Annotated in this window: 110 protein-coding genes, 1 tRNA gene, 1 pseudogene and 1 riboswitch (2 of these 113 running past the window's edge); of the genes and pseudogenes, 62 read left to right on the plus strand and 50 right to left on the minus strand. The window is 64.2% G+C overall.

Annotated features, from left to right (window positions below; all coding sequences use genetic code 11):
* Positions 1-633: the final stretch of a heparinase II/III family protein gene (locus tag IVA74_RS36735; protein ID WP_247352890.1), read on the plus strand. Its footprint begins 1086 nt before the window's first position; 633 of the gene's 1719 nt are visible here — the last part of the coding sequence; its start codon lies beyond the left edge, outside the window; the stop codon is at positions 631-633.
* A gap of 59 nt (positions 634-692) precedes the next feature.
* A riboswitch (ZMP/ZTP riboswitch) is annotated at positions 693-774 on the plus strand.
* Positions 775-796: 22 nt separating this feature from the next.
* Positions 797-2389 (plus strand): bifunctional phosphoribosylaminoimidazolecarboxamide formyltransferase/IMP cyclohydrolase, encoded by a 1593-nt coding sequence (purH, locus tag IVA74_RS36740; protein ID WP_247352482.1) that lies wholly within the window; start codon positions 797-799, stop codon positions 2387-2389.
* A 154-nt stretch (positions 2390-2543) separates the two neighbouring features.
* Here purH and IVA74_RS36745 read toward each other — a convergent pair whose 3' ends face one another.
* Positions 2544-3926, minus strand: coding sequence for an MFS transporter (locus tag IVA74_RS36745; RefSeq protein WP_247352483.1), 1383 nt, complete (start codon positions 3924-3926; stop codon positions 2544-2546).
* Positions 3927-4026: 100 nt separating this feature from the next.
* On the opposite strand from IVA74_RS36745, the gene ggt reads away from it, so the two are divergent.
* Both ggt and IVA74_RS36755 read left to right on the plus strand, forming a co-directional pair.
* Entirely contained in the window at positions 4027-5778 is a 1752-nt protein-coding gene (ggt, locus tag IVA74_RS36750) for a gamma-glutamyltransferase (RefSeq protein ID WP_247352485.1), read from the plus strand.
* A gap of 96 nt (positions 5779-5874) precedes the next feature.
* Entirely contained in the window at positions 5875-7170 is a 1296-nt protein-coding gene (locus IVA74_RS36755) for an MFS transporter (RefSeq protein WP_247352487.1), read from the plus strand.
* 32 nt (positions 7171-7202) lie between these two features.
* Here the strand turns inward: IVA74_RS36755 and IVA74_RS36760 are convergent, their stop codons facing one another.
* On the minus strand, positions 7203-7868 hold the full coding sequence (locus IVA74_RS36760; protein ID WP_247352489.1) for a glutathione S-transferase: 666 nt from the start codon (positions 7866-7868) through the stop codon (positions 7203-7205).
* A gap of 164 nt (positions 7869-8032) precedes the next feature.
* On the opposite strand from IVA74_RS36760, the gene IVA74_RS36765 reads away from it, so the two are divergent.
* The 4 genes from IVA74_RS36765 (at position 8033) to panE (ending at position 11825) form a co-directional block, all read left to right on the plus strand.
* The gene (locus IVA74_RS36765) at positions 8033-8614 is read left to right on the plus strand and encodes a DUF2239 family protein (protein WP_247352491.1); all 582 of its coding nucleotides are present in this window, start codon (positions 8033-8035) and stop codon (positions 8612-8614) included.
* Between the two features lie 85 nt (positions 8615-8699).
* Positions 8700-10049, plus strand: a complete 1350-nt coding sequence (locus IVA74_RS36770) for an MATE family efflux transporter (RefSeq protein WP_247352493.1) — start codon at positions 8700-8702, stop codon at positions 10047-10049.
* Between the two features lie 94 nt (positions 10050-10143).
* Positions 10144-10752 carry a 2-hydroxychromene-2-carboxylate isomerase gene (locus IVA74_RS36775; RefSeq protein ID WP_247352494.1) on the plus strand — a complete coding sequence of 203 codons (609 nt, stop codon included), beginning with the start codon at positions 10144-10146 and terminating at the stop codon, positions 10750-10752.
* 149 nt (positions 10753-10901) lie between these two features.
* A complete protein-coding gene (panE, locus tag IVA74_RS36780; protein ID WP_247352496.1) occupies positions 10902-11825 on the plus strand; it encodes a 2-dehydropantoate 2-reductase in 924 nt (307 codons plus the stop codon).
* Positions 11826-11839: 14 nt separating this feature from the next.
* Here panE and IVA74_RS36785 read toward each other — a convergent pair whose 3' ends face one another.
* The 4 genes from IVA74_RS36785 to IVA74_RS36800 all read right to left on the minus strand — a co-directional run bounded on the left by IVA74_RS36785 (position 11840) and on the right by IVA74_RS36800 (position 15416).
* The gene (locus IVA74_RS36785) at positions 11840-12433 is read right to left on the minus strand and encodes a c-type cytochrome (RefSeq protein ID WP_247352498.1); all 594 of its coding nucleotides are present in this window, start codon (positions 12431-12433) and stop codon (positions 11840-11842) included.
* Positions 12434-12632: 199 nt separating this feature from the next.
* The gene (locus IVA74_RS36790; protein WP_247352500.1) at positions 12633-13901 is read right to left on the minus strand and encodes a PQQ-dependent sugar dehydrogenase; all 1269 of its coding nucleotides are present in this window, start codon (positions 13899-13901) and stop codon (positions 12633-12635) included.
* A gap of 377 nt (positions 13902-14278) precedes the next feature.
* On the minus strand, positions 14279-15265 hold the full coding sequence (locus IVA74_RS36795) for an NAD(P)-dependent oxidoreductase (protein WP_247352502.1): 987 nt from the start codon (positions 15263-15265) through the stop codon (positions 14279-14281).
* A 76-nt stretch (positions 15266-15341) separates the two neighbouring features.
* Positions 15342-15416: transfer RNA gene (locus IVA74_RS36800), tRNA-Gly, on the minus strand.
* 273 nt (positions 15417-15689) lie between these two features.
* Between IVA74_RS36800 and trxA the strand changes: the two genes are divergently transcribed.
* On the plus strand, positions 15690-16613 hold the full coding sequence (trxA, locus tag IVA74_RS36805; RefSeq protein ID WP_247352503.1) for a thioredoxin: 924 nt from the start codon (positions 15690-15692) through the stop codon (positions 16611-16613).
* A 31-nt stretch (positions 16614-16644) separates the two neighbouring features.
* Entirely contained in the window at positions 16645-17322 is a 678-nt protein-coding gene (locus tag IVA74_RS36810) for an LON peptidase substrate-binding domain-containing protein (protein WP_247352505.1), read from the plus strand.
* A 12-nt stretch (positions 17323-17334) separates the two neighbouring features.
* Here IVA74_RS36810 and IVA74_RS36815 read toward each other — a convergent pair whose 3' ends face one another.
* The 6 genes from IVA74_RS36815 to IVA74_RS36840 form a co-directional block, all read right to left on the minus strand.
* The gene (locus IVA74_RS36815; protein WP_247352508.1) at positions 17335-19833 is read right to left on the minus strand and encodes an EAL domain-containing protein; all 2499 of its coding nucleotides are present in this window, start codon (positions 19831-19833) and stop codon (positions 17335-17337) included.
* 196 nt (positions 19834-20029) lie between these two features.
* Positions 20030-20623, minus strand: coding sequence for a cytochrome b/b6 domain-containing protein (locus IVA74_RS36820; protein WP_247352509.1), 594 nt, complete (start codon positions 20621-20623; stop codon positions 20030-20032).
* Between the two features lie 60 nt (positions 20624-20683).
* Positions 20684-20962: a PepSY domain-containing protein gene (locus tag IVA74_RS36825; protein WP_247352511.1), complete on the minus strand. Its 279-nt coding sequence runs from the start codon at positions 20960-20962 to the stop codon at positions 20684-20686.
* Between the two features lie 177 nt (positions 20963-21139).
* Positions 21140-21937: an NAD(P)H-binding protein gene (locus IVA74_RS36830; protein ID WP_247352513.1), complete on the minus strand. Its 798-nt coding sequence runs from the start codon at positions 21935-21937 to the stop codon at positions 21140-21142.
* Positions 21938-21962: 25 nt separating this feature from the next.
* On the minus strand, positions 21963-22766 hold the full coding sequence (locus IVA74_RS36835) for a crotonase/enoyl-CoA hydratase family protein (RefSeq protein ID WP_247352515.1): 804 nt from the start codon (positions 22764-22766) through the stop codon (positions 21963-21965).
* A 43-nt stretch (positions 22767-22809) separates the two neighbouring features.
* A complete protein-coding gene (locus tag IVA74_RS36840) occupies positions 22810-23160 on the minus strand; it encodes a hypothetical protein (protein WP_247352517.1) in 351 nt (116 codons plus the stop codon).
* A 109-nt stretch (positions 23161-23269) separates the two neighbouring features.
* Between IVA74_RS36840 and IVA74_RS36845 the strand changes: the two genes are divergently transcribed.
* Positions 23270-23800, plus strand: coding sequence for a TetR/AcrR family transcriptional regulator (locus IVA74_RS36845; RefSeq protein ID WP_247352519.1), 531 nt, complete (start codon positions 23270-23272; stop codon positions 23798-23800).
* Positions 23801-23861: 61 nt separating this feature from the next.
* Positions 23862-24059 (plus strand): Trm112 family protein, encoded by a 198-nt coding sequence (locus IVA74_RS36850; protein ID WP_027535355.1) that lies wholly within the window; start codon positions 23862-23864, stop codon positions 24057-24059.
* A 34-nt stretch (positions 24060-24093) separates the two neighbouring features.
* Here the strand turns inward: IVA74_RS36850 and IVA74_RS36855 are convergent, their stop codons facing one another.
* Positions 24094-25314 carry a ubiquinone biosynthesis hydroxylase gene (locus IVA74_RS36855; protein WP_247352520.1) on the minus strand — a complete coding sequence of 407 codons (1221 nt, stop codon included), beginning with the start codon at positions 25312-25314 and terminating at the stop codon, positions 24094-24096.
* Between the two features lie 149 nt (positions 25315-25463).
* Between IVA74_RS36855 and tesB the strand changes: the two genes are divergently transcribed.
* A complete protein-coding gene (gene tesB / locus IVA74_RS36860; RefSeq protein WP_247352521.1) occupies positions 25464-26336 on the plus strand; it encodes an acyl-CoA thioesterase II in 873 nt (290 codons plus the stop codon).
* A gap of 31 nt (positions 26337-26367) precedes the next feature.
* Here the strand turns inward: tesB and IVA74_RS36865 are convergent, their stop codons facing one another.
* On the minus strand, positions 26368-27261 hold the full coding sequence (locus tag IVA74_RS36865) for a DUF4339 domain-containing protein (RefSeq protein ID WP_247352523.1): 894 nt from the start codon (positions 27259-27261) through the stop codon (positions 26368-26370).
* 240 nt (positions 27262-27501) lie between these two features.
* On the opposite strand from IVA74_RS36865, the gene IVA74_RS36870 reads away from it, so the two are divergent.
* From IVA74_RS36870 to xth, 13 genes are all read left to right on the plus strand, one after another.
* A complete protein-coding gene (locus IVA74_RS36870) occupies positions 27502-27840 on the plus strand; it encodes a P-II family nitrogen regulator (protein ID WP_247352526.1) in 339 nt (112 codons plus the stop codon).
* A 232-nt stretch (positions 27841-28072) separates the two neighbouring features.
* Positions 28073-29374, plus strand: a complete 1302-nt coding sequence (locus IVA74_RS36875) for an ammonium transporter (RefSeq protein WP_247352528.1) — start codon at positions 28073-28075, stop codon at positions 29372-29374.
* A gap of 43 nt (positions 29375-29417) precedes the next feature.
* Positions 29418-29732 carry a metalloregulator ArsR/SmtB family transcription factor gene (locus tag IVA74_RS36880; RefSeq protein WP_211394987.1) on the plus strand — a complete coding sequence of 105 codons (315 nt, stop codon included), beginning with the start codon at positions 29418-29420 and terminating at the stop codon, positions 29730-29732.
* Positions 29729-30082 carry a hypothetical protein gene (locus IVA74_RS36885; protein WP_247352530.1) on the plus strand — a complete coding sequence of 118 codons (354 nt, stop codon included), beginning with the start codon at positions 29729-29731 and terminating at the stop codon, positions 30080-30082. The genes IVA74_RS36880 and IVA74_RS36885 overlap by 4 nt, the downstream gene beginning before the upstream one ends.
* 41 nt (positions 30083-30123) lie before the next feature.
* Positions 30124-30726, plus strand: coding sequence for an ATP-dependent Clp protease proteolytic subunit (locus IVA74_RS36890; protein WP_247352531.1), 603 nt, complete (start codon positions 30124-30126; stop codon positions 30724-30726).
* Between the two features lie 431 nt (positions 30727-31157).
* Positions 31158-31496: a P-II family nitrogen regulator gene (locus tag IVA74_RS36895; RefSeq protein WP_008142813.1), complete on the plus strand. Its 339-nt coding sequence runs from the start codon at positions 31158-31160 to the stop codon at positions 31494-31496.
* A 37-nt stretch (positions 31497-31533) separates the two neighbouring features.
* On the plus strand, positions 31534-32982 hold the full coding sequence (locus tag IVA74_RS36900; RefSeq protein ID WP_247352533.1) for an ammonium transporter: 1449 nt from the start codon (positions 31534-31536) through the stop codon (positions 32980-32982).
* A 194-nt stretch (positions 32983-33176) separates the two neighbouring features.
* Positions 33177-34775, plus strand: coding sequence for a caspase family protein (locus tag IVA74_RS36905; RefSeq protein WP_247352535.1), 1599 nt, complete (start codon positions 33177-33179; stop codon positions 34773-34775).
* Between the two features lie 118 nt (positions 34776-34893).
* Positions 34894-35298 (plus strand): GFA family protein, encoded by a 405-nt coding sequence (locus tag IVA74_RS36910; protein ID WP_247352536.1) that lies wholly within the window; start codon positions 34894-34896, stop codon positions 35296-35298.
* Between the two features lie 226 nt (positions 35299-35524).
* Entirely contained in the window at positions 35525-36739 is a 1215-nt protein-coding gene (locus IVA74_RS36915) for an aminotransferase class I/II-fold pyridoxal phosphate-dependent enzyme (protein ID WP_247352538.1), read from the plus strand.
* Between the two features lie 9 nt (positions 36740-36748).
* A complete protein-coding gene (locus IVA74_RS36920) occupies positions 36749-39223 on the plus strand; it encodes a DNA translocase FtsK (protein WP_247352540.1) in 2475 nt (824 codons plus the stop codon).
* 152 nt (positions 39224-39375) lie between these two features.
* Positions 39376-40131, plus strand: coding sequence for an outer membrane lipoprotein carrier protein LolA (locus IVA74_RS36925; protein ID WP_247352892.1), 756 nt, complete (start codon positions 39376-39378; stop codon positions 40129-40131).
* A gap of 130 nt (positions 40132-40261) precedes the next feature.
* A complete protein-coding gene (gene xth, locus IVA74_RS36930; RefSeq protein ID WP_247352542.1) occupies positions 40262-41077 on the plus strand; it encodes an exodeoxyribonuclease III in 816 nt (271 codons plus the stop codon).
* A gap of 54 nt (positions 41078-41131) precedes the next feature.
* On the opposite strand, the gene IVA74_RS36935 is transcribed toward xth, so the two are convergent.
* Positions 41132-41575, minus strand: coding sequence for a cyclic nucleotide-binding domain-containing protein (locus IVA74_RS36935; RefSeq protein ID WP_247352544.1), 444 nt, complete (start codon positions 41573-41575; stop codon positions 41132-41134).
* 58 nt (positions 41576-41633) lie between these two features.
* On the minus strand, positions 41634-42320 hold the full coding sequence (locus IVA74_RS36940; RefSeq protein ID WP_007598630.1) for a response regulator transcription factor: 687 nt from the start codon (positions 42318-42320) through the stop codon (positions 41634-41636).
* 202 nt (positions 42321-42522) lie between these two features.
* On the opposite strand from IVA74_RS36940, the gene IVA74_RS36945 reads away from it, so the two are divergent.
* A complete protein-coding gene (locus IVA74_RS36945; protein WP_247352546.1) occupies positions 42523-43092 on the plus strand; it encodes a L,D-transpeptidase family protein in 570 nt (189 codons plus the stop codon).
* Between the two features lie 6 nt (positions 43093-43098).
* A complete protein-coding gene (locus IVA74_RS36950; protein WP_247352547.1) occupies positions 43099-43872 on the plus strand; it encodes a fumarylacetoacetate hydrolase family protein in 774 nt (257 codons plus the stop codon).
* Between the two features lie 22 nt (positions 43873-43894).
* Here IVA74_RS36950 and IVA74_RS36955 read toward each other — a convergent pair whose 3' ends face one another.
* Positions 43895-44584 carry a YggS family pyridoxal phosphate-dependent enzyme gene (locus tag IVA74_RS36955; protein WP_247352549.1) on the minus strand — a complete coding sequence of 230 codons (690 nt, stop codon included), beginning with the start codon at positions 44582-44584 and terminating at the stop codon, positions 43895-43897.
* 108 nt (positions 44585-44692) lie between these two features.
* On the opposite strand from IVA74_RS36955, the gene IVA74_RS36960 reads away from it, so the two are divergent.
* On the plus strand, positions 44693-46390 hold the full coding sequence (locus IVA74_RS36960) for a diguanylate cyclase (protein ID WP_247352552.1): 1698 nt from the start codon (positions 44693-44695) through the stop codon (positions 46388-46390).
* Between the two features lie 3 nt (positions 46391-46393).
* Here the strand turns inward: IVA74_RS36960 and IVA74_RS36965 are convergent, their stop codons facing one another.
* Positions 46394-47440: a GGDEF domain-containing protein gene (locus IVA74_RS36965; protein WP_247352553.1), complete on the minus strand. Its 1047-nt coding sequence runs from the start codon at positions 47438-47440 to the stop codon at positions 46394-46396.
* Between the two features lie 193 nt (positions 47441-47633).
* Here IVA74_RS36965 and leuS point away from each other — a divergent pair, with 193 nt between their 5' ends.
* The 3 genes from leuS to holA are packed head-to-tail and all read left to right on the plus strand — an operon-like array spanning position 47634 to position 51872.
* On the plus strand, positions 47634-50258 hold the full coding sequence (gene leuS / locus IVA74_RS36970; RefSeq protein WP_247352555.1) for a leucine--tRNA ligase: 2625 nt from the start codon (positions 47634-47636) through the stop codon (positions 50256-50258).
* Positions 50245-50796 carry an LPS assembly lipoprotein LptE gene (gene lptE, locus IVA74_RS36975; protein ID WP_247352557.1) on the plus strand — a complete coding sequence of 184 codons (552 nt, stop codon included), beginning with the start codon at positions 50245-50247 and terminating at the stop codon, positions 50794-50796. Before leuS ends, lptE begins: the two co-directional genes overlap by 14 nt.
* Positions 50797-50843: 47 nt before the next feature.
* Positions 50844-51872, plus strand: a complete 1029-nt coding sequence (gene holA / locus IVA74_RS36980; protein ID WP_247352559.1) for a DNA polymerase III subunit delta — start codon at positions 50844-50846, stop codon at positions 51870-51872.
* A 272-nt stretch (positions 51873-52144) separates the two neighbouring features.
* On the opposite strand, the gene IVA74_RS36985 is transcribed toward holA, so the two are convergent.
* The 7 genes from IVA74_RS36985 to hemJ form a co-directional block, all read right to left on the minus strand.
* Positions 52145-53029, minus strand: a complete 885-nt coding sequence (locus IVA74_RS36985; RefSeq protein WP_247352561.1) for a ParB/RepB/Spo0J family partition protein — start codon at positions 53027-53029, stop codon at positions 52145-52147.
* 148 nt (positions 53030-53177) lie between these two features.
* A complete protein-coding gene (locus IVA74_RS36990) occupies positions 53178-54029 on the minus strand; it encodes a ParA family protein (protein ID WP_247352563.1) in 852 nt (283 codons plus the stop codon).
* 30 nt (positions 54030-54059) lie between these two features.
* Positions 54060-54701 (minus strand): 16S rRNA (guanine(527)-N(7))-methyltransferase RsmG, encoded by a 642-nt coding sequence (rsmG, locus tag IVA74_RS36995; RefSeq protein WP_247352893.1) that lies wholly within the window; start codon positions 54699-54701, stop codon positions 54060-54062.
* Between the two features lie 141 nt (positions 54702-54842).
* The gene (mnmG, locus tag IVA74_RS37000) at positions 54843-56723 is read right to left on the minus strand and encodes a tRNA uridine-5-carboxymethylaminomethyl(34) synthesis enzyme MnmG (protein ID WP_247352565.1); all 1881 of its coding nucleotides are present in this window, start codon (positions 56721-56723) and stop codon (positions 54843-54845) included.
* Between the two features lie 282 nt (positions 56724-57005).
* Positions 57006-58364, minus strand: a complete 1359-nt coding sequence (mnmE, locus tag IVA74_RS37005) for a tRNA uridine-5-carboxymethylaminomethyl(34) synthesis GTPase MnmE (protein ID WP_247352567.1) — start codon at positions 58362-58364, stop codon at positions 57006-57008.
* A 329-nt stretch (positions 58365-58693) separates the two neighbouring features.
* Positions 58694-59959 carry a transcription termination factor Rho gene (gene rho / locus IVA74_RS37010; RefSeq protein WP_247352569.1) on the minus strand — a complete coding sequence of 422 codons (1266 nt, stop codon included), beginning with the start codon at positions 59957-59959 and terminating at the stop codon, positions 58694-58696.
* A gap of 247 nt (positions 59960-60206) precedes the next feature.
* Positions 60207-60641 (minus strand): protoporphyrinogen oxidase HemJ, encoded by a 435-nt coding sequence (hemJ, locus tag IVA74_RS37015; RefSeq protein WP_247352571.1) that lies wholly within the window; start codon positions 60639-60641, stop codon positions 60207-60209.
* A 456-nt stretch (positions 60642-61097) separates the two neighbouring features.
* On the opposite strand from hemJ, the gene IVA74_RS37020 reads away from it, so the two are divergent.
* The 4 genes from IVA74_RS37020 to dnaQ are packed head-to-tail and all read left to right on the plus strand — an operon-like array spanning position 61098 to position 63927.
* A complete protein-coding gene (locus IVA74_RS37020) occupies positions 61098-61937 on the plus strand; it encodes a pyruvate, water dikinase regulatory protein (RefSeq protein ID WP_247352572.1) in 840 nt (279 codons plus the stop codon).
* A 19-nt stretch (positions 61938-61956) separates the two neighbouring features.
* Positions 61957-62565 carry a Maf family protein gene (locus tag IVA74_RS37025; RefSeq protein WP_247352574.1) on the plus strand — a complete coding sequence of 203 codons (609 nt, stop codon included), beginning with the start codon at positions 61957-61959 and terminating at the stop codon, positions 62563-62565.
* Between the two features lie 23 nt (positions 62566-62588).
* Positions 62589-63182, plus strand: a complete 594-nt coding sequence (gene coaE / locus IVA74_RS37030; RefSeq protein ID WP_247352576.1) for a dephospho-CoA kinase — start codon at positions 62589-62591, stop codon at positions 63180-63182.
* Positions 63183-63210: 28 nt separating this feature from the next.
* Complete coding sequence (gene dnaQ / locus IVA74_RS37035) at positions 63211-63927, plus strand: DNA polymerase III subunit epsilon (RefSeq protein WP_247352578.1); 717 nt, start codon at positions 63211-63213, stop codon at positions 63925-63927.
* On the opposite strand, the gene secB is transcribed toward dnaQ, so the two are convergent.
* Positions 63924-64406 (minus strand): protein-export chaperone SecB, encoded by a 483-nt coding sequence (secB, locus tag IVA74_RS37040; protein WP_247352580.1) that lies wholly within the window; start codon positions 64404-64406, stop codon positions 63924-63926. The genes dnaQ and secB overlap by 4 nt on opposite strands.
* Before the next feature lie 419 nt (positions 64407-64825).
* Here secB and IVA74_RS37045 point away from each other — a divergent pair, with 419 nt between their 5' ends.
* Genes IVA74_RS37045 through IVA74_RS37055 form a run of 3 tightly spaced genes read left to right on the plus strand, consistent with a single transcriptional unit; the run spans position 64826 to position 67663 of the window.
* Positions 64826-65521, plus strand: a complete 696-nt coding sequence (locus tag IVA74_RS37045) for a Tim44/TimA family putative adaptor protein (protein WP_247352582.1) — start codon at positions 64826-64828, stop codon at positions 65519-65521.
* Positions 65499-67076, plus strand: a complete 1578-nt coding sequence (locus tag IVA74_RS37050) for an MltA domain-containing protein (protein ID WP_247352584.1) — start codon at positions 65499-65501, stop codon at positions 67074-67076. The genes IVA74_RS37045 and IVA74_RS37050 overlap by 23 nt, the downstream gene beginning before the upstream one ends.
* The gene (locus IVA74_RS37055; protein WP_247352586.1) at positions 67073-67663 is read left to right on the plus strand and encodes a Smr/MutS family protein; all 591 of its coding nucleotides are present in this window, start codon (positions 67073-67075) and stop codon (positions 67661-67663) included. Before IVA74_RS37050 ends, IVA74_RS37055 begins: the two co-directional genes overlap by 4 nt.
* Here IVA74_RS37055 and IVA74_RS37060 read toward each other — a convergent pair.
* The 4 genes from IVA74_RS37060 to hslV all read right to left on the minus strand — a co-directional run bounded on the left by IVA74_RS37060 (position 67660) and on the right by hslV (position 71457).
* Complete coding sequence (locus IVA74_RS37060; protein WP_247352588.1) at positions 67660-68784, minus strand: hypothetical protein; 1125 nt, start codon at positions 68782-68784, stop codon at positions 67660-67662. The genes IVA74_RS37055 and IVA74_RS37060 overlap by 4 nt on opposite strands.
* Positions 68785-68813: 29 nt before the next feature.
* Positions 68814-70118 (minus strand): ATP-dependent protease ATPase subunit HslU, encoded by a 1305-nt coding sequence (gene hslU, locus IVA74_RS37065; protein ID WP_247352590.1) that lies wholly within the window; start codon positions 70116-70118, stop codon positions 68814-68816.
* A gap of 51 nt (positions 70119-70169) precedes the next feature.
* Positions 70170-70787, minus strand: a complete 618-nt coding sequence (locus tag IVA74_RS37070) for a DUF2585 domain-containing protein (protein WP_247352592.1) — start codon at positions 70785-70787, stop codon at positions 70170-70172.
* 109 nt (positions 70788-70896) lie between these two features.
* On the minus strand, positions 70897-71457 hold the full coding sequence (gene hslV / locus IVA74_RS37075; protein WP_247352594.1) for an ATP-dependent protease subunit HslV: 561 nt from the start codon (positions 71455-71457) through the stop codon (positions 70897-70899).
* A 192-nt stretch (positions 71458-71649) separates the two neighbouring features.
* Here hslV and hisB point away from each other — a divergent pair, with 192 nt between their 5' ends.
* From hisB to coaA, 7 genes are all read left to right on the plus strand, one after another.
* Positions 71650-72243 carry an imidazoleglycerol-phosphate dehydratase HisB gene (gene hisB / locus IVA74_RS37080; protein WP_247352596.1) on the plus strand — a complete coding sequence of 198 codons (594 nt, stop codon included), beginning with the start codon at positions 71650-71652 and terminating at the stop codon, positions 72241-72243.
* Between the two features lie 63 nt (positions 72244-72306).
* Positions 72307-72837, plus strand: a complete 531-nt coding sequence (locus tag IVA74_RS37085) for a DUF2628 domain-containing protein (RefSeq protein WP_247352598.1) — start codon at positions 72307-72309, stop codon at positions 72835-72837.
* A complete protein-coding gene (hisH, locus tag IVA74_RS37090; protein ID WP_247352601.1) occupies positions 72834-73484 on the plus strand; it encodes an imidazole glycerol phosphate synthase subunit HisH in 651 nt (216 codons plus the stop codon). The genes IVA74_RS37085 and hisH overlap by 4 nt, the downstream gene beginning before the upstream one ends.
* Complete coding sequence (gene hisA / locus IVA74_RS37095; RefSeq protein WP_247352895.1) at positions 73481-74218, plus strand: 1-(5-phosphoribosyl)-5-[(5-phosphoribosylamino)methylideneamino]imidazole-4-carboxamide isomerase; 738 nt, start codon at positions 73481-73483, stop codon at positions 74216-74218. The genes hisH and hisA overlap by 4 nt, the downstream gene beginning before the upstream one ends.
* Before the next feature lie 10 nt (positions 74219-74228).
* Positions 74229-75005: an imidazole glycerol phosphate synthase subunit HisF gene (hisF, locus tag IVA74_RS37100; RefSeq protein WP_247352603.1), complete on the plus strand. Its 777-nt coding sequence runs from the start codon at positions 74229-74231 to the stop codon at positions 75003-75005.
* Between the two features lie 103 nt (positions 75006-75108).
* Positions 75109-75435 (plus strand): phosphoribosyl-ATP diphosphatase, encoded by a 327-nt coding sequence (locus tag IVA74_RS37105; protein ID WP_247352605.1) that lies wholly within the window; start codon positions 75109-75111, stop codon positions 75433-75435.
* Between the two features lie 21 nt (positions 75436-75456).
* The gene (gene coaA / locus IVA74_RS37110) at positions 75457-76413 is read left to right on the plus strand and encodes a type I pantothenate kinase (protein ID WP_247352607.1); all 957 of its coding nucleotides are present in this window, start codon (positions 75457-75459) and stop codon (positions 76411-76413) included.
* A gap of 484 nt (positions 76414-76897) precedes the next feature.
* Here the strand turns inward: coaA and IVA74_RS37115 are convergent, their stop codons facing one another.
* The 4 genes from IVA74_RS37115 to IVA74_RS37130 all read right to left on the minus strand — a co-directional run bounded on the left by IVA74_RS37115 (position 76898) and on the right by IVA74_RS37130 (position 82111).
* Positions 76898-77527, minus strand: a complete 630-nt coding sequence (locus IVA74_RS37115) for a histidine phosphatase family protein (protein WP_247352609.1) — start codon at positions 77525-77527, stop codon at positions 76898-76900.
* Positions 77528-77630: 103 nt separating this feature from the next.
* The gene (locus IVA74_RS37120; protein ID WP_247352610.1) at positions 77631-79856 is read right to left on the minus strand and encodes a PAS domain-containing hybrid sensor histidine kinase/response regulator; all 2226 of its coding nucleotides are present in this window, start codon (positions 79854-79856) and stop codon (positions 77631-77633) included.
* A 140-nt stretch (positions 79857-79996) separates the two neighbouring features.
* Complete coding sequence (locus tag IVA74_RS37125; RefSeq protein WP_247352612.1) at positions 79997-80464, minus strand: hypothetical protein; 468 nt, start codon at positions 80462-80464, stop codon at positions 79997-79999.
* Between the two features lie 108 nt (positions 80465-80572).
* Positions 80573-82111, minus strand: a complete 1539-nt coding sequence (locus IVA74_RS37130; RefSeq protein WP_247352613.1) for a YifB family Mg chelatase-like AAA ATPase — start codon at positions 82109-82111, stop codon at positions 80573-80575.
* Between the two features lie 228 nt (positions 82112-82339).
* Here IVA74_RS37130 and IVA74_RS37135 point away from each other — a divergent pair, with 228 nt between their 5' ends.
* Both IVA74_RS37135 and IVA74_RS37140 read left to right on the plus strand, forming a co-directional pair.
* A complete protein-coding gene (locus IVA74_RS37135) occupies positions 82340-82585 on the plus strand; it encodes a PilZ domain-containing protein (protein ID WP_247352615.1) in 246 nt (81 codons plus the stop codon).
* 136 nt (positions 82586-82721) lie between these two features.
* Complete coding sequence (locus IVA74_RS37140) at positions 82722-83507, plus strand: tetratricopeptide repeat protein (RefSeq protein ID WP_247352617.1); 786 nt, start codon at positions 82722-82724, stop codon at positions 83505-83507.
* Positions 83508-83582: 75 nt separating this feature from the next.
* Here the strand turns inward: IVA74_RS37140 and IVA74_RS37145 are convergent, their stop codons facing one another.
* From IVA74_RS37145 to rsmI, 7 genes are all read right to left on the minus strand, one after another.
* A complete protein-coding gene (locus IVA74_RS37145) occupies positions 83583-84872 on the minus strand; it encodes an AAA family ATPase (protein ID WP_247352619.1) in 1290 nt (429 codons plus the stop codon).
* A complete protein-coding gene (locus IVA74_RS37150) occupies positions 84869-85603 on the minus strand; it encodes a CpaD family pilus assembly protein (protein ID WP_247352621.1) in 735 nt (244 codons plus the stop codon). The genes IVA74_RS37145 and IVA74_RS37150 overlap by 4 nt, the downstream gene beginning before the upstream one ends.
* Positions 85604-85659: 56 nt before the next feature.
* Positions 85660-87177, minus strand: a complete 1518-nt coding sequence (locus IVA74_RS37155) for a type II and III secretion system protein family protein (RefSeq protein WP_247352896.1) — start codon at positions 87175-87177, stop codon at positions 85660-85662.
* Between the two features lie 10 nt (positions 87178-87187).
* On the minus strand, positions 87188-88012 hold the full coding sequence (cpaB, locus tag IVA74_RS37160) for a Flp pilus assembly protein CpaB (protein ID WP_247352623.1): 825 nt from the start codon (positions 88010-88012) through the stop codon (positions 87188-87190).
* Positions 88013-88321: 309 nt separating this feature from the next.
* The gene (gene gshB, locus IVA74_RS37165) at positions 88322-89266 is read right to left on the minus strand and encodes a glutathione synthase (protein ID WP_247352625.1); all 945 of its coding nucleotides are present in this window, start codon (positions 89264-89266) and stop codon (positions 88322-88324) included.
* A 10-nt stretch (positions 89267-89276) separates the two neighbouring features.
* On the minus strand, positions 89277-89678 hold the full coding sequence (locus tag IVA74_RS37170; protein ID WP_247352626.1) for a YraN family protein: 402 nt from the start codon (positions 89676-89678) through the stop codon (positions 89277-89279).
* The gene (gene rsmI, locus IVA74_RS37175; protein ID WP_247352628.1) at positions 89665-90615 is read right to left on the minus strand and encodes a 16S rRNA (cytidine(1402)-2'-O)-methyltransferase; all 951 of its coding nucleotides are present in this window, start codon (positions 90613-90615) and stop codon (positions 89665-89667) included. Before rsmI ends, IVA74_RS37170 begins: the two co-directional genes overlap by 14 nt.
* A gap of 338 nt (positions 90616-90953) precedes the next feature.
* Here rsmI and IVA74_RS37180 point away from each other — a divergent pair, with 338 nt between their 5' ends.
* Positions 90954-92207 carry a penicillin-binding protein activator gene (locus IVA74_RS37180; RefSeq protein WP_247352629.1) on the plus strand — a complete coding sequence of 418 codons (1254 nt, stop codon included), beginning with the start codon at positions 90954-90956 and terminating at the stop codon, positions 92205-92207.
* A gap of 607 nt (positions 92208-92814) precedes the next feature.
* Here the strand turns inward: IVA74_RS37180 and hemW are convergent.
* From hemW to rph, 3 genes are read right to left on the minus strand one after another with little or no spacing between them, the layout of a single operon-like run.
* Entirely contained in the window at positions 92815-93969 is a 1155-nt protein-coding gene (gene hemW / locus IVA74_RS37185; RefSeq protein ID WP_247352630.1) for a radical SAM family heme chaperone HemW, read from the minus strand.
* Complete coding sequence (gene rdgB, locus IVA74_RS37190; protein WP_247352633.1) at positions 93956-94591, minus strand: RdgB/HAM1 family non-canonical purine NTP pyrophosphatase; 636 nt, start codon at positions 94589-94591, stop codon at positions 93956-93958. Before rdgB ends, hemW begins: the two co-directional genes overlap by 14 nt.
* Positions 94592-94602: 11 nt before the next feature.
* On the minus strand, positions 94603-95316 hold the full coding sequence (gene rph, locus IVA74_RS37195) for a ribonuclease PH (RefSeq protein ID WP_247352635.1): 714 nt from the start codon (positions 95314-95316) through the stop codon (positions 94603-94605).
* A gap of 204 nt (positions 95317-95520) precedes the next feature.
* Here rph and hrcA point away from each other — a divergent pair, with 204 nt between their 5' ends.
* Both hrcA and grpE read left to right on the plus strand, forming a co-directional pair.
* Entirely contained in the window at positions 95521-96609 is a 1089-nt protein-coding gene (hrcA, locus tag IVA74_RS37200) for a heat-inducible transcriptional repressor HrcA (protein ID WP_247352636.1), read from the plus strand.
* 94 nt (positions 96610-96703) lie between these two features.
* Positions 96704-97309, plus strand: coding sequence for a nucleotide exchange factor GrpE (gene grpE / locus IVA74_RS37205; protein WP_247352638.1), 606 nt, complete (start codon positions 96704-96706; stop codon positions 97307-97309).
* An 80-nt stretch (positions 97310-97389) separates the two neighbouring features.
* Here grpE and pncA read toward each other — a convergent pair whose 3' ends face one another.
* Both pncA and IVA74_RS37215 read right to left on the minus strand, forming a co-directional pair.
* The gene (gene pncA, locus IVA74_RS37210; RefSeq protein ID WP_247352640.1) at positions 97390-98112 is read right to left on the minus strand and encodes a bifunctional nicotinamidase/pyrazinamidase; all 723 of its coding nucleotides are present in this window, start codon (positions 98110-98112) and stop codon (positions 97390-97392) included.
* A 100-nt stretch (positions 98113-98212) separates the two neighbouring features.
* Positions 98213-99154, minus strand: coding sequence for a hypothetical protein (locus IVA74_RS37215; protein ID WP_247352642.1), 942 nt, complete (start codon positions 99152-99154; stop codon positions 98213-98215).
* A gap of 394 nt (positions 99155-99548) precedes the next feature.
* On the opposite strand from IVA74_RS37215, the gene dnaK reads away from it, so the two are divergent.
* From dnaK to IVA74_RS37255, 8 genes are all read left to right on the plus strand, one after another.
* Positions 99549-101450, plus strand: coding sequence for a molecular chaperone DnaK (gene dnaK, locus IVA74_RS37220; protein ID WP_247352644.1), 1902 nt, complete (start codon positions 99549-99551; stop codon positions 101448-101450).
* 260 nt (positions 101451-101710) lie between these two features.
* A complete protein-coding gene (gene dnaJ, locus IVA74_RS37225) occupies positions 101711-102844 on the plus strand; it encodes a molecular chaperone DnaJ (protein WP_247352647.1) in 1134 nt (377 codons plus the stop codon).
* Between the two features lie 88 nt (positions 102845-102932).
* The gene (locus IVA74_RS37230) at positions 102933-103532 is read left to right on the plus strand and encodes an rRNA adenine N-6-methyltransferase family protein (RefSeq protein WP_007598495.1); all 600 of its coding nucleotides are present in this window, start codon (positions 102933-102935) and stop codon (positions 103530-103532) included.
* Between the two features lie 57 nt (positions 103533-103589).
* Positions 103590-104168: an NAD(P)H-dependent oxidoreductase gene (locus IVA74_RS37235; RefSeq protein ID WP_247352649.1), complete on the plus strand. Its 579-nt coding sequence runs from the start codon at positions 103590-103592 to the stop codon at positions 104166-104168.
* Positions 104169-104174: 6 nt separating this feature from the next.
* Positions 104175-104888: an orotidine-5'-phosphate decarboxylase gene (gene pyrF / locus IVA74_RS37240; protein ID WP_247352650.1), complete on the plus strand. Its 714-nt coding sequence runs from the start codon at positions 104175-104177 to the stop codon at positions 104886-104888.
* A gap of 72 nt (positions 104889-104960) precedes the next feature.
* Positions 104961-105272: a DUF1330 domain-containing protein gene (locus IVA74_RS37245; RefSeq protein WP_247352652.1), complete on the plus strand. Its 312-nt coding sequence runs from the start codon at positions 104961-104963 to the stop codon at positions 105270-105272.
* Positions 105273-105592: 320 nt separating this feature from the next.
* A complete protein-coding gene (gene dapB / locus IVA74_RS37250) occupies positions 105593-106408 on the plus strand; it encodes a 4-hydroxy-tetrahydrodipicolinate reductase (protein ID WP_247352655.1) in 816 nt (271 codons plus the stop codon).
* An 87-nt stretch (positions 106409-106495) separates the two neighbouring features.
* Positions 106496-107119, plus strand: a complete 624-nt coding sequence (locus tag IVA74_RS37255; protein WP_247352657.1) for a 2,3-bisphosphoglycerate-dependent phosphoglycerate mutase — start codon at positions 106496-106498, stop codon at positions 107117-107119.
* A gap of 192 nt (positions 107120-107311) precedes the next feature.
* Here the strand turns inward: IVA74_RS37255 and IVA74_RS37260 are convergent, their stop codons facing one another.
* Together IVA74_RS37260 and IVA74_RS37265 are read right to left on the minus strand one after the other, a co-directional pair.
* Complete coding sequence (locus IVA74_RS37260; protein ID WP_247352659.1) at positions 107312-108208, minus strand: bifunctional helix-turn-helix domain-containing protein/methylated-DNA--[protein]-cysteine S-methyltransferase; 897 nt, start codon at positions 108206-108208, stop codon at positions 107312-107314.
* 56 nt (positions 108209-108264) lie between these two features.
* On the minus strand, positions 108265-108798 hold the full coding sequence (locus tag IVA74_RS37265) for a DUF2244 domain-containing protein (RefSeq protein WP_247352661.1): 534 nt from the start codon (positions 108796-108798) through the stop codon (positions 108265-108267).
* 22 nt (positions 108799-108820) lie between these two features.
* Here IVA74_RS37265 and nth point away from each other — a divergent pair, with 22 nt between their 5' ends.
* Positions 108821-109573, plus strand: a complete 753-nt coding sequence (nth, locus tag IVA74_RS37270) for an endonuclease III (protein ID WP_247352662.1) — start codon at positions 108821-108823, stop codon at positions 109571-109573.
* Positions 109574-109613: 40 nt separating this feature from the next.
* Positions 109614-109955: pseudogene (locus tag IVA74_RS37275) on the plus strand (biotin/lipoyl-binding protein); the annotation flags it as partial.
* 309 nt (positions 109956-110264) lie between these two features.
* Here IVA74_RS37275 and IVA74_RS37280 read toward each other — a convergent pair.
* Together IVA74_RS37280 and IVA74_RS37285 are read right to left on the minus strand one after the other, a co-directional pair.
* Positions 110265-111005, minus strand: coding sequence for a sulfate transporter family protein (locus IVA74_RS37280; RefSeq protein ID WP_247352664.1), 741 nt, complete (start codon positions 111003-111005; stop codon positions 110265-110267).
* Between the two features lie 342 nt (positions 111006-111347).
* Entirely contained in the window at positions 111348-111758 is a 411-nt protein-coding gene (locus IVA74_RS37285; RefSeq protein WP_247352666.1) for a hypothetical protein, read from the minus strand.
* Positions 111759-112027: 269 nt separating this feature from the next.
* On the opposite strand from IVA74_RS37285, the gene IVA74_RS37290 reads away from it, so the two are divergent.
* Positions 112028-112613, plus strand: partial view of a S53 family peptidase gene (locus IVA74_RS37290; protein ID WP_247352668.1) — the start only. The gene runs 1058 nt beyond the window's last position; 586 of the gene's 1644 nt are visible here — the first part of the coding sequence; its start codon is at positions 112028-112030; its stop codon lies off the right edge, out of view.

A 112613-nucleotide genomic window follows, 5' to 3' on the forward strand; every position in this document is an offset into this window, starting at 1 on the left:
GACAATTGGCGGCCGTTCGCACGCGGCACGGCAGCGCATTCGACGCTGACCTATCACGACACCTCGTCATGCCAGTTCGTGGAGATGTCGGCGATGAAGCGGCTCTTGCATGGCGCGCCCGTCACCAGCGGCCCCGTCGAGGTCGAGAGCTATCGCGAAATCGTGCAGAACGGCACGCTGCTGACGACGTCGCATGATGGCTATCTCGCCAAGTTCGGCGCGATCCACCGCCGCGTGCTGATGATCGCCAATGACGGCGCGCGCATCGACGGTGAGGACACGCTATCGCCGCCGCAGGGCGGACGCTTCAAGGGCGCGGATGCCGATTTCGCGCTGCGCTTCCATCTGCACGCGGCGGTGAAGGCGAGCCGGCTGTCCGATGCCCGCGGCGTCATGCTGGTGCTGCCGAACCGCGACGTCTGGACCTTCGAGGCATTGGACGACAAGGTTGATCTCGAGGACAGCGTGTTCCTGGCCGGCAATGACGGCCCGCGCCGCACCGCGCAGATCGTGATCCGCCAGGATGCGCGGCAGGCGCCCTCGATCCGCTGGAGTTTCGTGCGCTCCACCGCCTCGCCGGCGATCACCAATGCCCGCAGAAACGCGCGGCGGGAGCCGGAACTTCCGCTGTAAACGCCCGCGATCCGGCCCCATCTGATCGTTGTGAAAGCGACCGAAAACTGCTATCGAGCCCTCGCTCGCGCGACTGGCGACCTTGGATGGAGCACCATCGGGAAGCGTGGGACATAGCTGCCGCGCGCCTGGGCATTACTCCTTCAGACAGAGGATCTTGCTCATGACTGACCAGCCCCGCCGCGTCACCCGCGCACTTCTTTCCGTTTCCGACAAGACCGGCCTGATCGACTTCGCAAAGGCGCTTGCCGCGCATGATGTCGAGCTGGTCTCGACCGGCGGCACCTCCAAGGCGATCGCCGCGGCCGGCCTCAAGGTGAAGGACGTCTCCGAGCTGACCGGCTTCCCCGAGATGATGGACGGCCGCGTCAAGACGCTGCATCCGAAGGTGCATGGCGGCCTGCTCGCGATCCGCGACAACAAGGACCATGCGGAAGCGATGAAGGCGCACGGCATCGCACCGATCGATCTCCTGGTCGTCAATCTCTATCCGTTCGAGGCGACCGTCGACAAAGGCGCGGGCTTTGAGGATTGCATCGAGAACATCGATATCGGCGGCCCCGCGATGATCCGCGCCGCCGCGAAGAACCATGACGACGTCGCCGTCGTGGTCGAGGCGGAGGACTACAAGGCCGTGCTCGACGAGCTCGCCGCCAACAAAGGCGCAACCACGCTGAAGCTGCGCCGGCGCCTTGCCGCCAAGGCTTACGCGCGCACGGGCGCGTATGATGCCGCGATCTCGAATTGGTTCGCACGTCAGCTCGAAATCGACGCACCCGATTTCCGCGCCTTCGGCGGAAAGCTGATCCAGTCGCTGCGCTATGGCGAGAACCCGCACCAGACCGCGGCGTTCTATGCGACGCCCGACAAGCGGCCGGGAGTCTCGACCGCGCGGCAGCTCCAGGGCAAGGAGCTCTCCTACAACAACATCAACGACACCGATGCGGCCTATGAATGCATCGGCGAGTTCGACGCCAGGCGCACCGCGGCCTGCGTCATCGTCAAGCATGCCAACCCCTGCGGCGTCGCTGAGGGCTCCGACCTCGTCAGTGCCTATCGCAAGGCGCTGGCCTGCGACTCAACCTCGGCCTTCGGCGGCATCATCGCGATGAACCGCGCACTCGACGCTGATACCGCGCGGGAGATTACAAAGATCTTCACCGAGGTGATCATCGCGCCTGACGCCAGCGAGGAGGCGATCGCCATCATCGGCGCGCGCAAGAACCTTCGCCTTCTGCTCGCCGGCAGCCTGCCCGATCCGCGCGCGCCCGGCCTCACCGCCAAGACGGTGGCGGGCGGCCTTCTCGTGCAGAGCCGCGACAATGCGGTGGTCGACGACATGATTTTCAAGGTCGTGACCAAGCGTGCGCCTGATGATGCGGAGATGCGCGACCTGAAGTTCGCGTTTCGGGTGGCGAAGCACGTCAAGTCCAACACCATCATCTACGCCAAGGATCTCGCCACCGTCGGCATCGGCGCCGGCCAGATGAGCCGCGTGGATTCAGCGCGGATCGCGGCGCGCAAGGCCCAGGATGCGGCGGCCGAGCTGAAGCTCGCCGAGCCGCTCACCAAGGGCTCGGTGGTGGCGTCGGATGCGTTCTTCCCGTTCGCCGACGGCATGCTCGCCTGCATCGAGGCCGGCGCCACCGCCGTGGTGCAGCCCGGCGGCTCCATGCGCGACGACGAAGTGATCAAGGCCGCCGACGAGCACGGCATCGCCATGGTGTTCACGGGGACACGGCACTTCAGGCACTGATTGACTGGCGTGCGGGCTGCAAGAGTTGCGACGACTCCACCGACTTCGTCATTGCGAGCGCAGCGAAGCAATCCAGAATCTTTCCGCAGAGAAAGTCTGGATTGCTTCGTCGCTTCGCTCCTCGCAATGACGGGATGGAATTGCGGTAGTGCGGCTACTCCCGCACCCGCATCAACAGTCCCAGCCCCGCGACGAAGAACACCACCAGCACGGCCATGCCGGCCTTCTGGCTCGCCGTCACCGCGGTGATCACGCCGATCAGGAGCGGGCCGATGAAGGACGTCACTTTCCCCGTCAGTGCGAACAGACCGAAATACTGCGCGATGCGGTCCTTCGGCGCGAGGCGGATCAGGAGCGTGCGTGAGGCGGCTTGCAGCGGACCACCGGCTGCACCGATCAGGCAGCCCAGCACCAGATAAGCGCGTTCGGCCGCAGCGGCGAACAATGCACCGCCAGGCGCGGGCGGTGCGACCTTGATGAAGAAGATCGAATCCTTGTCGACCAGCAGGATCGCCGCCACCGCCAGCAGCAGGACCAGCATGCTGCCGGCGATCACACGCTTCGGCCCGATGCGATCGTCCAGCTTGCCGCCAAGCCATGCGCCAAACGCGCCGGCGATCGCGAGCATGATGCCGAAGGTGCCGATCTGGATCGTGTGCCAGCCGAACGTACCGGCGGCATAAATGCCGCCGAAGGCAAACAGCGACACCAGACCGTCGGTGTAGATCATGTTGGCGAGCAGAAACGCCGCGAGCGATTTCCGCTGCGGCAGTCCCTTGATCGATTGCTTCAGCTCCGACAGGCCTTCGTGCAGCGCCTCGCGCACCGGGCGCTTCGCCGGATAGTCCGGCGTAAACAGGAACATCGGCGTCACGAAAATGATGAACCAAAGTCCGGTCAACGGTCCGGCGGCGCGGTCGCCCTGATGGCTGGCGGGATCGAGCCCGAACAAAGGCGTGAGCCCGAGCAGCGTGCGGCCGGTCTCGGGATTGGCGGCGAGCAAACCGAGCACGATGATCAGGCTGACGATGCCGCCGATATAACCTGTCGCCCAGCCGGTGCCGGAGAGCCGGCCGAGCCGCTCCGGCGGGACCAGGGTTGGCATCATCGCGTTGTTGAAGAGGGTGGCGAATTCCGCGCCGACGCTGGCGAGCGCGACCGCGGTGAGCAGCGGCGGAATGATGGAGGGATCGCCGGGCTTTCCGATCCACAGCGTGCAGGATGCCAGCACCAGCACTGCGCCGAAGCCAGCGATCCATGGCTTCCTGCGGCCCGAAGCATCGGCAATGGCGCCTAGCAGCGGCGACATCAGCGCAATCGCGAGGCCCGCGGCAGCCATCGCAAAGCCCCACAGCGATTGGCCGGTAGCGGGATTCGGCGCAATGGCGGTGGCAAAATAGGGTGCGAACACGAAGGTCGTGATCAACGTGAAATAAGGCTGCGCGGCCCAATCGAAGAAGATCCAGCTGACGACGGCGGCGCGCGGCGGAAAGGTCCGCTCCGCCTTGACGCGCGCATCCGAGGTAATCGTCGTCATCGTCCAGACCTCATCACGAACAGTTTTGCTTCTCTTGGGTCAAACCGTATAGCATTGCGGCGGCGCGTGTGAACTGGCCGAAGGCCGCTGCGGAAATTTGATGATGTCGTCTTTTTCGACACGGCGAGCATTTTTCGCCTTCGTTGCCACTCTGGCGTTCAGCCTTCCAACCGCGACCGCGCAGGATGCGCGGCGAGCTTATGTGCCGCCCGCGCTCGACACGGTGCACGCCGTTCCCGCCGAGCATGGGATGGTGGTGGCGCAGGAGAAAATCTCGGCGCAGGTCGGCGCGGACATCCTGCGGCGCGGCGGCAATGCCGTCGATGCCGCGGTCGCGACCGGCTTTGCCATGGCGGTGACCTATCCGCGCGCCGGCAATATCGGCGGCGGCGGCTTCATGGTGATTCATTCCGCCGAGCGCAACGAAGACATCACCATCGACTATCGAGAGACTGCGCCGGCTGCGACCACGCCGCAGATCTTCCTCGGCGCCGACGGCAAGCCCGATGCGGCGAAGTCGCGGGATTCCGCGCTCGGCGTCGGCGTGCCCGGCACCGTCGCGGGACTTGCGCTGGCCCTGGAAAAATATGGCTCGGGCCAGTTCACGCTGGCGCAATTGCTCGAGCCCGCGATCGCGATCGCCCGCGACGGCTTCGTCGTCAGCGACGACATTGCCGACACACTGCCGGGCTGGCACCGGCGCCTGGCGCGCTGGCCCACGTCAGCCAAAATCTTCTCGCGGCCTGATGGCACGCCACTCGGCGAAGGCGACAGGCTGGTGCAGAGCGATCTCGCCGAAACCCTGTCGGCCGTCGCCGCACAGGGTCCGCGCGGTTTCTATGAAGGTCCGGTCGCGGAAAAACTCGCCAAGGCCGTGAGCGACGCGGGCGGCATCATGACGCCGGCCGATTTGAAATCCTATCAGGCGGTGATCCGCGCACCGGTGCGCGGCACCTATCGCGGCTATGACATCGTGTCGATGCCGTTGCCGTCGTCCGGCGGCGTGGTGCTGGTGGAGACGCTCAACATCCTCGAAGGCTTCCAGCTCGCCGATTTGAAGCAAGGATCTCCGGCCTCGCTGCATCTGCTGATCGAGGCCATGAAGCGCGCCTATGCAGACCGTGCGCGCTACCTGGGCGATCCCGCCTTCGTCAACGCACCGATCGGGACGCTCATCGCCAAGGACTACGCCGCCAAGCTGCGGGCAACCATCTCCGCCGATCGCGCCACGCCGTCGAAGCAGCTCGTTTCCACCGCCACCTCGCCGCACGAGGGCAGCAACACCACGCATTTTTCCGTCGTCGACGGCAGCGGCAACGCCGTCAGCAACACCTATACGCTGAACTTCAGCTACGGCCTTGGCCTCGTCGCCGACGGCACGGGCGTGCTGCTCAACAACGAGCTCGACGATTTCACCGCAGCTGTCGGCGCTTCCAATGCCTACGGCCTCGTCGGCTTCGAGGCCAATTTGCCCGGGCCCGGCAAGCGGCCGCTGTCGTCGATGTCGCCGACTATCGTTCTGAAGGACGGCAAGCCGGTGCTGGTGACGGGCTCGCCCGGTGGCAGCCGCATCATCTCGACCGTGCTCCAGGTGATCGTCAACGTCCTCGATTACAAGATGGACGTTGCGGCTGCCGTGGCCGCACCGCGGCTGCATCACCAATGGCTGCCAGACGAGGTTCGGATCGAGAGCGGCTTTCCCGACAATGTCCTGCTCGAGCTGAAGGCGATGGATCACCTCATCGTCGAGCCGATGGGGCAGACATCGGCGAACTCGATCGCGGTGACCGCCAACGGGCCGCTTGGCGCACCCGATCCACGCACGCGAGGCGCGGAAGCCGCGGGGCAGTAGCTCTGTCCCGGCATAGCGCGAAGGCCTGCTCGTGCTTGCGCAAGCCACCGCGCGTGCTACCACCGCCCGCATAAGGGAATTGCCGGGGAGACGCTCATGACCACGACCGATCCGACCGAGCGCATCGAACGCGCCGAGATCGAAGACACCAGCCTTCTTGCCTTCTATCGCGACATGAACGCACCGGAGCGCCGGACATTCTGGGCTTGCGCGGCAGGCTGGGCGCTGGACGGCATGGACTTCATGATCTACCCGCTGGTGATCGGCACCATCATCGCGCTGTGGAAGGTCGATGCGGGATCGGCCGGCCTTGCCGGCACCGTGACGCTACTGGCGTCCGCGATCGGCGGCTGGCTCGGCGGTTATCTCTCCGACCATATCGGCCGGGTCAGGACGCTCCAGATCACCATCATCTGGTTCTCGGTGTTCTCGCTGGTCTGCGCGGTCGTGCAAAATTTCGAACAGCTCCTGATCGCGCGCGCGGTGCTGGGCCTCGGCTTCGGCGGCGAGTGGGCGGCGGGCGCCGTGCTGATGGGTGAAGCGATCCGGCCGCAATATCGCGGGCGCGCGGTCGGCTCGGTGCAATCAGGCTGGGCGGTCGGCTGGGGCCTCGCGGTGCTGTCGCAGGCGATCCTGTTCTCGGCTTTGCCGCCGGAGACGGCATGGCGCTGGATGTTCGTGATCGGCGCGCTGCCGGCGCTGCTGGTGTTCTACATCCGCCGCTCCGTCACCGAGCCCGAGGTCGCGGCCGAAGCCCGCGCCAAACAGGCCGCGAGTGGCAATCGTCCGGCGCTCTGGGAAATCTTCTCCGGCCCGATCCTGAAAACCACGATCCTGGCGTCGCTGATGGCGACGGGCTGCCAGGGCGGCTATTACGCCGTTACGTTCTGGGTGCCGCAATTCCTGACCAAGGAGCGGCACCTCTCGATCGTCGGCTCGACCGGCTACCTATCGACGCTGATCATCGGATCCTTCATCGGCTATCTCGTCGGCGCCTGGCTCGCCGACCGGATCGGACGGCGCAATCTGTTCCTGATCTTCTCGATCGGCGCGATGGCGGTGGTGCTGCTCTACACGCAGCTGCCCCTGACCAACGAAATCCTGTGGGTGCTCGGCTTCCCGCTCGGCTTCTTCGCCTCGGGTTATTTCTCGGGGATCGGCGCGTTCCTGACCGAACTTTATCCAACGCGGCTGCGCGGCTCGGGCCAGGGTTTTTGCTACAATTTCGGCCGCGGCATCGGCGCGCTGTTTCCGTTCCTCGTCGGCTCGCTCTCGGCGACGACGTCACTCGCGAACGCGATCGCTATGTTTGCAGTGGTGGCCTACGCGCTGTTCTTCATCGCCGCCTTCGCGCTGCCGGAGACCCGCGGGCGGATATTGCACGCGGACTAACGGGCACCGTCGTCCCGGGGCGGCGAGGAAACTTACCGCCCCACCTGATACGGCCCGCCCTTCTCAAGCGCACGGTTGTACGCCGGCCGCGCGTGAATGCGCTCCAGAAACGCCATCGCCTTGGGATGGCCGAGCTCGAGCCCGCCACGCGCCTGGGCTGCCTCGAGCGGAAAGCTCATCTGGATGTCGGCCGCGGTGAACTCGCTGCCGGCGAACCACTCGCTCTTGCCGAGCTCGCCTTCCCAGTAATCCATGTGCTGCTTGAGCTGCGGATTGACGAGCGCGGTGAGCGCCTGGTTCGAGACTTTGCGTACCAGGGGGCGCAGCAGCGCCGGCGCGCGCTTCGGCATCAGCGTGAACAGCAGTTTTAACAGCAGCGGCTGCATCGCCGAGCCTTCGGCATAGTGCAGCCAATACGTGAAGCGCAGCCGCTCGGGCGTGTTCGGCGGTGGGACCAGCCGGCCGTTGCCGTAGGTGGCGATGAGATATTCGATGATCGCGCCTGATTCGGCGACGGTGTTGCCGTTGTCGGTGATGACGGGCGACTTGCCGAGCGGATGGATGGCGCGCAGCTCCTTCGGCGCGCGCATGTCGGGCTGGCGCTGATAGCGCACGATCTCGTAAGGCACGCCCAACTCCTCGAGCAGCCACAGCACCCGCTGCGAACGGGAATTGTTGAGGTGGTGAACGGTCAGCATCGCGTGGTCCCCGGGGGCTAGGCGTGGTCGGTCGGCCGCGTACGTGCCAGCCCGGGAACGCAATGTCGAGCCATCCCGTCGGATATTTTCACCCGGGTATATTGACGCCGCGAATTTACCCGGGTATTAAACTGCCCAATGTCGTCAATTTGGCAGTGATCTCGATGCAGAGGATTTTCACCGCATTCCAAGGCCCGCGCCGACTGGCGTCGGGACCGGCAGGAGAGGTCGCGCTGGTCGTCAAGCGGATCGCCCCATTGCCGGACGAGCCCATCATCATCTTCGAGGACGACACGGGCCGATCAATCGACTTCGATCTGCGCGGCGGGGATCGCGAGGTGTTGGCGCGGCTGGCAAAGCTGGTCCCGCCTCCAGTTGAGGAGACGACACCGTCGAGCGAACCGCGTGGCCGCGGCCGGCCGAAGCTCGGCGTGGTCGCGCGGGAGATCACGTTGCTGCCGCGGCACTGGGAGTGGCTCAACGCGCAAGCCGGCGGCGCCTCGGTCGCGCTGCGAAAGCTCGTCGACGAAGCGCGCCGCGCGAGCGGCGACAAGGACCGCGAACGTCAGGCGCGCGATGCGGCCTATCACTTCATGTCGACCATGGCCGGCAATCTGCCGCAGTTCGAGGAAGCTTCGCGCGCTCTGTTCGCGGACGACCGGCGGCGCTTCACCGGACTGATCGCAGACTGGCCCACTGACATCCGCGATCACATCGTCAAGCTCGCCTATAGCGACCGCGCCTAGGCGCGCCTTTACTCACAAGCCCATCAACGGTCGAGCCGCGCATTGCGCGGCAACGGCTTCGCATGCTCTGATGAAAGACACATCCATGTCCGCCTCCAAACCGCTCTGGACGACGTTCCTGCGCTTCCTCGCACCGTTGATGCTGAGCAATGCGCTGCAATCGCTGTTCGGCACCGTCAGCAACGTCTATATCGGCCAAATGATCGGCGTCGACGCGCTCGCGTCGGTGTCGGTGTTCTTCCCGGTACTATTCTTCCTGTTCGGTTTCGTCATGGGGCTGAGCACCGGCGCCACGGTCCTGATCGGCCAGGCCCATGGCGCGAGCGAGCAGGGTCGGATCAAGATTGTCGTGGGCACCACGCTCGCGGTCGGCCTGTTGCTGTCGATTTCGATTGCGCTGATCGGCGGGATCTTCAGCCGGCAATTGATGATGACGCTTGCGACCCCCGCGGACATTCTCGACCAGGCCAGCGCGTATGCCCGTGTCATGCTGTTCACCATGCCGCTCGGCTTCGTCTTCCTGCTGATGACAGCGATGATCCGCGGCGTCGGCGATGCGCTGACGCCGCTGCTGGCGCTGGCGTTGTCGACCGCGATCGGCTTGATCCTGACGCCGATGCTGATCCACGGATCGCTCGGATTGCCGGCGGTCGGAATCACCAGCCCGGCCTGGGCGGCGGCGATCGCCAACGCGCTGACGCTGATCGCGCTGGCCGCCTATTTGCTGCGGAAGAAACATCCGTTGGCACCGGACGCTGCACTGCTGCGTCATCTCCGGCTCAATCGTGTGGTGCTGGGACAAATCCTCGGCATCGGACTGCCGAGCGCGATCGGCATGGTGGTGATGGCGATCGCCGAGCTGGTGCTGCTCGGCCTCGTCAACACCTATGGGTCCGACGCCGCCGCCGCCTATGGCGCGGTCAACCAGGTGATGGGCTATACGCAGTTCACGGCGATATCGATTTCGATCGCGGTCTCGATCCTCGGCGCGCAGGCGGTTGGCCGCGGCGACAGAACGCGGCTCGATGGCATCGTACGCACCGGCCTCATGTTCAACATCGTCCTGACGGGCGGGCTGGTGGCGCTGATCTATCTCGCGCCGCGCGCCGTGCTCGGTGTCTTCATCACTGACGACATCGTGCTCGATCTCGCGAAGAGCTTGCTCCAGATTGCGTTGTGGAGCTCGGTGCCGTTTGGCCTTGCGACCGTGTTTTCAGGCGCGATGCGTGCTGCCGGCGTGGCGCTGACGCCGATGCTGCTCTCGATCGTCGCCATCGTCGCAATCGAGCTGCCATCTGCGGTGATCCTGAGCCGCACGATCGGCCTACAAGGTGTGTGGGCCGCCTATCCAATCGTGTTTTGCGCCATGTTCCTTTTGCAGATGGGCTATTACCTTCTGGTGTGGCGCAAGCGAACGATCCGGCGTCTGATCTGACGACATCATCAAGAGATTACGACCGTCATTAAACGGTGGACCCGTGGCGCGCGCTGCGCCACAATGTGAAAAACCGACGTCAGGGAGAACGATTTTGACCCGCACAGCCCCGCAATTCCTGTTCGATTTCGGCAGTCCGAACGCCTATCTCAGTCATCTCGCGATTCCGGCGATCGAGCAGCGCATCGGTGTCAAGTTCGAGTACGTGCCGATCCTGCTCGGTGGCATCTTCAAGTCGACCAACAACAAGTCGCCGGCCGAGACGCTCGCCGGCATCAAGAACAAGCGCGAATTCCACACGGTCGAGACCGAGCGCTTCGTCAAGCGCTTCCAGGTTCAACCCTATGTCATGAATCCCTTCTTCCCCGTCAACACGTTGAACCTGATGCGCGCAGCGATCGCGGCGCAGCTCGAAGGCGTGTTCGAGACCTATGTCGCGGCCGCCTTCCATCACATGTGGCGCGAGCCGAAGAAAATGGACGATCCTGAAATCGCGGCGAAGGCGCTGGCGTCTTCCGGTCTCGACGCCCAAAAGCTGTTCGCCCGCGCGCAAGAGCCCGAAGTGAAGGGCAGGCTGATCAAGAACACCGAGGAGGCCGTCGCGCGCGGCGCGTTCGGCTCGCCGACCTTCTTCGTCGGCGACGAGATGTTCTTCGGCAAGGAGCAGCTGCGCGAGGTCGAGGAGATGGTGTCGGGAAAGTAGCCCGCTCATTCTCCAGCGACAGAATGTGATCGCGGCAGCATTCTGGATTGCTTCGCTTCGCTCGCAATCACGACTATAAATAGATCGCCAAGAACAACTGCAAGAACTATTGCAAGCACAACCGCAAGAGCAACAACAAGGACAATCCCATGCATATCCTCGTGGTCGGTGCCGGCGCCATCGGCGGCTATTTTGGTGGCAGGCTGTTGCAGGCCGGCCGCGACGTCACCTTCCTGGTCCGGCCGCGGCGCGCCAGCGAGCTCGCGAGCGCCGGCCTCGTCATCAAGAGCCCGAATGGCGACGTGACGCTGAAGGACCCGCCGCGGGTCGAGGCCGACAAGCTCAAGGACAAGTTCGACGTGGTGCTGTTGAGCTGCAAGGCGTTCGATCTCGACGACGCCATCAAGTCGTTCGCGGCGGCGGTCGGGCCCGACACGGCGATCATTCCGATGCTCAACGGCATGAAGCATCTCGATATCCTCGACGGCAAGTTCGGCAAGGAGCGCGTGCTCGGCGGCCTCTGCGCCATCGCCGCGACGCTCAACGAGAAGCGCGAGGTGGTGCAGCTCCAGCCGATGCAGTCGATCAATTACGGCGAGCGCGACGGAAAGCTGTCGGATCGCGTCAAGGCGATCGACGAGGCCTTCAAGGGCGGCATCAATGGTGCCACGGCCAGCCAGAACATCATGCAGGACATGTGGGAGAAGTGGGTGTTCCTCTCCTCGCTGGCGGCGTCCACCAGCCTGATGCGCACCTCCGTCGGCAACATTCTCGCCGCCCCCGGCGGCAGGGACTTTTTGCTCGGCATGCTGGACGAGACCAGCGCGATCGCCACCGCCTCAGGCTACACGCCGGGCGGTCCGTTCTTCGAGCGCGTGAAGGGTAACCTCACCACCGAGGGTTCGCCGATGACGGCGTCGATGTTCCGGGACGTCAAGGCTGGCCTGCCGGTCGAGGCCGATCACGTCATCGGCGACCTCATCGCGCGCGCCGATGCCGCCAAGGTGCCGGTGCCGAAGCTGCGCATCGCGTACACGCATTTGAAAGCGTATGAGAAGCAGCGGGCGGGGTAGGCAGCAGCCTCGCGCTACTTGAAATACGCGAGATAGTGCGAGACGGCCGTGATCTCCTCGTCGCTCATGTGATAGGCGACATCGGCCATCGCGGCACCGCCGCCGCCGACGCGCTGGTTGGTCTTGTAGTCGCGCAGCGCCTTGACCAGATATTCCTCGCGCTGACCCGCGAGTCGCGCGACGGCCTTGGTGCCGGCAAAGCTATCGGTATGGCATGAGGCGCAGCGGCGGCCGACGGCAACTTGCGCGCCCTTTTTCGACAGGTCCGGGTCTTTGTCTTCCTCGCCCTTTGGCGGCGTCATTTGCGCGAAATAAGCACCGAAATTGCGGACGTCCTCGTTGGTGATTTCCTCCGCGATGGGCTGCATCTGGTCGTTCTTGCGCGAACCAGCGCGGAAGAACACGAGCTGCCATTGCAGAAATTGATCGGGCTGGCCGGCGAGCGAGGGGATATTCTCGGTCTGCGAGATGCCGTTCTCGCCGTGACAGCCGGAGCAGACGGCGGCCTTCTCCTTGATCGCGGCGTTGTCGGCGGCCTGGGCCGGGACGAATGCGAGCGCTGTGAGCGCGAGCGCGTTGATAGCGAGCGAGATGACCTGCCGGCGCATGATTGAAGATTCCGCTTTGACGAGTTCGTCATTCCCGGAGCGCGCCTGAGGACGAACCCGGACTCGATAACCCTCGTTCGTGGTTTTGGGTTCCAGACTTGTACGCAGGCAGCGCGCAGATTCGGAACCACAGCGTGCGAAATTGAAAACGAGAAAGGCTGCGGTGCCCCTCGGCCCCGCAGCCTCGCGTCCTTGTACGCTACTTCTTGCTGTAGCTGATGCGGTAGATCGCGCCGGCCCAATCGTCGGCGACGAGGATCGAGCCGTCCTTGGCGAGGATGATGTCGTCGGGACGGCCGAGATAGCCCTGGTCGCCCTCGATCCAGCCGGAAGCAAACACCTCCTGCTTGGCATTCTTGCCGTCGGGTCCGACGATCACGCGCATGATGCGGCCGCCCTGGTACTTGTGACGATTCCAGGAGCCGTGCTCGGCGATGAGGATGTTGTTCTTGTACTCAGGCGGAAATTGATCGCCGGTATAGAACTTCATGCCGAGCGGAGCGACGTGAGCGCCGAGGTTCAGCACCGGCGGCGTGAACTCGGAGCATTTGTGGCCCATCGCGAACTTCGGATCGGGCAGGTCACCCTGATGGCAATAGGGATAGCCAAAGTGCTCGCCCATCTTCGAGATCATGTTCAGCTTGTCGCTGGGTAGATCATCGCTGACCCAGTCACGCGCGTTCTCGGTGAACCAGTACTTGCCGGTACGCGGATCGACGTCGCCGCCGACCGAGTTGCGGACGCCGAGCGCATAGACTTCGGCATTGCCGGTCTTGGGATCGACGCGGCGGATTTGCGCGACGCTGGTTGGGGGCACGCCGATGTTGAAGGGCGGTCCGAACGGAATGTAGAACCAGCCTTCCTTGTCGACCGCGATGTATTTCCAGCCGTGCGCGGCATAGGACGGCATATCGTCATAGACGACCTTGCCCTCGCCGAGATTATCCATCTTGGCTTCGGCATCGTCGTAGCGGATCAGCTTGTCGACCGCGATGACGTAAAGCGCGCCGTCCTTGAAGGCCAGACCAGTGGGCATGTTCAGCCCCTTCAGGATGGTCTTGACCTCCTTCTTGCCGTTGTTGTCCTTGATCGCATAGACGTTGCCGAGGCCGAACGAGCCGACGAACAGCGTGCCCTTGTCACCCCAGGCCATCTGCCGCGCGGCCAGCACACCGGACGCGTAGACCTCCATCTTGAAGCCCGCCGGCAGCTTGACCTTCTTGACGATATTGGCGAGCTCGGCCTCCGACGCGCCGGTCGGCGGACCCGACGGCGGCGCCAGGCCCTTCTGCGCCTCGGTCTCGTCGCCGAGGAACCAGTCATCCGGCGGATGGGTCCAGAACTCCTTGGTGCCGGATTCGTATTTCTTCAGCGGCTTGTTCTTGTCCTGCGCGTAGCCAGCGCTGGTCCCCGCAAGAAGGGCCACGGCCGCAAGCGCCAACACGGATCGATGGAACATCGATGTCATCGCGTCACTCCCTAAGGCAGCCGTCAGGGCTGCACGTTATTTTATTATGGCTAGTCGAGAGGCGAAGTTTTGAGTCTGTCGAGAGGACAGACGCAAAAAGGTTAGCACATCTGCGAGCAGTGAGAAGCGCGCCGCATGCGCCGCAATTGCCCTCGATAAAAATTGAGACGGATGTTCTCGGCCCGAGCACGACAGCGGCAACGGTCTCGCTGCAACGCGGAATCGAGGCAGCGCATGGCCAATTTGCAGGCAGCACGACGGTCGGGAACAAAAAACGCGAAAACAACCCCATGCACAGTAGAACGGCGGAGGCCATTTTGCTCCCGGTGACTCCGGACAGGCATTTGATGCATCGGGCAAATTGGCAAAAGCGGCGACTACGGGGCGGCGGGGTAGGGACCATCGCCGAAAATCGTCTCGTGATAGCCTTTCGACCCCACATCGCGCGCCAGCGTGCTGCGAAAATCGCGGCCATCGCGAAGGCAGTTCAGGACATGGGCGAAGTCGAATTCGGGCCGCCAGCCCAGCTCGCGCCTCGCGCGGTCGTTGACATAGACCCGGTCGATCTCGGGGAACAGCCGCCAGCCGCGCGCCGCATAGAGCTCCGCACAATCCGGATAGAGCTCGCGAACGACATTGGCCGCATCGCGCGCAAGTGCTGCCAGATGGCGCTGCTCGAACGGGCTCGTGGCCGACACGATGTAGCGGGCAAACCCGATCTTCGGCGCACGCTCGCCGGCGAGCAGATGGGCGTTCGCCGCGTCCGCGATATCCAGCCGGCGATAGAGCAGCTCGTTGGCTTGCGCGTTCTCCAGCGTGTAAGCTGATCGCATTGCAGGATCGTCATCGTCTTCGGGGAAGAAGCGCGAGGTCCTCAAGACCAGGACCGGCAGGCCGCGCTCGCGACAGAACAGCTCGCAGAGAGTTTCGGCCATCAGCTTGGTCGTGCCGTAGATGTTCTTGGGCACCGCCGGCAGGTCCTCGGTGACCCACACAGCGGCTTGGCCGGCGTCGGGCCGAAGCTGCGAGCCGAACGCGCTGGTTGTGCTGGTGAAGACAAAGCTGCGCACGCCGGCGGCCACCGCCGCTTCGAGCAGATTGAGCGTGCCAGTGACGTTGGTGTCGATGAAATCCTGCTTGCTGTGGGTTGCCACATGCGGCTTGTGCAGCGTCGCAGTGTGGATCACGGCGGTAACGCCGGCCATCTGGCCTCGCACGAAATCAGAATCGACGATCGAGCCGACGGCATCGGTGAAGGGCGACGGTTTCAGATCGACCCCGCGCACAAGCGATCCGCGCCCGCGGAGCGTGCGGAGAAGGGCCTCCCCGAGATGGCCGGCGCTGCCTGTGACCAGAACTGTCATTCGAGGCCCAATACAGCCGCCACCGGCGTGGGAAACCACGACCCCGTCCGGCTCGGCTGGATGCTTTGGGAAAAATTGGAGCGGGCGAAGGGGCTCGAACCCTCGACCCCGACCTTGGCAAGGTCGTGCTCTACCACTGAGCTACACCCGCATCCTGTGTCGGCCGCGTAAGGCGACCGGCAACGGCTGTCGTATGCCAAAACCGGACGCCGAATGCAACAGCTACGCGCGGCATAGATTCGCATTGGACGGCCCATATGGACCCAAACCCGGCCAAATCGGCCAAAAACGCCCCGCAACCGCCGAATCGTCGCGCACGGATTGAAATTCGGCCGCCCCGGCCCAATTTTAGGGCGGACAGCGAAGCATATGAATTGGCGGCGTGCTAAAGACCCGCCATTCCAGATACAGACGAGGGGATCCCGTGACGATCATCGAACAGGGTAACGGAGCGGCGGGCCCGGCTGCGACCGATCTGATCAAGGACACGACCACCCAGACCTTCGTGAAGGACGTCATCGAGGAATCGAAGCACCAGCCGGTGCTGATCGACTTCTGGGCGGAATGGTGCGGCCCCTGCAAGCAGCTTACGCCCTTGCTGGAAAAGGCCGTCAAGGCCGCCAAGGGCAAGGTCAAGCTGGTCAAGATGAACATCGACCAGCACCCGGCGATCCCGGGCCAGATGGGCATCCAGTCGATTCCGGCGGTGATCGCCTTCGTCAACGGCCAGCCGGCCGACGGCTTCATGGGCGCGGTGCCGGAGAGCCAGCTCAACGCCTTCATCGAGAAGCTGACCAAGGGCGTGACCGCCCCGGGTGAGCCGAATGTCGCGGAAATCCTCCAAGAGGCCGAGGCCGTGCTCGCCGAGGGCGATGCCGCTGCGGCCGCCCAGATCTACGCGGAAGTGCTGGAGCACGAATCGACCAACATCGCGGCCCTTGCCGGACTTGCGAAATGCTACGCCACCTCCGGCGCGATGGAGCAGGCCAAGCAGACGCTGGCCATGGTGCCGGAATCCAAGCGCAACGATCCCGCGGTGAAAGCCGTGCAGACCGCGATCGATCTCGCCGAGCAGGCGCAATCGCTCGGGCCGGTCGCCGAGCTGGAACAGAAAGTCGCCGCAAACCCGCTCGATCATCAGGCGCGATTCGACCTCGCGACCGCGCTCAACGCGCAAGGCAACCGCGCCGCCGCCACCGAGCAACTACTCGCGATCATCAAGCACGACCGCAAATGGAACGACGACGGCGCCCGCAAGCAGCTGGTGCAGTTCTTCGAGGCCTGGGGCGGCACGGATGATGCAACCGTCGAGGGACGCAAGCGCTTGTCGATCATCCTGTTTTCCTAAGGCGAGCAGGCAAGGCCAGGGGACCGGGCAGATGCCGATCAATATCGAATATCGCGGGCCCGCCGACCTTCCGGAGATCCTTCCGGTGTTTCCGCTGCCGGGCGCGCTGCTGCTGCCGCGCGGGCAGATGCCACTCAACATCTTCGAGCCGCGCTACCTCGCGATGATCGACGACGCCTTCCGCGACGGCCATCGCCTGATCGGGATGATCCAGCCCGACATCGCGCACTCGCGGAAGAACTCCGACAGGCCGGCGCTGTTCAGCGTCGGCTGTGTCGGCCGCATCACCCAGCTCGCCGAATCCGGCGACGGCCGCTACATTCTCGAGCTGACCGGCGTCTCGCGCTTCAGGGTGCTCGAGGAGCTCGAAGTGCTCACCGCCTACCGGCAGTGCAAGGTCGACTTCTTCGCCTTCGTCGACGATTTCACGCCGCGCATGGGCGAGGACGAGGTCGATCGCGAGGCGCTGCTGACGGTGCTGGCGGACTTTTTGAAGGCCAACAACCTCAAGGTCGATTGGGAGGGCGTCGAGACCGCCCCCAATGAGGCGCTCGTCAACGCGCTGGCGATGATGTCGCCCTATGGCGTGGCCGAGAAGCAAGCGATGCTGGAAGCGCCTGACTTGAAGACCCGCGCCGAAATCCTGATCGCCGTCACCGAGATGGATCTCGCCAAGAAGCGCACCAGCGGCGATCCGCCGCTGCAGTGAGGGCCTGGACGCTCAGGCAGCGCGGACGGCCGCTCCGGCACCTCGCATCATTCTGGCGATGTCGGATGCAGGCATCGGCCGGCTGAAATAGTAGCCTTGCGTCTCGACGCACCCCTCCTCACGGAGGATATCCAGCTGCTCCTTCGTTCCGACGCCCTCGGCGGTCGTCACCTTACCGAGGCTGATTGCGAAACGAACCACTGCTCGCGCGAGATGGTGCGCCTCTGCCCTCGCGCTGGATAATTCGTTGACGAAACTGCGGTCGATCTTGATCTTGTCGAACGGGAATCTTTGCAGAAAGCTCAGTGATGAATAGCCGGTGCCGAAATCGTCCAGGGCGATCCGCACGCCGAGTTCGCGCAATTGTCCGAGCACTGCAAAAACAGCTTCGCTGTCATGCATGATCGCCGTCTCGGTGACCTCGAGCTCGAGTCGGTGCGACGCGACTCCCGAACTCGCCAGCGCGCCGATGACGACCGCAACAAGCTCCTTGCTCCTGAATTGAGCGGGAGACAGATTGATCCCGATCCTGACATGCGCAGGCCATTTGGCCGCTTCCGCACAGGCGGTTCTCAGGACCCATTCTCCCAGCGGCACGATCAAGCCGGTCTCCTCCGCAAGCGGGATGAATTCGTTCGGCATGACCAGACCGTGCTGTGGGTGATGCCAGCGTAGCAAGGCCTCGAAGCCGCTGATTTTGCCGGTCGCGGAGCTGACGAACGGCTGGTAGTGGAGCTCGAATTGATGGCCGGCAATCGCAGCCCGCATGTCGCGCTCCAGGTTGCGTCGCGCATGCATGAGCTCGTCGAGTTCCGGCTCGAAGAAGCGGAATGCACCACGTCCGCCACTCTTGGCGGAGTAGAGAGCGAGATCCGCACTCTTCATGATCACGTCGGAATCGTTGCCATCACGCGGCGCGATGGCAATGCCGATGCTGGTGCCCACCGTGACCCGGTGATCGCCGAGATCGAACGGTTCGCAAAGCGCTTTTCTGATGTTCTCGGCGAGGGCGGCGGCTTCCACGGCTGGGCTGGTCACGTAGTCGATCACCGCGAACTCGTCGCCGCCCAGTCGAGCGATCAACGCAGTTTCCGTGGTGCATTCGCGCAGACGCGCAGCAACGGCGCGCAGCAGGGAATCGCCCGTCGGATGTCCAAGGGTGTCGTTGACTTCCTTGAAGCGATCGAGGTCAAGTATGAGCACGGCTAGATCGACGCCGCCGTTGCGCGTAACCGCAATGGCATGCTCCATCCGCTCTCTGAGCAGCACGCGATTTGGCAGATCGGTCAGCGCATCGTGTTGCGCCATATGAGTGATCTTCGCCTCGGACCGGCGTTGCTCGGTGACGTCGAGATGCGTAGCCACCCATCCGCCACCGGCCATTGGCTGTCGCGTCACGCAGATCAGCCGACCATCCGCAAACTCGTCGATTCTGCTCGAGACAGCATCGAAAGGCAACGCGGCCAGCTTCGAGATGAATTGCTCGGCAGCGTCCTCGCTGGGGTCGCCCTTGAGGACTCCCTTCACGATGCGATGCCTGATGATGTCGGTGTGCGATGTCCCCGCCCTCAGTAGCTCCGGCGGCAGCCGATAGAGCAGGGCATAACGCTCGTTGCAGACGACAAGCCGCTTCTCCGCATCGAACATGCAAAGGCCCTCGACCATGTTGTTGATGGCCGTGTCCAGCCTGATTTTCTGGTCCTGGATTTGCTTTTGCGAATCTTCCACCTGTTGCCTGGCGAGCGAAAGCTCACTGATGATTTCCTCGAATCTGCTGGTTCTGGTCGCAAGGCGGCGATCCGCCAGCACGCCGATAAAGCTCATCCCGAGTACTGACAGAGCCACACCCGCAATTGCCACGGCGAGGAAGCCGGGAGAAAGCGACAAGGTATCGCTTGCCAGCGTCGGGTCTGGGATGATCTGCACGGCCCCCATAGCCGTGAAATGATGCGACACGATGGCGAGAGTCAGCAGCAGCGCCGCGACGAAGGTCCCCCACTTGTTCTTGCTGCCCAGCGCAACCGCAAGGGCGGCGTAGCCCAGGACCATGCCGAGGGCGATGGAGACGAGCACCAGCTCCGGCGACCAGCTCACGCGGCCAGGCACTTCGAGGGCCCACATGCCGAGATAGTGCATGCTCGCAATACCGGCGCCGATAATTCCGCCGCCGGCAGCCGCGCGCCACGGGCCGGAATTGCTGACGGCAACGCCAAAACCGCATGACGTCAGGATCATCGCCGCGGCGAGCGACAGAGCTGTCAGAGCGATGCCGTAACCGGTTGAGCCTCCGGGCTCGTAGGCGAGCATTGCAACAAAATGCGTTGCCCAGATTCCATAACCGATGGCCGCGCCGGCGATCGCAATCCACATCAGCCGGGTCCAAGCTCGCGACGCGATCGCCCGATGAAAAATGCTGACGGCTACAATACTTGCGGCGAAGCAAACCAGACCGGCGAGCATGACAAGGCGCCAATCATGCTCTGCCGTGAGGCAGGTAAAAACGCGGAACATCGAAATCGCCTCCGTCGTCCGATATCGCCGATGGTGGATGGGCTAAACGTTCTTCCCGTTAATTTGGTGCAACTCCTGATTGCATGCTTAGCGGCAGGTTAACGCTATCGATGCAATTCGATTTGCCGAGCGTTTGCGCGGAGGATGTAGCGCCATCAGACCGCGAACAACCTCTGCCGAGATCCGCAACGGACATTTAGAGGTGACCGCGGATGCGCTTGCGTCCCGTGATCATCGCGCGGATCAGGTTCTCGCGCTGAAGAAGGCCCATCAGCAGCACGCCCAAGACGTGCAGCACGACCAGGACGATGACCGCGTCCGATGAATAATGATGGGTGTCCTCGACCCACCAGACGCCGAAGAAGGTCACGGTCACCGACATCGCGCCTGATATCGTCGAGACCGCGAGTGAGGCCAGCAGCGCCACCAGCATCAACGTGCCGCCGGGATTGAGCCCGATATAGCGGCCGGTGATGCCGCGGCGCAGATTCCAGAGATAGCGCGGCGCGGCCCGAAGCCTGACGCCGGCCATGCGGAAGCGCGAATAGCGGCTTCCCCAAAAACCCCAGACCAGACGGAAGGCGAGAAGCCCGAGCACCGCATAGCCGACGATGCGGTGAAGTCCGTCATAGACGGTGGGCGTGAACCAGGCGGCCAGAACGCAAGCCGCGAGCGCCCAGTGCCAGAGGCGCAGCGGGACATCCCAGACCGCGAGTGTCCGCGAAGCGGTTCGATCCGCGGGGGTCCGGTTGGACACCCCGCGCGCTTCCGGTACCGGTTCTTCAATCAAGCGAGGGCCACCCTCAGGCGTAACTTTGCGCAGACCATTCGCGCAGACTATCTCGCGCGTCTACTTCGCAATCGTGTGCTTGAGGCTGAGATCTTCGGGGCTGTAGAACAGTTCGTAAAGCTTGCCTTCCTTGACGCCGTAGACCTCGTAGCAGGAGCCTTCGATCTTGGAGCGCCGCACCTCGTAGCCGAGCGCCTTGGCCTTGGCTTCGGCTTCGCTCGCCGGCTTCCACGACGCCTTGTCGAGCTTGGTGCAGTCCTTGAAACCGTCAGCCATGGCCGCCGATCCCGCGCCAATCCCGATCGTCAATGCAATGGCAACAACACGAATGACCTTCACGAACGTCTCCTCTTCTGTCGTGTGCGCTACGCGAAGCCGCGAAGCGGGACCGAAGGAAGCAAAGCACATGATGAAGTCAATCCGGTTCAGCGTCGACAGGCTTTAGAGTTATTCTAACGATCCGAAAAAGATCAGTTCTCTCCGTATGCAGCACGCATTTGCCGGACTACTGCGGCCTTACGTCTCACGGTTTGCGCGCAGCCAATCCGACCACGAGAGACGTCCACCCACGCCGCGGCTGACGACAATACCCATGCCCCGGGCCTTCGCATCCGAAAGGCCGATCGGCAGGATCCTTCGATGCAGTTTCCTCGCATCCTGATATTGGCGGGCGAAGGTAACGAGATCGAGCGCTTCGGAGCCGCCGATCTCCGTGCGCTCGCCGCTCAGCCCGTCGAACGCGCAAGTCACGACATGAGCGGCCACATCGGAAGCGTCGACCGGATCGAACGTCGTGGTCGGCACCGGCCAGAGCGGAAGCCAGGCGAGGCGCGAGAGGAACTTGTCGACCAAATAGTAGAACGGCATTGCGCGAACCACGGACCAGGACGGGGTCGACGCACGCACCAGCCGCTCGCCGGCCAGCTTGACCCGCGCGTAGGGCAGGGTCGCCTCTTCGAGGCCGACGATCGAGACGTGCAGGAAGTGCCGCACCGACGCCTCCCGGCATAGCGACAGCAACCGCTCCGTTCCCTCGACATCCACGGCGGAGGGCGATCTGAAGAAGTCCACGGGCCGCACACCGCCGCGCCGCGCGATCGGCGAGCAGGTCGCCGCGTTGATGACCGTATCGACACCATGCAGAGCTTCCCGCAGCCCGGCGCCGGTGGCGAGATCGCCGGTTGCCCATTCGACGTCCGGTCGCACGGCAGGCGATCGCGCGAAAACCCGGACCCGATGTCCGTCCCGAACGAGGCGATCGACGATATCCCGGCCAAGATGGCCGGTTCCGCCGGTGACGAGTGTCAGAGCCATGCTTCAAAGTTCGTTCATGTTGCGCTCATGGGTGACACCATCGCGGCGTGCGGTTTTCGAGATTGCTTGTGACCGCCTCGACGTGATTGGCGGAACCGAGCAGTGCCGCCTGCTCGGCCGTTTCGGCAGCGAGACCGGTGGCCACGTCGCAGGTCGCGGCCAGATTGAGCAGCCGCTTGGCGGCGCGGACCGCATCGGGGCTCCGGCCTGCAATCTCGTGCGCGATTGCCAGCGCAGCCCTCACGGGATCGGCGGCGAGCTTCGTGGCAAAGCCATAGGCAAGCGCATCCTGCGCCGAGAACACCCGGCCGGTGTAGGTCAATTCGCGCACGACATCCTCGCGCGCGAGACGGCGCATGAGTTGCGTGCCACCCATATCCGGCACCAACCCCCATTTCGCCTCGATGATTGCGAGCTTCGTGTCGGGCGCGAGATAGCGGAGATCGGCGCCGAGCGCGAGTTGGAAGCCGCCGCCGAAGGCGACGCCGTGGACTGCGGCCAGCACAGGCACGGGCAGCTCGCGCCAGAGCCACACGAGGTGCTGGGCATAGTTCGCCAGACCGTGGGTTCGGCGCGTCAGATCGACCGAGGGGATCAACGACTCGCCGGTCGTCGTGGCCAGAAGCCGGTCCAGATCGAGCCCCGCGCAGAAGGCGCGGCCTTCGCCGGAGAGGACGACAGCGTGGACGTCGCTGCGTTTTGCAAGTTTGCTACCTGCCTCGATGATCGCCTCGAACATCGCCGGATCGAGCGCGTTCATCTTGTCCGGACGATTCAGCCGGACATGAACCACACCGTCGTCAATGGTCAGGCGAACACGATTTTCCATGGCGCCGCTCTCCGCTGTAACGCGTGACTTCTCGTTTTGGTACTCAGTAGCCGGCAACCGCGATGACGACGACGGTGCTGAGCGCCATCCAGCCGAAATGCCGGCCGCGCGTGGCCCATGCGTTGGCGAAGGCAGAGAAGCCGAACACACCGGCCATGGTGACGACGATCCAGTGGCGCGCCGGCTCCGATTCCATCCAGGGCGCCGCGATCAGGAGCACACCGCCGCCGATCCAGGCGACGGTCGAGGCCTGCCAGACCAGGCGGATCAGGGTCCGGAGCCGTTCCGGCTCGATGCGGGCGCGGGCAAAGACCCTGGCCTCGCCGAGGATGCCATGGATGAGCGCGACGACAATGGTCAGGACGCCGGCGCACTGGAGCAAGAGGTCACGCATGGTCAGGGGCTCCCTAAGGCTTCATCCATACAGCTATGTATGGATAGATAAGTGCTGGCCTGCTGCCTGTCAATACACTAGTGTATGGTCGAACTCCGGGGAACCCGACATGACCGAACAGCTCTCTGCCGACGACTGGATCAAGGAGGGACTGAAGGCGCTGGCTAAAAGCGGCTTCACGGCCCTGAAGGCAGATCCGCTTGCCAAGGCCATGGGCGTCTCGCGCGGCAGCTTCTACTGGCATTTCGCCGATCTCGGCGCGTTCCACGCCACTGTCCTGAAGCGCTGGCGCGAGATCGCGGCCGAGCAGATCATCGCCGATGTCGAAGCCGCCAGTGACGAGCCGCTGAAAGCGCTGCTGCGCAGGACGTTTGGCGCGCGGCTCGACCTCGAGCGCGCGGTGCGGAACTGGGCGGCCTTCGATGCGGCGGCACAATCGGCGGTGCGCGCAATCGACCGGCGCAGACTGGACTATATCGAGACGCTGCTCTCGAAGCGGGGGCTTGCGCCCGCGACAGCGCAGGCGCGGGCGCTGGTTCTGTACTGGACCTTTCTCGGTTTTGCCTTGTCGGGCACGCCGGTGCCGGCGGCACGACTCCAGGGCCTGCTCGACGAGATCCTGCGGATGGTATCGGCCTAGCGGACCGCAATGGGCGGCCGCGGTTTTCTGTGCTAGAGGCAACCGATCGTCGGAGACAAAAATGAACGCGCCCACCGAACGCCCCGAACCCAGCGTCGATCCCAAATTGCTGGAGATTCTGGTCTGCCCGCTGACCAAGGGCCCGCTGGAGTTCGATTCTGCAAAGCAGGAGCTGATCTCGCGCAGCGCCAAGCTCGCTTATCCAATCCGCGACGGCATCCCAATCATGCTGCCTGAAGAGGCGCGGAAGATCGATTGAGGGTTTTATATAGCCGGATGGAGCTACGAAAATCCTACAACGCCTCGCCCTTCAACAACCGCGGTATCTCACCGGTCAAACCCGCGGCCTGGCGGATGAAGAGGTTCTTCAGCGGCGGGGCGCGGTCGACGAGGCCGAGGCCGATGTCGCGCACCGTGCGCAGCAGCGTCGACTGGTTGGAGAACAGGAAGTTCAGCGAGTTGGTGGCAACGCCCATCGCCATGGTGTCGAAGCGCCGCCAGCGCTGGTAACGTTCGAGCACGTCGGCGCCGCCGATATCCATGCCGAGGCGCGCGGCATCGACCACGACCTCGGCCAGCGCGGCGACGTCCTTCAGCCCCATGTTGAGACCCTGGCCCGCGATCGGGTGGATGACGTGGGCGGAATCTCCGACCAGCGCGAGACGCTGGGCGATGAAGGAGCGCGCGACGAAATAGGACAGCGGGAACGCACGCGGCTTGTCGAGCGCCTTCACCTCGCCGAGATGCAGGCCGAAGCGTCGCTCGAGCTCGCCGTGAAATTCCTCGTCGCTCAAGCCAATGATGCGCGCGGCTTCGCTGCGGCGCTCGGTCCACACCAGCGAGGAGCGCTTGCCCGATAGCGGCAGGATCGCGAACGGACCAGCGGGCAGAAAATGCTCTTCGGCGCGGCCCTCGTGATCGCGCTCATGCCCGACGGTGACGACGATGCCGGACTGGTCATATTCCCAGCCATGGGTGGCGATGCCGGCGCGCTCGCGCAGTTTCGACTTCGCACCGTCGGCCGCAACCAGGAGGCTCGCCGCAACGACACTGCCGTCACCGAGCGTCACGTCGATGCCCTCGGAACGCGCGTCGTAAGACGACACGGTGGTCGCGCGGAGATCGATGCCCTCGGCCTCGGCGCGCACCACCAGCGCATCGATCAGGCGGCGGTTCTCGACCATATGCGCGAACGGCTCGCCCGGCGCGACGTCGCCGGCAAAGTTGAGGAACGCCGGACGGGTGGCGTCTTCCAGTTTTGAATCGGTAACGACCATGTCGAGGATCGGCTGCGCCTCGCCCCTGACGTCGTCCCAGGCGCCGATCGCCTCGAACAGGCGGCGGCAGGCGGCCACGATCGCGGTCGCGCGCGGGTCTCGGCTCGGACGCGTGGAGAGCGCGGGGTCGGCGACGATGACGGGGATCTCGGGGCCGAGGCCCTGGCGCAGCGCCAGGGCCAGCGCAAGGCCCGCAAACGCGCCGCCACCGATGACAATGCTACCCTGTACTGACATACCCAATTCCCGGCCAAATCCTGGTCTTGCTAGCAGACTTGAGGTGGGCGAAACAGTGCGGTGAAACAAGGGCGGAACGGCCCGAGCTGTCATTCCGGGGCGCGCACAAGCACCAACCCGGAATGGCGAGGCATTTTGAAAGCACCACCATGTCCAAAAGCCTGATCGACCTCATTTCGATCCTCGACCTCGAACAGCTCGAGGTGAATTTGTTCCGCGGCAACAGCCCCAAGACCAGCTGGCAGCGGGTGTTCGGCGGCCAGGTGATCGGACAGGCGATGGTTGCGGCCTGCCGCACCGTGGAGGGCCGGCTGCCGCATTCGCTGCACTGCTATTTCATCCTGCCGGGCGATCCGCAGATCCCGATCATCTACCAGGTCGAGCGCCTGCGCGACGGCAAGAGCTACTCGACGCGCCGCGTCACCGCGATCCAGCACGGCAACGCGATCTTCTCGGTCATGGTGTCGTTCCATGCCGAGGAGGAGAGCGCGTTCGACCATCAGGACAAGATGCCCGACGTGCCGCCGCCGGAAAAGCTGACCGCGGAGGAGGTGGCGAAGCAGCCGATGTTCAAGGAGATGCCGGAGTTCATCCGCCGCTACTATGAATCCGACCGTCCGATCGAGCTGCGCCCGGTCGAGCTCGGCCGCTATTTCGGACAGAAGATCGAGGACGGCCGCATCCATGTCTGGATCAAGACCGCAGCGACGCTGCCGGACGATCCGGCGCTGCACATGTGCGCGCTGGCCTATGCGTCGGACTTTTCGCTGCTCGACGCGATCATGGCACGCTACGGCCGCACCCTGTTCGACAAGCGCATGATGCCCGCGAGCCTCGACCACGCGATGTGGTTTCACCGTCCGTTCCGAGCGGACGAATGGCTGCTCTACGCACAGGACTCGCCGAACGCGCGAGGCGGCCGCGGGTTGACCCGGGGCTCGATCTTCAAGCCCGATGGCACGCTGGTCGCCTCCGTCGCGCAGGAAGGCTCCGTGCGCGAACGGAAAACCCCAGAGGCATAAGCGCGATTGATCGCGCCTATGGCTCTCGAGGTCATGCCCGGAGCGATCCTCGCGGAGCCAAGGCAGTCTCCGACGCGAACCAGTTCATGATCCAGCGATACACCCAGGGGATCGGGATGATGAAGCCGCACAGGAATGCGGCCACGATGCCCCGCCAGAGAATCCCGAGACCGCTGCCGTTGAAGACGATCTCGCGCCGAGTGCCTTCGATGCTGCGGCAGAACCAGCGCATCTGAGCCGCGGCGACCCAGGCCCAGCCGATGATGGTGATGATGGAGATCGCAAACAGCAGGCTCCAGCCGACATAGGCCCAGACCGTGCCGGTGAAGCTCAGGCCGAGCGGCTGCCCGTTGGAGGCGAGGTTCGCGACCATCCATTTGATCAGGAGCCAGTAGAGAACGATCTGGGCGATGAATATCAAATTGCTCAGCAACGGGACGCCGATGTAGCCGATCACGATCGCCAGAACGATGAATCCGAAATACCAGGGCACCAGCGCCATCGCATTGCCGGTGAAGCTGAGATTGGGCCGTCCGGGGACCTGCACGCAGGACACGATCCATTTCGTGTACCAGACGAACACCCACGGCACCGGGATGATGAAGCACATGCCGATCAGCATCACGATGCTGCGCCAGGTGAACTCGAGGATGCCGAAATCGACCGCCAGCGATCCTCCGCCGCCACCGCCAGCATAACCGCCGGAGCCCATCATCGGCGGTCCACCGGCCGGCATCATCGGGGGCGCACCGCCGCCGTCGCCGATCAGGCCGGGGATTTCGGCGGCCTTCTGCCAGCCGGCCATGCCCTCCGACCACACCAGCGTATCCGGGCGCACAATTCCCTGGGCGACGAGGTCGCGGAATTGCCCTTCCGGATAGGGCCCCTGCTGCTTGCCCTCGGATGCGTAGAACCAATTCGCCATGATGCGTCCCCCCTCAAACATACTTATGTACAGGCCGGGACGCTTGGGTTCACCGCATCCATGCCAAAAACGCATTGTGGAGGATGAACGGCTGCCCTGTACAGAGGCGGCCGTTCACATGGCTCCACGTTTTTCCGCTTCAATCTGCAAGTTTTTTATGCCATTTGCCCGGAAAGATGCCAGATTGACGCAGCGCCGGGGACATACGGCGCGGCGCATCCCCGGGGAATAGGCCTGACCATGAAACTCGTCGTCGCGATCATCAAACCCTTCAAGCTCGATGAGGTCCGTCAGGCCCTGACGGCGATCGGCGTTCACGGCATGACCGTGACCGAGGTGAAGGGCTATGGCCGTCAGAAGGGCCACACCGAAATCTATCGCGGCGCCGAATATGTCGTGAACTTCCTGCCCAAGCTCCGGATCGAGATCGCGGTGGCCTCCGATATCGCCGAGAAGGCCGTCGCCGTGATCACCGCGACGGCGCGCACCGGCCAGATCGGCGACGGCAAGATCTTCGTCACGCCGATCGATCACGCGATCCGCATCCGCACCGGCGAAACCGACACCGACGCGCTCTGAAGACCCTCAGGGTGAGGAGCGCGGAACGCGTTTCCGGACGATGCTTTGCATCGCCGGGCAAACCATGAAGGCCCGGCACTCGCCCGCGGCCGTCCTTCGAGACGCCCGCTTGTCGCGGGCTCCTCAGGATGAGGGGTGAAGTGCGGTGAGACAGGGACTAACTCTTATCTAGATTGCACCGGGCAACGACGCCGCAGCGTGCGACGCAATCACTATGCTGGGGGAAATCGACATGGCGGGATTGTTGCGCCGCGCGGCTGCTATGGCCGCGCCGATCGGGTTTGTGTCGATCATGGCTTCGCCGGCGCGCGCCGCAGGCTCCGAGATCAACACAGCCGACACCGCCTGGATGATCGTCGCCACCGCGCTGGTGCTGATGATGACGATCCCGGGGCTCGCGCTGTTCTATTCCGGCATGGTGCGCAAGAAGAACGTGCTCGCCACCATGGCGCAAAGCCTCGCCGCGGTGACGATCATCTCCATTCTCTGGGTCGCGTTCGGCTATTCGCTGTGCTTCGTCGGCGACGGTCCGTGGATCGGCACGCTCGACCGCTGGTTCCTCGCCGGCATGACCATGGACAGCGTCAACCCGGCGGCGAAGACGATCCCGGAAGCGCTGTTCATGCTGTACCAGATGACGTTTGCGATCATCACGGTGGCGCTGGTCGCGGGCGCGGTTGCCGACCGGATGCGGTTCTCCGCCTATCTGCTGTTCTCCGTCGCCTGGTTCATCTTCGTCTACATTCCGCTGGCGCATTGGGTCTGGGGCGGCGGCTTCCTCGCCGGCATGGGCGTGCTGGATTTCGCCGGCGGCCTCGTGGTGCATCTGTCGGCCGGCACCGCTGGCCTCGTCGCCGCGAAGGTGATGGGACGCCGCCATGGCTACGGCACCGAAAATCTTTCGCCGTTCGATCTGTCGCTTGCGGTGATGGGCACCGGCCTGTTGTGGGTCGGCTGGTTCGGCTTCAACGGCGGCTCGGCAGGCGCGGCCAATTCGCGCGCGGTGCTGGCGATCATCGCGACCCATCTCGCAGCCTGCTCCGGCGCGCTGACCTGGGCCGCGATCGAATGGTCGACGCGGCGCAAGCCTTCCGTGCTCGGCATGATCTCAGGCGCGGTAGCCGGCCTCGGCACCATCACGCCGGCTTCGGGATTCGTGGCGCCCTGGCACGGTATCGTCATCGGCGTGATCGCAGGCCTCGTCTGCTACTGGGCCTGCACCTGGCTGAAGCACCGCTTCGACTATGACGATTCGCTCGACGTGTTCGGCGTCCACGGCATCGGCGGGATGACCGGCACCCTGCTGGCCGGCGTGTTCGCAACCAGCGCGATCGGCGGCACCGCCGGCCTGTTAGAAGGCCATCCGCAACAGCTACTGATCCAGCTCGGTGGGGTCGCCGTCACCTTCGTCTGGTCGGCGGGTGTGAGCTTTGTCCTGCTCAAGCTGGTCAGCCTTTTCGTGCCCTTGCGCGTATCCCGCGAGCACGAGCTCGAAGGACTGGACATTTCGCAGCACGGCGAGGCGCTGCAGTAATCGGGGGCTTGCGCAATACATAAGCGTATGCTTATGTGTTGCCATGATCGAAGCCGATATCTTCAAGGCGCTGGCCGACCCGACCCGCCGCAAGGTCTTTGAGAAGCTTGCCGGCGGAAGCCTGAATGCGAGCGCTTTGCGCGATGGATTGGAGATCAGCCAACCGGCGATGTCACAGCATCTTGCGGTGCTGCGCGGGGCAGGCTTGGTGCGCGAACAGCGGCAGGGCCGCTTTGTGAATTACGAAGTCGATCCCGAAGGAATCGTCGCTATCGGGGCCTGGCTTGCGCGCTACCGCGCCTATTGGCCGAAACGCATGGATGCCCTCGCCGATCTCTTGAAGGATATGGATCAATGAGTGACGCCGTGAAGCCTGATCCCTCCGACGCAGCGCTCGTGCTCGAATATGAATTCGATGCGCCGCCGGCCAAGGTCTGGCGCGCTGTGACCATTCCGGCCCTGCGCGAGCGCTGGCTACCCCATTCCGACCTTGTGGGCGCCGAGCCTGAATCATCGATCGTGGGCGAAGAGGTGCGCTACCGGCTTCGCGATTCCGAACCGCCGTTTCGCGAAAGCCACGTCATCTTCCGGATCGAACCGAACGAAGCCGGTGGCACCCGCGTTCGCATCATCCAGCAAGCCTGCGAGGATCGCGTAAAGCTGCCGCAGGCCGCAAATACCAATTGCTGTCTGATGCGCGCGGCCTAGCGGCAAAAAGACTTCATCACCTGCAGAAATGGAGGTCGCCGATGCGCGACATGCTTCAGCTCGTCCCTATGGTCGTCGAACAATCCGCCCGCGGCGAGCGATCCTTCGACATCTATTCGCGGCTCCTGCGCGAGCGCATCATCTTCCTCAACGGCGAGGTCAATGACGCGATGTCCGGACTGGTCTGCGCGCAGCTCTTGTTTCTGGAGGCGGAGAATCCGAACAAGCCGATCAATCTCTACATCAATTCCTATGGCGGCGTGGTCACCAGCGGCCTCGCGATGTACGACACCATGCAGTTCATCAAGGCGCCGGTCCACACGCTGTGCATGGGCACCGCGCGCTCCATGGGCTCGTTCCTGCTGATGGCCGGCGAACCCGGTCACCGCGCCGCGCTGCCCAATGCAAGCCTCCACGTGCATCAGCCGCTCGGCGGCTTTCAGGGCCAGGCGTCCGACATCCTGATCCATGCCACCGAAATGCAGGAAACCAAGCGGCGCATCATCCGGCTCTATGCGCAGCATTGCGGGCGCCCTGAGCAGGACGTGGAACGCACCCTGGACCGCGACCACTTCATGACCGCACAGCAGGCGGTCGACTGGGGACTGATCGATAGGGTTTTTGCAGAGCGCGACGCCGCCTGATGGTCTCTGCCGGCACCGTCCGGCAAGCCTCGACCCGCCCAAGCTGGTTGGCCGGTTGCGTTTCCCGTGAGCACAATTGCGAGGGGCCCGATATTTGGCAGCAGGAGAAACCCTGCAACAGGCGCCTGCCTTACTAAATTACCTTTCTGCTGCCCGACGCGTGAGCACCATTGTGTCGGCAGTCTGTCGTGCCTTTATTTTAATCAGGCATGATCAGGTATTGAGCGCGACGTAATAGCGCACTGCAGCGCGATACGCGCCAAACGCGAAAACACCCGTTTTCATAGTCCGTTAGCCAACGCGCCCGATCTGGCACGGCATTTGATTCTATGGGTCCTGGCTGTGCCCGCGTAGTGAACTTTCTCCCTCGTGGCGAACCAGTCGAGAAACGCCCGGCCATGTCCGGACCGGGCCAAGCGGGGATAGTACCCATGAAAATTGTTATGGCGATTATCAAGCCATTCAAGCTGGAAGAAGTCCGTGACGCCCTGACCGCCATCGGCGTTCACGGTCTCACGGTGACGGAAGTCAAGGGGTATGGCCGCCAGAAGGGTCATACGGAAATCTATCGCGGCGCCGAATATGCCGTGAGCTTCCTGCCCAAGATCAAGATCGAGGTCGCTGTCGCCTCCGACCAGGTCGACAAGACCATCGATGCCATCACGTCCGCCGCGAAAACCGGACAGATCGGCGACGGCAAGATCTTCGTCATCAATCTCGACCATGCGGTTCGGATCCGCACCGGCGAGGCCGATGCAGCGGCCCTCTGATTTCGCGCTCAACCTTTACCAATCAGGAGTGAATACAATGACGTTTAAGCGTCCCTACGGCGCGGGATTGGCGGCTCTCGCAGTCGGCATGTTCGCTGCGACCGCAGCCTACGCCGAGCCAACGGTCAACAAGGGAGACAACGCCTGGATGCTGACATCGACAGTGCTCGTGCTGTTGATGACGATCCCCGGCCTCGCGCTGTTCTACGGCGGCCTCGTCCGCTCCAAGAACATGCTCTCCGTCCTGATGCAGGTGTTCTACACCGTCTGCGTCGTCACCGTGATCTGGGCTGTGTACGGCTACAGCCTCACCTTCACCGGCGGCTCCGACTTCATCGGCGGCTTCTCCAAGGCCTTCATGATGGGCGTCACCACCGATTCGAAGGCTGCGACCTTCTCGGTCGACGCCAACATCTCGGAGCTCATCTATATGTGCTTCCAGATGACCTTCGCGGCGATCACGCCCGCCCTGATCGTCGGCGCCTTCGCCGAGCGCATGAGGTTCGCTGCGATCGCGCTCTTCATCCCGCTCTGGGTGACGCTGATCTACTTCCCGATCGCGCACATGGTCTGGTACTGGCCCGGCCCGGACATGATCCAGGACGCAGCCAAGGCGCTCGCTGCTGCCACTGACGCGGCGGCCAAGACCGCGGCGCAGGCCAAGCTCGACGAGATCAACGCCGACGCCGGCTGGATCTTCAAGGCGGGCGCGATCGACTTCGCAGGCGGCACCGTGGTGCACATCAACGCCGGCATCGCAGGGCTCGTCGGCGCTCTGCTGATCGGCAAGCGCGTCGGTTACGGCAAGGAGCTGATGGCCCCGCACTCGCTGACCATGTCGATGATCGGCGCCTCGCTGCTCTGGGTCGGCTGGTTCGGCTTCAACGCCGGCTCCAACCTCGAAGCCAACGGCGGCGCAGCCCTCGCCATGACCAACTCCTTCGTCGCTACTGCAGCCGCCGCGCTGTCGTGGATGTTCGCGGAGTGGATCATCAAGGGTCACCCGTCGGTGCTCGGCGTCATCTCCGGCGCTGTCGCGGGTCTCGTGGCCGTCACGCCTGCCGCCGGCTTCTCCGGCGTGATGGGTGCGATCGTCCTCGGCCTCGTGGTCGGCGTGGTCTGCCTGTTCTTCTGCACCGTCGTAAAGAACGCGCTCGGCTACGATGACTCGCTCGACGTGTTCGGCGTGCACTGCGTCGGCGGCATCGTCGGCGCCCTCGGCACCGGCATCCTGGTCAATCCTGCTCTCGGCGGCGCCGGGATCATGGACTACACCGCGATCCCGCCGAAGGTGGCCGACTACGACTTCGCAGTACAGATGATCGCCCAGCTCAAGGCCGTCGGCACCACGCTGGTGTGGTCGGGCATCGGTTCGGCGATCCTCTACAAGGTCGTCGATGTGATCGTTGGCCTCCGCGCCAATGTCGAGAGCGAGCGGGAAGGCCTCGACATCACCGAGCACACCGAGCGCGCTTACAACATGTAAGTCTCCTCCCGGGCGCGGCCTCCTCGGGGGGCCGCGCCCACAACTACGGTTCGGGGCACATACCCGGCAATATCCCGACCGTTGAGGGGCTCCAGCGCAAGTTGGAGCCCCTTTCTTTTTGTCCTCGCGGAGGCCCGCACAAATTGCTTTGTATCGGCGTTGAGGAATATCATGGGCGGATTGGGGCTTATCTCATGCGCCTGTTCATTCGCCTTGCATTGTGTTCATGGCTGCTCGTCCTGTCCGTTTTGGAAGCCCAGGCCGATAAGCGGGTCGCGCTGGTGATCGGAAACAGCGCCTACAGGAACGTTCCCGCGCTGCCCAATCCGACCAATGATGCAGCCGACGTTGGAGCGGCCCTGAAGCGATCGGGATTCGATCCTCTCATCGCGACCGATCTCGATCAGGCCGCCATGCAGGAGACCGTTCTTCGCTTCGCGCGCGAGGCCCGCGGCGCCGACGTGGCCCTGTTCTATTACAGCGGGCACGCCTTGCAGTTCGCCGGCGTCAACTATCTGGTGCCGGTCGATGCCGTCGTCCGCGATGAGGTCGACCTGCGGCGCCTGGTGCGCGCCGATGAAATTTTGGCGGATCTGCAGCAGGCAAAAAACCTGCGGATCCTTGTACTCGACGCCTGCCGCGACAATCCATTTGCCGACGAGTTGCGGCGAAACGTCGGACAGGGCCGCGGCGTCACCGTCTCACGCGGCCTCGCCAAGATGGAAAGTCCCGAGGGCACCATCATTTCCTATGCAACACAGGCCGGCCGGACCGCCGACGACGGCAGCGGCCGCAACAGCCCGTATACCAGCGCGTTCCTGGAGCACATCGGCGACAAGGGCAACGTCAACACGGTATTTCAGACGATCAGCGCCGGCGTCTACCAGCGCTCCAAAGGCTCGCAAGTGCCGGAGCTGTCGCTGTCGTTCTTCGGCGAGTTCTACCTGAACGGCAAGCCCGAGACGGCGGCGTTGTCGCCTGCGACGCCCCAGGTCGATCCTTGCGCGGAGGCCGGAGACCATTGGCGCAGCGCGGAAGCGCTGGGAACGCTCGCGGCATTCAAGGATCACCTCGTACGATTCCCGGCCTGCGCCTTCGCAGATCTGGCGAAATCACGCATCGAGACCTTGGCGAAACCAGCGGACGCCGCCAAGCACGTAACCGCGTTCGATGGAACCTGGATCGCGAAGGAGACTTGCGACAACAAGCCTCCATTTCCCGACGCCTATTTCCAGTATGCGCTGCGCGTCAAGGATGGCGTGCTGCACACTCTCTCGGGGGAAGAGGGCAAGCCCGGTGCGACAATCTATGACGGGAAGATCGAAGCGGACGGCAGCGCGACGGTCACCGTCAGCGGGCTGATTGGCGAGAATGATCCGCTGCGCCGCACCGCCGGCGCGCCCTATCAGTACAAGCTCGCACTCGAGCTGAAAGGAACCACCGGCGCCGGCGTCCGCACCGAGACCAGCCGACCGTGTCGGATGGAACTCTCCAAGCTGACGACACAGAGCCCCGCTGCAAGTCCGGGCCAACCTGATTCGAAGCGGGCGCCCAAGCGCGAGGACAAGACGGCCGTGCTGCCGCCAGATCAGGCCGGAGCAGGGCAACCGCGGCAGACCGGAAGTGGCATGAGCTGTTCGTTCATGCGAAGCAGGTGCGCCACGGCATGCGTCAGTATGGGCGGCCGCGCGGATTGCGCTTCAACCGCTTGTCCACGGCTGGAAGCCGAGTGCATGAGCAGCGGGTGCTGGCGCGGCCGGGGATTCAACGGCTGCGGACTTGCCAAGAGATAGTGCACGAACCGGCTGCAGGCGGTCTGTCTTGGTCCGTCCAGGCGAAAGAAAAAGATTGCCATTCCAGGCAGCCGGCGCAGAAATATCGACCACAAGAAACAACAATCGGGAGGTCGTCATGCGTTTGGAAGGCAGATGCTATTGCGGCGAAGTGCGCTATGTCGCCGAGGGCGACCCGATGATGCAGGCCCAGTGTCATTGCCGCGAGTGCCAGTACATCTCGGGCGGCGCGCCCAACACCTTCATCGCGATGCCGGCGGCCGGCTTCAGCTACATCACCGGGCAGCCCAAGCAGTTCACGCGCAAGGACCTCGAGCGCGCCGTCACGCGCGAATTCTGCGCCGAATGCGGCACGCATCTGGTGACGAAAGTGCCGGGACTGCCGGCGACGATCGTGAAGGTCGGTACGCTGGACGAGCCAAAACAGTTCCATCCGCAGATGGCGATCTACACCTGCGACAAGCAGGAGTTTCACGCGATCCCCGCGGGCATGGCGACATTCGAGAAGCTGCCGGGTCATTAGGCGCCGGCGGGGTCGCTGAGAGGTCCGGCGCATCGGTTGCTTGCCGCGGTCCGCGCCAGCGCGGCCATGCATCTCGTTGTTATCCGGCCGCATTATTCCTGCCCTGGACGGAGGCGGCGACCGATGGTTAATCGCGTCTTAACCTCGCCCTATCTATGGTGAACTGAACCGCTTCCCCGCCGGCGTATCCATGCGACCGGCTGTTCCGAGAGTGCTGGCGCCCAGAATGGCTATGACCGCTTCATCCCGCGCGCCGCAGGCCGGTGGAAGCTCCGATACCGAACGCTCGCCCTTCGTCCGGCTGAACGAGCTGCTGGCGCCGCATCAACCCGGCAAGCCCTTGATTTCGCTTGCGGTCGGCGAACCGCAGCATCCGGTGCCGGACTTCGTCGGCCCGGTGCTGGCCAAGCACATCGCCGATTTCGGCCGCTACCCCGCGAACAAGGGCACCGACCCGTTCCGCAAGGCAGCGAGCGCTTGGCTGTCGTCGCGCTTCAAGCTGCCGCGGCCGCTCGACCCCGAGAGCGAGATTCTCGTCCTCAATGGCAGCCGCGAGGGGCTGTTCCTCGCCGCGATCGCGGCCGCGCGCTATGTCGGCCCGCGTCCCGGCAAACCCGCCATCCTGATGCCGAACCCGTTCTATCCGGTCTATGGCGCCGGCGCCGGCGCCGCCGCTTGCGAGCCAATCTTTCTGCCGACCACGGTCGAGAACGGTTTTCTGCCCGATCTCGACGCGATCGACGAGGCGACGCTGGCGCGCACGGTGGCGTTCTATCTGGCGTCACCCGCCAATCCGCAGGGCTCGGTCGCGTCGCGCGATTATTTCACGCGCCTGAAGAGCCTCGCCGATCGCTACGGCTTCGTGATCCTCAGCGACGAGTGCTATTCGGAAATCTACACCCTCGAGGCGCCCGGCAGTGCGCTGGAATGCGCCGGCCCCGACTTCACCCGCGTGGTTGCGTTCCAGTCGCTATCGAAGCGCTCCAACCTGCCGGGCATGCGCGTCGGTTTTGCCGCCGGCGACAAAAAGTTCATCGGCATGTTCCTCGAGCTGCGCAACATTGCGGCGCCGCAGGTGCCGGTTCCGCTCCAGCATGTCGCGACAGTTGCTTACGGCGACGAGGCGCATGTCGAGGAGAATCGCAGGCTCTACCGGATCAAGTTCGATCTCGCCGACCAGATCATCGGCAATCGTTACGATTATCGCAGGCCCGATGCCGGCTTCTGCGTCTGGCTCAACACGTCCGAAATCGGCGACGACGTGTCTGTGTGTCTAAAACTCTTCACGGAAGCAGGCGTGCGCGTGGTGCCCGGCAGCTATCTGGCGCGGCTCCAGCCCGACGGCTTCAATCCCGGGGCAGGCTACATTCGCCTCGCACTGGTGCAGGATGGCGAGACCACGGCGCAGGCTCTGCACCGTCTGGTCGAGACTCTGGGTTAGGCGGGGCCCATGAGCATGTCGGCAATCGAACGTGTCATTCCCTTGGTCGGCCATCTGCCGCCCTCGATCCGCGAGGGGCTGGCGCGGCGTGTGCGCGAGCTCAGCGGTCTCGGCCTGATCACCTTGTCGGGCGTCGCCTCGGCGGCGATGATGACCTGGTCGGTGCAGGATCCGAGCCTCAGCCACGCGACGTCGCGGCCGATCCGCAACATTCTCGGCTATGGCGGCGCAATCGGCGCCGACCTTGCGATGCAGATCCTCGGGCTCGGCGCGATCATGCTGGTCCTGACCGTCGCGGTCTGGGGCTGGCGCATGCTGACCCATCGTCCGTTCGACCGCGAGGCGCTGCGGCTCGGCTCCTGGATTCTCTGCACGGTGATCGCGGCAGGCTTCGTCAGCTGCTGGCCGCATGGCGGCGCCTGGCCGCTGCCGACCGGCCTCGGCGGCGTGGTCGGCGATGCCCTGGTGCGCGCGCCCGCGGTGATTTTCGGACCGCCGGGCACGATCTATCGCATGGTGCTGGGCACGATCCTGTTCGCCGCGATGGCGGCGACCTTCCTGATCGCCTGCGGCCTCGGCGCGCGCGAGCATGACGACGAGCTCGCGGAGATCGAGGATGACGACAAGCCGCTCGACCAGGACGAGGACAGCGATCGCGGTTCGGTGTCGCTGGGCTGGCTGTTCCACGCATTGATGAGCACGAAGGCGCGGCTGATCTGGCTGCTCGGCGCCGCCTATCGCTCGCTGGTCTCGAGCGGACCGAAGACCAAGGCCGTTGCGTTCAGCCGCCATGAGCCGAATCTCGGTGGCGGCCGCGCCGCGCCGCCGATCTCGCCGCAGTCCGAAGACGAGCACCGCGAGGACGATCACGAAGAAGAGGACGAGGAGGAAGAAGAGGAGGAGCCGGCCGCGCGCGCCCCGCGCAAAAAGGCTGCGCCGAAGGCCGCTTCCAGGAAATCCTCCGACAAGTTCGAGCTTCCGTCCGTGTCCGTACTGGCCGCCCCCAAGGCCGGCGATCGCCAGCCTCTCAGCAAGGCCGAGCTGGAAGCCAATTCGCGCGCACTCGAAGGCGTGCTGCAGGATTTCGGCGTGCGCGGCGACATCGCGAAAGCCAATCCGGGTCCCGTCGTCACGCTGTACGAACTGGAGCCGGCGCCGGGCATCAAGTCGTCGCGCGTGATCGGCTTGGCCGACGACATCGCCCGTTCGATGAGTGCGCTGTCGGCGCGTGTCGCCGTCGTGCCGGGCCGCAATGCCATCGGTATCGAGCTGCCGAACGCGCATCGCGAAAAAGTCTATTTGCGCGAGCTGCTGGTGGCCAAGGAAACCATCGACACGGTCGCGAAGCTGCCGCTCTGCCTCGGCAAGACCATTGGCGGCGACCCCGTCATCATCGACCTCGCACGCACACCGCACATGCTGATCGCCGGCACTACCGGCTCGGGCAAGTCGGTCGCCATCAACACCATGATCCTCAGCCTGGTCTATCGGCTGCGCCCGGACCAGTGCCGACTGATCATGGTCGATCCGAAGATGCTCGAGCTCTCCGTCTATGACGGCATTCCACACCTGCTCACGCCGGTCGTGACCGACCCGAAGAAGGCGGTGGTCGCGCTGAAATGGGCCGTGCGCGAGATGGAAGAGCGCTACAAGAACATGGCCAAGCTCGGTGTGCGCAACATCGACGGCTACAACACGCGCCTGCTCGAATTGAAGGCCAAGGGCGAAGAGCCCACCCGCACGGTGCACACCGGCTTCGACAAGGAGACCGGCAAGGCGATCTACGAGGAAGAGAAACTCTCGCTCGACCCGCTGCCCTACATCGTCATCATCGTCGACGAAATGGCCGATCTGATGATGGTTGCCGGCAAGGACATCGAAGGCGCGGTGCAGCGCCTCGCGCAGATGGCGCGCGCCGCCGGCCTGCACGTGATCCTCGCGACGCAGCGGCCGTCGGTCGACGTCATCACCGGCACCATCAAGGCGAACTTCCCGACCCGCATCGCCTTCCAGGTGACGTCCAAGATCGACAGCCGCACCATTTTGGGCGAGATGGGCGCCGAGCAGCTGCTCGGCCAGGGCGACATGCTCTACATGGCCGGCGGCGGTCGCATCAGCCGCGTGCACGGACCTTTCGCGTCGGACGAGGAAGTCGAGAAGGTCGTGCGCCACCTCAAGACGCAGGGACAGCCGGAATATCTCGAAGCCGTTACCGCCGAAGAGCCCACCGAGGGCGAGGATGGCGCGGTGTTCGACGCCTCCGGCATGGGTGCGGACGGCGGCGGCGATCTGTTCTCGCAGGCCGTTGCCATCGTCAAACGCGACCGCAAGGCCTCGACCAGCTACATCCAGCGCCGCCTGCAAATCGGCTATAACCGCGCCGCATCGCTGATGGAGCGCATGGAACTGGAAGGCATCGTCGGACCCGCCAACCACGCCGGCAAGCGCGAGATTCTGGTCGAGGAAGAAGACAGCCATATGTGAGGCGAGCCGCCTCAGACGACCATTTCACGCAAAAACGTTATCTGCTTTTGGCCGAAATCACGCTAAAAGGGCGCCCAGCCACACAGGACGACGCGTTGATCAGACATCCGGACATTCGATTCGCTGCCATCGTCGCTGCGCGAAGCGCGCGCATGGCCGGCGTGCTTCTCGTCACCGCCGCGATGGTGACCGCGACGTCATTCGCGCAGACCGTTCCCGTGCCGAAGCCCGCGCCGAAGGGCCGCGATGGCGGTGCCACCGCCGGGGGCCCGTCGATCACCGGCGCGACCCAGACGCCGCCGAATCCGGTGATTCCGGATCCGCGCCGCAACGTGCCGAGCAGCATCTTCCAGACCTTCGATGCCAATCAGAAGGCCCAGGCCGCCAAAGTCAGCGCCTACCTGTCGTCGTTGTCGACGCTGGTTGGGAATTTCGTTCAGGTCGGTCCCGACGGCAGCAAGACGCAAGGCGACTTCTACATCCAGAAGCCGGGCAAGGTGCGCTTCGAATATGACGCGCCGAGCCCGATCGACATCGTCGCCGACGGATCGTCGCTGGTGGTGCGCGACCGCAAGCTCGCGACACAGGACGTCTATCCGCTGTCGCAGACGCCGCTGCGGTTCCTGCTGTCCGACCGCATCGACCTGATGAAGGACACCAACGTCGTCAACGTCTCGGCCGACGACGTCTTCGTCAGCGTCACCATCGAGGAGAAGCAGGCGCTGGTCGGCACCAGCCGCCTGATGCTGATGTTCGGCGCCAAGGACGGCCAGCTCAAGCAATGGACCGTCACCGACCCGCAGGGCTACGACACCACGATCGCGGTCTACAATCTCGACACGAGCAAGAAGCTCGATCCCGGCATGTTCAAGATCGACTTCACCAATTACGGCCCCGCGCCGGGCTGAGACCTACTCGCTGCTCCGACGATCGTCATGCCCGGGCTTGTCCCGGGCATCCACGTTCTGGACCTACAAAAAGGCGTGGATGGCCGGGTCAAGCCCGGCCAGGACGGATGGAGTTTGTTAGATCAATCTCATGCGTTTTTCCCTGACAACCTGGAACATCAATTCGGTGCGGCTGCGCATCGATCTGGTCGCGAAATTTCTCAAGAGCGCGCGACCGGACGTGCTGTGTCTCCAGGAAACCAAGTGCATCGATGACGCTTTTCCGTTGAAGCGCTTCAAGCGGCTCGGCTATGAGCACGTCGCGCTGAACGGGCAGAAGGGCTATCACGGCGTCGCCATCGTCTCGAGGATTCCATTCGAGTCGAAGGACATCCGCACCTTCTGCGACAAGGTGGATTCACGCCACATCTCGGTGTCGTTCGGAGAGAAGGCCGGGATCGCAAAGCCCCTGGTGGTGCATAATTTCTACGTGCCGGCCGGCGGTGACATTCCCGATCCCGCGCTGAACGAGAAATTCGATCACAAGCTCCGCTTTCTCGACGAGATGAAGGCGTGCGAGCCGCTGCATCCGCGCGGCGAGGATCGCCACATCCTGGTCGGCGATCTCAACGTCGCCCCGCATGAGAACGACGTCTGGTCGCACAAGCAGCTTCTGAAAGTGGTTTCGCACACGCCAGTCGAAACCGAGAAGCTGCAAGCCGCGCTCGTCGCCGGCGAGTGGGTTGACGTCGCCCGCGAGCGCATTCCGATGTCGGAGAAAGTCTATACCTGGTGGAGCTATCGCTCCGCGGACTGGACCGTCGGCGACCGTGGCCGCAGGCTCGACCACATCTGGGTCTCGCGCGCGCTGAAGGATACGGTCAGCGATTTCAAGATTCTTCGCGATGCGCGGAGCTGGGAGCGGCCGTCGGACCATGTGCCGGTCACGGTGACGCTGGAGGTGTGATCTTGCAGCCCTTATGGAGCGCAGCGAAATCCGGGCTACGGATGCTTCTCAGGACTACGACGTCAGCTTCGCGCCCGCCATCAGGATATCGCTGGCGATCTGGCTGGAGCGAACCGCGAATTCGTCGCGAAGGCGGACGGCGGCGGCAGGGTCGCTTTCGAGCACGCGCTGAAACAGGCTGCGCGCGACGCGGATGACGGTGGCGTGCTCCAGTGCGATCGCGCTCGACGGACGCTTCATCGGTACCACCAGCGCCAGCTCGCCGATCAGAGCACCGGGACCTGCGATCATCTCCGCGCCGGCACCGTCGTCGACCCGGAAGGCGCCGCGCTGGACCACGAAGCCGGCATCGGCATCGTCGCCGAGATTGAACAGGACGTCGCCGCGGACGAAGTCACGCTGCTCGGAGCCGATCGCCAGCATGCGCAACGAAGCGTCTCCCAACAGGCGCAGTGTCGGGACACGCTCGAGAAGCACTACATCGTCGTCGATTGACATTCAGGTCCGAGGCTCAAAGGCACGCGATCTAAAACGATTCGCACGCCCCTGAAGCGTATCACGGCACCAGCTTGTAGCCACCGGCTTCCGTGACCAGGATCTCGGGGTTAGCGGCGTCCTTCTCGATCTTCTGGCGAAGGCGGTAGATGTGGGTTTCCAGCGTGTGGGTGGTGACGCCGGAATTGTAGCCCCAGACCTCCTGGAGCAGGGTCTCGCGCGAGACCGGCATCTGGCCGGCCCGGTAGAGGAAGCGGAGGATGGCGGTTTCCTTCTCCGTCAGCCGGACCTTGCGTGCATTGGCGGCGGTCAGCATCTTGGAGCCGGGCCGGAAAGAATAGGGGCCGACCGAGAACACCGCGTCCTCGCTGGCTTCGTGCTGGCGGAGTTGGGCGCGGATACGAGCCAACAGAACCGCGAAGCGGAAGGGTTTTGCGACATAATCGTTGGCGCCGGATTCCAGCCCCAAAATCGTGTCGGAATCGGTGTCATGCCCGGTGAGCATGATGATCGGAGCCTTGAACCCGCCCTTGCGTAAGGAACGGACCACTTCACGGCCATCGGTGTCGGGCAGGCCAACATCCATCAGAACGAGATCGGGAGCATTGGCCTTCGCGGCGCTCGCGCCCTTGGCGCCGGTATCGACGGCGGAGGCTTCAAATTCCTCGTGCAGCGATAATTGCTCCACCAACGTATCGCGCAGATCGGTATCGTCATCCACGATCAGGATCTTGCGGGCATTGGCCATAGGGGGTCATCCTTTTGGGGTCCGGCGCGGCGCGCATCCATGCTGCACCCAGCCGAGAGGGAAGTTTAGGGGTCGCTGTTATTATTGTTGTTCGTGTTGAAGTAGTGGGCTGTTACCGATTCACAAGCCAGAACCACTCTAACCCAGAATAGCAGGGCGCTTCGATGAATGTCCTGTAATGAATTCGACATTGCACGTTCACATGAAAAACAAAGCTGCTTCAGCTAGTTACACCATGAACCGAGGCGCCGGACCATTATCCGCGATCCGCGTTAAGCCTGCGGCGGGGAATCCATGCCGGGGCTGGCTGACCGCGGGGGCGCTGACGATTCCGGTTGCGCTGGGGCGGGGCGGCATTCTGGCCAACAAGCGCGAGGGCGATGGCGGCACCCCGAGGGGCAGCTTCCGTCCCAGGCGCTTGTGGTGGCGGGGCGACCGGCACAGCCGCCCGCAGACTTTCTTGCCGGCGAGGAGCATCGGCGACACGGACGCCTGGTGCGAGGATCCCGGGGACCGTCATTACAATCAGGGAATCCGGCTCGGCGAGGGGCAGGGCGGCGACCGGCTCAAGCGGACCGATCATCTCTATGACTTCATCATCGAAATCGACCACAACACGAGGCCGCGCATCGCCGGCCGCGGCAGCGCAGTGTTCTTGCATCTGGCCCGCGACAATTTCGGCCCGACCGCAGGCTGCGTCGCGATGACCAAAGCGGCGATGCGACAGTTGCTGCGGCGGCTGGGACCAAAAACAAAAATCATCATCGGGTGAGGATACATGCTCGACAGGGATCAGATCGCCGCCACATCGCGCGTCCTCGTTCAACATTGGCGCGACGGCACCAAGCTTGACGCGCTGGAGCCACGGTTGCGGCCACAGGGCCGCGCTGAGGGCTACGCCGTGCAGGCTGCGCTCAGCGGGACATTGTTCGGCTGGAAGATCGCAGCGACAAGCGCGTCCGGACAAAAGCACATCAATGTCGCGGGACCGCTGGCCGGTCGCATCATGAGCGACACCGTGATCGCCGATGGCGGCACGGCTGCGATGAAGGGCAACGCGATGCGCGTCGGCGAGCCTGAGTTCGCTTTCCGCATGGGACGCGATCTGCCGCCGCGCGCGGCGGCGTACACTGTCGACGAGATGCTGGCCGCCGTGGACGGCTTGCATCCTGCAATCGAGATTCCCGATTCGCGCTTTGCCGATTTCGCAGGCGCCGGCGAGGCGCAGCTCATCGCCGACAATGCCTGCGCGCATCTGTTCGTGCTGGGTGCGGCGACCACTACGAACTGGCGCGCCATGGATCTCGTCGAGGAGCGGCCGCAGATCACGCTACGCGGCGAGCGCTATCTCGGCCACGGCAAGAACGTGCTCGGCGACCCCCGAATCGCCCTGGTCTGGCTGGCCAACGAGCTGCGTGGCCTCGGCATCACCTTGCGGGCAGGGGAGGTGGTGACCACGGGCACGTGCCATCCGCCGCTGCCGCTCCAGGCCGGCGATCATTTTGCGGTGGATTTTGGGGTGCTGGGAAAGGTGTCGGTGGGATTCGCGTAGGCGCTACGCGCCCCCGGCGAAATTACCGGTGCCCGAAGATCGCGCTTCCCACCCGCACATGCGTGGCGCCGAGCATGATGGCGGTCGCAAAATCCGCGCTCATGCCCATCGAGAGCTTGTTCAATCCATTGCGCGCGGCGATCTTGGCGGTCAGCGCGAAATGCGCCGCCGGCGGCTCGTCCACCGGCGGGATGCACATCAACCCGGAGATCGTCAGCCCGTAGGTGTCGCGGCAGCTCGCGATGAAGGCGTCGGCCTCCCCGGGGGCAATGCCGGCCTTCTGCGGCTCCTCGCCGATATTGATCTGGACGAACAGTTCCGGGTGCTTGTCCTGAGATTCGATTTCCTTGGCTAACGCTTGGCAAATGCTCGGGCGGTCGACCGAATGGATGGCATCGAACAGCGCCACGGCCTCTTTCGCCTTGTTGGATTGCAGCGGCCCGATCAGATGCAGCGCAATATCGGAGTAAACAGAAATTAACGCGGGCCATTTGCCCTTGGCCTCCTGCACGCGATTCTCACCGAATACGCGCTGTCCGGCGTCGATGACCGGGGTAATTGCATCTGCTGCGAAAGTTTTCGAGACCGCGATCAGCGTCACGGAGGCACGTTCGCGCCGCGCATCCGCGCAGGCGCGCGCGATTTCGGCTTCGACCGCGGCGAGCGCGTTTGGTGAATGGCCGGTTACCGGCGCGGCGTTGGCTTCAGTCATGATGTCGCATGGGTACTGGTTGTTGCGGAGCTAGTTCTAATTTTACCGAGTTCAAGAAAGAGTTTTTGAACCCTTCGCTTTACCTTGGCCGCGGGGTGGGCAGCGAAGATGGCAAACGTCAGTTTCAACCGCAAACGAGCGAAACTCAAGCAGGTTCTCGGAATCCGGGCGCGGCTTGCGTTGCTCGCGGTAATTCTGGTGGCGCCCTTGATGTTCGAGCGCATCCGTTCGCTCGAAAACACGCGCACGAAGCAGATCGCGCAGGCCGCAGCTGAATTCACCACCGTCGCAAGGCACAGCGCCGACGCCCAGCGCGAGGTGATCTCGTCAGTCGAGACCATCCTGAAATCTGAAGCCTTCATCCGCGCCTCCGCCGGCGGCATCAGCAAGAGCTGTGACGTGCTGCGCGCGAGCCTGCCGTCGAATCTTCCATGGATCCGCACGCTTTTGATCGCCGGCCAGGACGGCCGCATCCAGTGCGCCACCAACAACATGTATGTCGGCCTCGATCTCAGTGACCGGCCCTACTTCCAGCAGGCACAGGAAACCGGCCGCTTCGTGCTGAGCGACTTCATCCTGTCGCGGCCGGTGCTGGCGCCGACCGTGATGGCGGTTTACCCGGTGTCTGCCTTCAGCGGCGTCACGGATGCCGTCGTGCTTGCCACCGTCAACCTCGACTGGATGTCGAAGGTCATGAGCAATCTGGGTGGCCGCGCCGGCATCACCGCCGTCCTGGTCGACAGCGCCGGCACCGTGCTGGCGGCACCGGCCGACCAGCACAGCGCGGTCGGCCGTCCGCTCGACAACATGCCGCTGATGTCCGCGATCGCCGACAAGGCGCTGCGGTCGGACCAGGACGAGGGCGCATTGTCTTTCCTCGCCGCCGACGGCTCCCGCCGCGCGGTCAGTTATATCCGCATCGCCGGCACCAATGCCCGCCTGATCGCCAGCATCGACGAGGACAAGGTGTCTGCGGCCGTGAGCCGCGACATCCGCACTGCTTATCTCCAGCTCGCTTTCGTCGTCGTGTTCGTCCTGCTCGGCGCGCTGATCGCCGCCGAAAAGCTGGTGATCAAGCCGATCGAGATGCTGGCCGATATGGCCAAGCGCCTTGGCGAGGGCGATCTGTCGGCGCGCGCTGCGCGCAATCGTCTGCCGGCCGAGTTCGTGCCGCTGGCCCGCGCGTTCAATGCGATGGCCGCGCAGCTGAGCCAGCGCGAACGCGAGCTGATGGCGAGCAACGACCGGCTCACGGTGATGGCCTCGATCGACATGTTGTCGGGGCTCGCCAACCGCCGCGGCTTCCAGAGCCGGCTCGACTTCGAATGGATGCGCGCGCAGCAATATGGCAGCGAACTCGCGCTTTTGATGATCGACGTCGACCATTTCAAACTGTTCAACGACACCTATGGTCATCTCGAAGGCGATTCTTGCCTGACCAGGCTCGGCGAGTCGCTGTCCGGCATCGCCGCCGACACGATGGGCTTCGCGGCCCGCTATGGCGGCGAGGAATTCTGCCTGTTGCTGCCGAACACCGACGTGGCGCGCGCCGTCGAAATCGGCGAGCAGGCCCGCGCGGCCGTATTGAAGCTGTGCCTACCGCACATCACTTCCGCCCACATGATCGTCACCGTCTCGATCGGTGTTGCCGCGGCAAAGCCAAACGAGAGTCTGCGCCCCGGCGATCTGATCGAAGCCGCCGACGCCGCGCTCTACGCCGCCAAACACCGCGGCCGCAACAACGTCGTCGAGCACGGCATCACCGTGATCGACAACGGCGCGGCGGAAATGATGATGGCCGGTTGAGGGTTAACCCGCGGCCGCGGCGCGATCGAGCTCGATCTCCGTCACCACACGATTGCGGCCGCCGTTCTTCGCAAGATAGAGCGCGCGGTCGCAGCGCTCGATGAGGTCGGCGGTTGCCTCGCCGATCCGATACTGCGCCACGCCGATCGAAACCGTGATGTCAGGCAGGACCTCGCCGGTCGAGCGACGGGTGATCCTGGATTCCGCGATTGCTCGCCTGATTCGCTCAGCGACCTCGGCGCAGGCGGCCAGATCGGCATCCGGCAGCACCGCGATCAGCTCCTCGCCGCCGTAGCGCGCCGATAGATCCTGCTCGCGGACCTTTTCGCGCAACACCTTTGCCATCAGGCGCAGCACCTGGTCGCCGACGCCGTGGCCGAAACTGTCGTTGAAGGTCTTGAAGTGGTCGATGTCGAGCATCAGCACGCTGAACGGCTCGCCCCAATCCGCAGTCGCCTGCACCTTGCGCAGGAATCCATCGAGCGCCCGCCGGTTTGCAAGGCCTGTGAGTGTATCGGTCCGGGCACGCTCCTCGGATTTGGAGAGAGAGTCGCGGATCACGTCGAGCTCGCGGGTCTTTTCCGCAAAGCCCGCCTCGAGCCGCGTCGCGCGGGTGGCCGCGCGGCCCAACTCGTTCATGAGCTGGGCAACCAGCGCTTTGGGGTCGACACCGGCGTTGCCCTGGTCGGCGACCTCGTTGATCGCTTGCATCTGGGAGTGATTGTCGGCAATCGCAGTCGCGAGAAAATCCTTCGCCGCGCCCATAAGGGTGTGGAGCCGCTCGGACGTGTCGACGACGATGGCGCTCACCTGGGGCGCGACGTAGGTCTCGAAAAGATCCTGATTGGTCCTGACGTCGAAGGGTCGATTGTGGTCGATCAGGAGATCGATCGCGTTGCGCAGATCGTCATGGCTTCCCGCGAAATATTGGAACCAGACGGCGAAATTGGTCGGCGTTGCAGGGATCCGCTGTTCGGCCATGCTCCGCATCGCCCGTCCGGCAATGGACGCGGCATAGTCGTAATCGGGATCGTCGAAGCTGGCGTCCATCACAAGTCTTGAGAGTTCTGGTCGGTCGCAAACTGGCATCGACCCCTTAATCACACCCCAACGCGGCCTCAGTAGTTATGCGGTGCAGCGCCGAAGGTTCCCAAATTGCGGCAACCCATTGACCCCTTGAGGACTTCTATGGCCTAGTCCGCCGTCTTTAGACGGCCGAACCCACGAAAACCCAAACGATTCCATGACCTCCGAACGCTATAACGCCCGCGACTCCGAACCGCGCTGGCAAGCCGCCTGGGACCAACAGGCAATCTTCGTCTCCAAGAACGACGATTCGCGGCCGAAATACTATGTGCTGGAGATGTTCCCCTACCCGTCGGGGCGCATCCATATCGGCCATGTCCGCAATTACACGCTCGGCGACGTGCTGGCCCGCTTCATGCGCGCCAAGGGTTTCAACGTGCTGCATCCGATGGGCTGGGACGCCTTCGGCCTGCCGGCCGAGAACGCCGCCATCGAGCGCAAGGTCGCGCCGAAGGCCTGGACTTACGACAACATCGCCGCGATGAAGAAGCAGCTCCGCTCGATCGGGCTGTCGCTGGACTGGAGCCGCGAGATCGCGACCTGCGATCCCAGTTACTACAAGCACCAGCAGAAGATGTTTCTGGACTTCCTGCGCGAAGGCCTCGCCGAGCGCGAAAAGCGCAAGGTGAACTGGGACCCCGTCGACATGACCGTGCTCGCCAACGAGCAGGTGATCGACGGCAAAGGCTGGCGTTCGGGTGCCGTTGTCGAACAACGGGAAATGAGCCAGTGGGTCTTCAAGATCACGAAGTACTCGCAGGAGCTGCTGTCGGCACTGGATACGCTGGACCGCTGGCCCGACAAGGTGCGGCTGATGCAGCGCAACTGGATCGGCCGGTCGGAAGGCCTGTTGATCCGCTTCGCGCTCGATGCGGCGACGACGCCGGCCGGCGAGAGCGAGCTGAAGATTTTCACGACGCGCCCGGACACGTTGTTCGGCGCAAAATTCATGGCGATCTCGGCCGATCATCCGCTGGCGCAGGCCGCCGCGGCGAAGAATCCGAAACTTGCCGAGTTCATTGCCGAGATCAAGAAGATCGGCACCGCGCAGGAAGTCATCGACACCGCTGAGAAGCAGGGCTTTGACACCGGCATCCGTGCGGTCCACCCGTTCGATCCGTCCTGGAAGCTGCCGGTCTATGTCGCCAACTTCGTGCTGATGGAATACGGCACCGGCGCCATCTTCGGCTGCCCCGCGCATGACCAGCGCGACCTCGACTTCGTCAACAAGTACAGTCTCGGCAACATTCCGGTGGTGTGCCCCGAGGACCAGGATCCGAAATCGTTCGTCATCACCGACACCGCCTATGACGGTGACGGCCGCATGATCAATTCGCGCTTCCTCGACGGCATGACCATCGATCAGGCCAAGGAAGACGTGGCGAAGCGTCTCGAAACCGAGCTGCGCGGCAACGCGCCGGTCGGCGAGCGCCAGGTGAACTTCCGCCTGCGTGACTGGGGCATTTCGCGCCAGCGCTATTGGGGTTGCCCGATTCCGATCATCCACTGCCCCAAATGCGATGTGGTGCCGGTGCCGGACGCCGACCTGCCCGTCATACTGCCTGATGATGCGACCTTCGACAAACCCGGCAACGCGCTCGATCATCATCCGACCTGGAAGCACGTGACCTGCCCGCAATGCGGCGGCAAGGCGCAACGCGAAACCGACACCATGGACACCTTCGTGGATTCGTCCTGGTACTTTGCGCGCTTCACCGATCCCTGGAACGAGAACGCGCCGACGACTCCAGAGGTCGCCAACCGGATGCTGCCGGTCGACCAATATATCGGCGGCGTCGAGCACGCGATCCTGCATCTGCTCTACAGCCGCTTCTTCACGCGTGCGATGAAGGCGACCGGGCACATTGCGCTGGACGAGCCGTTCGCCGGCATGTTCACGCAGGGCATGGTGGTGCACGAGACCTATCAGAAGGCCGACGGCACCTATGTGCAACCGGTCGAGGTCAAGGTCGAGACCGGCGCCAACGGCCGCCGCGCGACGCTGCTGACCTCAGGCGAAGACATCCAGATCGGCCCGATCGAGAAGATGTCGAAGTCGAAGAAGAACACGGTCGACCCCGACGACATCATCGAGACCTACGGCGCCGACGTCGCCCGCTGGTTCATGCTGTCGGATTCCCCGCCTGACCGCGACGTGATCTGGAGCGACGAGCGCGTCCAGGGCGCCTCGCGCTTCCTGCAGCGGCTGTGGCGGCTGGTGAACGACTCCATGAAACTGGGCAAGACCGCGCCGACGGCTCGCCCGGCCAGCTTCGGCCCGGACGCCACCGCCTTGCGCAAGGCCGCCCATGGCGCGTTGGACAAGGTCACCACCGGAATCGAGCGGCTGCACTTCAACGTCTGCCTCGCCCATATCCGCGAGTTCGCCAATACGTTTTCGGAAGTATTGCAGCGCCCCGGCCAGCCCACCCCCGACCTCGTCTGGGCGATCCGGGAGGCCAGCCAGATCCTGGTCCAGCTGTTCTCCCCGATGATGCCGCACCTGGCCGAGGAGTGTTGGCAGGTTCTGGGCCACAGCGGGCTGGTTTCCGAGGCCAATTGGCCCCAAATCGAACGCGATTTGCTGATTGAAGACAGCGTGACCCTGGTGGTCCAGGTCAACGGCAAGAAGCGGGGCGAGGTCACAGTTGCAACAGCGGCCGAGAATCCGGAAATCGAGGCTGCCGTTTTGGCCCTCGATGCGGTAAAACTGGCTCTGGACGGCAAGCCCGTCCGCAAGGTGATTATCGTCCCCAAGAGGATCGTGAATGTTGTCGGCTAGGATCCGCATCGCAGCCCGCTTGCTGGCGGTCGCCGCCCTGGCGGCCCTGACGGCCGGCTGCTTCCAGCCGATGTATGCCGAGCGCACCGACGGCACCCCCGGCCTGCGCGAGAAGCTGATGGGGGTCGATCTGCCCCCGATCGCCAAGGCGAATGCCTCCCGCGAGGCGCGCGTCGGCGTCGAGGTCCGCAACGCGCTGGCCTTTAAGCTCTATGGCACCGCCACCGGCATGCCGCCGACCCACCGCCTTGAGATCCGCTTCTCAAGCAGCAAGTCGTCGCTGATCGTCGATGCCAATACCGGCCTGCCGAGCAGCGAAAACTACGGCCTCGACGCCCAGTACAATTTGATCGAGGTCGTCAGCGGGAAGTCGGTGATGACCGGCACCACGTTCTCGCGCGTGTCCTACGACATGCCCGGCTCCTATCAGCGCTTCAGCCGCAACCGCGCGGTACGTGATGCCGAGGATCGCGCCGCCAACGAGATCGCCGAGAACATCACGACGCGCCTCGCCTCGTTCTTCACCGCGGGCACTTAATTCATCCCGTCATTCCGGGGCACCCGGAACGACGAACCTCAGGCAACATGGTCGCGCTGCGCGGAAAAGAGATCGACGCCTTTCTCGCCCGCCCCGATGCGGGCCGTCCGATCATCCTGCTCTATGGTCCCGATGCCGGCCTCGTGCGCGAACGCGCCGATGCGCTGATCGCCTCGGCTGTCGACGATCCCAACGATCCCTTCTCGCTGGTCAAGCTCGATGGCGACGAGCTCTCCGCCGAGCCGTCCCGGCTCGTGGACGAAGCGATGACGGTGCCGCTGTTCGGCGGCCGCCGCGCCATCCGCATCCGCGCCGGCTCGCGAAGCTTTGCCAGCGGCATCGACACGCTGGCGGAGATGGGCGTGAAGGATTGCCGCATCGTGATCGAGGCCGGCGAGCTGCGTCCGGAATCGCCACTGCGCAAGGCCTGCGAGCGTGCCAAGACGGCCGTCGCGATGGCCTGCTATCCCGACACCGAGCGCGACCTGGCCAAGCTGATGGAAGACGAGCTCCGCATCGCCAATCTGCGCATCGCGCAGGACGCCCGCGCGGCGCTGATGTCGTTCCTCGGCGGCGACCGCCAGGCCTCGCGCAACGAGCTGCGCAAGCTCACCCTCTATGCCCATGGCAAGGGCGAGATCACGCTGGACGACGTGATGGCCGTCGTCGCCGATGCGTCGGAGCTGAAACTCGATCCGATCGTCGACGGCGCCTTCGCCGGCCGGCCCGAGATCGTCGAGAACGAGTTCGCCAAAGCCATGATCGCCGGCACCTATCCAGGCGTGATCATCTCTGCGGCGCTGCGTCAGGCGGCGTGGCTGCACAAATCGGCGCTCGCAATCGCCGACGGCACGCCCGCTTCCGCGGTGCTCGACGGCGGCTATCCGCGCCTGCATTTTTCACGAAAGCCCGCGGTCGAAACCGCGCTGCGCAATTTCAGCGTGGCGCGGCTCGCCGCCATCATCGAGCAGCTCGCGACCGCTGCGCTCGACACCCGCAAGCAATCCACCCTCGCCGCCGCCATCGCCCAGCGCACGCTGATGTCGATCGCCGCGAACGCGAAGCGGCGGGGCTGAACTTCCGTTCTCTCCGCGCGTCATTGCGAGAGTGTCTCTCTCTCCCCTCGTCATTGCGAGGAGCGCAAGCGACGAAGCAATCCAGAGTCTCTCCGCAGAAAGATTCTGGATTGCTTTGCTGCGCTCGCAATGACGTGTGGATGGGCGTTAATTCCTCATCCTGAGGAGCGCGCTCTTGCGCGCGTCTCGAAGGATGAAGGCCCGGGCCCTTGCCCTTCGAGACGCTGCTTCGCAGCTCCTCAGGGTGAGGGTAAGAGAGTACGAATGACGGCCTACAGCGCGCCCTTCGCCAGCCGCCGCATTACCTCGTCGAGCTGGTCGAGATTGCGATAATTGATCTGGACCGAGCCGCCGGGGTCGCGGTGGCTCACCGTGACCTTGAGGCCGAGCGCGTCGCTGACGCGCTTCTCCAGGTCGACCGTGTCGGGGTCCTTTTCCTTCGCCCCCGTGCGCGCCTTCTGCGGCTTGCGTTCCGGCACGCCCTCTTCGTGCGCCAGCGCCTCGGTCTGGCGGACGTTGAGGCCCTCTTCGACGATGCGCTTGGCAGCCGCGAGCGGATCGGGCACGCCGATCAGCGCACGGGCGTGACCTGCGGTCAGCTCGCCGCTCGTGATCAAGGCTTGCACCTCGTCGGGCAGCTTCGTCAGCCGCATCATGTTGGCGATGTGGCTGCGGCTCTTGCCGACGACTTTGGCGATGTCGTCCTGGCTGCGTTTGAACTCGTTGGCGAGCGCGTGATATCCGAGCGCTTCTTCCATCGGGTTGAGGTCTTCGCGCTGCACGTTCTCGACGATCGCGAACTCCAGCGCATCGCTGTCGCTGATGTCGACGGGGACGATCGGCACTTCGTGCAGGCCGGCCATCTGCGAGGCACGCCAACGCCGTTCGCCCGCGATGATCTCGAAGCGGTCCTGCCCGCCCTTCACCGGACGCACCACGATCGGCTGGATCACGCCATGCTGCTTGATGGAGTCAGAGAGCTCCTTGAGCTCGGCCTCCGAAAAAGCGCGGCGCGGGTTGCGCGGATTGGGTTTGATGAATTCGATCGGCACCTTGCGCTGCGCGCGCGGGCGGTCGACATGCTGAGCCTCGCCGCCGACGTCCCCGATCAGACTCGCAAGACCCCGGCCCAATCGCGAACGCGCTTCATCGGCCATTGTCAGCTCCCTTGGATTCACGGTGCAGCACTCCAGAACTGAATTCTCGAAACTTGTAGGATGGGTAGAGCGAAGCGAAACCCATCGCTGTTGGCGCGTTCGATGATGGGTTTCGCTGCGCTCTACCCATCCTACGAATTAGCGCACCTCAATGCGTCGTCCGCAGCTCGCGCTCGCGCTGGATCACTTCGGTGGCGAGCCGCAAGTAAGCTTCGCTGCCGACGCATTTGAGATCGTAGACCAACACCGGCTTGCCGTAGGACGGCGCCTCCGAGATGCGCACGTTGCGCGGGATCATGGTCTTGTAGACCTTTTCGCCCATGAACTGCCGGACGTCGGCAACGACCTGGTTCGAGAGGTTGTTGCGCGAGTCGAACATGGTCAGCACGATGCCGTGGATCGACAGGTTCGGATTGAGCGTCGAGCGCACCTGCTCCACCGTCTGCAGCAATTGCGACAGACCTTCGAGCGCGAAGAACTCGCACTGCAGCGGCACCAGGATCGCGTCGGAAGCCGCCATCGCGTTCACAGTGATCAAGTTGAGCGAGGGTGGACAGTCGATCAGCACGTAGGTGTAATCGGCGTCGGGCGAGACGTTGTTGTTGAGCGTGCTGATCGCGTCACGCAGCTTGTAGGCACGACCGGGCGTGGTGCCGAGCTCGAGCTCGAGGCCGGAGAGATCCATGGTCGAGGGCGCGATATGCAGCCGCGGCACGGCAGTCGACACCACCGCTTCTCGCAAGCTCGCCTCGCCCACCAGAACGTCATAGGTCGAGCAGGAGCGGTTGCGGCGATCGATGCCGAGGCCGGTCGAGGCGTTGCCCTGCGGATCGAGATCGACGATCAGGACGCGCTCGCCAATCGCCGCGAGCGCCGTGCCGAGATTGATCGCCGTGGTTGTCTTTCCCACGCCGCCCTTCTGATTCGCCAGCGCCAGGATGCGCGGATGGCCCTGGGGGACGGCGGTCTGTTCCTGCTGCGGTTCGTCAATCACGCTCATCGCAAATTCCCCACTCGACCCCTGAACGCCTCACCCGCGCCGTTCGGCGGAAGCCAGCTCGACGATCCAACCGTCACCTGTCCGGCTTTGGTGGAGCTGCGGCTGAATATTCCAATATTTAGTGGCTTCGGTCAATTCAGACTCTACATCTTGACCCTTGAGAAACAACGCTTTTGCGCCCTGGCGCATCAGCGGCTCCGCAAAGCCGATGAGCTGGTGTAGCGGAGCCAGCGCACGCGCGGTGACGCAATCGACCGGGCCGGTGATTCTATCCACATTATCCCCGATCTCGGCGAGATGTACGACTCCCGGAGATGTCGTGACGCGAATAGCTTCGCGCAGGAAGGCCGCCTTCTTGGCGGTTCGCTCGACCAGATGGACGCTCGCCTCGGCGGTCCCCGCCATGGCGCAGGCGAGGACGACCCCAGGAAAACCGCCGCCGCTGCCGAGGTCGGCCCAGCGTTTGGCCGACGGCGCGAGCGCCACGAGCTGAAGCGAGTCGGCGATGTGCCGGGTCCAGAGATGCGGCAACGTCGAGGGCGCGACGAGGTTGGTCTTGGCTTGCCATTCCCGGAGCAGTGCGATGTAGCGATCGAGCCGGGCTTCCGTTTCATGTGAAACGGGCGCGAGCTTGAGCGCCGCGATCTTGTCGGCAGCGACGATGGAGTCCAGCGACTGATCGTTGGCGCTGGCCTTGTCGAGCTTCGGCCTGATCGGCGCCGGTTCGGAGCGAAGACCAGTGCCCTCGCCCGCCGAGGGTTTTCCTGATGACGATCTGCCGCCGCCCGGCCCGCGTTGTTTCACGTGAAACGCCTATGCGATTGCTTTGGAAGCCTTCCGCGCCTCACGGCGAAGATAGGCCGCGAGGATGCCGAGCGCCGCCGGAGTCATGCCGTCGATCCGGCCGGCCTGGCCGACGGTGAACGGCCGCGTCTTCTCCAGCTTGGCCCGGACCTCATTGGAAAGACCGGGGACCTGCTGGTAATCGACGTCCGACAGCACCATCCCCTCATCCCGCCTGAAGGCTTCGACGTCCGCGCTCTGGCGCTCCAGATAGACATCGTACTTGGCATCGATCTCGAGATGGGCGGCAATGACGGGATCAATGGCAGAGAGCTCCGGCCAGATTGCGCGGACCTGGCTCCAGCCGATGTCGGCATACGCCATCAGCTCGAAGGCCGATCGACGCTGGCCATCCCGGTTCAGGGACAGCCCGTGCTTGATGGCTTCGTTCGGGGTGATCGTCAGTGACTTCGATAGCACTCGTGCCGCATTCAGGGCGTCCATCTTGGCCCGATGATGCAGCGTCCGGGCGCTGCCAACGCAGCCCAAGGCGATACCCTTCTCGGTCAGACGCTGATCGGCATTGTCGGCGCGCAGCGTCAGCCGGTACTCGGCCCTTGAGGTGAACATCCGATAGGGTTCGCTGATGCCGCGGGTGACGAGGTCGTCGATCATCACACCGAGATAGCCATCGGCACGATCGAACACCGTCAGTTCGGCGCCGCTGGCGGCCAGCGCCGCATTCAGCCCGGCCACGATGCCCTGGCCGGCGGCTTCCTCGTAGCCGGTCGTGCCGTTGATCTGCCCGGCCAGGAATAGACCGCGAAGACGCTTGGTCTGGAGGGTCGGATCGAGCTCCCGGGGATCGACGTGGTCGTATTCGATGGCATAGCCCGGCCGGACCATCTTCACCCGCTCCAGGCCGGGAATGGTTGCGAGGATGGCGAGCTGGACCTCCTCCGGCAGCGAAGTCGAGATGCCGTTGGGATAGACAGTGCTATCGTCGAGACCTTCCGGCTCCAGGAAGATCTGGTGACCGTCGCGATCGCCGAAGCGAACGATCTTGTCCTCGATCGAGGGGCAATAGCGCGGTCCGGAGCTCTTGATCTGGCCGGAGTACATCGGGGAACGATGCACATTGGCCCGGATCACCTCGTGGGTCGCGGACGTGGTCCGGGTGATCCCGCACTGGATCTGCGGCGTGGTGATCCGCTCGGTCATCACCGAAAACGGCTCCGGAGGCTCGTCGCCCGGCTGCATCTCGACGGCAGACCAGTCGATCGTCGTACCATCCAGACGCGGCGGAGTCCCCGTCTTGAGCCGTCCAAGGGTGAACCCGGCTCGCTCAAAGGAGGTCGAAAGGCCGATCGCAGGAGGCTCGCCAACCCGGCCGGCCGGCCAGTTCTTCTCACCGAGATGGATCAGGCCGCGGAGGAAGGTGCCGGTGGTGACGACCACGGCCCCTGCCCGAAGTTCGCGCCCATCCGCTAGACGCAAGCCGGTCACGCGGCCCTCGATCACGATCAGCTCGTCCGCCTCGCCCTCGACAACGGAAAGACCCTCGGTCTCCCGGATCGCCGTCTGCATCGCGGCGGCATAGAGCTTTCGGTCCGCCTGCGCGCGCGGTCCACGGACAGCCGGTCCCTTGCGGCGGTTGAGAACACGGAACTGGATTCCGCCGGCATCGCCGACGCGGCCCATCAGACCATCAAGGGCATCGACCTCACGAACCAGATGGCCCTTGCCGAGACCGCCGATGGCGGGATTGCAGGACATCGCACCGACCGTGGAGAATCGATGCGTCACCAGAGCGGTCGCTGCGCCCATGCGGGCAGAAGCAGCCGCGGCCTCACAGCCGGCATGACCGCCGCCAATCACGATGACGTCGAAGCTCTCTCGCTCTGTTCGCATAGGCGGACTTGTATCCCAGAGGCCGGGAAGCCGGAAGTGGAAACTGAATGAGGATGCTGTTTCACGTGAAACGGAACTTCGAGGCCAGAACGCTGTTCGTGAAAACAACCCCATGCACAGTAGACAGTGCCTTGTTCCGCCTCCTGTTTTTCACGAAGCAAAACGAGTCAAAGAGCCAATGTTTCACGTGAAACACATGGAACTCCACTCTTCCTCAGCCAAAGTCCAAAGAGTGGAACAAGAGCTGGTCCTACAATCTAGTCCTACAATGAAGAACTAGCCCTACTTTCCGATACAGAATTTCTGGAAAATCGCCCCGAGGACGTCCTCGACGTCCACCCGACCCAACAGCCGGCCCAAGGCATAGGCGGCAGCACGCAGTTCTTCGGCGGCAAGCTCCTCGCCCTCTTCTACAAGCTCCAGACTCCGGCGCAAGCTGTCCGACGCCCGGCGCAGCAGATCCCGCTGGCGGGCCCGGGTCACCAAGGCGCCCTCGGTCGTTCCGAAGAAGTCAGCGGCGAATTTCACGAGGGCATCGACCAGCTCGGGAATGCCGTCCCCCCGGCTCGCTGAGATTCCGAACCCGCCGCGCGGCCCGGCGTCCTTGTCTCCGCTGAGATCGATCTTGTTGCGCACGATCCAGACCGAGCCGCTGGAGGGACTGCTCCCGCTGCCGGACTTCCCCAGCGACCCCATCGCGTCCGGATCGACAGCGCTGCCACCCTCCACCAGCCACAACACGAGGTCGGCGTCTTCGGCCCGCGCTCGCGCCCGGCGGACACCCTCCTGCTCGACCGGATCATCGGTCTCGCGAATGCCGGCGGTGTCGATCACCGTGACGGGATAGCTGTCGAGATCGAGCTGCACTTCGATCACATCACGCGTGGTGCCGGCATGCGGCGAGACGATCGCGACGTCGCGGCGCGCGAGCTGGTTGATGAGTGTCGACTTGCCGACATTCGGCTCGCCCGCAATCGCAACCACCAGACCGTCGCGCAGCCGTTCAGCTTGTCCCTGTGCCGCAAGGACTTCTGCGATTTCGCCGTGCAGAGCCTCGATCGCCTTGACCGCAGGCGCCCTCAACTCGGCGGGCACATCGCCCTCGTCGGAGAAATCGATGCCGGCCTCGATCAAGGCCGAGGCCTCGATGATGCGCTCACGCCAGTCACGCGCGCGATTACCGAGGAGACCCTGCAACTGCCGTAGCGCCTGGCGGCGCTGGCGGTCGGTGTCGGCATGAATGAGATCGTCGAGGCCTTCCGCCTCGGTCAGATCGAGCTTGCCGTTCTCGAACGCGCGCCGCGTGAACTCGCCGGGCTCGGCGGCGCGCATATTCGGAATTACGGAAATAGCGGCGAGGAGTGCAGCCAGCACCGCGCGGCCGCCATGGACGTGAAATTCGGCGACGTCCTCGCCGGTCGCGCTGGCCGGCCCCGGGAACCACAGCACCACCGCGTCGTCGATCGGCTGGCCCGCGCCGTCACGAAGCAGCCGGCGGCTGGCCTGCCGCGGCATCGTCAGTTTACCTGCCAACGTTGTCAGCGCCAGGCTGGCGCCGGGCCCGGAGACACGCACCACCGCGAGCGCGCTCGGCGGGCGGCCGGACGACAATGCAAAGATGGTCTGGTCTCGCGGATGCATGGCCTATTTGTCCGGCTGATGGGGAAAAGGCAAACATCCGTTGCGGGGCGAGGGATCGCGTTGCTTTGCTGCCCCAATTCCCGCAGCAAAATCCATATTGCGATGCAATATGTCTGGGACGAGGTTTGCTGCAAAATTGCTCGCCGCCGATTAAGCCGCCAGCTAAAATGGCATTCCAGAATTCTATTATTTCATAACAATATCAGCGACTTATGATAAATCTGGTTAAGCCGAAAATGCCCGACCATGCTGCACCTTCGCTGCAACAAAGCCGCACAATAGAAAAGGGCGCCCGGAGGCGCCCTCTGATTTCCACGCTGCACCCTGGCTCAGGTATTCATCGAGTCGAAGAACTCGGAATTGCTCTTGGTCGAGCGCAGCTTGTCGAGCAGGAAGTCGATGCCATCCATCGTACCCATCGGGTTCAGGATGCGCCGGAGCACGTACATCTTCTTCAGAACCACCGAATCGGTGATCAGCTCTTCCTTGCGGGTGCCGGAGCGCGAAATGTCGATCGCCGGGAAGGTCCGCTTGTCCGAGACCTTGCGGTCGAGGATCAGCTCGGAGTTACCGGTGCCCTTGAACTCTTCGAAGATGACTTCGTCCATGCGGCTGCCGGTATCGACCAGCGCGGTCGCGATGATCGTCAGCGAGCCGCCCTCCTCGATGTTGCGGGCGGCACCGAAGAAGCGCTTCGGCCGCTGCAGCGCGTTGGCGTCGACACCGCCGGTCAGCACCTTGCCGGATGACGGCACCACGGTGTTGTAGGCGCGGCCGAGGCGCGTGATCGAATCGAGCAGGATCACGACATCGCGGCCATGCTCGACCAGCCGCTTGGCCTTCTCGATCACCATCTCGGCGACCTGGACGTGGCGCACCGCCGGCTCGTCGAAGGTCGAGGAGACGACCTCGCCCTTCACCGAGCGCTGCATGTCCGTGACTTCTTCCGGACGTTCGTCGATCAAGAGCACGATCAGATAGCACTCAGGATGATTATGCGCGATCGAATGCGCGATGTTCTGCATCAGCACGGTTTTACCGGTGCGCGGTGGCGCGACGATCAGCGCGCGCTGGCCCTTGCCGATCGGCGCGACGATGTCGATCACCCTTGCAGACAGGTCTTTCCGCGTCGGATCGTCGATTTCCATGCGGAAACGCTGATTCGGAAACAGCGGCGTGAGGTTGTCGAAATTGACCTTGTGCTTGGCCTTTTCCGGGTCCTCGAAATTGAGCGTGTTGACCTTCAGCAGCGCGAAGTAGCGCTCGCCCTCTTTCGGGCTGCGGATGTGGCCTTCGATGGTGTCGCCGGTGCGCAGGCCAAAACGGCGGATCTGCGACGGCGAAACGTAGATGTCGTCCGGGCCCGGCAGATAATTCGCATCGGGCGAGCGCAGGAAGCCGAAGCCGTCGGAGAGAACCTCGACGACGCCTTCGCCGACGATGTCGGTCTCGGCGATCGCAAGCTGCTTGAGGATGGCAAACAGCAGCTCCTGCTTGCGCATGGTGCTGGCATTCTCGACCCCGTTCTCTTCCGCGAACGAGACGAGCTCGGCCGGCGTCTTCGACTTGAGGTCCTGGAGTTTAATTTCCCGCATTGGGGTGGTCCTGTGGGGTAACCTGGGGAGGGGGTGCGAGGAGGCTCTGAAATGCGGACGCGAGAATGTAAGGTCCGCAGGTCTGGCAAGGAGAGCGCCGGTGAGGCTTCAAACCTGATGGGGTGTCCGGCTTTTGAAAAGCTCAGACACGACCACATCCGCCTGCGTTGGGTGGGATATCGCTAATATAGAAAATCGGCTCACACTCCGCAAGCCGAAGCGCTGAGCGATCGTTCACGATCCTTGCCTAGAACGGCTTCACGATCACCATGATGACGATCAAAATCATCAGAGCAGTTGGTACCTCGTTGATAATCCGATAGAATTTCTGGCTTCGTGGGCGCCGGTCCGTGGCGAAATCCTTCAACCATCGCGAAAAAAAGCCGTGGACCGCGGACATCGCCAGGACCAGTGCCAGTTTTACGTGCAGCCAGCCGAAGGTGAACCAGTGACCGGCCCAGGCGAGATAGAGCCCGGCGAGCCAGGTGACGATCATGGCAGGGTTGATGATCGCCTTGAACAGCCGACGCTCCATGATCTTGAACGTTTCCGACTGTTTCGAGCCGATCTCGGCCTCGCAGTGATAGACGAACAGCCGTGGCAGATAGAGCATGCCCGCCATCCAGGAGATGACGGCGATCACATGCAGCGCCTTGATCCAGAGATAGACGTCTTCGAACATTTTTCTGCGTCCGGATTTCTGCCGAGGCAAGGGAACTGGGGATAGTAAGAACCCGTTAAGGTCTTGCCTGCACACTTATCCGTCCGTAGCGCCCTTCTCCAATAAGAATCTTAGATTCTTAAGGTTTGAGTCTATGTGACGGTGAATTGGACTCACACAATTCAGTCCGCCCGTTGCCACGCGCTTATTCACATCCATCAACATATACCCGATCGCTCTGGTCGCTTTCGATAAGTCGACCAGCTTCAAAGGCTTGCGCGTTTCTGTCGGCAGCTTATCAAGGGGGTTATCGGCCCAATCCCGTTTCCCTTTCGGCAGGGCGTCGAACTTGTTCTCAGGGGCAGTGGTGTGAAGAAAGTTAGCGGTTATCCCGCCCCTGCTGTCGCACATCCCTTTCCGAGCGGTTAAGCTCCACAGAAATCCACAAACCACACCGCCTTCATACAAAGAGCTTTTGTGCCGACCTCGAACAATTATTTCCATCTGCACCTCGTCTCCGACTCCACCGGTGAGACGCTGATCACGGTCGCACGCGCCGTTGCCGCCCAGTACGCCAACGTTACCCCGGTCGAGCATGTCTATCCGCTGGTGCGCAGCCAGAAACAGCTCGATCGTGTGCTCGACGAGATCGAGGAAGCGCCGGGAATCGTGCTGTTCACGCTGCTTGAGAAGGACCTGGTTTCCAGGCTCGAGGACAAGTGCAAGGGGATCAATGTTCCGAGCCTGTCGATCATCGGCCCGGTGATGCAATTGTTCGAGGCGTATCTCGGAGCTGCCACGACCGGCCGGGTCGGCGCCCAGCACGTGCTCAATGCCGAATACTTCAAGCGCATCGACGCGCTGAACTACACCATGATCCATGATGACGGTCAGCATGTCGAAGGGCTCGACGACGCGGACGTGGTGCTTGTCGGTGTCTCCCGCACCTCCAAGACTCCGACGTCGATCTACCTTGCCAATCGCGGCATCCGCACTGCCAACGTGCCGCTGGTTCCGGGCATTCCGGTTCCCTTGCAATTGGAAACGTTAACGCGACCGCTGGTCGTGAGCTTGCATGCGACGCCGGAACGCTTGATTCAAGTGCGCCAGAACCGCCTGCTCTCGATGGGCGCCGATTCCAGCAGTGACACCTATATCGACAGGCAGTCAGTCGCGGAGGAGGTCGCATTCGCCCGCAAGCTGAGCGCCAAGCACGATTGGCCGCTGCTCGACGTCACGCGGCGCTCGATCGAGGAAACCGCCGCGGCGATCATGAAGCTCTATAGCGACCGCCAGCGTAACCGGCCTTCTGAATAGTCTTGGGAATAATTTTGCGATGGGTCTGTGGCTCGGCAAATCTTCGTTGATCCTGGCCTCGCAGAGCAGCGCGCGAAAGATGCTGCTGGCCAATGCCGGGCTCGAGTTCAAGGCGATCACGGCTGATATCGACGAGCGCGGTATCCAGGCTGCCTCGGGGCTTTCGAGTCCGGGCGAGATCGCCCTGCTGCTGGCGCGCGAAAAGGCCACGGCAGTCTCGGCCAATCATGCAGGAAGCACCGTCATCGGTGCGGATCAAACGCTGGCCCTTGGCGATCGCCTGTTCAACAAGCCTGCGGGCCGCTCCCAGGCGCTGGCGCAATTGCGCGATCTCTCCGGCAAGTGCCATGAGTTGAATTCCGCCGTGGCGATAGCACGCGATGGCGAGATCATCTTCGAGGACGTCTCGGTCGCCCGCCTGTCCATGCGGCAAATGACCGAGGCTGAGCTTTCGGCCTATCTCGACGTCGCCGGCGATGCAGTCGCCACCAGCGTCGGCGGCTACCAGCTCGAAAGCCTGGGTATCCATTTGTTCGAGCGTATCGAGGGCGACCACTTCACCATTCTCGGCCTGCCGCTGCTGCCGCTGCTTGCGTTCCTGCGGCGCGAGCGGCTAGTTGCGGTGTGAATGGCAGATATGGCTGGGCACTGATGCGAATCCTGGGACTGACCGGCTCGATCGGGATGGGCAAATCCACCACCGCGAAATTATTCGAGGAGGCCGGCGTCCCTGTCTACGATGCCGATGCGGCCGTGCATCAGCTCTATGAGGGCGAAGCTGCGCCCGCGATCGAGGCCGCCTTCCCCGGCACCACCGCGAACGGCAAGGTCGATCGGCCGAAACTGTCGGCGCGTGTGGTGCACGATCCCGCCGCCATCAAGCAGCTCGAGAAGATCGTCCATCCGATGCTCGGCGCTTCCCGAAACAAATTCTTCGCCGACGCCGCTGACGCGCCGGTCGTGGTGCTGGACATTCCGCTGCTGTTCGAGACGGGCGGCGAGACGCGGGTCGATGCCGTGGTCGTCGTGACGACGTCTCCGGAACTCCAGCGCGAGCGGGTACTGGCGCGCGGCACGATGGACGAGGCCAAGCTCGACGCCATTATCGCCAAGCAGACGCCCGACGCGGAAAAGCGCAAGCGTGCCGATTTCGTGGTGGATACCTCACACGGACTCGAACCGGTGCGCGCCCAAATCGCGCACATCCTCGCCGAGGTCGTTAAGATGCCGCAGCGGCGAGCCTGATTCGCCGCCTTACACGGCTTGCTGAATCATGCGCGAAATCGTTCTCGACACCGAAACCACCGGCCTCGATCCGCTGCGTGGAGATCGCCTGGTCGAAATCGGCTGCGTCGAGATGTTCAATCGCATGCCGACGGGGCAGAGTTTCCACGTCTACATCAATCCCGAAAGGGACATGCCGGCGGAAGCCTTTGCCGTGCACGGGCTGTCGGCCGAGTTTCTGGCGACGAAGCAGCTGTTTCACGAGGTCGTCGACGAGTTTCTGGAGTTCATCGGCGACGCGCCGCTGGTGATCCACAACGCCTCGTTCGACATCAGTTTCATCAACGCCGAGTTGGACCGGATCAAGCGCGCGGCGATCCCGCGTGAGCGGCTGGTCGATACGCTGCTGCTGGCGCGGCGCAAGCATCCCGGCGTGTCGAACCGGCTCGACGATCTCTGCTCGCGCTATGCGATCGACAATTCACGCCGAACCAAGCACGGCGCGTTGCTCGACGCCGAGTTGCTTGCGGAAGTTTATGTCGATCTGGTCGGGGCGCGGCAATCGCAGCTGCTTCTGGCTTCGGAAGCCGAGGAGATGCGCGTCAATGGTGCTGCCGATGCGCCGCGGCGGCAGCGGCCGGTGCCGCTCACGCCGCGGATTTCAGACGCCGAGCGCGAGGCCCACCGGGCCTTCATCGCGACCCTCGGCGACAAGGCGATCTGGAACGAGTTCTTGCCCGCTCCAGCCGCCGCTTCGGCCGGTTAGGCCTGACCGGCCGGCGGAGCGGCCATTTGCCGCTCCATGTTCTGACGATAGAGACCGACGAAGTCGACCGGATCCAGCATCAGGGGCGGGAACCCGCCGTCGCGCACGGCGGTCGCGATGATCTCACGGGCGAACGGGAACAGCAGGCGCGGGCATTCGATCATGACCAGCGGATGCAGATTGTCCTTCGGCACATTGGAGATCCGGAACACGCCGGCATAGGCGAGCTCGAACGAAAACATGATCTTGCCGGCGGTCTCGGCCTTGCCCTCGACCGACAGGGTCACCTCGAACTCCTGTTCGCTGAGGTTGTTGGCGCTGACATTGATCTGGATGTTGATCTGGGGCGGCTGGCTCTGCTGCTGGAGCGAGCTGGGCGCGTTCGGATTTTCGAACGAGAGATCCTTGGTATATTGCGCCAGCACGTTGAGCTGGGGAGCCTGGGCCGCCTCGGGAGGGGTGCCGTTACCGTTGGTCATAAGAGTGTCTCCTTACCCGATTGGGCTGAATTTCGCGGCGGTTGGCTAACATAGGGCTACCTCGTTCCACAAGGACGAACGGTCCCGGATGGGGAATTCAGGCCGCGCCCACAGCGGTGTCGTTCACCCCCGCCGATCCAGCCAAGTCGCGCCTTAAACGATTGAAGATGCGCGATTTCCGGGCAGGATCGGGTTTCCCCTTAAGCATAAAACGCGCTACACTCAGTGCTGTGCCAAAAGGCGCCATTGGCCGGGCCAGGTTTCGTGCCTACATCCCACGGACCTGACGCGCGGACCTAAAATGGTGACGTAGACTTGCCGTTTCCGTGTGGAACGGTCTACTGGCCGGATCGATTTTCCCGGCAACGACCCATTCGGGACGGCTCCTTATCTACAGAAGACTAGAAAGCGAATACGACGTGGACATCTACACCATCATCTTCCTGGCGCTGGCGGTCTTCATCTTTCTGAGGCTGCGCAGTGTGCTGGGGCAGCGCACCGGCAACGAACGGCCGCCGTTCGACCGTAACGCGCTCCAGGGTGCCCAGGACAAGAACGTCGTGACCATGCCGGGCAAGGTCATCGACCAGGCCCCGTTGGCGCCGACGGCCGAGCCGGCCCCGCCTTCCGACCGCTGGAAGGGCCTGACCGAGCCCGGCACCGTGCTGGCGCAGGGCCTGGACGGCATCGTCGAAAAGGATTCCACCTTCGATCCACGCCATTTCATCTCCGGCGCCCGCGGCGCCTATGAGATGATCGTGCTGGCCTTTGCCAATGGCGACCGCCGCGCGCTACGCGACCTGTTGTCGTCGGAGGTCTATGACAGCTTCGATGCCGCCATCAAGGAGCGCGAGAAGAACGAGCAGAAGACCGAGACGCGCTTCGTCTCGATCGACAAGGCCGAGCTCGTCGGCGCCGAGCTGCGCGACCGTACCGCCCAGCTCACGATCCGCTTCGTCTCGCAGATGATCTCGGCGACCCGGGACAAGGCCGGCAACATCGTCGACGGCAGCGCCGATACCGTCGCCGACATCACCGACATCTGGACTTTCGCCCGCGACATCACCTCTCGCGATCCGAACTGGAAGCTGGTTGGCACCGGAAGCGCGAATTAAGGCTTTCCTGAAGACCAGCGCGACGGCGCTTTGCGCAGCTGTCGTCGCGCTATCGTCGTTTTCGCTCGGCGCCGAGGCGGCGCGGCGCCACTATCGCAGCCATCACCATCATCTCCCGGAATTGCCCGCCGCGCCGCCGCGGGCCTTGCCGTATCCGCAGCTTCCCCTGCCATTCGAAATCCCTGGCGCCCAATATCTGCCGCTGGCCTGGGCCGACGTAAAGGGCTGGAGCGACGACGCTCATCTCGCCGCCTATAAGACGTTTCGCGCGAGCTGCCGCCCGATCAGCGCGCAGACCGGCGCTCCCGAGCCGAAGGCTTTGGGGGCTTCGCTGAGCGAACCCTGCCGGGCAGCGAAATCTCTTGAGCTTGCTGACGACGCGAAAGCCAAAACCTTCTTCGAGGAGAATTTCGCGCCGCTGCGCATCTCCCGCCTCGGGGAGCCCGATGGTTTCGTCACCGGCTATTACGAGCCGGTGCTGGAGGGATCGCGCACGCAGACCGATGTCTACAACATCCCGGTCTATCGCCGACCCTCGAACCTGTTCGTGCGCGGCTACAAGCAGGATTCGGTCAGCCTGCCCAACAAGGGCCCGGTGTATCGCAAGATCGGCCGCCGCAAGCTCGTGCCCTATTATGACCGCAGCGAGATCGAGGACGGCAAGATCGCCGGCCGCGGACTCGAGATTGCCTGGCTGAAGGACCCGACCGATCTGCTGTTCGCCCAGATCCAGGGCTCGGCGCGGATCAAGTTCGACGACGGCGGCACGGTCCGGCTCAACTACGACGCCTATAACGGCTATCCCTATACGGCGGTCGGTCGCATCCTGATCGAGCGCGGCATCATTCCGAAGGAAGAGATGTCGATGCAGAAGATCAGGGAGTGGATGGCGCAGACCCCTGACGGCGCCAGGGAACTGCGGCGCCAGAACCGTTCCTACATCTTCTTCCGCGAGGTCAATCTGTCCGACAAGGACGAGGCGGTCGGCGCGCAAGGTATTCCGCTGACGGCCGGCCGCTCGATCGCGGTCGACAAATCGCTGCACGTCTACGGTACCCCGTTCTTCATCGAGGGTGAGCTGCCGATCGATTCCGAACGCGCGAAGACGCCGTTCCATCGCTTGATGATCGCGCAGGACACCGGCTCGGCCATCATCGGACCCGCGCGGGCCGATCTCTATTTCGGCGCAGGCCAGGAGGCCGGCCGGGTCTCCGGGCGGCTGCGCCATGCCATGCATTTCGTGATGCTGGTGCCGAAGAGCCTCGATCCCACAGTGCGCGGCGCGCGGCTGCCGGTGCCGGACCCACGGCCCTCGGAGAAGATCGCAAAGCTGTTTCCGCAAACCGAGCCTGCGAAGGATTCCGCTAAGGATCCGAGCAAGGATCCGACCAAGGATCCGACCAAGACGGCGGCTCCGGCCGCAGCCGTGACACAAGGCAAAGGTGAGACGGTCGCCGTCGCCAACCCGGTCCCGCTGCCGGCACCGCGCCCGCTGATAGAGCCTGTTCGCGAGCCGCGGCGGCCGGTGAAAAATCATCCCCATCGGCAGCAATGAAGCGATCGTCCCGTCCGCCCGTGCCGGAGCCTCGTCCCTCGCCGCGCCGTCGCGCGCTGAGCGAGGAAGAACGCGCGCTGTGGGATACGATCGCAAACCAGGTCAAGCCGCTGAGGAAGCATCGCGCGGCGAAGGCGCAAGCTGCGCCGCGCACGGAGCCTTCACCCGCCGCGCCTGCCGCGCGGCCTGCGCCATCGCCGCGTCCGATCGCTGCCGTCCCGGCGCTGCGCGTCGCAAAACCGGCCATTCCGCCGCTGGCGCCGCTTGGGAAGCGTGAGCGAACGAAACTCTCGCGCGGGCGCAGCGAGATCGAGGCCCGCCTCGATCTGCACGGCATGACCCAGCTGCGCGCCCATCGCGCGCTGACCGGATTCCTGCACCGCGCCCACCATGACGGCCTGACCTTCGTGCTCGTCATCACCGGCAAGGGGCGAAGCGGCGGCGAAAGCGGCGTGCTGCGCCGCCAGGTGCCGGAATGGCTGAGCCTGCCGGAATTCCGGGCTTTTGTGGTCGGCTTTGAGGAAGCCGGTATCGGCCATGGCGGCGAGGGCGCGCTCTACGTGCGGATTCGCCGGGCGAGATTTTAGAATGGCCGCACGATCCCGACGCGGGGGATCAGCGTGATGATCAGGCCGAAAATATTGGTCTTTTGATCTTCTGACGGAATCGGCGGCGTCTCGCGTGCGGCGGGCAGCATCTTCACCGCGTGCAGGATCAGGAACATGCAGACCCCCCAGTTCGAGATCCAGCGCGAATAGTCGAACACCATCGCGAACATCACGAGATAGGCGAGGCTGACGCCGGCGAGCGCAGCGACCACGAGACGGCGGTGCGTATCGTTTGCGAGCGCGCCGATCAGGTTCGCAAAATAGCGCCACAGCGGCGTATGCAGCCAGATCAGCAGCGCGAATACGGGCACGCCCAGGATGTTGTGGGGCAGGCGGCCCCAGGTGTCGGAAATCTCCTGCGCCAGCGGCTGGTACCAGATGTAGGCGAATCGCAGCAGCTCGGTCCGCGACTGATCGGCCATCCGGGTTTTCAGATACGCCACGAAATCCGCTTCCGGGATCGGCATCGTTCCCAAAAACTGGGCGGCCAAGAACAGCGTGGAGACGATAAGCAACGCAATCATGCCGAACGCGACGTTGGTGCGATCGCAGCCGTGCGTCAGATAGTGCCTGATCACCACGATGGCGATGATGGTCGGCACATACATCAGGAGATGGATGTGGTGGACCAGCACCAGGATGATCGAGAACAGCGCGGCCAAAGCCACGAACAGCAGTGAGCCCGCCGGCACCAGCAGCAGGATGATCGCCAGCGCGCAGCCATAGATGTCGAAGTGGCCAAGCGTGTGCATGAAGTTCTTGAGGAAGAACGGCGAGCCCGCGATGAAGACGAACAGCGGCAGCGTCTTTGCGGTGAAGCCGAACGTCTTCTGGAACAGTCTTGCATAAAGGGCGAGCGTCACCAGCCACGTCACGCCGCCGAGCGCGAACACCAGCCATACCGGCACCTTGTCCGTGAACAGCGCGACGACCGCCCCGATCAGCGCGCGCTTGACGAAGCCGAAATGGTAATCGACCAGAAGGTGGATGTAGGGGACGTAAGGCGGCAGCTGGATCTTGTGAACGGAGACGCCGACGATGACCGCAGCGTTGATCGCGAGCAGAAGGCGCCAGGGGTTTTGCATGATGCGTGCGGTCACGCGGTAACTGATAGCGCGACCGCCCGAAATTACAAAATGAACCGGCTCAGATCCGCGTTCTTGGCGAGGTCGCCGACGTGCGTCTGTACGAAATCCGCGTCGATCTTGACGGTCTCGCCGCTGCGGTCGGGAGCGGTGAAGGAGATCTCGTCCAGCACCCGCTCCATCACGGTCTGGAGCCGCCGCGCGCCGATGTTTTCGACGGTGGAATTCACCGCCACCGCGACGTCCGCGAGCGCGTCGATGGCGTCGTCGGTGATGTCGAGCGTGACGCCCTCGGTCTGCATCAGCGCGACATATTGCTTGATCAGCGAAGCCTCGGGCTCGGTCAGGATGCGGCGCATGTCGTCGCGGGTCAGTGCCTGCAGCTCGACGCGGATCGGCAGGCGGCCCTGCAGTTCCGGCAGGAGGTCGGACGGTTTTGCGACGTGGAAGGCGCCGGAGGCGATGAACAGGATGTGGTCGGTCTTCACCGCGCCGTGCTTGGTCGAAACGGTCGTGCCCTCGATCAAAGGCAACAGATCGCGCTGCACGCCCTCGCGCGACACGTCGCCGCCGGCGCGACCTTCGCGTGCGCAGATCTTGTCGATCTCGTCGAGAAACACGATGCCGTTGTTCTCGACCGCGCTGATCGCCTCCTGCGTCAACTGATCGCTGTCGAGCAGCTTGTCGGACTCCTCGTTGACGAGGATCTCGTGCGAGCTCCCCACCGTCAGCCGTCGCGTCTTGCTGCGTCCCCCGAGCTTGCCGAAAATGTCGCCGATCGAAACCGCGCCCATTTGGGCGCCGGGCATGCCCGGGATCTCGAACATCGGAAAGCCGCTGCCGCCGCCTTGCGTCTCGATCTCGATTTCCTTGTCGTTGAGCTCGCCCGCCCGCAGCTTTTTGCGGAAAGAGTCCCGCGTTGCCGCGCTGGCATTGGCGCCGACCAGCGCGTCCAGCACGCGCTCCTCGGCGGCAAGTTGCGCGCGTGCCTGCACGTCTTTGCGCTTGCGCTCGCGGACCTGGGCAATCGCGACCTCGACGAGGTCGCGCACGATCTGCTCGACGTCGCGGCCGACATAGCCGACCTCGGTGAATTTCGTCGCCTCGACCTTCAGGAATGGTGCGTTCGCCAGCTTGGCGAGCCGCCGCGCGATCTCGGTCTTGCCGACGCCGGTCGGGCCGATCATCAAGATATTTTTCGGCAGTACCTCTTCGCGCAAGGAGCCTTCCAGTTGCTGCCGCCGCCAGCGGTTACGCAGCGCGATCGAGACGGCTCGCTTGGCATCGGCCTGGCCGACGATGAAACGGTCGAGTTCAGAAACGATTTCACGGGGAGAAAAGTCTGTCATGGGACCTTAGCTAGGGTCAGATGCGGGGCGGGACAAGCCGCTTTTTTGTCGTCAGATGATCGGCGGACCCGATTGCCATTGTTTCACGGCCTCGATCGGATGGATCAGCATCAGGATATTGAGCGTCAGATTGTCGCGAATATGCAGCGCGAGCATGATTTCGAAGGCGAGCCCCAGCAGGACGGTCACTGGGACAGGCAGCAGGCGCGCGGCGAGGAAGCCCAGCATCATGGACAGCGTGTCCGAGATCGAATTGACAATGCTGTCGCCGAAATAGTCCAGCGAGATCGTGCCGGCGCGGTAGCGCTCGATGATGAACGGCGAATTCTCGACGATTTCCCAGGTACCTTCGATCAGCATCGCGATGATCAGCCGGGCGGGCCATGAGAGTTGCGGCGACGGCAGGCGCACGAACAGCAGCCAGGTCAATCCGTAGAACAGGAAGCCGTGCAGGACATGCGAGAAGGCGTACCAGTCGGCGATGTGCTGCGAATTCTCCGAGCTGTTCACCACGCCATGCCATAGCTTGACATAGCCGCAGGTGCAGATCGGCACCCGCCCCATCGCAAACAGGATCGAGGCCTGCAGCGCCAGCAATAGCAGCGCGATGCCGACCCAGTAGGTCGGCGGGATCGCCGTCTTGGCTTTCTCGGAAATCGCGAGCGTCATGAATTGCGCATCATCAGCAACGGAGGATCATCGGAAGTAAGGCATTGCTTCGCTTCGCCGCTTCGCTCGCAATGACGCGGAGCTCAGTTTTGACGTCGAAACCTGGACCCTAGCCGGCCGACAGGGCTTCGATGGTGACGTTGCGGTTGGTGTAGACGCAGATGTCGGCGGCGATGTCGAGGGAACGGCGGACGATGGTCTCGGCGTCCTTGTCGGTGTCGAGCAGGGCTCGGGCCGCCGCCAGCGCGTAATTGCCGCCGGAGCCGATCGCCATCACGCCGGCCTCGGGCTCCAGCACATCGCCGGTGCCGGTCAGGACCAAAGAGACGTCCTTGTCGGCCACGATCATCATGGCCTCCAGCCGCCGCAAATAACGATCGGTACGCCAGTCCTTGGCGAGCTCGACGGCGGCCCGGGTCAATTGCCCCGGATATTGCTCGAGTTTGGCTTCCAGGCGCTCAAAGAGCGTGAAGGCGTCGGCGGTGGCACCGGCAAAGCCGCCGATGACGTCGCCCTTGCCGAGCTTTCGGACCTTTTTGGCATTGGACTTGATCACGGTCTGGCCGATCGAGACCTGGCCGTCGCCACCGACCACCACCGTGCCGCCCTTGCGGACGGTCAAAATCGTGGTGCCGTGCCAGCCCGGCGAGCTGTTTGGGGAGTCCTGCATGAATGAACCTCGTTGTCCGGGCTGATTTAGGCGGTCAGGAGCCGCGGCACAACGGGCCGCTCCGGGCCCGATTTCGCTCACCATAGGCAGAAGTAGCAGCCCGGCCAGCCGTTCCCGCAGTAGCGAAGGTGTCATTTGGCTGTTAAAAGACCGGCGTTTTCGGCTCAAAACCAGAATGGAAACCGATTTTCCATGCGCACCGCGACGATCAAGCGCAAGACCAAGGAAACCGACATCGAGGTATCAGTGAACCTCGATGGCACCGGCGTATCCAATATCGCGACCGGCATCGGCTTTTTCGACCATATGCTCGATCTCCTCGCCCGCCATTCCCGCATCGACCTCACGGTCAAGGCGGTGGGCGATCTGCACATTGATTATCACCATACCACCGAAGACACCGGCATCGCGCTCGGCCAGGCCATCAAGCAGGCGCTCGGCAACATGGCGGGCATCACCCGCTATGCCGGCGTGCATATGCCCATGGACGAGACGCTGTCGCGCGTGGTCATCGACATCTCGGGCCGCCCGGTCCTGGTGTTCAAGGTCGACTTTCCCCGCCACAAGATCGGCGAGTTCGACACCGAGCTGGTGCGCGAGTGGTTCCAGGCCTTCGCCATGAACGCCGGCGTGACTCTCCACGTCGAGACCCTATATGGCGATAACAGCCACCATATCGCCGAATCCTGCTTCAAGGGTCTGGCGCGGGCGCTGCGGACGGCGGTTGCGATCGACCCGAAGACGGTGGGCGAAATCCCGTCCACCAAGGGCTCGCTCGGCGGCTGACATCTCGGGCCGGCGGCACGCGCCGCTTGCGGTATCACTGAAATTAGAGAACGGGGCATCACCATGCCTGTCTACACAGTTCATGCTCCCTCTCCTGCCGGAGCCGATCTGCGCGCGACCGAGAAGTTCGTCTTCGTACGCGACGGCTTCCATTTCTGGGCGATGATTTTCGGCCCGCTCTGGCTGCTGTGGAATCGGCTGTGGCTGGCGCTGATCGGCTGGGTGATCTTCGTCGCCGCGTTCAACGCCGGGCTGTCCAGCCTCGGAATCGGACGCAGCTCGATCTTCTTCGCCGACATCATCGTCGCGCTGCTGATGGGTTTCGAGGCCTCCAGCCTGCGCCGCTGGACGCTGTCGCGCGGTAAATGGCGGCAGCTCGACGTGGTGATTTCCGACGACGAGGACACCGCCGAGCGCCGCTTCTTCGAGCGCTGGAGCCAGAAGCAGCGCGGCATCGTCAACGATCAATGGGCCGTCGATCGCGGTGGCCCGCCGCCGACCCGCAACGTGCCGGGGCAGCAATTCTCAAGCCCGCCACCGATGCCGGCGGGCGGCATCATTGGTTTGTTTCCGGAACCGGGAGGGTCAAGATGAGTGTCGCCATCATCGATTACGGTTCCGGCAATTTGCATTCCGCCGCCAAGGCGTTCGAGCGCGCTGCGCGCAGCATGGAGAACCCGCAAAAGGTCTTCGTCACAAGCGATCCGGACCAGGCCTACAGCGCCGATCGTCTGGTGCTGCCGGGCGTCGGCGCCTTCGCCGATTGCCGGCGCGGGCTCGATGCGGTCAACGGCATGGTCGAGGCGATCACCGAGGCAGTGCGTGTCAAGGCGCGGCCGATGCTCGGCATCTGCGTCGGCATGCAGCTGTTCGCCACCCGCGGCAAGGAACATGTCATCACGCCAGGGCTGAACTGGGTCGGCGGCGACGTCGAGAAGATCACGCCGCGCGACGAAAGCCTGAAGATCCCGCACATGGGCTGGAACACGCTCGATGTGCTGCGCGAGCATCCGGTGCTGAACAAGCTGCCGCTCGGGCCCAAAGGCCAGCACGCCTATTTCGTGCACTCCTATCACCTCAATGCCGCCAACGAGGCGGACGTGCTCGCGCGCGCCGATTACGGCGGGCCTGTCACCGCGATCGTCGCAAAGGATACGGCCATCGGCACCCAGTTTCACCCCGAGAAGAGCCAGCGCTTTGGTCTGGCCCTGATCTCGAACTTCTTGCGATGGAAACCGTGATTCTCTTCCCCGCGATCGACCTCAAGAACGGCCAATGCGTGCGCCTCGAGCAAGGCGACATGGCGCGTGCGACCATATTCAACCTCAATCCCGCCGCGCAGGCCGAGAGCTTTGTTGCGCAAGGCTTTGAGTATCTCCACGTTGTCGATCTCGACGGTGCGTTTGCCGGCAGGCCGGTGAATGCCGAGGCGGTCGAGGCGATGCTGAAGACGATCAGGATTCCGGTGCAGCTCGGTGGCGGCATTCGCGATCTCGCGACTGTCGAAGCCTGGCTCGAAAAGGGCATCACCCGGGTCATCATCGGCACCGCCGCGGTGCGCGATCCTGAATTGGTGAAGGCTGCCGCAAAAAAATTCCCCGGCCGCGTCGCGGTCGGCCTCGATGCACGTGACGGCAAGGTCGCGGTCGAAGGCTGGGCCGAGACCTCGCAGGTGACGGTTCTCGAGATCGCGCAGCGTTTCGAGGATGCCGGCGTCGCCGCCATCATCTTCACCGACATCGCCCGCGACGGCCTGCTCAAGGGCCTGAATCTCGATGCCACCATTGCGCTCGCGGATGCGATCTCTATCCCCGTGATCGCCTCCGGCGGCCTCGCCTCGATCGAGGACGTCAAGGCGATGCTGACGCCGCGCGCGAAAAAGCTCGCCGGTGCGATTGCCGGCCGCGCGCTTTACGATGGCCGCCTCGAACCGGCAGCCGCCCTCACATTGATCCGCGACGCGCGCGCCGCCTAGGAGCTGACACATGTTCAAGGTGCGCGTGATCCCCTGCCTCGACGTCAAGGACGGCCGCGTCGTCAAGGGCGTCAACTTCGTTGACCTGCGCGATGCCGGCGACCCCGTCGAAGCGGCGATCGCCTATGACGCCGCGGGCGCCGACGAGCTCACTTTTCTCGACATCACCGCGACCCATGAGAACCGCGGCATCATGCTGGACGTGGTCCGGCGCACCGCCGAAGCCTGCTTCATGCCCGTGACCGTCGGCGGCGGCGTGCGTGAGGTCAACGATATCAAGACGCTTCTGCGTGCCGGCGCCGACAAGGTCTCGATCAACAGCGCCGCGGTGTCGCGGCGTGAGTTCGTCAAGGAAGCCGCCGAGAAATTCGGCGGGCAGTGCGTGGTGGTCGCGATCGACGCCAAGCGGGTCAAGCGCGCCGGTGGCGGAGAGCGCTGGGAGATCTTCACCCATGGCGGCCGCAACTCGACCGGCATCGACGCCATCGAATATGCCCAGGAGGTGGTCTCGCTCGGCGCTGGTGAAATCCTGCTCACCTCGATGGACCGCGACGGCACAAGGCAGGGTTTCGACATCCCGCTGACCCGCGCGATTGCCGACAGCATTCCCGTTCCCGTGATCGCCTCGGGCGGTGTCGGCAATCTCGACCACCTCGTCGACGGTATTCGCAACGGCCACGCCACCGCCGTGCTGGCTGCCTCGATCTTCCACTTCGGGGAATTCACCATCCGCGAAGCCAAGGAGCACATGGCCCGGGGCGGGCTGGCCATGCGCCTCGATGCCTGACGACTCCCGTCCATAAAAATGCTACACGATTGGCGGGACCGGCTTGTCCCGTCAGATAACCGGCCAGGGCAATCGGCCAAGGCGCGTTTTCCGGGTATTTTGTATGCCGCGTTTCACGATCCACGATCTGGCCGAGACCATCGACGCCCGCGCGGCAGCGGATGGCGAGGCGTCCTATACCCGCAAGCTCCTCGACAAGGGCGCCGAACATTGCGCCAAGAAGTTCGGTGAGGAAGCAGTCGAAACCGTAATCGCAGCAGTCGAAAACGATCGCGCGCATCTGATCGCCGAAGGCGCCGATCTGCTCTACCATTTCCTTGTGCTGCTCAAGGTCCGCGGCGTAAAGCTGGAAGAGGTCGAAGCCGCATTGGACAAGCGGACTTCGATGTCAGGGTTGGAAGAGAAGGCGTCGCGCAAGGGCGGCAACTAGCCGAGGTGGAAAGATCGCGTCATGGATATTCGCGCACCCGAGCAGCAGTATAATCCGTACCGCGTCTATACGCGCGAGCAATGGGCGCGGCTGCGCGACGACACGCCGATGACCCTGGAGCCGGGCGAGTTCGATCGCCTGCGCTCGCTGCACGATCGACTGGACTTGCAGGAGGTCGAGGACATCTACCTGCCACTGTCGCGCCTGCTGTCGATCTATGTCGATGCCATGCAGCGGCTCTATTACGCGGAGCGCCAGTTCCTCAACATCCGCGACCGCAAGGTGCCCTACATCATCGGCGTCGCCGGCTCGGTCGCGGTTGGAAAATCCACCACGGCCCGCGTGCTTCAGGCGCTGCTGGCGCGCTGGTCGCCGCGTCCCAAGGTCGAGCTGATCACCACCGACGGATTTCTGTATCCCAACGCCGTGCTCGAGCGGCAGGGCATCATGCAGAAGAAGGGTTTTCCGGAGAGCTACGACCTGCCGCTGCTGCTCAGCTTCCTCTCCGACATCAAGGCCGGCCGCCGCCACGTGCGCGCGCCGGTCTATTCGCATTTGACTTACGACATCGTGCCGAACGAGTGGGCCGAGATCGACCAGCCCGACATCCTGATCGTCGAGGGCGTCAACGTGCTGCAAACAGGCAAGCTGCCGCGCGACGGCAAAGCCGTGCCCGTGGTCTCCGACTTCTTCGATTTCTCGGTCTATATCGATGCCGACGAAGCCGCGCTGCGACAGTGGTACATCCGGCGCTTCCTGTCGCTGCGCGACACCGCGTTCACCAATCCGAAATCCTACTTCAACCGCTACGCGCTGTTGTCGGACGAGGAAGCCACCGCCACAGCGATCGCGATCTGGGAGCGTACCAACCTCGCCAATCTCGAGGACAACATCCTGCCGACCCGCCCCCGGGCGACGCTGATCCTGAAGAAGGGCGCCGACCACACGGTGGCGAGCGTGGCGCTCAGGCGGCTGTAGCTTCGTCCTGCAGCGCGATCAATCATGGCGTTGGAAGTCGGAATGAAGCGTCCAAGATACCTCCCGACCGCCGCATTTCTGGCAACGGCTCATCTCTTGTTGGCGTTGAGCACTCTTCTCATCAGTCATTCCCTGGCGATCGGACGCTTCGACTCGGCTGGCAATATCAGCCAAGCCGAAAGTCTGGCCAGGGCACTGACAGACACGCTCTTTTGGCCCGTCTCTCACGTCCAGACCAAGGGATTATCGGCCGCGCTACAGTGGGCAGCAGTTCTTGGAAACAGCATCCTTTGGGGAGCTGTCCTTGCGGTGCCCGTGTGGCGATTGGGACGATCGCTGAGCGGTCAGGGTGCCGGCCTCCAACGACGCGTTTGAGTGGCCTGGGAAACATCGTGGGCCGCGTCTAATCGCAGAATCTCGCGGATAATGCCTCGCCCGGCCACCCACATGGTGCTCCGGCGGTATGTCGCTCTTGCTCCAGCCGTCACTTGCCTGCCTTCGCGGTCCAATCGGCAGGCTTGATGCGCCCCACGAAAGCCGCCGCACCGGTGGTACTTGCCCGGTAGGCGAAGGCTTCGCCTTCCTGCACGTCGCCGGCGTCCTTGCCGAAGGCATCGGCGATGTTGGTCTTGTGCGTAACGAGGAACGTGTTGGTGCCGGCCTGCGGAGCCGCATCGACGAGCTGGCGTACGGCCTGTCCGGCCTTTGCATTTGCACCGGTCGGGTTTGCCATTCCCGATGCGCTGGCGTTGCTGCTGTCCGTCAATGCTTCGACCAGCTTGACCTCGCGGCCGGAGATCAGCTTGCCCGCCTCGATCGCGCGGTTCAGCCGGCTAGTGTAGACATCGCCGATCGGGATCGCGAGTTCCCTGATCGACGTCCCGATCTGGCGCGCCATGTCCCGGCCCTTTTCACTGAGCTGACGCTGGGCGCTCATGTCGTCGAAGTTGAAAGGGTAGACATCCTTTTGGCTGTCGTCGGTAGCGGTGTGCCGAAACACCAGCACGTAGCCGCCTTGCTTGAGCGAGGCGATCAAGTCCGGCGTGTCGGCCGCGTTGGCTTGGGTGGAACCACAGAGAAGGGATATGACGGCGAGGCGGCAAAGCACCTTCATGCGCGACATCCTCCGTTGCAAATGCCCCGGAGGATGGTGACGCGCGACGCGGTCGATTTCAATTATCGATTACCGGCCGATCAGGTTCCCATGAAATTCCAGGTCAGATCACCAGATGCCGCGCCGCCGCCAGTCCGGCCAGCGCCTCCTCCAGCTTCTCGCGATCGAGCGGCTTGATCAGAAACCCGTTCATGCCCGCTTCGAAACAGGCGTAGCGATCTTCCACCAGCGTGTTGGCGGTGAGTGCGAGGATCGGCGTGTGGTGGCCGCCTTTGGCCGCCTCATGCGCACGGATGCGTTTTGTCGTTTCGATGCCGTCGAGCTGCGGCATCTGGATGTCCATCAGCACGAGATCATAGGGCGTACCGGCCGATGACGCGCCGAGCCAGGATTCCAGCGCGGCCTCGCCATGGACGGCGATGACGACGCGGTGGCCGAGTTTCGTCAGCAGCGAGCGCATCAGCAGCGCGTTGATCTCATTGTCCTCGGCGACGAGAATCGACAGGCCTTTCGCCGGTACTGCGCCGGTGGATTGGGCCGGTGGCTCCGGCGCGAGATCGGGCGAGGCGACCTCCGGGGTCAGCGCGAGGCGTGCAGCGAGTGAGGCCGCGCGAAGCGGCTTGACCAGGAAGCCGGTGAAGGCCGGCGAAACTTTCTCGTGGCGCGAGCCCGATGTCAGCAGCACGATGCGTTGCATCGCATGCCTGCGTGCGGCTTCGCCGAGGCGGTCAGTGATGGCGGCGCCAAGCGCACGATCGATCAGCACCGAATGCCATGAGCGTTCCGGCAGCAGCGCTTCCGCCACCGCCGCGTCCGTCACCATGCAGGTCTGGCCACCCCAGCGCTCCAGCCGCCGCGCGATCAGCGAGGCCTCGATACCGTCGGCGATCAGCAGGATCGACTTGCCGGCAAGATCAGGGCTCAGGAACGCCTTCGGTTCCGCGCCGGCGTGTGATGGCGCGAGCGGAATCGCGACCTCGAAGGTTGAGCCGTTGCCCGGCTCGCTCGTGAGCGTGATGCGGCCGCCCATGCGCTTGACGATGCGCTCGCTGATGGCGAGGCCGAGGCCGGTGCCGCCATAGGTGCGCGCGATGCGCTCGTCGGCTTGCTCGAATTCGCGGAAGATGCGCTGTTGCGCTTCCGGTGCGATGCCGACGCCGGTGTCGCGCACCAGAAAACTGATCTCGTTCGGCCAGATGCCGGGCTCGACGATCAGCGCAACGCCGCCACTCGCAGTGAACTTGATGGCATTGCCGGCAAGGTTGAGCAGAACCTGGCGCAGCCGCGCGGCGTCGCCGACCACTTCGAGCGGCAGGCGCTCGTCGACATAGGCGGCGATCTCGAGGCTCTTTGCCTGCGCGCGCGGCGCGAGCAGCTCGGTGATGTCCTCGATCAGGGCCGACAGCGCGAAGGGACGCTGCTCGAGATCGAGCTTGCCGGCTTCGATCTTGGAATAGTCGAGCAACTCCTCGATCAGCGCCATCAGCGCTTCGCCGGAGGTTTTCACGGCCTTGGCGTAGGTCGTCTGCTCCGGCGTCAGCGTGGTGTCGAGCAGCAGGCCGCCCATGCCGATGATGCCGTTGAGCGGCGTGCGGATCTCGTGCGAGGCCATGGCGAGGAAGCGCGATTTGGCGCGGTTGGCGGCGTCGGCCTGGTCGCGGGCGTCGGACAGCGCACGCTCCGTCTCGGTGCGGTCGGTGACATCGCGTCCGACACTCTGCAATTCGGCGGGCTGGCCGGCGTCGAGGCGGACATAGCCTTCGCGCCAGGCAATCCAGCGCGCGCCGAGCGGGGTTGCGATCTTCTGGTCGTGAATGCGCGTGCCGTTGCTCTCGCGGGCGCTGTCACCCTGCTCCAGCACGTCGAAATCAAAGCGCGTGCCGACCAGCGCGCCACGCGCCTGCACCGCGAGCGCGCAATAGGCTTCATTGGCGAAGGTGATGCGGCCGCTTGTGTCGCGCAGCACGATCAGATCGCCCTGCTGTTCGAACAGGCTGCGGGCGCGTTCTTCCGCTTCCTTCAGCTCCCAATTGCGGTCGATCAGCGCTTCGTTGTGGGCGGCCAGCGCACGCATCCGCTTGTTGACGAAGCGCAGGCGCATGCTGAGCGTGGCAAGGCCGAGGCAGGAGAGCGCGAACAGGAAGCTGGCGCCGATCGCAAACGCGTTGGGATCGTAGCCGGAATTCTCCGACCGGCTGCCGGAGACAAAGCCATAGGCGCCACCGAAGGTCGCCGAGAAGATCATGAAGGAGCGGATCGCGAAGGCGATTTTGGGGTACTGCCGCCTGAAGCGGCGCATGCGCACCTTGATCCGGAACGTCCGACCCATCGCCACCGACCCGACTGTTTTCTTAAAACCCTGTGCTCGCTGTAAACGACGATGTCCCGCCGACCTTGCGAACAGTTTGAGGTCTTGCGGCCGCCTCCAAACAGGGTTGACGAAGCATTAACGGCTCAGAGCGAGGCGGCTCAAAGCGAAGCGGCCTGGAGATGGCGGTGGCCGCCGTGGGCGCCTACGATCAGCGCCGCCGCCTCGCGCTGCGAGAACGTCTTCGAGCGCACATAGACGCGGTAATCCGCCGGCCCCTCGGTGGAGAGATAGATCACCTGGCCGCCATCGACGGGCTGCGCCGCAATCGAGATCAGGCGGGTCGAAGGATTGGCCTGGCAGGTCTCCGATTCCGAACCGAGGCCGTCGTCGACGACGGCGAAGTCTGCCGCATCCGCATCCTCGGTGATCTGAACCCGCACCGTGGCCAGGGCGGGATCATCGGTGAAGGCGACGTGCAAGCCGGCGGTCCAGAACAGCGACGTCAGCTCGACCGAGGTTTCGCCCAAGGCGATGCAGGGATGCGAGACCGATCCGATCTCGCTGCGGGCAAACACCGCAGCCGCGAGCAGGGGAACGACCGAGGCCAGGATCTTGAAACGCAACATGACACGCTACTCGCCGGGCCCCGGGGAACTCGTGGCGGGATCTGATGGGCCTTATGGTTTGCAGAGCGTAAAGGAAACTCGTTACCGCCGGGTTGATGCGCGTTCACATCACGCCATCTGGCGCACATCCTCCGCGAGTGCGCGGTAGGACAGCGCCTCGGCGAGGTGCAGCCGGCCGATCTTGTCGGCGCCGTCGAGGTCCGCGAGCGTGCGCGCCACCCGCAGCACGCGGTGATAGCCGCGCGCCGACAGCCGCATGGTCTCGGCGGCGTCGCGCAGCAGTTTTTGGCCCTGCGCGTCCGGCTTGGCGATCTCCTCCAGCACCGAGGCCGGCGCTTCGGCATTGGTGCGGACCTTCGGCAGCCCCGCGTCCGCGTAGCGCGCAAGCTGGATGTCGCGTGCCGCCGCGACGCGCGCGGCGACCTCGGCCGAACCCTCCGCGGGCGGCGGCAGGATCAAATCGGCCGCGGTCACTGCGGGAACCTCGATGCGCAGGTCGATGCGGTCCATCAGTGGTCCCGAGATGCGGGCCTGATAGTCGCCCGTGCAGCGATCGATGCGGCCGCGCTTGCAGGCATAGCCGGGCTCGAACGCATTGCCGCAGCGGCAGGGATTCATCGCCGCGATCAGCATGAAGCGCGCAGGGTAGGTGACGCGGTGATTGGCGCGGGACACCGAGACCTCGCCGTTCTCCAGCGGCTGCCGCAGCGAATCCAGCACACGCGGATCGAATTCGGGCAGCTCGTCGAGGAACAGCACGCCCTGATGCGCGAGCGAGATCTCGCCGGGCCTTGCGCGCATGCCGCCGCCGGTGAGCGCGGCCATGCTGGCGGAATGATGCGGCGAGCGGAACGGACGCCGCGCCGTCAGCGCACCGCCCTCGATCTCGCCGGCGACGGAGGCGATCATCGAGACCTCCAGCAGTTCGCCGGGGGAGAGCGGTGGCAGGATCGAGGGCAGGCGCGCCGCGAGCATCGATTTGCCGGCGCCGGGGGCGCCGATCATGAGCAGGTGATGCCCGCCGGCGGCCGCGATCTCCAGCGCCCGCTTGGCGCTCTCCTGGCCCTTGATGTCGCGCAGGTCGAGCAGCGAGGCGGCGGCTTCGTGCACCTTCGGCACCGGCCGCGACAGCACCTGCGTCCCTTTGAAGTGGTTGGCGATCTGAATGAGTGAACTTGCGGCGATGATCTGGATGTCCGGGCTCGCCCACGCCGCTTCGGAGCCGCAAGCCGCCGGACAGATCAGTCCCTCCTCGCGCACATTGGCGCCGATCGCGGCGGGAAGAACACCGGCCACCGGCGCGATCGATCCGTCGAGGCCGAGCTCGCCCAGAACGGTGAAGCCGGTCAGCGCATCAGGGGGGATCGCGCCGATCGCCCCCATCAGCCCGAGCGCGATCGGCAGGTCGTAATGGCTGCCCTCCTTGGGCAGATCGGCGGGCGCGAGATTGACGGTGATCCGCCGCGCCGGCAGCGCCAGGCCCGAGGCGATCAGCGCCGAGCGGACCCGCTCGCGGGCCTCCGACACCGCCTTGTCCGGGAGACCTACGATCGCGAAGGCCGGCAGACCCGGCGCGACCTGCACCTGCACGTCGACCGCGCGGGCCTCGATCCCCTCAAAGGCGACGGTAGAAACCCGCTGAACCATGCCCGAACCAGCCTGCCCTCTTGCACAATTAGGGGTAGCAGAGCGGGGCGGGTCTTGCAAGAACAATACGGGAACAGGTTGAGGGGAGCTCGAAGGCCCTAACCAACCGTAAACACGACCAGGACACTACGCCTCGAATGCGCGCGGCTCTCCTCAGCACATTCCAACGAATGTCCGCTACTCCTAAGGCTGCGGGATGGGCCGTGGTCTAACGGGTGAACAATTCAAATGCTTGCAAATCGCCGGAGAAGCGAACGTCGGGGCTGCACTCGGCTCGCCAAGATTCACTTTGGCTCGGGCTCGCTGCCGAGGGATTGCACGATCACGGATATTTCGGATGGCGGCGTGAAAGTGGTGGCCGAGTTTCTGGAGGTGCCGCCGCAATTCACCATCATCTTCGCGCCCGACTATTCCCGCCAGTGCCGCCTGCGCTGGCGCATCGGCTGCGAGTTCGGCGCTGAATTCACTGACTAGGCGAGCATGATCCGGAAAAGTGTGAAGCGGTTTTCCGAAAAGATCATGCTCAAACAATAGACAGAAGCGCGCTTCCTTAACGGGACTTTAGCGTTAATCGGTAAGCATCTCTGATCAGTCGCCGAGTGATCAGAGTATGTCCAAGCGTTTGTCCGTTGCCTCTCCTCCGGCGAGATTTCTGTTTTCCGCGCTTCTGATCCTGGCCCTCGGCGGCTGTCAGACCACAGGCATCGAGGACATCACCGGCGCCCTCGGCGGAAAGTCGGAAACGGCCGGCAGGCTCGACGCCAAGCCGGACGTGAAGCCGGACATGGACGCGCTGCGTGAGCGCTATCGCGCCAAGCCTGGCGATCCCAACGTCGCACTCGAATACGGCAAGGCGCTGCGCCAGACCGGCCAGCGCGCGCAGGCGCTTGCGGTGCTGGAGCAGGCCGTGCTCGCACATTCCACCAACAAGGCGGTGCTCGCCGGCTATGGCCGCGCGCTCGCCGACAGCGGCAATTTCCAGCAGGCGTTCGACGTCCTCGGTCGCGCGCATTCGCCTGAAGATCCAGACTGGCGCATCCTGTCGGCGCAGGGCGCCGCGCTCGATCAACTCGGGCGCAGCGAGGAGGCGCAGCAATATTACGCCACCGCCTTGAAGATCGTGCCCGAAGAGCCGTCGGTGCTGTCCAATCTCGGACTGTCCTACATGCTCCAGAACAATCTGCCGCGGGCCGAGGAAACGCTGCGCCGCGCGAATTCGCGCAACCCCGCCGATTCCCGCGTGCGCGCCAACCTCGCGCTGGTGGTAGGGCTGGAAGGAAAGCAGGCCGAAGCCGAAGCCATCGTGAAGGCCGATCTGCCGCCGGATCAGGCGGCGGAAAAGGTCACAGCGCTGCGGCAGTTGCTGGCGAAGAAGCAGCAGCGGGCGGACAAGTAACCCGCCGACTGCCTGGTCTTGCCGCGTTTGCTTGACGCGAACCGGTATCCACTTCGCGCGAAAGCGCGCTTGCGCTTACGACGCCTTGCGATGCGGGGCCGACCCGCGCCCCGACCTGCCCTTCAGCTTCTTCAGGAGCGGTCCGAGCAGCGAGCGCTTCGGCTTCTTCACCTCGCCGCGCCCGGCGAGGCGGTTCGCCATGTTCTGGAACAGCTCTGTGGTGCGGTGGCTTTTGGAGACCTCCGCAATCATCTGGCCGTTGTTGGCCGCGGTCGAGAACAGCTTGGAATCGAACGGGATCACCGCGATCGGCTGGCTCTCCATGGTCTTGGCGAATGCCTTGACCTCGATCTCCGCCCGCTTCGGCATGCCGACCTGGTTGATGCAGTAGAGCGGCGGCCGGTCGTTCGGCCGCGCCGCCTTCAACACGTTCAGCATGTTCTTGGTGTTGCGCAGGTTCGCAAGATCGGGCTCGGCCACGATCACGATGTCGTCCGCGTTGACCAGCGCACGCCGCGTCCAGCCCGACCATTGATGGGGAACGTCGAGCACGATGCAGGGCGTGGTCATGCGCAGCGTGTCGAACACCGCGTCGAAGGCCTCCGCGCCGAAATCGTAGACGCGGTCGAGCGTTACGGGCGCGGCGAGCAGGCTGAGCCGCTCGGTGCATTTGGCGAGCAGGCGCTCCATCAGCGCCGTGTCCGGCCGGTCCTGCGACAGCACCGCGTTGGCGATGCCCTGCATCGGGTCCTGGTTGTAGTCGAGACCCGCGGTGCCGAAGGCAAGGTCGAGATCGATCACGACGGAGTCGAGCGCGAGGTCGCGGGCGATGGTCCAGGCCACATTGTGCGCGACGGTGGAGGCGCCGACGCCACCCTTGGCGCCGACCACCGCGATGACGCGGCCGGTGATGATGGTTTCGGACGCCGAGAACAGGCTGCAGATCGAGCGGACGACGTCGAGCGTTTCGACCGGTCCCACCACATAGTCGTTGACGCCGCGGCGGACCAGCTCGCGATAGGGCGCGGTGTCGTTGGGATTGCCGATCACGACCACACGGGTGCCGGGATCGCAGACGCCGGCGAGGTCGTCGAGCCCTTCGAGGATGTCACGCGTGCCGTCGGATTCGATCACGATGACGTTCGGCGTCGGCATCGTTTCATAGACTTCGATGGCCGCGGCGAGGCCACCGTCCTTGGCGGTGAGATGTGCCTTGGCAAGACGGCGATCCTGCCCGGCCGCGGTCATCGCGGCGAGCGTCTGCGCGGTCTCGCAAAAGGCCTGCACGGAGATGCGAGGAACCGGCGCAATGTGTTCCTCGGGATGCTGCGGATCGTCCGCTTCTTCGTCGTGGACGCTTGTCATCTGCCTGTGTCGCTGAGTTTGGCCTTGTCGGCCTCTGGATTGGCGGTCGCGATCGGCGTGCCCTTGCGATAGCGCTCGAAGGCGATGTCGCGCCGTGCGGTATAGACCGGCGTCTCGGACCGCGGCTGCTCGAGGTCGGCCGGATTGTCGATCATCGCCGCGAGATTGCGCTGTGTGGCGCAGCCCAGATTGAAGTAGGGCCGGTTCTCGTTGTAGCCGGGATCGAGGATGCTGGGGCCAACGTCTTCGGGCCACAGCCCGCAGGGGCCGGCGACCGCGGCGATCCGGGAATAGCTCAGGCGGATGGTGGGCAGCAGTCCGGGATCCTCGGGCCGATAAGGATGCTGGACGATCGCACGCGCGGGTACGCCGCCGGATGCGAGCACGGAGCGAATTTCGTGATAGGTCGCTGCCGCCGCGCGCGAATTCGCGGCGTCGACGGGGACGTCGACGACAACCGAGCCCGTGCCTTCGCGGCCCCAGTCCCGGGCAACGCCGGAGACGTCCGAGCGCTGTGCGGCCGAGAGGCCGCCGCGAGCCTTGCCGACGAAGATCACGATCGACTTCTTGGCTTCCTGCACCGCGATCGGGTGACGCTGGCGATAGTCGGTCGGCACCGTCTGGGTGACGGTCTCGCCGGTGGTGTTGCAGGCGCCCAGCATGACGGAGAGTCCCGTCAGTGCCAGCGCGACGCTCAATTTGCGACGTCGATCGGCCATGGTTTTCGTCATCGCTTCATCCCCTCTTGCCCGTCCCTCGCCTCGTTCCCCAAGCCGTCCGTTCGTCATCAGTCGATGATGAAACCGAAATCGTCGGGCGTGCCCGCCATCGGATCGACGCGGCGCGCGATGCCATAGAGGCGGTTCATGCGGCCGAGCAGCGCCGTCTGGGCGTCAGACGCCGGCGCGAAGCCGTCGTCGGGCCGCGACAATTCCTTCTGGGCCACCGCGCGCACCACATAGGGCGTCACGATCACCATCAGCTCGGTCTCGTTGTTGACGAAGTCCTGGCTGCGGAACAGCGCGCCGAGGATCGGCACCTGGTCGACGCCGGGCAGGCCGTTGATCGCCTGTTTGGTCTGCTGCTGGATCAGGCCGGCCATCGCCATCGAGCCGCCCGAGGGAATTTCCAGCGTCGTTTCGGCGCGGCGGGTCTGGATCGAGGGGATGGTGATCGAGTTGGTCGAGGAGGAGGACAGCGCCTGGGTGACCGTGATGGCGCTCTGGCTCGACAGCTCGGACACCTCAGTCATCACGCGCAGGCTGATTCGGCCCTCGCTGAGCACGACCGGGGTGAAGTTCAGGGAGATGCCGAACTTCTTGTAGGTGATCTGGGTGGTACAGACGTGGGTGACCGGATCGCAGGCATAGCCCGACGGAATCGGGAATTCGCCGCCGGCGATGAAGGTGGCGGATTCGCCGGAGATCGCGGTCAGGCTCGGCTCGGCGAGCGTGCGCATGACACCGGCGCTTTCCATCGCCCGCATCGTGGCGCTGACGGTCGCGACGCCCTTGGTGAGACCGGCTACGCCTAATCCGTTGTTGCTGACGATCGGTCCGCCGCTGACCGAGAACGGGTTGGAATTGTTGAAGTTGACGACCGCGGTGCCGGCGTTCAGGCTGGCGCTGAGATCGACGCCCAGCTGCTTGACGATATCGCGGCGCACTTCGCCGACGACGACCTTGAGCATCACCTGGTCGCGGCCGCGCACGACGATGTTGTTGACGACCTTCTCAGAGTTGCCGACCAGCTTCGCGGCGACGTCGCCGGCCTGCTGGGCCTCGACCGGGCTCGACACCGAGCCGGTCAGCATCACGCTGTCGCCGACGCCTTCGATCTGCACGCCCGGCAGCGACTGACGCAGCGCCGCACGCATGCCGTTGAGGTCGCGCTTCACCGCGATGTCATAGGCGGCGACCTGCTGGCCGTCGGCGCCGAAGAACACGACGTTGGTCTGGCCGACCTGTGCGCCGATGATATAGGCGCGTTGGGCCGAGCGGATCACCGCATTGGCGATCTTGGGGTCGGCCACCAGCACGTCCTTGACCTCGCGCGGCAGGTCGATGACGGCGGATTTGCCGACGCCGAGCGACAGGAAGCGCGTCCTCGCCGGCGCGATCGTCGCGACCGATGCTACATCGAGATCCGGTGCCTGCATCGGCGCCTGGTCGCCGACCGGCGCATCTGCGGCGCTGACGATATCGGGGGCTGCGAAGAGCCCCAGGATCAGCATCGTCCCCGTCCAGAACGAGCGCGCACGATTCCCCCGAATGCGCATGCCGGTCCGATCATCCCCGTAGTTCATCATGTCCCCATCACTTCTGTGACGTCAGTTGCCGCGCCTGCACGCCGTAGCGAATGACGTTGATCCCGCCGGGACGCTTGATCGCCTGGTCCTCGGGCGTGCCGTCGACCGAGTTGGCATCGACGATGCTGCGCAGCGCGAGCGACAGCGTGCCGCTCTGACGCGCGGCCGATAGCGTGGCGACCTGGTCGGGCCTGAGCTCGAGCGTGACGGTCTTGCCGACGACGGCGTTCTGGCCGTCCTTTTCTTTCGGCGCCTGGTCGATCGCGAGCACGCGGATATTGGTCAGGATGACCTCGGACAGGACGAGGTCGTTACCGCCGGTCGGGCCGTTGCTGTTGTTCGCGCCGTCGGGATTCTTCAGGCGGCGGGTCAGCACGACGTCGACGCGGTCATTCGGCAGGATGAAGCCGCCGGCGCCGGTCTCGGCTGAGAGTTCGGTGGAGACGGCGCGCATGCCCGACGGCAGGATCGCGGCCATGAAGCCGGAGCCCTCGGCCTTGACCAGCTTCTGCTCGCGGATCGGCTCGCCTTGCATCAACGGCACGCGCGCGATCGAACCTGCGATCTGGGTCTGCGCCTCGGGCCTGTTGTCGCGGCGGATGAAGGCGCTGCTCGCGGTCACCGCCGGCCAGACCTGCCATTGCAGGTCATCGGGCTTCACGGCCTGGCCGAGCTGGATGTCGTTCTTGGCGACCAGGACCTCGACCGTCGGCAGCTTCTCGGCGACGGGGAGAGCGGGCGCGGGCCTGTTCTCATAGCCGCTCGCCAGATACGCAGCGACGCCGCCGGCGCCCAGCGCGATGACGAGAACGACAATGCGTGCGGTGTTCATACGCCTCTACTCTTACGCGGGGCACTCGAACCGCACCTGGCGGGTTCCCCGACGTCGATGAGTAGGCAGTAAAAGTATAAGGGGTGTTGCGAGGCCGAATGTGAGCGCGGGCGGCGCTGCGGTCTTTCGGCAGATGGTGAACGTCGCGTTAGTCGGTCGGCCACCGGCTCCGTAGTTTCACGCAGCGGCCCACGCGTTCGAATGATGCGCGCGGCGTCATGGTGAATGGGTGGTTAGTGATGTGCGCGCGGAGCAGCGTGCGCGGTGCGTAGCCCGGATTTTTCTTCACTCCGGGCTACGCACCGGTGCCTACTTCGCCCGCTTCTGCTCGATGACGTCCCAGAGTTTTGTCGCAACGTCAGGGCCGCCGAGATTTGCAATCGCGCGAATGCCGGTTGGCGATGTCACGTTGATCTCGGTGAGGTTGCCGTTGATGACGTCGATGCCGACGAACAACAGCCCGCGCTCGCGTAGCGCCGGGCCGACGGTGGCGCAGATCTCGCGCTCGCGCGGCGTGAGCTCGGTCTCCTGCGCTGCGCCGCCGCGCACCATGTTGGAGCGGAGGTCGTCTGCGGCCGGGACGCGGTTCACCGCGCCGGCGAACTCGCCGTTGATCAGGATGATGCGCTTGTCGCCGTGCTTCACCTCGGGGATGAACTGCTGGATCACCCAGGGCTCCCTGAAGGTCACCGAGAACATGTCGAACAGCGACCCGAAATTCATGTCCTGGGGCATCACGCGGAATACCGCCGCGCCGCCGTGGCCGTGCAGCGGCTTCATGACGACGGCGCCGTTCTTGTCGCGAAAAGCGTTGATCTCGTCCAGGTCGCGCGAGATCAGCGTCGGCGGCATCAGCTGCGGAAAGTTCATCACGAGCAGCTTTTCTGGCGCATTGCGCACCGAGGCGGGATCGTTGACGACGAGTGTCTTCGGATGGATGCGTTCGAGAAGGTGGGTCGAGGTGATGTAGGCGAGGTCGAACGGCGGGTCCTGGCGCAGCAGCACCACGTCAAAGCCGTTGAGCGCCTCGCGCCGGGGCTCGCCCAGGGTGAAGTGATTGCCGGGCTCGTCGCGCACGGTGAGCAGCTGGACGGGAGCGACGATCTCCTCGCCGACCATCGAGAGCTTGTCGGGCGTGTAATAGGACAGGCCGTGGCCGCGCTTCTGCGCCTCCAGCAGCAGCGCAAAGGTGGAATCGCCCTTGATGTTGATGCGGGCGATGGGATCCATCTGGACGGCGACGTTCAGTTTCATGTTCTGCCTTTCAGGTCGAGGCGTCGAATGCCGCCAACACATGGCGTGGAAGTGACCGCGGCGCAATCAGCATGGCGTCGAATCGCATTTCAAATTCCGCATGCTCGGGATGCGCGACGAGCCAGCCTTGCGCGGCATTGATGATGCGCTGCTGCTGGCGCGGCGTCACGGCGAAGGCGGCGTCGTCCAGCGTCGCGCGCGCCTTGACCTCGACGAAGGCGATCAAATCGCGGCGGCGCGCCACGATGTCGATCTCGCCATGCGGTGTGCGGTAGCGTTTGGCGAGGATGCGGTAGCCCTTGGCCATGAGATAGGCTGCGGCACGGCTTTCCGCGGAGATGCCGGTGCGGAACGCGGCGACGCGCTCGGGCGAGGCGACCTTCGGTTCCGCCGGGACCTCATTCTTCGCCATCGCCGCCCCGCAGGTCTTTGGCAAGCGCGAGCGCGCGGGCATAAACCTCGCGGCGCGGCCGGCCCGAGAGCGCGACCGCGTGCGCCACCGCATCCTTGACGCTGTACGCGGCAAGCTGCTCGCGCAGGACGTCGTCGAGCGCATCCGATGTCAGCATCTCGGCATCCGGCGCAGGCGGAGCGATCACCAGCACGAATTCGCCGCGCGTCTCCAGCGTGTCGGCGTCGTGCGCCAGCTCCTGCAGCGTCGCGCGCGAAATCTCCTCGTGCAGTTTGGTCAGCTCGCGGCAGATCGCGGCTTCGCGGGTCCCCATGATCTCGGCGAGCTCCGCGAGCGTATCCTGCACGCGGTTGCCGGAGTCGAACATCACCAGCGTCGCATCGATGCGCGCGAGTTCGGCCAGGCGCGATCGTCGCGCGGCCGATTTCGACGGCAAGAAGCCCTCGAAGAAGAAGCGGTCGGTCGGCAGCGCGGCGACCGACAGCGCCGCCAGCACCGAGGACGGGCCGGGCAGCGCGTAGACCGCGTGGCCGGCGGCGCAGACCTCCCGCACCAGCTTGAAGCCGGGATCCGAGATCAGCGGCGTGCCGGCGTCCGACACCAGCGCGATGGAGCCGCCCTGCCCCAGCGCCTCCAGGATTCTTGGACGGGCCGCTTCGGCGTTGTGCTCGTGATATTGCTTGAGCTGCGCCGCAATGGCGTAGCGCTCGGTCAGACGCCGCGTGATGCGGGTGTCCTCGCAGGCGATGACATCGACCCCGGCGAGGGTCTGCAGCGCCCGCAGCGTGATGTCGCCGAGATTGCCGATGGGGGTCGCAACCAAATGCAGGCCCGGCGCGGCCTTCGGCGCAGCAAGACGATGGGCGTCGATGGAGAAACCGCGCGAGGCGGGATCCGCAGTCTCAGGTGTATTTATCGGGGATGGCTTTGCGCGCATAATGAATCGAACTTAGGCATGATCCCCGGGGCTGGGAACCAGTCCTCGGAAAAAGATCGCTTGGGTGAGGGGCGAGGAAGGACTGGAATGTGATCCATCCGGCATCACATTCCAGAGGGAATGAAGCGTCAGCGCCATATTCACGGCGGAAACGCCGCCTTGATGCTGGGTGGCGGTGGTGGACAGCTAGCCAGGACTTTAAGGTTGAGCCGCGTTAAGCGGTCATTATCCTTTTGTTTGAGTTAACTATTTGCCGACAATATGCCTGAATCCACGGCTTGTGTCGTGGAAACAATGTCGTGACCGGCTGGCGACGGTCGGTCAGAAGAGAAGCTGCTATGACGGGCCCGCGTGATCCCAGATCTTCCTTTTCGGAGGAGTCTCCCGTTCAGGGGCCCCTGATATCAGGGGCGACCCGGCGGAGCGCGCTCGGCCTGTTGCTCGGCACGCCGCTGCTGTCGGCCTGCGCCGGCGTCCAGCAGAGCCTGAGCCAGTTCTCCAGTCCGTTCAGCAGTTCCTCCCCGCCTCCTGCCCAGCCGGCAGGCCCGCCGCAACAGGCAACGACCGCCGGCACCGGCGGGGTGAAGGTCGCCGTGATCCTGCCGCTCTCGGCGGCCGGCAATGCGGGTCTTGCCGCGCAGTCGATGCGCAACGCCGCCGAGATGGCGCTGGCCGAGTTCCAGAATCCCAACATCCAGCTCCTGATCAAGGACGACAATGGCAGCCCGCAGGGCGCGCAGGCGAGCGCGCAGCAGGCGGTCGACGAGGGCGCCGAGATCATCCTGGGACCGCTGTTCGCGCAGTCCGTGCCTGCGGTGGCCCAGATCGCGCGCACGCGCGGCATCTCGGTGATCGCGTTCTCGACCGACTCCAGCATCGCCGGCCGCGGCGTTTATCTGCTGAGTTTCCTGCCGGAATCCGACGTCAACCGCATCGTCGAATATTCTGCCGGCATCGGAAAGCGCGCCGTCGCCGTACTCGTGCCAGACAATGCCTATGGCAATGTGGTCGAGGCCGCGGTGAAGGCGGCAGTGCCGCGCCGCGGCGGGCGCATCGTCGCGTTCGAGAAATACGGCGCCGATCGCGCGACGCCGGCCCGGACCGTGGCGCAGCAACTCGGCAGCGCCGATGCGTTGTTCATCGCCGATGACGGCGACGCCGTCGTCGCAGTCGCCGATGCGATGACCGCGGCGGGTGCAAATCTGCGCAATATCCAGCTGCTCGGCACCGGCCTGTGGGACGGTCCGCGCGTCTATGCCAGCCCAAGCTTGCAAGGCGGCCTCTACGCCGCGCCGGACCCGGCCGGCTTCCGCGCCTTCTCTGGCCGCTATCGCACCAAATACGGCGCCGAGCCGGTGCGTACCGCAACGCTCGCCTATGACGCGGTCGCCCTCGTCGCCGCGCTGGCGCGCACGCAAGGCACGACGCGCTTCTCGTCGGACGTGCTCACCAATCCCTCCGGCTTTGCCGGCATCGACGGCCTGTTCCGCTTCCGCGCCGATGGGACGAACGAGCGCGGGCTTGCGGTGATGAAGGTGACGACCGGCGGCGGCGTGGCCGTCGCGGGCTCGCCGAAGAGTTTTGGGGCGTAACGTACCAGGTTTGCGTGCGGTATTTTTGAACCGCGTGACAGGCCGGCGCGTTAGTTTTGTCCCCGTTGTTTGAGGACTGTGTGTCCTCATGCGTCTTGTAGGAGGAATCCTACTGTGCGTAGTGTGTACGTGATTTCAGTCAGGCTGAAGCCCGTGATTCGAGCCCCTGCTGAAAACACAAAGACCGCCCGGGGTGGAAACCGGACGGCCTTTGATCAGATGGTCCCCTAGGTCAGGGATCGCCAGTGGGGAGAGCCGGGTCGACTTGGCGGAAGACCGGCTCCCCTGCACGTTGTGAATCGGATGGATCCGAATCGCAGGGTCAATGGTGGGGCGTCGCTGTTCCGGAGTCCACGCTAATGGCAAGGATTCCTGTGTCCGTCCCGCTTTTCCCCAAGGGGAGGCCGTACCTTGACGGATAAGAAGCAGGGAATCAGGACAATCCGTCTCGGGACGAGGTCTTGAAGCGGATCCTCAAGATGGAGCCGAAGCCGCACAAGCCACCGCGCGACATAACCCCAACCGAAGGCCTAACCGACCATACTTCCGCGCACGCTGGACGAAGTTGGTAGGTTAGCCGAGGCGTAATCCACCTTACGAGAACTCACTACGCCGCCAGATCCGCAACCACCGCGTCCAGCACCGGGAATCCGCTGCTGGTGACGCGCAGACGCCCCGTTGCATCCACCGTGATCGCGCCTTCTTCGCGCAGCAGCGAGATGCGCTTGGGATCGAGCGAGCGGCCGGAGAGAGCCCTGTAGCGCTCGGGGTCGATGCCTTCTGCAAGGCGCAATCCCATCAGCAGGAATTCGTCGGAGCGCTCTTCGCTGTTGAGGAGATCGTCGGTGACAATGCCGTGGCCGTTGGTCTCGACCCGCATCAGCCAGGCTTCGGGGCGCTTCTCGGTGGCGGTGGCGTGCCTGATACCGTCGATGTCGAGCCGGCCATGAGCGCCGGGGCCGACGCCGGCATATTCCTCGCCGCGCCAGTAGACCAGATTGTGCCGGCACTCGGCGCCCGGCCGCGCATGATTTGAGATCTCGTAGGCGGGCAGGCCGAGCTTGTCGCAGGTCTCCTGCGTGACGTCGTAGAGCGCGCGTGCGATCGCTTCATCCGGCGTCTTCAGCTTGCCGGCCTGATGCAGGCCAAAGAACGGCGTGCCTTCTTCGATCGTCAATTGATAGAGCGACAGGTGCTCGGCCGCTTCATCGATCGCGAGACGCAGTTCGTCGGCCCACATCGCCGGCGTCTGGTCGGGACGGGCGTAGATCAGGTCGAACGAATAACGATCGAACGAGCGGCGCGCGATGGCGACGGCATCGAGTGCCTCGCGCGCGCTGTGCATGCGGCCGAGCGATTTAAGCGAGGCATCGTCGAGCGCCTGCACGCCGAGCGAGACGCGGTTGACGCCGGCGGCACGATAACCGGCAAAGCGCGTGGCTTCGACGCTGGTCGGGTTTGCCTCCAGCGTGACTTCGACGTCTTTCGCCACAGCCCAGTGCTTGCCGATGGCGTCGAGCACAGCGCCGACGGTCGCAGGCTGCATCAGCGATGGCGTGCCGCCGCCGAGAAAGATCGAGGTGACTTCGCGACCGGGCGAACGTTGCGCGGTCGTTTCGATCTCGCGGGCGAATGCTGCCGCAAAACGCGCTTCGTCGATCGCAACGTGGCGGACATGGCTGTTGAAGTCGCAATAGGGGCACTTGGACAGGCAGAACGGCCAGTGCACGTAGACGCCGAAGGCTTCCTTAGCGCGGTTCAAGGCAGATCTCCGCCAGTTTCACGAAGGCGCGGGCACGATGCGACAGACCAAGACCGAGCGGCGGCAGGCCGTGCTTCTCGATGCTCTCCATCTCGCCGAAGGTGCGGCCGTGGCCGTCGGGCAAGAACATCGGGTCGTAGCCGAAGCCAGCGGTGCCGCGCGGCGGCCACACCAGCGTGCCGTCGACCCGCGCCTCGACCTCTTCGAGATGATCGTCGGGCCATGCGACGCAGAGCGCGGAAACGAAGTGCGCCTTGCGCTTGTCGGGCGTGGTCGCGCCGCGCTCCTGCAACAGCCGTTCGATCTGCGCCATCGCCGCGGCAAAATCCTTGCTCGGACCGGCCCAGCGCGCTGAGTAGATGCCCGGCGCGCCATCGAGCGCGTCGACCACGATGCCGGAATCATCGGCGAAAGACGGAAGCTTCGTCGCTTGGGCTGCCGCGATCGCCTTGATCGCGGCATTGCTGCGGAAATCGTTGCCGGTTTCTTCCGGCTCAGGGAGGCCGAGCTCGCCGGCCGACACCGCCTCGATGCCGTAAGGCGCGAGCAGCTCCTTCATCTCGGCGAGCTTGCCGGGATTCTGGGTCGCGATGACGAGCTTTCCGGTGATTCGGCGATGCATCGGCTTATTGACTACGCTACCGCTAGTTTCTGCAAGTCCACGAGACGCGCGACGCCCTTGCGCGCCAGCGCCATCAGCGCCAGCAACTCGGCTTCCGTGAACGGCTCGCGTTCCGCAGTGCCCTGGACTTCGATGATGCGGCCATCGCCCGTCATGACGAAATTGGCGTCGGTGTCGGCTTCCGAATCCTCGGCATAGTCGAGGTCGAGCACGGGCGTGCCTTTGTAGATGCCGCAGGAGATCGCGGCGACGTTGTCGCGCAACACGTTGGCCTTGACCATGTTGCGCGCCTTCATCCAGTTGACGCAATCGGCAAGCGCGACCCAGGCACCGGTGATCGAGGCCGTGCGGGTGCCGCCATCGGCCTGGAGCACGTCGCAATCGACCGTGATCTGGCGCTCACCCAGCGCTTCGAGATTGATGATGGTGCGAAGCGCACGGCCGATCAGGCGCTGAATTTCCACGGTGCGGCCGCTCTGCTTTCCAGCGGAGGCCTCGCGGCGGGTGCGTTCCGAGGTCGCGCGCGGCAGCATGCCGTATTCGGCGGTGACCCAGCCGCGGCCCTGGCCCTTCAGCCATGGTGGCAGACGGTCTTCCAGCGTGGCGGTGACCAGCACATGGGTGTCGCCGAATTTTACCAGGCACGAGCCTTCCGCATATTTGACCACGCCGCGCTCCAGCGTCACGGGGCGCAATTCGTCGGGCGCACGGCGGCTTGGCCGCATGGGAAATCCTCCAAAACTCTCGAAAAAGGGCTGTTCGCGGTGCTTGTAGGTGGGGCGAGGGTGGGCGGCAAGGGGGAAGATCGAGACCTTATTCACCCCCGATTTTCGATCCGCTTCACCCCCGATTTTCGATCCGCGAACGCCACGCTTGTCAGAAGCGCCCGGGATAGACAAATTACGTGCATCCGAGAGGAGTTACCGTCTGTGGCCCATCACGATCCGATCCATCTGATCGCGCCGCGCGCGGGTCTCGCCCAGCTCAACGAGCGTTCCCGCGACATCTTTCGTCAAATTGTCGAAAGCTATCTCGCGACCGGGGAGCCGGTGGGCTCGCGCAATATTTCGCGCCTGATCGCCATGCCGCTGTCGCCGGCCTCGGTCCGCAACGTCATGGCCGATCTGGAACAGCTCGGCCTGATCTATGCCCCGCATACCTCCGCCGGCCGGCTGCCGACGGAACTCGGCCTGCGCTTCTTCGTCGATGCCCTGATGCAGGTCGGCGACCTCACCGAGGCCGAGCGGCAGGCGATCCAGAGCCAGCTCACCTCCGTCGGGCAGGCGCAATCAGTCGAGGCCGCGCTGGAGGAGGCGCTGACGCGGCTCTCCGGCCTCACGCGCGCCGCCGCGGTGGTGCTGACGCCAAAATCCAATGCGCGGCTCAAACACATCGAATTCGTCCGCCTGGAACCGGAGAAGGCGCTGGTGATCCTGGTCGGCGAGGATGGCCAGGTTGAAAACCGCGTGCTGGTGCTGCCGCTCGGGGTTCCCTCCTCGGCACTCACCGAGGCCGGCAATTTCCTCAACGCGCGGATCCGCGGCCGGACCCTGGCCGAGGCGCGGCTCGAGCTCGAGACCGCACTCGGAGAGGCCCGCGCCGAGCTCGATCAGCTCACGCAAAAGGTGATTTCCGCCGGTATCGCCAGCTGGTCCGGCGGCGAGAGCGAGGACCGCCAGCTCATCGTCCGCGGCCACGCCAATTTGCTCGAAGATTTGCATGCGCTGGAGGATCTGGAGCGCGTTCGCCTGCTGTTCGACGATCTCGAAACCAAGCGCGGCGTGATCGACCTGCTCGGCCGGGCCGAGACCGCGGAAGGCGTGCGGATCTTCATCGGCAGTGAGAACAAGCTGTTCTCGCTGTCGGGCTCTTCCACCATCATCTCGCCCTATCGGGATGCCGCCGGCCATATTGTCGGCGTTCTGGGCGTAATCGGGCCGACACGGCTGAATTATGCCCGTGTGATCCCGACCGTGGACTACGCCGCCCGCATCGTCAGCCGCCTCCTGGGGGGCTGACCGGCGCCTGGGCCGATCACGGGCGCTTGATTTTCGCCGCCCGAAGCACGATATCCGGGCGAGAAAATCCCTGAGACGTTTGAGAAGAGAGCCGATGACCGATCGAGACCGGCAACCCGAAGACGCGGCCGCTGCGACGCCCGAGCCCGTGGTGTCAAAACCCTACATCATGCCGGACGATCCCGAGCCCGGCTCGGTCGAGCTTTTGCAGAAGGAAGCCGCCGAGGCGCGCGACCGCATGCTGCGGACGCTGGCCGAGATGGAAAATTTGCGCAAGCGCACCGCCAAGGAGGTCGCTGACTCCAAGCTCTACGGCGTCACCGGCTTTGCCCGTGACGTGCTCGATATCGCCGACAACCTCCAGCGCGCGCTCGATGCCGTTCCGGCCGATGCCCGTGCGGCGGCCGATCCCGGCCTGGCTTCGCTGATCGAGGGCGTCGAGCTGACCGAGCGCTCGCTGCTCAACGCGCTGGAAAAACACGGCGTGAAGAAGTTCGACCCCTCGGGGCAGAAGTTCGACCCGAACTTCCAGCAGGCGATGTTTGAGGTTCCCGATGCGTCGGTGCCCGCGGGCACCGTCGTGCAGGTGATGCAGGCCGGCTATACCATCGGCGAGCGCGTGCTGCGCCCCGCTTTGGTCGGTGTCGCCAAGGGCGGCGCGAAGGCCGCGCCCGCCGCCAACAGCAACGAGCCGGTGTAGCTCTCAATCCCCATGGTTGAGGAGACGCGCGCGGAGAAGCGCGCTCCTCGGGATGAGGGTCTTGCAGCTCCTAGCGTCGCCTACGCGCTCGCCGCGATATCCGCAGACTGAATCCGCTTCACGCCGGCCTTGGCCATGTCGGCCCAGGCTTTTGCGAGCGAACCCTGATTGTCGATGCCGCGGCAGGCGTCTTCCACCACATAGACCTCGAAGCCCGCCTTGCGGGCGTCGAGCGCGGTCCAGGCGACGCAGAAATCCGTCGCCAGCCCCGCGACGAAGAGGCGCTTGATCTTGCGCGCTTTCAGATAGCCGGCAAGGCCGGTCGAGGTCTTGCCGTCGGCTTCGAGGAAGGCCGAATAGCTGTCGACGTCCTTGTGAAAACCCTTGCGGATGATGAGTTCGGCGTGCGGGATCGCAAGGTCCTTCGATAGCGCGGCGCCATCGGTGCCCTGCACGCAATGGTCCGGCCACAGCACCTGCTTGCCGTAGGGAAGATCGACAGTCTCGAACGGCTTCTTGCCGGAGTGTGCCGACGCAAACGAAACATGGCCTTGCGTGTGCCAGTCCTGTGTCATCACCACGTTCGAAAACGCTTTGGCCATCTTGTTGATGACCGGCACCACCTGCTCGCCTTCCTTTACGGCGAGGCTGCCGCCGGGCAGGAAGCAGTTCTGCACGTCGATCACGAGCAGCGCGGATGCATCGTCCGGCTTGATCGATGCCGCTGCTAAGAGCGCGCTTGGCACGAGGGTCGCGAGCGCCGTCGTTGCAAGCGCCGTCAAGATGTGTCGCCGATCCAGCATGGTCCGCCTCCCTCCAGATTGAACGGAGGAGAGCCTAGTTCCGCTCGTGTACGAACAGAAGCCCGAAAATGCAGCCGGATGTGGTCAGCGCATAGGCCTTTCAGCCCTTCGGCTGGATGCCGTCGCGTACCGCGCGGAAGCGGGTGAAGGCGGCCGGCCACTGGTCGCGCGGGGCGCTGGCGATGATGCGCAGCGAAGCGCCAGCGCTGCTGAAGCGGATCCACTGCACCACGGTCACCGCCGTCTTGTCCTTGCCGCTGACACCGTCGATCCGGGTCTCGAAACCCTGCTGGCCGTTGATGCGAAGCGGCTCGGACATGGTGACGCGCGACTCGCGCACGCCAGGAATCTGCAGCGCCGCCTCCTGGGCGAAGCGGGCGCGGTCATCGGCCTGCTGCGGGGTGGCGCCGATCACGCCAAGGATCATGAACGGCTTCGATTCATAGCCTGTGCCCTCGTCGCCGTCGGCCAGGATGATGCTCGAGCCCGGCGCCAGCGTGCGGACGTCCTTGAATTCGGCGAGATCGGTGATCTTGAACGGCATCAGCGCGAGCTGCTCGTCGGCCGAGACCTGCTTGCGGGTGGCGACGCTCGCAAACATCTGCCGCACCGCCTCGTCGGTGTAGATCTTGATCGCATTCTCCGGAATCTGCACCGCGACATAGCCGGAGAAGCCGGCGCCCGGCACGATCATCGAATAGCGCCTCACGGGGGTTTCGCCGGCCTTGCCGCTCTCGGTGGTGAAATAGGCCAGGCCCGCAGGCGTCTCGATCTTATCCTGCTTGACGCCGTTGGTTCCGGCCGGATTGGAATTGAAGGCGCTCACGACCTCGCCATAAGCCGCCGGCGGCAGCTCGGTGATCAGCACCTTGACGTTGCCGTCCTCGCTCTGGAAGCCCGGAAACGTCTTGGCCGTGCTGAGGCCGACCAACGGCACCATGCCGAGGCGCAAGCCAGGCGGGAAAACGGCGTCGGCAGCCAGAGCCGGAAGTGCGGAGGCGACGAGGAGGGCGAGCGCAGCGAGGGGGCGGGTCAGCTTCATGGGCACTCTGATTGGTTCACATTGAGGCCGTTCGATGGTCGGCCACCGGGCCGCTTTGTCGCGCGGCGCAGCCTCGATGGCGGCTCTCCGGCACCCGCCTTTTAGCGGGTTTGCCTCGCCGGTAACAGGGCGCGCGGTTCATGGTGGCGGGGGCTGACTGATATCTGAACCTGTTAATAATTCCTCACCCGCAAGGGCGGTTCAGCCCGGATATGATGCTCCCAAACCCGATGTTTTCACGGCCGAAACTTGCGTTCTCTCCTTGCGGGCCCCTCCCCCCCTCCTATATGAGCGTCAACCATCGCAATATCGCGAATGTTTGATCTTAGGGGGTTTCGGTTCGGGTGCCTTCTGGGCCCAGCCAGCCTGCCGCAAAAACAAGGATATCAGGACCATGGGAAAGGTCATCGGGATCGACCTCGGTACCACGAATTCGTGCGTCGCCGTAATGGATGGCAAGAACGCCAAAGTCATCGAGAATTCCGAAGGCATGCGCACGACGCCTTCGATCGTCGCCGTGACCGACGACGGTGAGCGCCTCGTCGGCCAGCCTGCCAAGCGCCAGGCCGTCACCAATCCCGAGCGCACCTTCTTCGCAGTGAAGCGCCTGATTGGCCGCCGCTACGACGACCCGATGGTCGAGAAGGACAAGAAGCTCGTTCCGTACAAGATCGTGAAGGCTTCCAACGGCGACGCCTGGGTCGAGGCCGACGGCCAGACCTACTCGCCCTCGCAGGTCTCTGCCTTCATCTTGCAGAAGATGAAGGAGACCGCGGAAGCTCATCTCGGCCAGAAGGTCGACCAGGCCGTCATCACCGTTCCCGCCTACTTCAACGACGCCCAGCGCCAGGCGACCAAGGACGCCGGCAAGATCGCGGGCCTTGAAGTGCTGCGCATCATCAACGAGCCGACCGCGGCTGCGCTCGCTTATGGTCTGGACAAGACCAAGGCCGGTACGATCGCCGTGTACGACCTCGGCGGCGGCACGTTCGACGTCTCGATTCTCGAAATCGGCGACGGCGTGTTCGAGGTGAAGTCGACCAACGGCGACACCTTCCTCGGCGGCGAAGACTTCGACATGCGCCTGGTCGGCTATCTCGCTGACGAGTTCCAGAAGGAGCAGGGCATCAACCTGCGCAACGACAAGCTCGCGTTGCAGCGCCTGAAGGAAGCCGCTGAAAAGGCCAAGATCGAGCTGTCGTCGACGACGCAGACCGAGATCAACCTGCCCTTCATCACCGCGGACCAGACCGGCCCGAAGCATCTGACGATGAGGCTCACCCGCGCCAAGTTCGAAGCGCTGGTTGACGACCTCGTCCAGAAGACCGTCGAGCCCTGCCGCAAGGCGCTGAAGGATGCCGGCCTCACCGCCGCCGAGATCGGCGAAGTGGTGCTGGTCGGTGGCATGTCGCGCATGCCGAAGGTCCAGGAAGTCGTGAAGCAGCTGTTCGGCAAGGAGCCGCACAAGGGCGTCAACCCGGATGAAGTCGTGGCGATCGGCGCCGCGATCCAGGCCGGCGTGCTTCAGGGCGACGTCAAGGACGTGCTGCTGCTCGACGTGACCCCGCTGTCGCTGGGCATCGAGACGCTGGGCGGCGTGTTCACCCGTATCATCGACCGCAACACCACGATCCCGACCAAGAAGAGCCAGGTGTTCTCGACCGCCGAGGACAGCCAGAACGCGGTTACGATACGCGTCTTCCAGGGCGAGCGTGAAATGGCGGCCGACAACAAGATGCTCGGCCAGTTCGACCTGATGGGCATTCCGCCGGCCCCGCGCGGCATGCCGCAGATCGAAGTGACCTTCGATATCGACGCCAACGGCATCGTCAACGTGTCGGCCAAGGACAAGGCGACTTCCAAGGAGCAGCAGATTCGCATCCAGGCTTCCGGCGGTCTGTCGGAAGCCGACATCGAGAAGATGGTCAAGGACGCCGAGGCCAATGCCGAGGCGGACAAGAAGCGCCGCGAGGCCGTCATGGCCAAGAACGATGCGGACGGACTGGTGCATTCGACCGAGAAGGCGCTGGCCGAGCACGGTTCGAAGATCGCCGAGACCGAGCGCCGCTCCATTGAGGATGCCGTCAGCGACCTCAAGGAAGCGCTGAAGGGCGACGATGCCGAAGCGATCAAGGCCAAGACCCAAACGCTGGCCCAGGCTTCGATGAAGCTCGGCGAGGCCATTTACACGCAGCAGGCCGAGGCCGACGCCAAGAAGGATGCGGCCAAGGACGACGTCGTCGACGCGGAATTCACCGAAGTCGACGACGATAAGAACAACAAGAAGTCCGCCTGAACCCCGCGAGGGTGATGATGCGGACGGTTTGGACCCCACACGCGCCAACGGCCTCCTCCCTCGCGGGGGAGGCCATCGTGCCGGGCCGGGCGGGCCAAGATTCTGTTAAAATCGGCCCCGTTACGATCGATCAATTCCCAGCCGCTATGCTGAATGTCGCCATGCTGCCCTCTGCCGTAAGGCGGAGGAGCGCTTATATCGTCGCGTGGCGACGTCGTTTCGCTCCGATTTGAATCGCGATTGGATAGACCGAGCTCATCATGTCCACGTCCACCAAGCGCTGCTACTACGAAACCCTCGAAGTCGAACGCGGTGCCGACGATTCCGTCCTGAAATCGTCGTTCCGCAAGCTGGCGATGAAGTTTCACCCCGACCGCAATCCCGGGGACAACACCAGCGAAGTCAAGTTCAAGGAAATCAACGAGGCCTACGAGGTCCTGAAAGATAAGGACAAGCGCGCAGCCTATGACCGTTACGGTCATGCCGCCTTCGAGCAGGGCGGCGGCGGCGCCGGTTTCGGTGCGGGATTCGCCTCCTCCTTCTCCGACATTTTCGAAGATTTGTTCGGCATGGCCGGACAGCGCGGCGGTGGCCGCGGCGGCCGCGAGCGCGGCGCCGACCTGCGCTACAACATGGAAATCACGCTCGAGGAAGCTTTTGGCGGCAAGACCGCGCAGATCGAGATCCCGGTCTCGGTCACCTGCGAGGCCTGTTCGGGCATCGGCGCCAAGGCCGGCACCAAGCCGAAGACCTGCTCGACCTGCGGCGGCGCCGGACGCGTACGGCAGTCGCAGGGCTTCTTCACGCTGGAGCGGACCTGTCCGGGGTGCCAGGGCCGCGGCCAGATGATCGAGGACGCCTGCCCGTCCTGCTCGGGTCAGGGGCGCGTCACCCACGAGCGGAATCTGTCGGTCAACATTCCTCCGGGCGTTGAGGACGGCACCAGGATCAGGCTCGCCGGCGAGGGCGAGGCCGGGGTCCGCGGCGGCCCGCCCGGCGACCTCTACATCTTCCTGTCGCTGTCCCAGCACCAGTTCTTCCAGCGGGACGGCGCCGATCTGCATTGTCGTGTGCCGATCTCGATGGTGACGGCCGCGCTTGGCGGCGAATTCGAGGTGCCGACCATCGAGAAAGGCAAGACCAAGGTGAAGGTCCCCGCCGGCACCCAGTCTAGCCGCCGATTCCGCATTGCATCAAAAGGCATGCCGGTGCTGCGCTCGCGCCAGATGGGCGACATGTATGTTCAGGTCGTGGTCGAGACTCCGCAAAATCTCACCAAGAAGCAGCAGGAATTGCTGGCCGAATTCGAAAAGCTTTCCTCCGGCAACACCCAGCCGGAATCCGAGGGCTTCTTCACCAAGGTCAAGGACTTCTTCGGTAATCGGGCGAATTGACCCGGCTTGACCGTACCGCCTTCGGCCTATACCTCTTTGTGACCATTTTCTGACACGCCGCGGTCACGCGGTCCCGTCCGGTCCCGACATGCCATTGCCATCGTCCGCGCGTGCGTTGAAGAAGCCCCGTCTCGATGACGAGGTGCGTTTTCTCCGGTCATGGATTGAAAAGCCCCTCCACATGGGCGCGGTGATGCCGTCGGGCAAGCTGCTGGCCCGGACCATGGCCCATTACGTCGACGTCAATTCGGACGCGCCGGTGGTCGAGCTCGGACCCGGCACGGGTGCCATCACCTCGGCCTTGGTCGAGCGCGGCGTCGATCAAAAGCGTCTCGTTCTGGTCGAATACAATCCCGGCTTCTGCGCCCTGCTGCGCGACCGCTATCCGCAGGCCAAGGTGGTGCAGGGCGATGCCTATCGCCTGCGTGACACGCTCTGGAACGTCTTGAGTGCGCCGGCCTCCGCGGTGGTGTCGGGCCTGCCGCTGGTCACAAAACCGATGCTGACGCGGCTGCGGCTTATCCGCGATGCCTTCACGGCGCTGGCGCCCGGTGCGCCCTTCGTGCAGTTCACCTATGCGGTGGTGCCGCCGATTCCGAAATCGCTGCCCGGCGTGTCCACAGAGGCTTCGGAGCGGATCTGGATGAACCTTCCGCCGGCCCGCGTCTGGGTGTATCGCAAGGACTAATTCCGCCGGCATTCCTCTTTGCGTGGCGGGCTCGTTTCGCCGAACGCATGGAAGCGGATGTCCGCACCCAAAATCCTGATCATTCCCGGCTCGCTGCGCACCGGCTCGCACAATGCGAAGCTGGCGGCGGTCGCCGCCTATGAATTCGTCCAGGCCGGTGTCGAGATCACGCGCATCTCGCTCGCCGATTTTCCGTTGCCGATCTATGATGGCGATCTTCAGGCCAAGTCCGGTTTGCCCAGGCACGCGATCAATCTCAAGCGCATGATCGGCGCGCATCATGGCGTGCTGATCGTCTCGCCCGAATACAATGCCTCGGTGCCGCCGCTGCTGAAGAATGCGATCGACTGGGTCAGTCGCGTGCATGAATTGCACGAGGCGCGCGGCGACGTGTTCCGCAATCGCGCCTTCGCGCTCGCCGGTGCCTCGCAGAGCCGGCTCGGTGCCGCGCGCGCGCTGCAGGCGTTGCGGCTGATCCTGACCTCCTGCCACGCCAATGTGATCGCCAACCAGCTCACGCTCGCCTTTGCCGATCAGGCCTATGACGATATGGACAGGCTGAAGCACGAGGGCGATATCGCCGCGTTGAAGGAGCTGGTGCGGCAGTTGATCGATTTTTCCCAACGCATGATGTGAGATGACATGACGCCAGCCGAGATCGCCCCGAAAGACCGCCTGATCGTCGCGCTTGATCTGCCCAGCGTTGAGGCCGCGGAAGCGATGGTCAACCGGCTCGGCGACAGCGTCACCTTCTACAAGATCGGTTATCGGCTCGCTTATGCCGGCGGCTTGCCGCTGGTCGGCAAGCTCGCCGACAAGGGCAAGAAGGTCTTTCTCGATCTCAAGCTGCACGACATCGGCAACACCGTGACGCAGGGCGTCGAAAGCATCACCAGGCTGGGGGCGACCTTCCTCACCGTGCACGCCTATCCGCAGACGATGAAGGGCGCCGTCGAAGGCCGCGGCAGCTCCGACCTGAAGATCCTCGCCGTCACGGTGCTGACCTCCTACAACGAGGACGATCTGCATGCGGCAGGCTTCCGGCTCGGCGTCTCCGAGTTGGTCGAAGCGCGTGCGCATCAGGCGCAGGTGCTCGGCGTCGACGGGCTGGTGTCGTCGCCCGAGGAAGTTGGTAGCCTGCGCAAGATCGTCGGCCACCAGATGAGGCTCGTCACCCCCGGCATCCGTCCGGCGGGCGCGGCGACCGGCGACCAGAAGCGCATCATGACGCCGGGACGCGCGATTGCGGCCGGTGCGGACTATCTCGTCGTCGGACGGCCGGTGCTGGAAGCCACCGATCCCAAGGCGGTCGCAGAAACCATCCAGGCCGAGATCGCGCAGGCGCTCGGAGCATGATCCGGAAAAGTGTGTAGCGGTTTTCCGATCAGATCATGCTCAAATAGAGACCATCAACAATGGAGAAGAACAATGGCAAAGGGCTACTGGATCGGACGCGTCGATGTGAGCAATGACGAGGGCTACAAGCCCTACGCCGTCGCCAACGGTCCGATCTTCAAGAAATGGGGCGGCCGCTTCGCCGTCCGCGGCGGCAAGTTCACCACCGTCGAAGGCGCCAGCCGCACCCGCAACGTCGTGATTGAATTCCCGGACTACGAGACCGCGATCGCCTGTTACAACTCGCCGGAATACCAGGCCAACATCAAGGTGCGCCAGCCGCACTCCATAGCCGACCTCATCATCATCGAGGGCCATGACGGCCCGCAGCCGTCAGACGGTTGAGCGCGATCCCGTCTCGCCCTCCCTTCAGGGAAGGGCTATCGCATATGGCGTCCTGGCGCGGTCTGCGTGCGCGCTTCGTCCTTCGAGACGACCGCTTTGCGGTCTCCTCAGGATGAGGCTAAGCAGCACCGGCCCCCGTGGAATTTGTTGCCACGTATTCCGACCTCATCCTGAGGGCCCGCCGTAGGCGGGCGTCTCGAAGGATGGCCGCAAGCAACTTGCCCTCCATGGGAAGGTAGGGGCGCGCCTGCGCCCGTGATCTCCCCCTTGGTTGCCGGAACTGCATCCCGCCGCTACAACGGCCGTGAGAGGATCACACCATGTCCGACATGCGCTTGATTGTTGCTGGAGCCGGCGGCCGGATGGGCCGGGCGCTGACGCGGGCGATTGCAGAAAGCAAAGGCGCGGTGCTGGCCGGAGCGCTGGAGGCGCCGGGCTCGGAGCTGCTCGGCAAGGATGCCGGCGTGCTCGCAGGCCTGCCCGCCAACGGCATCAAACTCTCCGGCGACCTCTGGGCGTTGTCGAAGGATGCCGACGGCATTCTGGATTTCACCGTGCCCGCGGCGACCCTCGCCAATGTCGCAATCGCCGCCGAGCGCGGCCTCGTCCACGTCGTCGGCACGACGGGTCTTTCCGGCTCCGACAACGCCGTGATCCAGAGCGTCACCAACCGCGCCGTCGTGGTGCAGTCCGGCAATATGAGCCTGGGCGTCAATCTGCTCGCCGCCGTGGTCAAGCGCGTCGCCAAGGCGCTCGACGAGAACTTCGATATCGAGATCGTCGAAACCCACCACCGCATGAAGATCGATGCGCCCTCGGGCACGGCGCTGATGCTGGGCCAGGCCGCTGCAGCCGGCCGCGGCGTCGCGCTCGACGAGCATGCAGACCGGGGCCGCGACGGCATCACCGGTGCGCGCCGGCCCGGCGACATCGGTTTTGCGTCGTTGCGCGGCGGCACCGCAGCCGGCGATCACAGCGTGAGCTTCCTCGGCCCGTTCGAACGTCTGACGCTGTCGCATCACGCCGAGGATCGCATGCTGTTCGCCCACGGCGCGCTGAAGGCGGCGCTCTGGGCACACGGCAAGAAGCCGGGGCACTACTCCATGGCCGACGTGCTCGGCCTGTCTGACATCTGAACGAACGAGAGCATGATCCGGAAAAGTGCGGAGCGGTTTTTCCGATAAGATCATGCTCAAAACAATAACCGGAACGGAAAGCAGTCAATGAGCGAACGTCTTCTCGTGCTGGTGCGGCACGGCCAGAGCGAATGGAATCTGAAGAACCTGTTCACGGGCTGGAAGGATCCCGATCTCACCGAGCTCGGCGTGAAGGAGGCAACCGAAGCCGGCCGCAAGCTGAAGGCGCAGGGCCTCGTGTTCGATGTCGCTTACACCTCGGTGTTGACGCGCGCACAGCACACGCTCGATCTCATTCTCGGCGAGCTCGACCAGAAGGGCCTGCCGACGGCGAAGGACCTCGCGCTGAACGAGCGCGACTATGGCGATCTCTCCGGCCTCAACAAGGACGACGCGCGCAAGAAGTGGGGCGAGGACCAGGTGCTGATCTGGCGCCGCTCCTACGACGTGCCGCCGCCCGGCGGCGAAAGCCTGAAGGACACCCTCGCGCGTGCGCTGCCTTACTACGTGCAGGAGATTCTGCCCGGTGTGCTCAACGGCAAGCGCACTTTGGTTGCCGCTCACGGCAATTCGCTGCGCGCGCTCATCATGGTGCTGGAAAAGCTCTCGCCCGAAGGCATTTTGAAGCGCGAGCTCGCGACGGGTGTGCCGATCATCTATCGGCTCAATGCAGATTCGACCGTGGCGTCCAAGCTGGATCTGGCGGGGTGAGCCAGATTGCGTGAGGTGGGACGAGGTCGGCACCGCACAATCGGTGTCGTCCTGGCGAAAGCCAGGACCCATAGCCACCGGCCGTCATAGTTGCAAAGATTCGTGGTTAGCATTTCGCGCTACAACACCTCCCTGGGGTAATGGGTCCTGGCTTTCGTCAGGACGACGATGTGGAGGCAGTTTGCAAATGATCTACTGCATCCCCAACTGCCCGGCCTCCCAGCCCAGCATCGCCTGCTTGCGGGTGATGCCCCAATGGTAGCCGGTGAGCGTGCCGCTCTTGCCGAGCGCGCGGTGGCAGGGCACGACGAAGGAGACGGGGTTCTTGCCGACCGCAGCACCAACGGCGCGTGAGGCCTTGGGGCTGTTGATGTTGCAGGCGATGTCCGAATAAGACACCGCGCGGCCCATCGGGATTTTCAGCAGCGTCTCCCACACCCTTACCTCGAAATCGGTGCCGATCATCACCACGCGCAGCGGCTGGTCCGGCCGCCACAGTTTTGTGTCGAAGATGCGCTGCGCCAGCGGCGCGGTGCCTTCGTGATCCTCGACATAGGTCGCGTTCCGCCAGCGCCGGGTCATATCGGCGAGCGCGACCTTCTCTTCGCCGTGATCGGCGAAGGCGAGGCCGGAGAGGCCGCGGTCGGTCGCGATCACGATCGCGGTGCCGAACGGCGAGTGATGGAAACCGTAGCGCAAGATGAGCCCCGCGCCGCCGTTCTTCCATTCGCCCGGCGACATCGCCTCATGGGTGACGAAGAGATCGTGCAGCCGGCCCGGACCCGACAGCCCCGAATCGAGCGCCGCGTCGAGGATGCTCGCGGAATCGCGCAGCAGGCCCTTGGCATGATCGAGGGTGAGCGCCTGCATAAAAGCCTTCGGCGTGATCGAGGCCCAGCGGCGGAACAAATGGTGCAGCTCGTCCGGCGTGACGCCGGCCGCATCCGCCATCGCCTCGATGGTCGGCTGTGCGCGCCAATTTTCGGAGATGAAGGCGATCGCCCGGCGCACGGAATCATAGTCGCGCATCGCGGCGTTCTGGGAGCCCGGCCCGGCCAGGCGTTGGTCATGTATCGCGAGTGTCATCATGACCACAAATGTAGGAGCGCGCGGGCTGCGAAACCACCCGATTTCCGATCCGCAAATCAGGTGACCGGATTGTAGGTCGGGCCGCGCTTGGCGGCATTTAATGCCTCAACCAAGCCTTTGTAAAAGCTTGCCTTCTCGTCCGGCCCCAGGAATCGGGCGATCTGGATCTGGTGGCCTCGCGAGATCAGATAGAGATGCTCGATGCCAAAATCCTCGTCGATTTCCATGTCGAGCCGGACCCAGAGCGGATTGAACGTCCACTCGAGGACCTGGCCGCGTTGGCTGACGCGCCGCACGCGCAATTCAGATGGCGTGACCACGATCTCCTCGCTGGCCCGCGCCGCGCGGAAATTGGCCTTGAAGGCCCACCAGATCACCAGCACGTCCAGGCCGAAGAAGCCAAACACCGGCCACGCGCCCATCATCAGGAAGGCGAGGCCGGTGACGAAGCTGACAGCGCTCAGAAACAGCATCACGGCAAGGAAGCCGGTGCGGTTCAGCGAGCGGTGTGGCGTCAGCCGCGCGGAAAAGATCTGAGGCTCGGCCTCGCTTTCAGATCGTTCGCGCTCAATTTCGTTGCCTGTGCTCATCGTCCCTCAGTATATCCCGATCATGGCGAAAATCACCCGCAAGCCGGCCCCGCGCAAAGCGCCCGTGCCGAAGAAAAAGGCGAAAGCGGTCGTCGCGAAGCCAAAGGCCCCCGCAAAAAAGTCGCTCAAGGCGACAAAACCCTGGACGCCGGCTGAGGTCCACGAGGTTTTCAGCCGTTTCCGCAAAGCCAACCCGGAGCCGAAAGGCGAGCTCGAGCACGTCAATCCGTTCACGCTGCTGGTCGCAGTGGTGCTGTCGGCGCAGGCAACCGATGCCGGCGTCAACAAGGCAACGCGTGCATTGTTCGAGATCGCCGACACGCCGCAGAAGATGCTCGATCTCGGCGAAGAACGCCTGCGCGAGTACATCAAGACCGTCGGTCTCTACCGCACCAAGGCCAGGAACGTCATCGCGCTGTCGGCAAAGGTGCTCAGCGAGTTCGGCGGCGAGGTGCCGTGCACGCGGGCCGAGATCGAGTCGCTGCCGGGAGCCGGGCGGAAAACTGCCAACGTCGTGCTCAACATGGCCTTCGGCGAGCACACCATGGCGGTCGATACGCATGTCTTCCGCGTCGGTAATCGGACGGAACTTGCGCCCGGCAAGACGCCGCTGGAGGTTGAGCTTGGTCTCGAAAAGGTGATCCCGGCCGAATTCATGCTCCACGCCCATCATTGGCTGATCCTGCACGGCCGCTATACTTGCCTCGCGCGCAAGCCGCGCTGCGAGGTGTGCCTGATCAACGATCTCTGCCGATGGCCGGAAAAGACGGTCTGAGCGAGAATTACGCGGTCATTAAGCGGTTTGGGGTGAAGTCGTGAGTCAGCAAGACCAGATCGCACCGCCATCGCCTGCCGCCGCGGCACCGACCCCACCACCCAAGCCCACGCAGCCACCGGCGAGCTCGCTGTGGAGCCGGCTCGCGATCCCGCTGTTCGCGGTGATCGTCGCACTCGGCTTCGTCGCGCTGGCAACGCAGCGCTTCGACGAATGGGTCGGCAACGCAGTGGTCCAGACCACCAACGACGCCTATGTGCGCGCCGAGCTGACGCGGCTTGCGAGCCGCGTCTCCGGCGAAGTGCTGACGGTCGGGGTCACCGACTTCCAGCGCGTCAAGGCCGGCGATCTCCTGATCCAGATCGATCCCGCCGACTATGAACTTTGGTGAAATTACCGGTTGCGTTGTCCGGCGGCAGCAGCGCGACCCGCGCGCCGGTCGCGGGCGCAATGCGCTCGAAGGTGGCGCGGCTCGGATCGGAATTGGACAGCAGCGTGATGATCAGCGGCAGCGTTTGCCGCCTATACCCAGCTCATGCGGCTTGGCGGTGCCGAGATCGGCGTGGCGCTGATGGGGACGTGGCTGCGCGTCCGTGAGCAAATCCATTCCTTCTCTCCTCTGGGGGATTGTCCCATTGCGGAGACACCCTCTCCCCGACCCTCTCCCGCAAGCGGGAGAGGGAGCGTCTCGTCACCGCATCTGCCGCGCCGGCTCGATCAGCTCGGGCCGCGGGCCTGACAGCCGCTTGTGCATGTGGACCATGAAGGCCATGCCGAAGATCGGCGTCGCCAGATTGACGATCGGGATCGAGACGAAGACCGCGATGAACAGGCCTGCGGTGAAGATGGTGGCGGCGTTGTCGCGCCGCATCGCCTTGGCTTCCTCCGGCGAGCGGAAGCGCATCGCAGCGAGCTCGAAATATTCGCGGCCGAGCAGCCAGGCGGCGGCGAGGAAGAAGACCAGGAAACCGGCGCCGGCGAAAAGCACCAGCGGCAACGCGATCAGATAGACAAGGATCGTCAGCAGTGCGGTCTTGACGCCCTCGTAGATCGCCTGGCTGAACGGCAGCGCCGAACCCGGTCGCTCGGCCGGATAGTGGTCCCGCTCGACGATGTCGGCGACGTCGTCGACGAACAGGCTCGCCACCAGCGAGGTGATCGCGGGCATCAGGAATAGGCCGCCGAACACAACGCCGAGGCCGGCAGCGATCGAGACGATCCAGGACAGTACCTCGAGCGATGAGTGCCAGCCCGGACCGAGCAGGCCTTCCAGCCAGACCTCGCCATAGGTCGCAAACCAGCTCAGCAGCCGCTGCAAGCCGATCGCGAGCACGATGATCAGCACCAGCGCGACGCCGATCGACCGCCACAGGATCGAGCGCATCGCCGGCGACATCATTTGCGACAGCGCCTTTACGGCGGCATCCAGCATGGGAGTACCTCTCGCGAAACCACCCGCGAGAGGTAGACACAGGAGGCTCCTTCGGCAAGGGAGGCCGACTGACTCTGGCCGCGTCATAGGAACCCTCGCCCCTCATCCTGAGGAGCTTGCGTAGCAAGCGTCTCGAAGGATAGAGGCCCGAAGCTAGCGGCGGGGCCTTCATGGTTCGAGACGCGCTTCGCGCTCCTCACCATGAGGGGCTTCTACGACGTAATCCGACTGCAGCGGCTCAAGGCTCCGCCGCGATACTGGCCCAGCAGGTGATCGCGCTACAGACCGTGCTCCATCGACCAAAACCCTTGTAGATCTGGGCGGCGACCTGCTCCTGCTGCTTCAAGGTGCCTTCGGCCTTGATCTGCGGGTCGGAGACGTTGCGGATCCCCTGGAGATGGAAGTGGTCGTCCGAGGTGTCGAAGCCGAAGAAGTCGTCACGGCGGACCTGCTGGAAAAGTGCTCCTGCGCGAAGGGCTGCTTCTTGAACTTCGACAGGCAGTCGAAACGCACGATCGGTGAGACGACGACGTCGCCGACCTCGAATTCCTTGCCGATGCCGCCGGCCGTGCCTGTCGTGATGACGAGCGTCGGCTGCACTTCGGTGATGATCTGGCGCCAGACGTCGATGTTCGCTGTCTTCTTCACCGCGGCATCCGCCACGCGTTTGATCGTGAAGGTCTCGCGCGGCGGCGGCGTCGTGATCGGATCGAAACCAAGATTTCGCTCAACCCATTTACGGTCAGCCAGCATCGCATTGTCTCCGCCAATTGATTTTTGACAAACGTCTTCTGTTGCGGGCCCGGTGGCCCGGTTCCTGCAATCTTAAATCGTAATCCTTAGCGTCGAAGGGTCGTGACCACTGACCGATTCAGCGTCGATGGGAGGCTGTCGAGGTTCTGCCCTGCCAGACAAGAGGTCTTTTGAAAAAATATTGCTCAATACCTGAACCAATCCGACCTTGAGATTACACCTATAGTTGAGGTGCGACAATCCGCCTTCCAATCACAACGGAGGAAGTCATGGCAAGCCTGACCAAGCGTGTCGCGTTGGAGAACAGCGCACGGAAGTTGCCGAAGGGCGCCAAGCACGTCGGTGCGGCCGATCCCAAGCAGGAAATCGAGGTCAGCGTCCGCCTGCGTGCCAAGCGCTCGGACGACGAGCAGGTGATGGCGTTGGGTGCGCAACCGCCGCGCGAGCGAAAATATCTCTCGCGTGCCGAGTTCGGCGCAGAGATGGGAGCCGACCCCGCCGATGTCGCCAAGATCGACGATTTCGCGCACCATCACGATCTCAACGTCAAGAGCGTGCATCTGGCGTCTCGTACGGTAAAGCTGACCGGCACGGTGAAGGCGATGAGCGCGGCCTTCGGCGTCAAACTCAACAAAGTGAAGCACGACGGCGCGACCTATCGCATGCGCAAGGGCAACGTGCAGATCCCGGCCGAGCTTGAGGGGATCGTGGTCGGCGTGCACGGGCTCGACAACCGGCCGGTGGCGCAGCCGCATTTCCGGCGCAAGTTGCCGAACAAGGGCGCGAGCGCGAGGGCGGCACAGGGCGGCAGTTTCTCGGTCGAGCAGATCGCCCGGCTCTACAATTTCCCCGGCG

The sequence above is a fragment of the Bradyrhizobium sp. 132 genome, from assembly GCF_023074185.1.
Lineage (GTDB): Bacteria > Pseudomonadota > Alphaproteobacteria > Rhizobiales > Xanthobacteraceae > Bradyrhizobium.

Excerpts from the sequence above, each read along its gene's own strand:
- IVA74_RS36965 (WP_247352553.1), bottom strand. The coding sequence starts at position 47,440 with ATGGACGCCAGCTTCGACGATCCCGATTACGACTATGCCGCGTCCATT.
- IVA74_RS37255 (WP_247352657.1), top strand. The coding sequence starts at position 106,496 with ATGAGCGAACGTCTTCTCGTGCTGGTGCGGCACGGCCAGAGCGAATGG.
- IVA74_RS36855 (WP_247352520.1), bottom strand. The coding sequence starts at position 25,314 with ATGTCAGTACAGGGTAGCATTGTCATCGGTGGCGGCGCGTTTGCGGGC.
- cpaB (WP_247352623.1), bottom strand. The coding sequence starts at position 88,012 with ATGAACACCGCACGCATTGTCGTTCTCGTCATCGCGCTGGGCGCCGGC.
- IVA74_RS36945 (WP_247352546.1), top strand. The coding sequence starts at position 42,523 with ATGAAAAACAAAGCTGCTTCAGCTAGTTACACCATGAACCGAGGCGCC.
- IVA74_RS37120 (WP_247352610.1), bottom strand. The coding sequence starts at position 79,856 with ATGGGTCGGACGTTCCGGATCAAGGTGCGCATGCGCCGCTTCAGGCGG.
- coaA (WP_247352607.1), top strand. The coding sequence starts at position 75,457 with ATGGATATTCGCGCACCCGAGCAGCAGTATAATCCGTACCGCGTCTAT.
- IVA74_RS36985 (WP_247352561.1), bottom strand. The coding sequence starts at position 53,029 with ATGGCCGATGAAGCGCGTTCGCGATTGGGCCGGGGTCTTGCGAGTCTG.
- hemJ (WP_247352571.1), bottom strand. The coding sequence starts at position 60,641 with ATGTTCGAAGACGTCTATCTCTGGATCAAGGCGCTGCATGTGATCGCC.
- IVA74_RS37285 (WP_247352666.1), bottom strand. The coding sequence starts at position 111,758 with ATGCTGGCTGACCGTAAATGGGTTGAGCGAAATCTTGGTTTCGATCCG.
- nth (WP_247352662.1), top strand. The coding sequence starts at position 108,821 with ATGGCGAAAATCACCCGCAAGCCGGCCCCGCGCAAAGCGCCCGTGCCG.
- IVA74_RS37105 (WP_247352605.1), top strand. The coding sequence starts at position 75,109 with ATGCCGCGTTTCACGATCCACGATCTGGCCGAGACCATCGACGCCCGC.
- IVA74_RS36960 (WP_247352552.1), top strand. The coding sequence starts at position 44,693 with ATGGCAAACGTCAGTTTCAACCGCAAACGAGCGAAACTCAAGCAGGTT.
- IVA74_RS37140 (WP_247352617.1), top strand. The coding sequence starts at position 82,722 with ATGTCCAAGCGTTTGTCCGTTGCCTCTCCTCCGGCGAGATTTCTGTTT.
- IVA74_RS37025 (WP_247352574.1), top strand. The coding sequence starts at position 61,957 with ATGGGTCTGTGGCTCGGCAAATCTTCGTTGATCCTGGCCTCGCAGAGC.
- IVA74_RS36990 (WP_247352563.1), bottom strand. The coding sequence starts at position 54,029 with ATGAGCGTGATTGACGAACCGCAGCAGGAACAGACCGCCGTCCCCCAG.
- IVA74_RS36940 (WP_007598630.1), bottom strand. The coding sequence starts at position 42,320 with ATGGCCAATGCCCGCAAGATCCTGATCGTGGATGACGATACCGATCTG.
- IVA74_RS36900 (WP_247352533.1), top strand. The coding sequence starts at position 31,534 with ATGACGTTTAAGCGTCCCTACGGCGCGGGATTGGCGGCTCTCGCAGTC.
- IVA74_RS36885 (WP_247352530.1), top strand. The coding sequence starts at position 29,729 with ATGAGTGACGCCGTGAAGCCTGATCCCTCCGACGCAGCGCTCGTGCTC.
- IVA74_RS36905 (WP_247352535.1), top strand. The coding sequence starts at position 33,177 with ATGCGCCTGTTCATTCGCCTTGCATTGTGTTCATGGCTGCTCGTCCTG.
- IVA74_RS36925 (WP_247352892.1), top strand. The coding sequence starts at position 39,376 with ATGGCCGGCGTGCTTCTCGTCACCGCCGCGATGGTGACCGCGACGTCA.
- IVA74_RS36910 (WP_247352536.1), top strand. The coding sequence starts at position 34,894 with ATGCGTTTGGAAGGCAGATGCTATTGCGGCGAAGTGCGCTATGTCGCC.
- IVA74_RS36760 (WP_247352489.1), bottom strand. The coding sequence starts at position 7,868 with ATGCTGACCGTTCACCACCTCAACAATTCCCGTTCGCAGCGGGTGCTG.
- dapB (WP_247352655.1), top strand. The coding sequence starts at position 105,593 with ATGTCCGACATGCGCTTGATTGTTGCTGGAGCCGGCGGCCGGATGGGC.
- dnaJ (WP_247352647.1), top strand. The coding sequence starts at position 101,711 with ATGTCCACGTCCACCAAGCGCTGCTACTACGAAACCCTCGAAGTCGAA.
- IVA74_RS37150 (WP_247352621.1), bottom strand. The coding sequence starts at position 85,603 with ATGACGAAAACCATGGCCGATCGACGTCGCAAATTGAGCGTCGCGCTG.
- IVA74_RS36920 (WP_247352540.1), top strand. The coding sequence starts at position 36,749 with ATGAGCATGTCGGCAATCGAACGTGTCATTCCCTTGGTCGGCCATCTG.
- IVA74_RS37280 (WP_247352664.1), bottom strand. The coding sequence starts at position 111,005 with ATGCTGGATGCCGCCGTAAAGGCGCTGTCGCAAATGATGTCGCCGGCG.
- IVA74_RS36810 (WP_247352505.1), top strand. The coding sequence starts at position 16,645 with ATGCCGATCAATATCGAATATCGCGGGCCCGCCGACCTTCCGGAGATC.
- secB (WP_247352580.1), bottom strand. The coding sequence starts at position 64,406 with ATGACCAACGGTAACGGCACCCCTCCCGAGGCGGCCCAGGCTCCCCAG.
- IVA74_RS37125 (WP_247352612.1), bottom strand. The coding sequence starts at position 80,464 with ATGTTGCGTTTCAAGATCCTGGCCTCGGTCGTTCCCCTGCTCGCGGCT.
- IVA74_RS36790 (WP_247352500.1), bottom strand. The coding sequence starts at position 13,901 with ATGACATCGATGTTCCATCGATCCGTGTTGGCGCTTGCGGCCGTGGCC.
- IVA74_RS36835 (WP_247352515.1), bottom strand. The coding sequence starts at position 22,766 with ATGGAAAATCGTGTTCGCCTGACCATTGACGACGGTGTGGTTCATGTC.
- holA (WP_247352559.1), top strand. The coding sequence starts at position 50,844 with ATGGTCGCGCTGCGCGGAAAAGAGATCGACGCCTTTCTCGCCCGCCCC.
- rdgB (WP_247352633.1), bottom strand. The coding sequence starts at position 94,591 with ATGCATCGCCGAATCACCGGAAAGCTCGTCATCGCGACCCAGAATCCC.
- IVA74_RS36950 (WP_247352547.1), top strand. The coding sequence starts at position 43,099 with ATGCTCGACAGGGATCAGATCGCCGCCACATCGCGCGTCCTCGTTCAA.
- IVA74_RS37260 (WP_247352659.1), bottom strand. The coding sequence starts at position 108,208 with ATGATGACACTCGCGATACATGACCAACGCCTGGCCGGGCCGGGCTCC.
- dnaK (WP_247352644.1), top strand. The coding sequence starts at position 99,549 with ATGGGAAAGGTCATCGGGATCGACCTCGGTACCACGAATTCGTGCGTC.
- IVA74_RS37145 (WP_247352619.1), bottom strand. The coding sequence starts at position 84,872 with ATGACAAGCGTCCACGACGAAGAAGCGGACGATCCGCAGCATCCCGAG.
- coaE (WP_247352576.1), top strand. The coding sequence starts at position 62,589 with ATGCGAATCCTGGGACTGACCGGCTCGATCGGGATGGGCAAATCCACC.
- pncA (WP_247352640.1), bottom strand. The coding sequence starts at position 98,112 with ATGCTGGATCGGCGACACATCTTGACGGCGCTTGCAACGACGGCGCTC.
- leuS (WP_247352555.1), top strand. The coding sequence starts at position 47,634 with ATGACCTCCGAACGCTATAACGCCCGCGACTCCGAACCGCGCTGGCAA.
- IVA74_RS36845 (WP_247352519.1), top strand. The coding sequence starts at position 23,270 with ATGACCGAACAGCTCTCTGCCGACGACTGGATCAAGGAGGGACTGAAG.
- IVA74_RS36915 (WP_247352538.1), top strand. The coding sequence starts at position 35,525 with ATGGCTATGACCGCTTCATCCCGCGCGCCGCAGGCCGGTGGAAGCTCC.
- hisH (WP_247352601.1), top strand. The coding sequence starts at position 72,834 with ATGAGTGTCGCCATCATCGATTACGGTTCCGGCAATTTGCATTCCGCC.
- IVA74_RS36850 (WP_027535355.1), top strand. The coding sequence starts at position 23,862 with ATGAACGCGCCCACCGAACGCCCCGAACCCAGCGTCGATCCCAAATTG.
- lptE (WP_247352557.1), top strand. The coding sequence starts at position 50,245 with ATGTTGTCGGCTAGGATCCGCATCGCAGCCCGCTTGCTGGCGGTCGCC.
- IVA74_RS36755 (WP_247352487.1), top strand. The coding sequence starts at position 5,875 with ATGACCACGACCGATCCGACCGAGCGCATCGAACGCGCCGAGATCGAA.
- grpE (WP_247352638.1), top strand. The coding sequence starts at position 96,704 with ATGACCGATCGAGACCGGCAACCCGAAGACGCGGCCGCTGCGACGCCC.
- hslU (WP_247352590.1), bottom strand. The coding sequence starts at position 70,118 with ATGACAGACTTTTCTCCCCGTGAAATCGTTTCTGAACTCGACCGTTTC.
- IVA74_RS36870 (WP_247352526.1), top strand. The coding sequence starts at position 27,502 with ATGAAACTCGTCGTCGCGATCATCAAACCCTTCAAGCTCGATGAGGTC.
- IVA74_RS37070 (WP_247352592.1), bottom strand. The coding sequence starts at position 70,787 with ATGACGCTCGCGATTTCCGAGAAAGCCAAGACGGCGATCCCGCCGACC.
- IVA74_RS36745 (WP_247352483.1), bottom strand. The coding sequence starts at position 3,926 with ATGACGACGATTACCTCGGATGCGCGCGTCAAGGCGGAGCGGACCTTT.
- IVA74_RS36890 (WP_247352531.1), top strand. The coding sequence starts at position 30,124 with ATGCGCGACATGCTTCAGCTCGTCCCTATGGTCGTCGAACAATCCGCC.
- IVA74_RS36875 (WP_247352528.1), top strand. The coding sequence starts at position 28,073 with ATGGCGGGATTGTTGCGCCGCGCGGCTGCTATGGCCGCGCCGATCGGG.
- IVA74_RS37235 (WP_247352649.1), top strand. The coding sequence starts at position 103,590 with ATGTCCGCACCCAAAATCCTGATCATTCCCGGCTCGCTGCGCACCGGC.
- rph (WP_247352635.1), bottom strand. The coding sequence starts at position 95,316 with ATGCGGCCAAGCCGCCGTGCGCCCGACGAATTGCGCCCCGTGACGCTG.
- ggt (WP_247352485.1), top strand. The coding sequence starts at position 4,027 with ATGATGTCGTCTTTTTCGACACGGCGAGCATTTTTCGCCTTCGTTGCC.
- IVA74_RS37265 (WP_247352661.1), bottom strand. The coding sequence starts at position 108,798 with ATGAGCACAGGCAACGAAATTGAGCGCGAACGATCTGAAAGCGAGGCC.
- IVA74_RS36795 (WP_247352502.1), bottom strand. The coding sequence starts at position 15,265 with ATGACAGTTCTGGTCACAGGCAGCGCCGGCCATCTCGGGGAGGCCCTT.
- IVA74_RS36815 (WP_247352508.1), bottom strand. The coding sequence starts at position 19,833 with ATGTTCCGCGTTTTTACCTGCCTCACGGCAGAGCATGATTGGCGCCTT.
- IVA74_RS36770 (WP_247352493.1), top strand. The coding sequence starts at position 8,700 with ATGTCCGCCTCCAAACCGCTCTGGACGACGTTCCTGCGCTTCCTCGCA.
- IVA74_RS37245 (WP_247352652.1), top strand. The coding sequence starts at position 104,961 with ATGGCAAAGGGCTACTGGATCGGACGCGTCGATGTGAGCAATGACGAG.
- purH (WP_247352482.1), top strand. The coding sequence starts at position 797 with ATGACTGACCAGCCCCGCCGCGTCACCCGCGCACTTCTTTCCGTTTCC.
- IVA74_RS37085 (WP_247352598.1), top strand. The coding sequence starts at position 72,307 with ATGCCTGTCTACACAGTTCATGCTCCCTCTCCTGCCGGAGCCGATCTG.
- IVA74_RS36840 (WP_247352517.1), bottom strand. The coding sequence starts at position 23,160 with ATGCGTGACCTCTTGCTCCAGTGCGCCGGCGTCCTGACCATTGTCGTC.
- IVA74_RS36880 (WP_211394987.1), top strand. The coding sequence starts at position 29,418 with ATGATCGAAGCCGATATCTTCAAGGCGCTGGCCGACCCGACCCGCCGC.
- IVA74_RS37130 (WP_247352613.1), bottom strand. The coding sequence starts at position 82,111 with ATGGTTCAGCGGGTTTCTACCGTCGCCTTTGAGGGGATCGAGGCCCGC.
- dnaQ (WP_247352578.1), top strand. The coding sequence starts at position 63,211 with ATGCGCGAAATCGTTCTCGACACCGAAACCACCGGCCTCGATCCGCTG.
- rsmI (WP_247352628.1), bottom strand. The coding sequence starts at position 90,615 with ATGCGCGCAAAGCCATCCCCGATAAATACACCTGAGACTGCGGATCCC.
- IVA74_RS36830 (WP_247352513.1), bottom strand. The coding sequence starts at position 21,937 with ATGGCTCTGACACTCGTCACCGGCGGAACCGGCCATCTTGGCCGGGAT.
- IVA74_RS37180 (WP_247352629.1), top strand. The coding sequence starts at position 90,954 with ATGACGGGCCCGCGTGATCCCAGATCTTCCTTTTCGGAGGAGTCTCCC.
- IVA74_RS37135 (WP_247352615.1), top strand. The coding sequence starts at position 82,340 with ATGCTTGCAAATCGCCGGAGAAGCGAACGTCGGGGCTGCACTCGGCTC.
- IVA74_RS36935 (WP_247352544.1), bottom strand. The coding sequence starts at position 41,575 with ATGTCAATCGACGACGATGTAGTGCTTCTCGAGCGTGTCCCGACACTG.
- mnmE (WP_247352567.1), bottom strand. The coding sequence starts at position 58,364 with ATGCATCCGCGAGACCAGACCATCTTTGCATTGTCGTCCGGCCGCCCG.
- IVA74_RS36895 (WP_008142813.1), top strand. The coding sequence starts at position 31,158 with ATGAAAATTGTTATGGCGATTATCAAGCCATTCAAGCTGGAAGAAGTC.
- IVA74_RS36955 (WP_247352549.1), bottom strand. The coding sequence starts at position 44,584 with ATGACTGAAGCCAACGCCGCGCCGGTAACCGGCCATTCACCAAACGCG.
- IVA74_RS37230 (WP_007598495.1), top strand. The coding sequence starts at position 102,933 with ATGCCATTGCCATCGTCCGCGCGTGCGTTGAAGAAGCCCCGTCTCGAT.
- IVA74_RS37155 (WP_247352896.1), bottom strand. The coding sequence starts at position 87,177 with ATGAACTACGGGGATGATCGGACCGGCATGCGCATTCGGGGGAATCGT.
- pyrF (WP_247352650.1), top strand. The coding sequence starts at position 104,175 with ATGACGCCAGCCGAGATCGCCCCGAAAGACCGCCTGATCGTCGCGCTT.
- panE (WP_247352496.1), top strand. The coding sequence starts at position 10,902 with ATGCATATCCTCGTGGTCGGTGCCGGCGCCATCGGCGGCTATTTTGGT.
- hisF (WP_247352603.1), top strand. The coding sequence starts at position 74,229 with ATGTTCAAGGTGCGCGTGATCCCCTGCCTCGACGTCAAGGACGGCCGC.
- hslV (WP_247352594.1), bottom strand. The coding sequence starts at position 71,457 with ATGCAGGACTCCCCAAACAGCTCGCCGGGCTGGCACGGCACCACGATT.
- IVA74_RS37215 (WP_247352642.1), bottom strand. The coding sequence starts at position 99,154 with ATGAAGCTGACCCGCCCCCTCGCTGCGCTCGCCCTCCTCGTCGCCTCC.
- xth (WP_247352542.1), top strand. The coding sequence starts at position 40,262 with ATGCGTTTTTCCCTGACAACCTGGAACATCAATTCGGTGCGGCTGCGC.
- IVA74_RS37055 (WP_247352586.1), top strand. The coding sequence starts at position 67,073 with ATGAAGCGATCGTCCCGTCCGCCCGTGCCGGAGCCTCGTCCCTCGCCG.
- gshB (WP_247352625.1), bottom strand. The coding sequence starts at position 89,266 with ATGAAACTGAACGTCGCCGTCCAGATGGATCCCATCGCCCGCATCAAC.
- IVA74_RS37115 (WP_247352609.1), bottom strand. The coding sequence starts at position 77,527 with ATGAAGGTGCTTTGCCGCCTCGCCGTCATATCCCTTCTCTGTGGTTCC.
- tesB (WP_247352521.1), top strand. The coding sequence starts at position 25,464 with ATGTCCAAAAGCCTGATCGACCTCATTTCGATCCTCGACCTCGAACAG.
- IVA74_RS36865 (WP_247352523.1), bottom strand. The coding sequence starts at position 27,261 with ATGGCGAATTGGTTCTACGCATCCGAGGGCAAGCAGCAGGGGCCCTAT.
- rho (WP_247352569.1), bottom strand. The coding sequence starts at position 59,959 with ATGCGGGAAATTAAACTCCAGGACCTCAAGTCGAAGACGCCGGCCGAG.
- mnmG (WP_247352565.1), bottom strand. The coding sequence starts at position 56,723 with ATGCGAACAGAGCGAGAGAGCTTCGACGTCATCGTGATTGGCGGCGGT.
- hisB (WP_247352596.1), top strand. The coding sequence starts at position 71,650 with ATGCGCACCGCGACGATCAAGCGCAAGACCAAGGAAACCGACATCGAG.
- IVA74_RS37170 (WP_247352626.1), bottom strand. The coding sequence starts at position 89,678 with ATGGCGAAGAATGAGGTCCCGGCGGAACCGAAGGTCGCCTCGCCCGAG.
- IVA74_RS36765 (WP_247352491.1), top strand. The coding sequence starts at position 8,033 with ATGCAGAGGATTTTCACCGCATTCCAAGGCCCGCGCCGACTGGCGTCG.
- IVA74_RS36785 (WP_247352498.1), bottom strand. The coding sequence starts at position 12,433 with ATGCGCCGGCAGGTCATCTCGCTCGCTATCAACGCGCTCGCGCTCACA.